Below are 110,846 nucleotides of genomic sequence, written 5' to 3'. Positions count from 1 at the left end.
CGACCACCGTCCAGTCGCGCTGGTCGAAGCCCTCGGCGCCGCCGTGCAGGGTGTTGCCGTTCTCGTTGGCGCTGAGCCGGTGCTGGACGCCGTCGAGGGTGAAGCGCGCCCCGGCAAGGCGGTTGCCGTAGCGACCGATCGTCGCGCCGAGGTAGTCGCGGCCGGTGCCGTAGAGCGCCACGTCGTCGAAGCCGAGCACCACGTCGGCCTCGTCCTGCCCGTCCAGCAGGACGAGGCGGCGGACGGCGGCGCCGGCCGTCATCACCTCGAGCCGCAGTCCGTCGGCGACGAGATCGATCGAGGTCGGGGTGGTGGGTGACATGACGCTCCTGCTCGGGTGGTCGACGACCAGGCGGCCCTGGTCGTGACGACGGTAGGACGCCGATGGGGTCACCGGGCGCAATGACACCTTCTCGCGCTGCGTGAGCCCGTGTCACCGCCGAGACGGGTGGGCGCGAGACGGAGAAGGCTGCGTCCGCGGGCAGACTGTGCGGATGGCGCAGACGAACTGGGCGGGCAGCCACACCTACCGGGCACGCATCGAGCGGGTCCGTTCGGTCGAGCACCTGCAGGAGGTCGTCGCCGCGGCGCCGCGCGTGCGCGCCCTCGGGTCGCGCCACAGCTTCACCGACCTGACCGACATCACCGACACCGATGACGGCGTCCTCGTCTCCCTCGTCGACCTGCCGACGACGGTCGAGGTCGACTCGAGCACCCGCACCGCCCGCGTGACGGGCCGGGCGGCATACGGCGACGTCGCGACCCGGCTCCAGGCGGCCGGCTGGGCGCTGGGCAACCTCGCCTCGCTCCCGCACATCTCGGTGGCCGGTGCCGTCGCCACCGGCACCCACGGCTCCGGAGTCGAGAACGGCTCTCTCGCAACGGCCGTCACCTCCCTCGACATCGTCGGGCCGGGCGGCGACGTGTGCACCGTCAGTCGCGGGGACGCCGACTTCGAGGGCAGCGTCGTGTCCCTCGGGGCCCTCGGTGTGGTCACCGCGGTGACGCTCGAGGTCGAGCCCACCTACGACCTGCGCCAGGACGTCTGGACCGGGCTGTCGTGGGAGGCCCTCGCGGCCGGCGTCGACACCGTCCTGGGCAGCGCCTACAGCGTCAGCCTCTTCACCCGCTGGGGCGACGCCGGCATCGACCAGGTCTGGCTCAAGAGCCGCACCGACGACGCAGCGGCCGAGCTCCGCGGCGCGCTGCGTGCGACGACGACGATGCACATGCTCGAGGGCGGCGCCACGGAGTCGGTGACGCAGCAGGGCGGCGTCCCCGGGCCCTGGCTCGACCGGCTGCCGCACTTCCGGATGGAGTTCACGCCGAGTCGCGGCGCGGAGCTGCAGAGCGAGTACCTCCTGCCGCGCGAGCACGCCCTCCTCGCGGTCGAGCGCCTGCGCGCGCTGGGTGGCCTGCTCGCGCCCGTGCTCCAGGTGGGCGAGCTGCGCACGGTCGCTGCCGACGGCCACTGGCTGAGCAGCTCCTACGGCCACGACGTCCTCGCCCTGCACTTCACCTGGCTGCGCGACCCCCAGCGGGTGTATGCCGTCCTGCCCGTCGTCGAGGCGGCCCTCCTGCCGCTCGGGGCGCGTCCGCACTGGGGCAAGTGCTTCACCGCCGGGGTGCGCGAGCTCGAGCCGCTCTACCCGCGCCTGCCCGACTTCCGGGAGCTGCGCGAGCGCGTCGACCCCGACCGCGTCTTCGGCAACGCCTTCCTCGACCGCGTGCTCGGCTGAGGGACGAGCACCGTGTAGGACCCTCGCCAGATGGGCGGTGCCGGTCAGTGGCGCCTGCGGTGGCCCGGGGTCGAGGGCTGGTTCGCCTCGATGTCGCTCGTCACGTCGCGCAGTGATCCCGCGATGGTGACGAGCAGCTCGGCCACGCGGGGGAGCTCGTCCGCGCCCAGGGCGTCGAAGGCGTGCGGCATCCAGTCCCACACCTCGCGCAGTCGCCCTACGCCCGACTCGGGGATCTCGACGGTGCTCCGGCGGCGGTCGTGCGGGTCGGGCACCCGGGCGACCAGGCCGCGCTGCTCGAGACGGTCGACGAGCGTCGTGGTCGAGCTCGTCGTCAGGCCCAGGGCGGTCGCGAGGTCGGTCTGCCCCATGGGGCCGCGGGCCATCAGGTGGCTGATGGCGCGACTCTCGTTGACCGTCAGGTCGAGGTGGGTGGCAACGGCGATGCGGTAGCGCTCGCCGGCGAGGATCAGCTCGCGCAGGGCAGCGGTCGCGGCATCACGAGAGGCAGCGGACGGGCTCATCCCACCAACCTAGTGACCCAGGTCGCTCGCTGGACTGATCGCTTGATTGTCAAATGAACTGCCCGTACCGTGAGAGACAGCGGCAACACGGACACGCTGCGAAGCCGGTCCGCAGATCCGTCGGACCCGGGGTTGAGCAGCCAGCCCCGGGTCCGAGAATCCCCTCCATCCGGCGCTGCGTTCGGCAAGGCGGCTCACATGGACACGGACAACGCAGTGGTCGAGAGACTCCTGACCCCGGCGGAGGTCGCGACGATCTTCCGCGTCGACCCCAAGACGGTCAGCCGCTGGGCCCGGTCCGGCAAGCTCAACGCCCGACGCACGCTCGGCGGGCACCGCCGCTACCCCGAGAACGAGATCTGGGCCCTGCTCGACCAGCACCAGGGCGAGTAGCCGGCGGAGCGGACCGTCGCTCGCGGCCTCGGGTCGCTCAGAAGTCGCCGGCGCTGCGCCGCAGGCGGGTCAGCACGTCGACGAGCGACTGCGCGTCCTCGGTGTCGAGGTCGGGCTGCTCGAACACCTCGGAATTGAGCGCCGTCGTGGCCCGCTCGGCGAGCGTACGTCCCGAGGGGGTCAGCGACACGAGCATGGCCCGCCGGTCCTCCGGATGGGCCTTGCGCGTCACGAGGCCGGCGTCCTCCAGCCGGTCGACGGCATTGGTGACGCTCGTCGGGTGCACCTGCAGGCGGCTGCCGATGACCTTCATCGGCAGCGACCCGCGCCGGCTGAACCACAGCAGCATGAGCACCTCGTAGCGCGCGAAGGTGACGCCGAGCGGCTTGAGGGTCGCCTCGACCCGAGCCAGGACGATCTGGTGCGCCCGCATGAGCGAGGTGATGGCAGCCATGCCGTCGGCGGCTGGCGCCCAGCCCTGCTCGACCCACTGCTCGCGAGCCCGGGCGATCGGGTCGAAGCCGAGACCCGACCCGACGCCGGACCCGACGCCGGACCCGGCACTCGCACCGGAAGCCGTTGGCGCCGTGGCGTCGCTGCCGCTCGGGCTGCCCGCGGGGGCGGTCGTGTCGGTCTGAGCGCTCATGGCGCCATCGTAGAGTCGCCGGTGCGTTGACGTCCATTAGTAGGAAGTCCTAGTATTTTCTCATGTCTGACGCACCGCAGCGCGACCTGCACCAGCCGACCCACCACGTCCGGCTCGTCACCGCGAGCAGCCTCTTCGACGGCCACGACGCCTCGATCAACATCATGCGGCGCATCATGCAGACGCAGGGCGCCGAGGTCATCCACCTCGGGCACAACCGCTCGGTCCAGGAGGTCGTCGACGCGGCGATCGAGGAGGACGTGCAGGGCGTCGCGGTCAGCTCCTACCAGGGCGGGCACGTCGAGTACTTCGAGTACCTCGTGCAGCTGCTCAAGGAGAACGGCGCCGGTCACATCCGTGTCGTCGGTGGTGGTGGCGGCGTCATCGTCCCCGAGGAGATCGCGCGCCTGCGCGAGTCCGGGGTCACGATCTTCAGCCCCGAGGACGGCCAGCGGCTCGGCCTCGCCGGCATGATCAACACCGTCGTCGCCGACTGCGACTTCGACCCGTGGGAGACCGCCGCCGCGTCGGTCGAGGCCGTCCTCGCGGGGGAGCGCGCTGCCGTCGCACGGGCCATCACCGGCGCCCAGGAGGGCGACCTCGACGAGCCGACGCTGACCCGCATCCGCGAGGCCGCCGGCCGCCGTCGCGTGCCCGTCCTCGGCATCACCGGCACCGGAGGCTCGGGCAAGTCGAGCCTCACCGACGAGCTGATCCGCCGTCTGCGCCTCGACCAGCAGGACAAGCTGCGCGTCGCCGTCCTCGCCATCGACCCGACCCGCAGCCGCGGTGGCGGCGCCCTGCTCGGCGACCGCATCCGGATGAGCTCGCTCGACGGCGACCGCGTCTTCTTCCGCAGCCTCGCGACGCGCGGCGGCTCCCAGGTCCCGACGCACCTCGACGACGTCCTCGACATCGTCCGCGCGGCCGGCTTCGACCTCGTCATCCTCGAGACGCCCGGCATCGGCCAGGGCGACGCGGCCATCGTCGACTACGCCGACGTCTCGCTCTACGTCATGACGCCGGAGTTCGGCGCCAGCAGCCAGCTCGAGAAGATCGACATGCTCGACCGGGCCGACGTCGTCGCCATCAACAAGTTCGAGCGCCGCGGCGCCGAGGACGCCCTGCGCGACGTCGGCCGGCAGATGGTGCGCAACCGCGAGGCCTTCGGCAAGGGCCCCGCCGACATGCCCGTCTACGGCACGTCCGCCGCCACCTTCAACGACGACGGCGTCACCGCGCTCTACCAGCAGCTGCGAGACCTCTTGTCCGACAAGGGGATGCCCGTCGAGGAGGGCGTCCTGCCGCACGTCGCCACCAAGCAGTCCACGCGCATCGCGACCATCGTGCCCGCGTCGCGCGTGCGCTACCTCGCCGAGATCAGCGACACCGTCCGCGGCTACCACGAGGCGACGGAGCGGTATGCCGCTGCGGCCAGTCGCGTGCAGCGTCTCGAGTCCGTGCGCGGCGAGCTCGCCTCGGCCGCAGCGGCCGACGAGGTCGGCAGCGCCGCGAGCGCGGTCGAGGCCGTCGAGGCACTCCTCGACGAGGCCCGCACCGACGTCCCGTCCGAGGTCGCCGGCGCGCTGTCCGCGTGGCCCTCGGTCGTCGCGTCCTACTCCGGCGACGAGCAGGTCGTGCGCATCCGCGACAAGGAGGTCCGCAACGTCCTGACACGAGAGTCGTTGTCGGGCAACAAGATCCCGCGCGTCTCGCTCCCGCGCTACCGCGACCACGGCGAGCTCGTCAGCTTCCTGCGCCGCGAGAACCTCCCCGGCTACTTCCCGTTCACGGCCGGCGTCTTCCCGTTCAAGCGCGAGGGTGAGGACCCCGCACGCATGTTCGCCGGCGAGGGCGACCCGTTCCGCACCAACCGCCGCTTCAAGCTCCTCTCCGAGGGTCAGCCGGCCACCCGCCTGTCCACGGCGTTCGACTCCGTGACCCTCTACGGCCGCGACCCCGACCCGCGCCCCGACGTCTACGGCAAGGTCGGCACCTCGGGCGTCTCGATCGCGACGCTCGACGACATGAAGGCGCTCTACGACGGCTTCGACCTCGTGTCGCCCACGACGTCGGTCTCGATGACGATCAACGGTCCCGCGCCGACGATCCTCGCATTCTTCCTCAACACCGCCATCGACCAGCAGGTCGACGCGTTCCGGGCACGGGAGGGCCGGGAGCCGGGCGAGGCCGAGCGCAAGGAGCTCGCGGCATACGCCCTCGCCAACGTGCGCGGCACGGTGCAGGCCGACATCCTCAAGGAGGACCAGGGCCAGAACACCTGCATCTTCAGCACCGAGTTCTCGCTCAAGATGATGGCCGACATCCAGGAGTGGTTCATCGAGCACCAGGTGCGCAACTTCTACTCCGTGTCGATCTCGGGCTACCACATCGCCGAGGCCGGGGCCAACCCCATCAGTCAGCTCGCCTTCACGCTCGCCAACGGCTTCACCTACGTCGAGAGCTACCTCGCGCGCGGCATGGCCGTCGACGACTTCGCGCCCAACCTGTCCTTCTTCTTCAGCAACGGCATGGACCCCGAGTACTCCGTGCTCGGCCGGGTCGCCCGCCGCATCTGGGCCGTCGCGATGAAGGAGCGCTACGGCGCGGGGGAGCGGTCGCAGAAGCTGAAGTACCACGTGCAGACGTCGGGGCGCAGCCTCCACGCGCAGGAGATGGACTTCAACGACATCCGCACGACGCTGCAGGCGCTCATCGCGATCTACGACAACGCGAACTCCTTGCACACCAATGCTTTTGACGAGGCCGTCACCACGCCGTCGGAGGAGTCGGTGCGCCGGGCCCTCGCCATCCAGCTCATCATCAACCGTGAGTGGGGTCTCGCGATGAACGAGAACCCGCTCCAGGGCTCGTTCGTCATCGACGAGCTGACCGACCTCGTCGAGGCTGCGGTGCTCAAGGAGTTCGACCGCATCACCGAGCGCGGCGGCGTGCTCGGCGCCATGGAGACCGGCTACCAGCGCGGTCGCATCCAGGACGAGTCGATGCTCTACGAGCACCGCAAGCACGACGGCAGCCTGCCCATCATCGGCGTCAACACCTTCCGCAACCCGCACGAGGGTGAGGTGCCGCGCAAGGTCGTGCTCGCCCGCGGCACCGAGGAGGAGAAGCAGGGCCAGCTGTCGCGAGTCCGCGCGTTCCGCAAGGAGCACGAGGTCGAGGCGACGGCGGCGCTCGAGGAGCTCAAGGCCGTCGCGATCGAGGGCGGCAACGTCTTCGACGTCCTCATGCGCGCGGCGCGGGTGTGCTCCCTCCAGCAGGTGACCGAGGCCTTCTTCGAGGTCGGCGGCCAGTACCGCCGCAACGTCTGACCCCACCCCGCTCCAACCGTCGAAAGGCCACAGACCGTGCCGCCGGTGACGCTCGTCGACGACCTGGCGTATGCCGTGTCGTTGCCGATGCCACCACGGCGGGTGGTGTCGCTGGTGCCGTCGATCACCGAGGCGCTGGCGACGACCTGCCCCGAGCGGCTCGTCGGCGCAACGGACTGGTGCACCCACCCGGGCGACCTTGCGGTGCAACGGGTCCGGGGCACGAAGAACCCCGACCTCAAAGTCATCGGCGCGCTCGCGCCCGACCTCGTCGTGGCCAACAAGGAGGAGAACCGCGAGCTCGACGTGCGTCGTCTCCGCGAGGCCGGTGTCCCCGTGTGGGTGACCGACATCGAGACGGTTCCCGCTGCGCTCGAGTCCCTGGGGCGGCTCTTCCGGGACGTGCTCGAGGTGGGAGTGCCCGACTGGCTGGCCGCGGCGGGCGAGGAGTGGGGCGGTCCGGTGCCAGAGCCGTCCCTCGAGGTCGCCGTGGCGATCTGGCGCGACCCGTGGATGGCCGTCGGTCGCGACACGTTCACCGGCGACCTCGTGGCGCGACTCGGTTGGCGCAACGTGCTTGCCGACTCGGCCGAGCGCTACCCGCACGTCGAGGTGTCCGACCTCGACCGGGACGGTGTCACGGTGCTGCTGCCCGACGAGCCCTACGTCTTCACGGCCGACGACGGTCCCGAGGCGTTCGCCCGCGCACGGACGGCCCTCGTCAGCGGCCGGCTGCTCACCTGGTACGGCCCCAGCCTCGTCGGCGCCCGAGCAGCCCTCACCGCCGCCGTCGCCCCCTGACCGACCACCACCAGGCAGCGGCCCTCAACCGTCGAGAGGCCACGTGTGGCCCCTCTTCAACCGTCGAGAGGCCACGTGTGGCCCCTCTTCAACCGTCGAGAGGCCATGTGTGGCCGCCTACGGTCAGTCCTCGGCGACGACGAGCAGCCCGGCGAGCATGAGCCGCCGGGCGAGGTCCAGACCCACCATGTCGGCGCGCAGCACGCCGTCAGCGATGAGGGCCACGAACGTGCCGACGTCGTGCCGCTCGACGGGGAAGTCGGCCAGCCGGCTGCGCAGGGTCGCCGAGCCGTCGCCGGCAGGCACCAGGCGGGCTGCGACGTGCGGTCGCAGCGTGAGCAGGGTGTCGGACGTCAGCGCCTCGGCCGCGGCCACCTGGGCCAGGGGTCCGATGGGCGACGGCCGCTGCGTGCCGCGGGCGCGAGCCTCGAGGGCGTCGACGACCTCGGTCGGCTCGATCTCGCCCAGTGCCCGCACGATTGCGGCTCGGACGAGCTCGACATCGGGAGTGATGGCCTCGTGGTCGAAGCCGCTCGGTGCCACGTCGAGCGAGGCCCGCACCCGCTCGTCGCGGCTCACCGACGCGAGGGCGATGGAGACGAGCTCGTCCGCGACGTGGCGGCGGGTCCAGACGTGGACCCCGAGGGTCAGGTGGGTGCTGACGCCGCCGAGGGCGGTCGCCGAGTGGATCCAGCCGCGGGGGAGGTAGAGCACGTCTCCGGGGCCGAGGGTGAACTCGCGCTGCGGGGCACGCTGCGCGGCCTCCTCGACCTCGGCGCGGTGGTCGGACCACGGCTCGTTGCGCAGAGGGGCGGGGCGCACGGGCGGCCTGATGCGCCAACGCTTCTCGCCGGCCATCTGCAGCACGAAGACGTCGTGGACGTCGTAGTGGTCGCTGAAGCCGGTGTTCTGGCTAGGAGTGACGTAGGCGTTGGCCTGAACGGGGTGCCCGAGCTCCGCCGCGAGCTGCTGGGTGAAGTCGACGAGCGGGCCCCACGTGCGGTGCAGACCTTGCAGGACGATGGTGGCGCCACCGGCGAAGAGGCGCAGCAACTTGTCGTCGCTGACCTGGTCGGCGACCGAGGCGCCGACGCCGCCGCCCTGGGTGAACTCGCGGTCGCCGAGCGTCCGACCGTCCTGCGCGACCCGGAGGAACGGTGCCCGGAGGCCGCGCCGCGAGACGAGCTCGTCCACGGAGTCCTCACCGAACAGCTCGAGCAGGTCGCCGGGCAGGTCGGCGGCCCGCGTGACCACGGGCGAGCGGGCCCAGTGCTCCTGCGCGAACTCGTCGGCGTCGAAGGGGACCAGACGCCGGAGCGCCGAGCGCCCACCGGTCGGGGTGGACGCTCGGCTCGTCGTGCCTGCGGACATCAGATCGAGCTGGTTGGGTCCGATCCGGCCCCACCGTCGGCACCGCCGTCGTGGCTGCTCGTGTCGGCTCCGCCGTCGGCGGGGCCCTCGGTGCCTTCGGTGCCAGAGCTGTCGGCGCCGCCGTCAGCGCCGCCGTCGTGGCTGCTCGTGTCGGCTCCGCCGTCGGCGGGGCCCTCGGTGGTCGGGTCGCTCACGGGGTCCAGCGGGTTGTCGCTCATCGCTTCTCCTCCACGGGGTGTGCAGCGGCGCCGGACGACGCCGTCCCCGTGGACCTACCCGCTGGCACCGCCTCTGGCACAGGTCGCCGTGTCGTGTTGTGATCGGTCCATGGCGATCAGCAAGGGCGACACCGTCCACTGGAACACCTCCCAGGGCCGCACCACGGGCAAGGCCGTCGAGAAGCGGGTCAAGGAGTTCACCTTCGACGGGCAGAAGTTCAAGGCGTCCGACGACGAGCCGTACTGGATCGTCGAGTCGAGCAAGACCGGTGCCCAGGCGGCCCACAAGGAGTCCTCGCTCGGCTCCGGCTGAGCGGTCTGCCAGCGGCGTCAGGTCAGGTGGTCGAAGTCCCCGCGCGTCCACGCCGCATGTCGATCCGCGGAGCGGCGCAGGACGGCCTTGGCGTCGGCCGGCACGACAGCGCCGAAGTTGTTGTAGAGACGGTCGAAGTGCAGTCCCTCGAGCTGCCCGGCGATGCGCTGGACCACGTTGCCCGACAAGGGGATCCGGTTCGGGTAGCTCCTCATGAAGCTGACCGAGCGACGGTCCGGGTTGGGGAAGACGGCGTCGCCGGCGAGCAGCACTCCTCGCCCCTGCGCCCCCGCGGTCCACTCGACCACGGCCTGGCCGCGGAAGTGCCCACCGACCCGGTGCAGGGTCAGGCCCGGCGCCACCTCGCGGCGGTCGTCGTAGAGCTCGACGAGCGGGTCGCGGCGGCGCACCCATTCACCGTCCGCGGCGGCCACGAGCACCGGCACGCCACCGAGCGCCCGGGCGCACTCGGTCTGCACGCCGTACATGTGCGGGTGGCTGGCGGCCACGGCCAGCGTCGGGCCGAGCGACCGCACGAGCTCGAGCGACTCGTCGTCGACGTAGCCGACGCAGTCGAAGAGCAGCACGCCCTCGGGCACCCGGACGACCATGGTCTGCTGACCGATGCCGACCTCCGGGTCGGCGCGCAGCCCCCAGAGGTCCGTCTCGACCGGCTCGACGGTGATCCGGGTCCCTGCCTCGCGCAGCTCCTCGAGCGTCGTCCAGCGCTGGCCGCCCGCAGGCACCCACTGTCGCTCGTCCTCGCAGACGGCGCAGGCCTCCGGGGGCGTGGGCAGGTCGTCGGTCTCCACGGCGCACGTGGCACAGATCCAGATCACCCGCCCAGCCTGCCGCTCCGCAGCGGGCCGCACCAGCGGGTTTGCGGGAGGATGCACGGGTGATCCTGCACCTGCGCGCCGCCGTCGAGCAGCTGTATGCCGTCCCGCCCGCCCGCTTCACGCCGTTGCGTGCCGAGCTGGTGGCCGAGGCGAGGGCCGCCGGCGAGAAGTCCCTGGCCACGTCGATCGGCGCGCTGCGCAAGCCGACGGTGGCAGCGTGGGCGGTCAACCACTTCGTCCGCGAGCACGGCGACGAGGTCGACGAGCTGCGCGCCTTCGCCGACCTGCTCCGCGAGGCGCAGCGCACCCTCGACGCCGACCAGCTCCGGGTGCTCGGCCGGGAGCGCGCCTGGCGCGTCGACGCCCTTGCCGACCGCATCGCGGAGGTCGCCGGCGAGCAGGGCCAGCGGCTCGGTGCGGGTGTGGCCCAGGAGGTGCGCGAGACCCTGACGGCGCTCATCGCGGACGAGGGTGCGGAGGCCTCCGTCCTCACGGGTGCGCTCGTCAAGGCGCTCAGCTACTCCGGGTTCGGCTCCGTCGACGTCGCGGACGTCGTCGCCCTGGGCGACGCCGGCGACGAGGGCGACGGGGGTGACGGCGACGGGCCCACGCGCCCGTCCCTGTCCGTGCTCCCCGGCGGGGGCGGTGACCCGGTCGACCTCGAGGAGCGGCGCCGCAGCAGGCGCACCGCCGAGCGGACCCGGCTGCAGTCGGCCGTCGAGACAGCCCGCACCGAGCTGCGGGCCGCCGACCGCCAGGTCGCGGTCCTGACCGCCCGTCAGGAGGAGGTCACCGAGGGCATCGCCGACCTCGAACGACGGCTGGCGACCGCGAGGGCACGCCTCGAGAAGGTGACGGGCGAGCTCGACGAGGCACACGGCATACGCGATCGACGCGAGGAGGAGGAGGCGGCGGCCCGGAAGGCGCTCGACGCCCACGACGCCGGCGACTGAGGCACGGGCGGGCGGGGCCGGATCGTCAGTCGCGGTGCAGCCGTCGACGCACCCGCTCGGCGAGCCTGCGGCCCGAGGCCACGGCGCCCTCCGACTCGTCCGTCTCGTCAGACGGGGGCCGCTCGCCGGGCTGGGTCGCCGCGAGCTCCGGCGTCAGCTCGTACGTGCGGGAGTAGATCTCGAAGAGCGCGAGCAGGAGGGCGGCGACGGGGACGGCGACGAAAGCGCCGCCGACCCCGAAGAGCGCGGCCCCGAAGAGCACTGCGGCGAAGGACACCGCGGGATGGACGTTGACCGCCTGGGCCGAGATGCGCGGCTCGAGGGTGAGGTTCTCGACCTGCTGGTAGACGAGCGCGAAGGCGAGCATGGCCACGCCCTGCCACGGCTGGGGGCCGACGAGCCCGACGAAGACGGGCAGGGCGATCGCGATGTAGGTCCCGACCGTCGGCACGAACTGCGCCACGACGCCGGTCCAGATGCCGAGGGCCAGCCAGTAGGGCATGCCGATGACGAGCATGAAGGCCGCCGAGAGCCCGCCGCAGATGGCCGCCAGCACGAGCCGGGCCGAGACGTAGCCCCCGGTCTTGATGATGGCCAGCTCCCACGCCGTCGAGAGCATCTCCTGCCGGCGGGGCGGCGCCAGGCGGGCGACCCAGCGACGCAGCCGCGGCTGGTCGGCCGAGAGGTAGAAGGTGAAGAAGGCGAACGTCAGGCTGCTGAACGCCGCGCCGAGCACCGTGGCCAGCGCACCGACGAGACCGCCGGCGATGCTCTGCGCGGCCGAGGTCAGCACCGACGTGCCGATGCCGAGCTGCCCCAGGATCGTCGCGTAGTCGAGCGACATCCCGAACGTCTCGGCGGCCCACGTCGTGACGTGTCGCAGCAGGTCGGGCACCGCGCGCACGAGCGTCCCGAGCTGCTCGGCGAGCAGCTGTCCGAAGGCGATGAGGAAGACGACGAAGAAGAGGATCACGCCGAACATGACGATGAACGTCGCGAGACCGCGCCGCATCCGCCGCGACAGCCGAGCGACCGCGGGCTCCATGGCGATCGCCGCGAGCATCGACATGACGAGGGTGAAGATGACGGTGCCGCCGTCGTCGAGCACCCACTTGCCGAGAGCCGCGAGGGCCACGACTCCGACGAGCGTCCAGCCGGCGCGCCACACGCTCCGCCGGTCGAAGCGAACCTGCACGTCGGCGACGGCAGCAGGCTCCCCGGACGGCGCGGGCGTCCGCGGCCCCGTGCGGGCGGGGCGAGGCCCGACGGGCTGTTGGCGCTCCTGCTCGTCCGGCGACGGCGACTCGCTCATGGGCCGATCCTCCCAGCCGCCGTGCCGCGACACCGGGACCTCGCGTGGATCGGGGGTCGATTTCGTATCCGCGCCGCGGAACGTGTAGTCTCGCCGTCGCACAACAGGTCGACCTGAAGGCGTTCTCAAGACGTTTTCACCGGGTCGGCCGTGCCCCAATAGCTCAGTCGGCAGAGCGTTTCCATGGTAAGGAAAAGGTCTAGGGTTCGATTCCCTATTGGGGCTCTGGTCGGTCGGTCTCCGGCCCGTGTCGCAGTTGCGGCAGGGCCGGAGGACGACAGCCCATGGCGGGGTAGCTCAGCTGGTTAGAGCGCACGACTCATAATCGTGAGGTCGCGGGATCGAGCCCCGCTCCCGCTACCACTTCCGCGCGCATCCGCTTCGATTTTTGGAATCATCGGGGTGTCGCGTAACCTTGGACGTCGCGCCTGCGTGTCACCCCGGGGATGCCGCCCGGAACGCGTGACGCGCCGCGCGACACCCGTCGCAAGACGACCGAACACCCAAGTACGTTCCCGAAAGAGCAGGTTGCCGTGGCCAGCAAGAGCAGCGACGTCCGTCCGAAGATCACGATGGCGTGTGTGGACTGCAAGGACCGCAACTACATCACCAAGAAGAACCGTCGGAACAACCCCGACCGTCTCGCGATGAACAAGTTCTGCCCGAAGTGCGGCAAGCACACGGAGCACCGCGAGACCCGCTGAACCCAGCTCCACCTCGACGCTCCCTCGGCCTGTGGCCGGGGGAGCGTCGTCGTTCCCGGCCCGCGACGGTCGTGTTCACCCGCGGTGGGCAGCGCGGGCCCGCGTCGGCGTCGGTCGATAGGGTGCCGGTATGCCGGTGAACGCAGACTTCCAGGGCCGGGTCTACCCGCCCACCGAGACCTATCGGGTCAGTGCCGCCAAGATCCGCGAGTTCGCCGAGGCGGTCGGCTCGTCCGACCCGGTGCACGTCGACGCCGAGGTGGCGCGCGCCCGCGGCTACGCCGACGTCATCGCGCCGCCGACGTTCGCGGTGCTCATCGCCCAGCAGTGCGACGCGCAGCTGATCAGCGACCCCGAGGCCGGCATCGACTTCTCGCGGGTCGTCCACGGCGAGCAGCGCTTCACCCACCATCGGCCGCTCACGGCCGGTGACGCCGTCGTCGGCACCCTGCACGTCGACACCGTCCGCGAGGCCGGCGGTCACGCCATGGTGACCACCCGCACCGAGCTCGCCACCGAGCAGGGCGAGGCCGTCTGCACGGCCACGTCGACCATCGTCATCCGAGGAGGCGAGTGATGTCCGCCCAGCCCAGTACCCCGGCAGCCACCGAGGTGCGCGCCTTCGACAGCGTCTCGGTCGGCGACGCCCTGCCCGCGCGCACCGTCCACGTCGACCGCGCCCGCCTGGTGCAGTACGCCGGGGCCTCGCTCGACCGCAACCGGATCCACTGGGACGAGCGGTTCGCCAAGGAGGTCGGGCTGCCCGACGTCATCGCCCACGGCATGTTCACGATGGGCTCGGCCGTCACCCTCGTCACCGACTGGGCCGGCGACGCCGGTCGCGTCGTCGAGTACGGCGTGCGCTTCACCAAGCCGGTCGTCGTGCCCTACGAGGCCGGAGCCGACATCGAGGTGTCCGGCGTCGTCAAGGCCGCCGACCCCGAGGCCAAGCGGGTCACCGTCGAGCTGACCGCGACCGCGGGTGGCGAGAAGGTCCTCGGCCGCGCCCTCGCCGTCGTCGTCCTGGACTGACCGGATCGGCCCACCCGTGCGCGAGCAACACGACGTCCCCCTCTCCACGCTGACGACGATGCGCGTCGGCGGTCCGGCCGCCCGTCTCGTCACCGTCTCGACCACCGACGAGCTCGTCGACGCGGTGCGGGAGGTCGACGACGCCGACGAGCCGCTGCTCGTCGTCTCCGGAGGCTCCAACCTCATCGTGTCCGACGACGGCTTCGAGGGCACGGTCGTGCACGTCGCGACGTCCGGCATCGAGCCGGAGTCCGCCGACTACTGCGGCGGAGCCGTGGTGCGGGTGGCAGCGGGCGAGGTGTGGGACGACGTCGTGGCCCGCGCGGTCGCGGAGGGCTGGGCCGGTGTCGAGGCGCTGAGCGGCATCCCCGGGCGCACCGGCGCCACCCCCATCCAGAACGTCGGCGCCTACGGCCAGGACGTCTCGCAGACCATCGCCCAGGTGCGCACGTGGGACCGGCAGGAGCAGGCCGTGCGCACGTTCATGAACGCCGACTGCGCCTTCACCTACCGCCACTCCCGCTTCAAGGGCCACTCGCGCTACGTGGTGCTCGACGTGCTCTTCCAGTTCGAGGTCGCCGACCTCAGCCGCCCGATCGCGTATGCCGCCCTGGCGAAGGGCCTGGACGTCGAGCTCGGCACGCGCGTCCCCCTCTCCGACGCCCGCGAGGCGGTCCTCGAGCAGCGCCGCTCCCGCGGCATGGTGCTCGACGACGCCGACCCCGACACCTGGTCGTGCGGCTCGTTCTTCACCAACCCGATCCTCAGCCGCCACGAGTTCGACACCCTCGTCGAGCGGGTGGGGGAGCGGCTCGGGTGGGAGGGGCCCACACCCCCTCGCTTCCCCGAGCCGGACGGCCGGGTCAAGACGAGCGCGGCGTGGCTCATCGACCACGCCGGCTTCAGCAAGGGCTTCGGGCTGCCCGCACCGGCCGCACTGTCGACGAAGCACACGCTGGCCGTCACCAACCGCGGCGGCGCCACGACGTCAGACGTGCTCGCCCTCGCCCGCCAGGTGCGTGACGGGGTCCGTGACACCTTCGGCGTCACCCTCGTCAACGAGCCGGTCATCGTCGGCGAGCAGCTCTGACTCGCGACCCAACGCCTCACCCCGCGCAGACGGAAGGCCCCGGTTCCGTTGGGAGCCGGGGCCTTCCGTCTGGGGTGACGCGCAGCCGCTACTTCGTCAGGACGACGGAGAAGGTCTTGGCGCCGATGTTCTTGTCGGTCGTGCTCACCTGGTAGGCCGGGCGGTTGAAGGCGAGGCGCAGTGCGCTCGTCGTGCCGCGGTTGACCTTGAAGAACACCCAGCCGCTCGTCGTCGTCGACCGCTTGGCGGACTTGAGCGGGATGGCGTTCCAGCGCTTGGTGAACTCGCTCGTCGGCGTGACCGTCTGCTTGGGGTCGGCGGCGATGAGCGAGAACATCGACGGGTCGATCGAGGCGGAGTAGCGCGACCCGGCCGAGGCGGTCAGGCGCACGCCGACGATCTCGAACTGCTCGGCACCGACCGGCTGCCCGCTCGGCCACTTGAGGTGCCGGGCGACCCGGACCGCGGTGATCGTGTGTCCGAGGTCGGGGTCCTTGATGACGGCCTTGACCGAGGTGTACGACACCTTGTCGGTCGGGGGAGCGTCGGTCGTGGCCGAGGTGGTCGGGGCCGTTGTCGACGGCTGGGCCGAGGTCGTGGCGGGTGAGCTCGGGCTGGCCGTGGTGGCGCCGGCCGGTGCGGTCGGGTCGGCGGTGACGGCAGCCTCGCCGCTGCACGCCGCGAGCGCGACGACTGGGGCGACGAGACCGACGACGGCGAGGCGCCGCAGACGGGCTCGAGGGGCGGTCGATGGGCGTGCGGTGATGGCGGCAGAAGTCTTCATGTCCCCACCAGCATGACCGGGCGCACCGAGGATCAGCAAACCCGGCGGACCGCCGCGACGCGGGCGCGGCCCCGTGGCACCCCGAGGACGGCGTCCGTTGTGTCCCGGTACGGCCCGGTCCGGCGTGTGCTCCGTCTCACGCCGAGGTCAGGCCGGGGTGTCGAGCCAGGCGTCCACGTCGGCCAGTGCCGCGCGGCGCAGGGCCGACGGCATACGACTGCCCTCGAGGGAGCCGCGGGCGAGCCGGGCCAGCTCCGCGTCGTCGAGGCCGAGGTCGCGGGCCGCGGCGTACTGGGCCACGAGGCGCGAGCCGAAGAGTAGCGGGTCGTCGGCCCCGAGGGCGACGGGGACGCCGGCCTCGATGATCCGGCGCAGCGGCACCTCGCCGGCCTCGGCGTAGACCCCGAGCGCGACGTTGCTGCCGGGACACACCTCGAGGGTCACGCCCGCCTCGGCGACGGCGTCGAGCACCTGCGGGTCCTCGACGCTGCGCACGCCGTGGCCGATGCGGTCGGGGTCGAGGTGCTCGAGCGTCTCCATGACCGACTGGGCGCCGAGCAGCTCACCGCCGTGCGGCACGAGGGCGAGGCCGGCCCGACGGGCGATAACGAAGGCCGGCGCGAAGTCGGCCACCGCCCCCCGTCGCTCGTCGTTGGACAGGCCGAAGCCGACGACGTCGCCGGCCTCGTCACCGGCGTGGTGGGCGGCGAGGCGCGCGAGCGTCCGGGCCTCGAGGGGGTGGCGCATCCGGCTCGCCGCGACGACGACGGCGACGCCGATCTCGCCCGATGCGGACACCTTGCGGGCCTCGTCGAGCACGATCTCGAGCGCCGGCGTGATGCCGCCGACGAACGGGGCGTACGACGTCGGGTCGACCTGCAGCTCGAGCCAGCGCGAGCCCTCGGCGACGTCGTCGGCGGCGGCCTCGCGCACGATCCGGCGCATGTCCTCCTCGCTGCGCACGCACGCCCGGGCGGCGTCGTAGAGCCGCTGGAAGCGGAACCAGCCGCGCTCGTCGGTGGCCTTGGCGAGCCGGGGCGGCCACTCCGAGACGAGGGCGTCCGGGAGGCGGATGCCGTGCGTGGCGGCGAGCTCGCGCACCGTCCCGACCCGCATCGACCCGGTGAAGTGGAGGTGCAGGTGGGCCTTGGGCAGGTCCTGCACCGAGCGCGTCATGCGGGTCAGTGTGTCACCCGGCCCCGGCACGCGCCGAGCGGCCACGGCGGGTGCGAAAGAGGCCACGACCGGCTGGTGCCGGCCGTGGCCTCTCGTCGTCTCGTCAGGGAGCCTGCGCCCCCAGGGCTCTCAGTCCTCGTCGGGCTCGGAGGCGATCTCGTCGACGACGTGCATGGCGGCCTCCTCGGCCGAGGCGCCGGCCCCGTCGACGCCCACGTCGCTGGCCCACACCTGCTTCTCGTCGTCCTCGTGGGCGCCCTCGTCGTCCGCGACGAGACGGCCCGCGCGGGCGTCGCCCACCTCGTTGTCGCCGAGCCAGTCGTCCTCGGCGTCGATGGAGTCGGGGTCGTCGCCGCCGACCCGGTCGTCGTCGAGGCCGCTCTCGTTGTCGGGCGCGCCGTAGGCCGAGTTGGGGTCGGGCACCTCCTGGCGGATGCGCTCGTCGATGGTCTCGTCGAGGGACTCCTCGTAGGCGGTCGTGCCGTGTGCCGTGACGCCCTGCGGGCGGTCGTTGGGGGAGTAGCCGCGGTCGAGCACGTCGTCGAGGTCGCCGTCGTCGAGGGTGTCCTCGGGCTGGAGCTGGTCCTCGTCGTCGACGCTGTAGGTGGTCAGGTCGTCGGAGATGTTCTCGTTGGGACCGGTGTCGCTCATCGCGAGGCTCCTTCGGTGGCGGTGTTCGTGGCGGTGTTCGTGGCGTGGTGCGCGGGCGGCGTGTCGCCGTCGCCTTCTGCCCCTACCCGGGCAGCGCGGTCCTGCGTCAGCCTCTCGGCCGCGGCGAGGGCGACGCACGTCGCGACGCCGGCCATGGCCGTGCGCACCTCCTCGAGCACCGGGAAGGTCGGGGCGAGGCGGATGTTGCGGTCACGGGGGTCCTGGCCGAGGGGGAAGGACGCGCCGGCGGGCGTCAGGGCGATGCCGGCCTCCTTGGCCAGGGCGACGACGCGCGAGGCGGTGCCGTCGAGCACGTCGAGGTTGACGAAGTAGCCACCGGTCGGGTGGCTCCACTCGGCGACCTCGAGGCCTTCCAGACCGCTGGTCAGCGCCTCGTTCACCGCCGCGAACTTCGGCGCGATGATCTCGCGGTGCTTGCGCATGTGCGCCCGCACGCCGTCGGCGTCGCGGAAGAACTCGACGTGGCGCAGGTGGTTGACCTTGTCGGGACCGATGGAGCCCATGGCCAGGTGCCCGAGGTACCACTTGACGTTGGCCTCGCTCGCGGCGAGCACGGCCACGCCGGCGCCGGCGAAGGTGATCTTCGAGGTCGAGGCGAACATGATCGGGCGGTTCGGGTGGCCGGAGGCCGCCGCCAGGCTGAGGATGTCCGCACTCTTGGCCTCGTCCTCGGTCAGGTGGTGGAAGGCGTACGCGTTGTCCCAGAAGATCGTGAAGTCGGGGGCCGCGGTCGGCATGGCCGCGAGCCGCGCCGCGATCTCCTGCGACACGACGGCGCCGGAGGGGTTGGCGTAGGTCGGCACGATCCAGATGCCCTTGACGCTCGGGTCGTCCTTGACGAGCGCCTCGACGGTGGCGATGTCCGGGCCGTCCTCGTGCATGTCGACGGTCACCATCTCGATGCCGAACGAGGCGAGCATCGAGAAGTGCCGGTCGTAGCCGGGCACGGGGCAGATGAAGCGGACCTTCTCCTCCTGGCTCCACGGGCGCGGGGACTCGACGCCGCCGAAGAGCAGGAAGTCGACGATGGTGCTGTACATCATCGTCAGGCTGGAGTTGCCGCCCGCCACGACCTGCGAGGGCTCGACCCAGAGCAGCTCGGCGAACATCTCGCGCAGCTCGGCGAGGCCCTCGAGACCGCCGTAGTTGCGCACGTCGACGCCAGCGCGGTCCTTCGTCGTCGTCGGCAGGTGGAGCAGGTCGTCGGACAGGTCCAGCTGCGCCGCCGACGGCTTGCCGCGCGTCAGGTCGAGCTTGAGCCCGCGGGCCTTGAGGGCCTCGTAGGCGGACCGCTGCTCGGCGAGGAAGCCGGCCAGGTCGTCGTCGGACAGGGACGCGAGGGGGGTGCGCGGGTTCGTCACGTCTCGATCCTGCCACTGCGTCAGCCCTCCCGGGCGGCCGAGTCCGTATGCCGGGTCGCCGGCTTCCACGAGGGCGCGCGCTCCCGTCGGGGTGGCAGCGGGGTGGCGGCGGCGAGCCTGCGGCGTAGGGTGGACCAGGCGGTCGGGCCGACCCCAGCAGTGCTGCTCGGGTGGGTCCACGTGGTCGGTTCGCGTTGCGGCGCATCCGTCCCGTATGATCGTCCCTCGGACGGCTTCGCTGGCCATGCTGACGCATGCCGTCCCGCCGTGGACACCCAACGTCCGCGGCGAAGGGCAATAGCTCAATTGGTAGAGCACTGGTCTCCAAAACCAGCGGTTGGGGGTTCGAGTCCCTCTTGCCCTGCGCATCCCAGTGATGTGGTCGTCGTGCAAGGCGGCACGCGACTATGGCCCAGCGTGGATGACACGCAGCGGGCTGCTGTCGCGGGCCGACACCCAGGCAGAAAGAAGGAATCGTGACCGAGACGAGCGCCAAGCGCGGGTCCGGCCGTGCCGACAAGGCTCGCGGCGGCAACCCGGTGTCGCGTCTCTTCGGCGCGATCAGCCTCTTCGTGCGCCAGATCCTCGACGAGCTGCGCAAGGTCGTGCGCCCGACGGGCCCCGAGCTCGTGCGCTACACGACCGTCGTGGTCGTGTTCGTCGTGATCATGATGGCCCTCGTGTCAGGGCTCGACTTCGGTCTGAGCCGGCTGATCTCCTGGGCCTTCACCGGCTCGGCCACCTGACGCACGAGTCGGCGCCCCGCACCACGGGATGTCACCGCCAGCCCCCACCGGCTGGTCCACGAGCAAGGAAGTAGGTCAGAGCGTGTCCGAGCAGTTCGCCCACGAGGGCGCCCCGAACGGCGAGAGCACCGAGAGCGACGTCGTCGACCCCGCGGTCGAGACCGACGAGCTCGCGGCGTCCGACGTCGAGTCGGGTGCTGAGGACACCGACTCCGACGCGACCGACGAGCTCGAGGCCGACGCGTCCGCCGACGACTCCGAGGCCACCGAGCACGAGACCTCCGAGGGCGACGACGCCGGCGAGACCGCCGAGCCGGTTGCCCAGGGCAGCGGTGACCCGGTCGCCGACTTCAAGGCCGACCTGCGCAGCCGCTTCGGCGACTGGTTCGTCATCCACTCCTACGCGGGCTACGAGAACCGCGTGAAGGCCAACCTCGAGACGCGCATCCAGACCCTCAACATGGAGGACTTCATCTTCGAGATCGAGGTCCCCATGGAGGAGGTCACCGAGATCAAGAACGGCCAGAAGAAGCAGGTCCGTCGCGTCCGGATGCCCGGCTACGTCCTCGTCCGCATGGACCTCACCGACGAGAGCTGGGGCGCCGTGCGCCACACGCCGGGCGTCACCGGCTTCGTCGGCAACGCCCACCAGCCCGTGCCGCTGTCGATCGACGAGGTCTTCACGATGCTCGCCCCGACCTTCGAGGCCGCTGCCGGTGCCGACGGCGCCGCTGCCGCCTCCGGCTCGGGCGCCCCGAAGGACGTCCGCGTCGTCGACTTCGAGGTCGGCGAGTCCGTCACCGTCATGGAGGGGCCCTTCGAGACCCTTCCCGCCACGATCTCCGAGATCAACACCGACACGCAGAAGCTCAAGGTGCTCGTCTCGATCTTCGGCCGGGAGACCCCGGTCGAGCTCTCCTTCGCCCAGGTCGCCAAGATCTGAGCAAGGTCCCACCACGTTCGGTGCGGCACCCCGCACCGGCATGCAACCGGGTCATCGCCCACGGCGTCGGTCCACAACGAAGAAGGTAGGCATCCATGCCCCCCAAGAAGAAGGTCTCCGGCTTCATCAAGCTGCAGATCCAGGCCGGTCAGGCCACCCCCGCCCCGCCCGTCGGCCCGGCCCTCGGTCAGCACGGCGTCAACATCATGGAGTTCGTCAAGGCGTACAACGCCGCGACGGAGTCCCAGCGGGGCAACGTCATCCCGGTCGAGATCACGGTCTACGAGGACCGCTCGTTCACCTTCGTGACGAAGACCCCGCCGGCCGCCGAGCTCATCAAAAAGGCCGCCGGCGTCGCCAAGGGTTCCGGTGAGCCGCACAAGACCAAGGTCGCCAAGCTCTCGCGCGACCAGGTCCTCGAGATCGCCCGTCAGAAGATGGAAGACCTCAACGCCAACGACGAGGAGATGGCGGCGCGCATCATCGCCGGCACCGCCCGCTCGATGGGCATCGACACCGAGCTCTGAGCCCAGCTCTGAGCAGCTCGGGTCACCGAAGCTTCGGGAGCCCGCCCTCCTCGTGAGGGCGGGCCACCCCGAACCGGGGCACACGGCATACGGCCGCGAAGCCCCCGTGGGAGACCAGCGCACGGTCGCACCACGACTCCACGAAAACGCAAGGAGCAGTTCCATGAAGCGCAGCAAGAACTACCGCGCCGCAGCCGAGCTCGTCACGCCGGGCAAGGTCTACGCCCCGCTCGAGGCCGTCCGCGTCGCCAAGCAGACCGCCAAGGCCAAGTACGACGAGACCGTCGAGGTCGCCATGCGCCTCGGCGTCGACCCCCGCAAGGCCGACCAGGCCGTCCGCGGCACGGTCAACCTGCCGCACGGCACGGGCAAGACCGCCCGCGTCCTCGTCTTCGCCAACGGCGACAAGGCCGAGGCCGCCCGCGAGGCCGGCGCCGACCACGTCGGCTCCGACGACCTGCTCGAGAAGGTCCAGGGCGGCTGGCTCGACTTCGACGCCGTCGTCGCCACCCCCGACCTCATGGGCAAGGTCGGCCGTCTCGGCAAGGTGCTCGGCCCGCGTGGCCTCATGCCCAACCCGAAGACCGGCACCGTGACGATGGACGTCGCCAAGGCCGTCGCCGACATCAAGGGCGGCAAGATCGAGTTCCGCGTCGACAAGCACGCGAACCTCCACTTCATCATCGGCAAGGCCTCCTTCGACGAGGCCAAGCTCGTCGAGAACTACGCCGCCGCGCTCGAGGAGATCCTGCGTCTGAAGCCGGCCAGCTCCAAGGGCCGCTACATCGAGAAGGCCACCGTCAGCACGACGATGGGCCCGGGCATCCCGCTCGACTTCTCCAAGACGCGCAACCTCCTCGCCGAGGAGGACCAGGCCTGATCGCCTGACCCACGCAGTCGAGAGCCCGTCACCCCCTGGGGGGGTGGCGGGCTCTCGCTTTCGTGTGGCTGGCGGGCTCTCGCCGTGTGGCTGGCTGCACCACGTCGCGTGTCACTGCTCGCGGCGTGGAGCGACGACGGGCGTATGCCGGGACGCTCGCTTCTCGGGACACGCTGCCCGTCGCCGATGCCGCTCCCAGCAACGCGCGCCGCGTCGCTCGTGGTCACCGCGCTCCCACTCGCTCCTGGTCTCGAATGAACGCTCCTCCCCAGTCGAGTGAGCGCTCCGTCCCATGCGTCGGGCGCCGGGAATTTCGTCGGGCGGGGTCCGTAACGCCCCAGTACGGTCGAAAGATGAGTCGTCACAGCGCACGCACCACGACACGTTCACGCTGGGTCCTCGGCGCTCTCGTCGTCGGACTCCCACTCTCCCTGCTCCCGGCCACGGCCGGTGCCCAACCCTCTGCTGCGCCCGCGGCCGCGCCGGCGCGGGACCACGGGTGGCACGGCAGGCCCACCCCGCTGCCCAAGGCGGCGGTCATGACCGGATCGGGAGGCGCGGTCAGCTCGGTCGACCGGGATGCCTCCCAGGTCGGCATCGACGTGCTGGCTCGCGGGGGCAACGCGGCCGACGCGGCCGTCGCGACCGCGGCGGCGCTCGGCGTCACGGAGCCCTACAGCGCCGGCATCGGCGGCGGCGGGTTCCTCGTCTACTACGACGCCCGCACCAGACATGTCACGACGATCGACGGTCGCGAGACGGCGCCGGCGACGTTCACGGAGAACACGTTCCGCAACCCTGACGGGTCGGCGATGAACTTCAACACCGTCGTCAACTCGGGGTTGTCGATCGGGGTGCCCGGCACGCCGGCGCTGTGGGCCAAGGCGCTGCGCGACCACGGCACGCTCTCGCTCAACGCGGCGCTGAAGCCTGCCGAGCGTCTCGCCGAGAAGGGCTTCGTCGTCGACCAGACCTTCGCCGACCAGACGACGGCCAACGCCGCGCGCTTCTCGGTCTTCCCCGCCACGGCCGAGGTCTTCCTGCGTGACGGCAAGGCGCCCGCGGTCGGCTCGGTCTTCACCAACCCCGACATGGCCAAGGCGTACCGCACGCTGCGCACGCAGGGCACCCAGGCGTTGTATGCCGGCCGGCTCGGTCAGGCGATCGTGGCCGAGTCGCGCGCCCCGCACACCACGTCGGGCGCCTCCGTCATGGGTGGGCAGATGACGATGTCCGACCTCAGGGCCTACCGCGCGCTGACCAAGGCCCCCATCCACTCGCAGTACAAGGGCTACGACGTCTACGGCATGCCGGTCCCGAGCTCCGGCGGCATCGCCGTGGCCGAGATCCTGGGCCTCGTCCAGGCCTACGAGGACCGCACCGGCGTCAAGACCTCGGCGCTGTCCGACGTCGACTACCTCCACCGGTTCTCCGAGGCGTCGGCCACGGCCTTCGCCGACCGCAACCGCTGGGTCGGTGACGTGCCCGGCGTGCCGGTCAAGGAGCTGACCGACCCGGCCTTCGCGGCTGAGCGGGCCTGCCTGTTCGACCCCATGAAGGCGCAGCCGCGACCGATCCCGTTCGGCTCGCCCGACGGCTCCTACACCTCGTGTGCTCCCGGCACGGTCGCTCAGAAGGAGCCCTACGAGGGTCAGTCGACCTCGCACCTGACGGTCACCGACCGCTGGGGCAACGTCGCGTCCTACACCCTGACGATCGAGCAGACGGGTGGCTCGGGCATCACGGTCCCGGGCTACGGCTTCCTGCTCAACAACGAGCTCACCGACTTCAATTTCACGCCGCTGACGGCGGGCGTGCCGGACCCGAACCTGCCCGGCCCCGGCAAGCGGCCCCGGTCCTCGATGAGCCCGACCATCCTGCTCGACGGCGGCAAGCCGTTCCTGGCCGTGGGCTCGCCCGGTGGCGCGACGATCATCACGTCGGTGTCGCAGACGATCCTCGGCTACCTCGATCGCAACCTGTCGCTCGTGGACGCCATCGCGGCCCCGCGCCTCAGCTCCCGGAACGGGGCGAGCGAGGGAGCCGAGCCGGCCATCCTCGGCGGCCCGACCGGAGCAGCCCTGACGGCCATGGGCCACAAGCTGGCCTCGGCCGGCACGCCCAACGAGATCGGCGCGGTGACGGCGATCCGCAGCCTCGGCCACGGCCTGTTCGAGGCGGCCGCCGAGCCGACCCGGCGCGGCGGTGGGTCGGCCATGGTCGTCCACCCCCGCTGAGGGCGGACGGCGGCGACGCCAGAGGACAGCACGAGAGGCCGGTCCCCGACGGGGGCCGGCCTCTCGCCGTGCGCGGCGTCGGACGGTCGTTGAAGGGGCAAATACCCGCACTACCACACAGGGTCGACGTTTCTCGCATTCGACGCGTAACACGCCGTAGACCTGCCTCGTTGTCCGTGGTACATCGGTCAGGGGATCGATGAGCAGGGCATCGATGACAGGAGCACCACCGACATGATCAGGAAGCTCACGGCAGTACTGTCCGCAGCGGCCGTCGCAGGACTGGCCGTCCCCATCAGCGCCGCACCGGCCACGGCAGCGACGGCCAGCACCGGCGTCTCCGCCTCGGCCTACGGCACCTACGTCGTCGTCGGCGGACTGGTGCGCTCCGGACCGACCGCCCTCGCCGCCATCGGGTGCACGACGGCGTTCGGCCGCACCGTCACCGGGTCGACCGCCGCGGTCAACGTCCCGGCCGCGGCCTCGGTCGGGGCCACCCGCACGAGCGCCTCGTCTGCCCAGTCGGCGAGCGGACACTCCAGCCGCGCCTCCTCGACCACGTCCGGCGTCAACCTGCTGGGCGGCCTCGTGCGGGCCGACGCCGTCACCTCGACGAGCTCCGCGGCCCGCAGCACCGCCGGCGCACTGACCGGCAGCAACCAGTCCCAGCTCGTCGGCCTCAAGGTCGGCGGCCGCGCGCTCAACGCCGTCCCGGCCCCGAACTCCGCCATCTCCCTGAAGACCTCCACCGGCGCCGCGCTCGCGACGGTCTACCTCAACCAGCAGACCAAGGCCGTGGTCGGCAACGACCTCCAGGTCAGCACCGTCGCCCTGCGCGTCGTGGTCACCGGCAAGAACTCGCTGGGGCTGCCGATCGGCTCGCGCATCGACGTCGGGGTCTCCCGCACGACGCTGTCGCGACCGATCCTCGGCCTCGTCAGCGGGTCCGGCTACGCCACGTCCGCGACCCTCGCCAACGGGGCCGTCGCGACGAGCCGCACCGCGCTGGCCTACCCGCCCTGCACCGGTGGCTCCGGCAAGGCCACCCTCGCCACGGCAGGTGTCCCCGGACTCGTGTCGACCGGTACGACGACGACCGAGGTGCTCTCGAAGGTCACGACGCTCACGCGCAGCTCGTCCGTGAAGAACACCATCGCCGGACCGCGGGTGCTCGGCGGACTCATCAGCGCCGACGCCGTCATCGCCGACACGTCCGTCTCCCAGGCCGCCCCGGGCGCAGTGCCCGTCGTCACCGACCGCTCGCGCTTCGTCGGCCTGCGCATCGTCGGCCTGCCGGCCATCTCGTCCTCGGTCAAGCCCAACACCGTCATCACGGTGCCCGGGCTGGGACGCGTCACGCTGCACAAGGTCGTGCGCACCTCGAAGTCCGTCGACGTGGTGATGGTCGAGATCGTCACGAACCGCGTCTTCGGCTCGCTCCCGACCGGCTCCGTCATCCGGGTCGGTGCCTCGGCGACGACCCTGCTCTGACCAGGGTCAGGAGGGCCGGGTTGAGCCGCCGATCGCGCCCGGCGGCCGGATGAGGTGAGAGCAGTGGCCGCGGACCGAGAGGTCCGCGGCCACTGCTGCGTGCGTGCGAGGGCGCGAGGGTGCGCTGACGGGGTGGTGCAGCCGGTCAGGCCGGCTTGGCGGTCGGCCACGGCCAGGCGGTGCAGCCCTTGAGGCCGTAGGTCTGCTGCATCATCACCGGAGCGACCTTGCCCTTGCCGCTGCAGTAGGCGTGGGCGTGACCGATCCCGTGGCCGACCTCGTGGTTGACGAGGTAGATCCGGTACTGCGCCACGTCGCTGCCGTAGGCCTCGGCCCCCAGTACCCACCGGCGCAGGTTGAGCACGACGCGGCCGGAGTTGTGGCAGCTGACCTGTCCCCGGGTCTCCAGCGGCGCGCAGAGCTTGTCGGTCGTGTCGGGGCTCGCGAGGGTGATGTGCAGGTCGACGGTCGCGCCCTTGGCCGCGTCGGCGGGGGAGACGTTGACGAAGCGGACGCCGTCCTTGGCCTGCCACCCGCGCGGGTCGGTGAGCACCGTCCCCACCGTCGTGGCGAAGTCCTCGGCGCGGATGTCGACGCCTCCCTCGAGCTCGACCGTGTAGCGGACGGTGCGTCCGTCGGCCGGGGCGGGGCGCAGGGCCTTGGCCGGCATGGCGACGACCGTGAACCGGCCCGAGCCGGACTCGATGACGGCTCCCTTGTCGTCCTTGCCGTCGCCGGTGCCTGCGGCCGGCGTGGCGGGAGGCGTTGCGCCTGAGCCGCCCGAGGTGGTGCGGCCGTCCTGCGGATTGGCCCAGGGGTCGGTCTGCGAGTCGGTCTGGGCGTCGGGCACCCGCTCGATCTGGTCGATCGAGACCGCCGGGGCGCGTCCGACAGCCTGGGCCACCCGGGACGCGCGCGACAGCACGCTCTCGGTCACCGGCTCACCGGCGCCGGCCCACGACACGGACCAGATGTCCGCGGCGATGCACACGATGACGGCCAGGGCCGCCCACGAGCGGCGGCGACGGATCGCCTGCCGCTGGGCAGGGGTCGCTCTCCGCCCTGCGCTGCCACTCGCCATGGGTGTCACGGTAGGACACGTACCCTGTGCGGTGGGGGATCAGGCGCCTGACCCGCCGCGGTGCAGGCCGTCGAGTGGCCGGCGAGCGGCCGTCGAGTGACCGGAGCCAAGGGGTGCCCACCTCGATTTGGCCGGCAGGGGACCTTGCCCGTACTCTGGTCCACGACCAATGACCGCCGGTTGGAGGGCGTGGGCAACCACGATCTCCCGAAGGTCCCGCACGTGTTGTGGGCAGCCAGCGCAGGACACTCAGCCTCACGGCATACCTCGTGTGTGTCGCTGCGAGCCCCGAGCGCCCTGCGCCGGGGCTCTTTCTCGTGCAGGCCCTTCGGATCCTCGCCCGGCGGCACCACGCAAGGGAAGGAGGCCCAGATGGCGAACACCGAGAAGGACGTTGCCATTGCCGAGATCACGGACAAGTTCCGTGAGTCCGGTGCGGCCGTTCTCACCGAGTACCGCGGTCTGACCGTGGCCCAGCTCTCGCAGTTGCGCAGCTCGATCCGGGAACACGCCACCTACGCCGTGGTCAAGAACACGCTCACGGAGCGCGCCGCCAAGGAGGCCGGTATCACGGCCTTCGACGGCCACCTCCAGGGCCCGTCGGCCATCGCCTTCATCACCGGTGACCCGGTCGAGGCGGCCAAGGGTCTGCGTGACTTCGCCAAGGCACACCCCCTCCTCGTGATCAAGGCCGGCGTCCTCGACGGCAAGGCCTTGTCCCCCGAGGAGATCACGAAGCTCGCGGACCTCGAGTCCCGCGAGGTTCTGCTGGCCAAGCTTGCGGGCGCCATGAAGGGCTCCCTCACCAAGGCCGCCTACCTCTTCGTCGCTCCTCTGTCGCAGACGGCCCGTGTGGTCGAGGCTCTGCGCCAGAAGCGCGAGGAGCAGGGCCCCGCCACGGAGGCTCCGGCCGCCGAGGCAACCACCGACGTCGCCGAGGGTGGCGACGAGAGCTGACGCCCACCGGCGCCCGCTCGATTCATCAAACAGCCACTCACGGCAAGTAACAGGAAGGAAGCCATCATGGCGAAGCTCAGCACCGACGAGCTCCTTGACGCCTTCAAGGAGATGACCCTCATCGAGCTCTCGGAGTTCGTGAAGCAGTTCGAGGAGACCTTCGAGGTCACCGCTGCTGCCCCCGTCGCCGCCGCTCCCGCGGCCGGTGCCGGTGGCGCTGCCGCCGTCGAGGAGGAGGAGAAGGACTCGTTCGACGTCGTTCTCACCGCCGCCGGCGACAAGAAGATCCAGGTCATCAAGGAGGTCCGCGCGCTCACGAGCCTCGGCCTCAAGGAGGCCAAGGACCTCGTCGACGGCGCCCCCAAGCCCGTTCTCGAGGGTGTCGACAAGGCTGCGGCCGAGAAGGCCAAGGAGCAGCTCGAGGGCGCTGGCGCGACCGTCGAGCTCAAGTGATCTGACCCGGCTCAGCCGGGATCACTGCTCTACCACGAAGGCGGGTCCGACCTCTGGTCGGGCCCGCCTTTCGCTTGCCCGTCCAGAGGGTCGATGTATCTGCGTGGCCCAGAGGCCGCGCTGATACATCGACTCGTTGGGGTGGTGCGACGATGGTCAGGCGGCGTGGGCCAGGGCGTCCTTGAGGGCGGCGAGGACGAGGGCGACGCGGTCGGGCCGCGCATTGTGGCCCATGAGCCCGATGCGCCAGACGGTCGAGGCGAACTCGCCCACGCCGGCCCCGATCTCCAGGTCGTGACGCTCGAGCAGGTAGGCGCGGACGGCAGCCGAGTCGACGCCGTCGGGGACGCGGACGGTCGTCAGCTCGGGCAGGCGCGAGCCCTCGGCGGCGAAGAGCTCGAGGCCCATCTCCTCGAGGCCGTCCTGCAGGAGACGTCCGGCCTCGGCGTGGCGGTCCCAGACCTTCTCGAGGCCCTCGTCGGCGATGCGCTGCAGGCCGGCGTGGAGGCTGACGACCATCGCGGTCGGGGCGGTGTGGTGGTAGGTCCGCTTGCCAGCCCCGGAAGCCTCGCCGACGTAGCCGCCGAGCAGGCCGAGGTCGAGGTACCACGACGACGGCTTCTCGACCCGGCGCTCGAAGGCCCGGTCGCTGATGGTGAAGGGCGCGAGGCCCGGGGCGACGCCGAGGCACTTCTGGGTGCCGGCGTAGCCGATGTCGATGCCCCAGTCGTCGGCGCGCAGCTCGATGCCGCCGATGCTCGTCACGGCGTCGACGAGCAGCAGCGCGTCGCCCTTGAGGGCTCCGAGCGCGGCGATGTCGGACCGGACGCCCGTCGAGGTCTCGGCGTGGACGGCGGCGATGATCTTCGGTGACGGGTGAGCGGCGGCCACGCGCTCGGCGTCGACCGGCGTGCCCCACTCGTGGTCGACCCGGACCACCTCGGCGCCGTGGCGACCCGCGACGTCGACCATGCGCTCGCCGAAGAGTCCGTTGACCGCGACGACGACGACGTCGCCGGGGGAGACGGTGTTGACGAAGGCCGCCTCCATGCCGGCCGAGCCCGTCGCGGACAGCGGCAGGGTGCGGCGGTTGTCGGTGCCCCAGACGTGGCGGAGCAGATCGCATGTCTCGTCCATGATGGCGAGGAAGTCCGGGTCGAGGTGCCCGAGGAGCGGCGCCGCGAGCGCGAGGGTCGCCTCGGGGTAGGGGTTGCACGGTCCGGGGCCGAAGAGGTGTCGCTCGGCGATGAGGCGGCGGGTGGTCGCGGGGGGAGTGGTCATCAGAATCCTGCTCCGGGGTTGAGGATGCCCTGCGGGTCGAGGGCCTGCTTGATGCGGTGGGTGAGGGCCATGACGTCGGGCCCGAGCTGCTCGGGGAGGGCGGCGCGCTTGAGGCGCCCGATGCCGTGCTCACCGGTGATGGTGCCGCCGAGCCCGATGGCGAGGCTCATGACCTCCGAGAACGCCTGTGTCGCACGGTCCTTCGCCGCGGCGTCGCCGGCGGGATAGACGATGACGGGGTGGGTGTTGCCGTCACCCGCGTGGGCGACGACCGGGATCTCGACGTCGTGTCGGCGCGAGATCTCGGCGATGCCGGTCAGCAGGTCGGGCAGGCGCGGCACGGGCACGCCGACGTCCTCGAGCATGATCGCGCCGCGCCGCTCGATGGCGACGATCGCGGCCCGGCGTGCGGCGACGAACAGCTCGCCCTCGGCGGCATCGGTCGTCGTGAAGCACTCGCGGGCGCCCCCGGCCTCGCACAGGCGCTCCATAGCGGCGATCTCCTCGCCGCGCGCGGCGCCCGGCGCGTCGGACTGGGCGAGCAGCATCGCCCCGGCCTCCCGGTCCAGGCCCATGCTGCGGTGGTCCTCGACGGCGTTGACCGAGGTCTGGTCCATCAGCTCCATCATCGAGGCGCGCAGCGTGTTGCCCACCGCGACGACGACCCGGGCGGCGTCCTCGACGGTGTCGAAGGTCGCGACCAGCGTGGCGGGCGGCGCCTGGGCCGGCACGAGGCGCAGCGTCGCCCGCGTCACGACGCCGAGCGTGCCCTCGCTGCCGACGAAGAGCTTGACGAGCGACAGGCCCGCGGTGTCCTTGACCCGCTGCCCACCGAGGTGCACGAGCGTGCCGTCGGCGAGGACGACGTCGAGCCCGAGCACGTAGTCGGTGGTCACGCCGTACTTGACGCAGCAGAGGCCGCCGGCGTTGGTCGCGACGTTGCCCCCGATCGAGCAGATCTCGAACGACGACGGGTCGGGCGGGTACCAGAGGCCGTGCTCGGCCGCGGCCTGCTTGACCTCGACGTTGAGCGCGCCCGCCTCGACGACGGCCGTGCGCGTGGCAGGGTCGATCTCCACGGCCCGCATCCGGTCGAGGCTGAGCACGATGCAGCCGTCGATCGCGTTCGAGCCGCCCGAGAGGCCGCTGCCCGCGCCGCGCGGCACGACGGGGACGCCGTGCTCGCCGGCCCAGCGCACGGTGGCCTGCACGTCGGCCGCGCTCGACGCGCGGATCACGGCGAGCGGCATACCGGCTCCGGCGTCAGCCGTGTAGTCGAAGCGGTAGGCGGCCACGCTGTCCGGCTCGGTCAGCAGGGCCCCGGGCGTCAGGGACCCGGCCAGCCCGTCGATGGCCCGCAGGTCGGGAGCGTCCTTGCTCACTGTCGTCACTGGACCACCGTAACCACGACCGGTCGCGCTGCGCGTCCCGGGCGAGACGACGGCGTATGCCGTGTCGCCCGGTCGGGCGCGCCCCCGCCCGTTTGCCCCGCACGAGGACGCCCTCGACACTCCCGAGGTGTTGCGGCGACGCCCCGCCGATTCTGCGAGGGGCTCCCGGTAGGTTTGCCGCATGGGATGGCTGTCGCGCACCTTCAAGCCGGATGCTGACCACGCGGGGACGGCCGGCCCGGACGCCGGTGGCGCTCCGCCGGTGCCGCCCGTGCCGGTGCCCGACCCCACGGCGACCGCTGCTCCTGCGCCTGCGACCTCGGGGCCCTCGGCTTCCACGGCGGCCGCGCCCGGCCCGATGGGCCGCTACGGCCCCCTCGTCTGCGTCACCCACTTCGACACGGCCGCTCCCGAGCTCGAGTGGCAGCTGCCCCTCAACGGCGAGCTCTACCGCCTCATCCCGGGCTCCGACCGTCCGGACTACTCCCTCCTCGTGCTCGACCGACCGCTGCACTTCTACCCGGGCGAGGGCTTCGACTTGGGCCGGGTCGAGGCGGACCAGCAGGTGCAGGACCGCAAGGGCCGCACCATGGTTCGCGTGCACGCCCTGCTCCTCTGCGCGCGCTTCGTCGGCCAGCAGCTGCACCCCGGCATGACCGACCTCGCCGTCAACCTCGCCTACGTCATCGACAACTCCCTCGCCCGCGACGCCGAGGTCGACTTCGGCAAGATCGAGTTCGCAGGCATCGGCTTCCTCAGCGAGGGGCACGCGCCGCGTGCTGACGCCGCGCCGGCGGCCCCGAGCGGGCAGCCCTCTGCCGCAACCGAACCCGAGCCCGCGCCGGAACCCCTGGCCGACTCGGTGCCGCAGCCGTCGTCCGAGGCTGCGCCTGAGCCCGTGCCGGTGATCGAGTCCGAGACCGAGTCCGCGCTCGAGACCGAGACCGAGCCCGCGCCAGCCGCCGCGGTCGGCGCCGAGGCCACCACCCGGCATACCTCCTCGGAGGTCCTCGACGACCTCGCCCGGACGTTGCGCCAGGGCATCGAGGAGCAGCGCGGCGCGCCCGTCCAGCGCCTGACGGCCGCGCTCACGATCGACCCGGACCTTCGACTGACGGGCCTGTCGGGCAACGCCGACGGGCAGGCGCCGGTCCCGACGCAGGAGACGTTCGGGCGCCTGGCGGAGGTGCTCGGGCGCCTCGACGAGGTCGAGGGAAGCGAGCGTGTCGCCGCCGTCACCCTCCGCGTCGATGGCGACGACGTGAGCCACGAGGTCACCGGCACCCACCGCTGACACTGCGTCAGGCCCTGCGTCAGGCGCTGGGTCAGGCGCTGGGTCAGGCGCTGGGTCAGGCGCTGGGTCAGACGCTGCGTCAGGTGCTCGGTCGGGCGCTGCTTCAGGCGCCGCCCCGGTAGCCGCGCACCGCCCCCGGGGCCAGGCGGCGGCCGATGCTGACCTCCCACACCCCGCCGTCGAAGCTCTCGAAGACGAGCAGCCGGCCGACCCGCACGGGCACGTCGGCTGCCCCGCTCCCGACCTCCTCGACGTCCTCGACGTACTCGACGAAGTCGCACGACCCGCTCGGGCCGGTGCCCGTGTCGCCCGTGGCGGTGTACGTGGCGTGCCCGGAGCTGTCGAGGGTCCACGAGCTCCCGTCCATCGTGACCCCCGCCGGGTCGGGCTCGCCGAAGAGGTCGTAGCGCGGCGTCCAGTGCACAACCGTCACCCCGCCCCGGGGGCGGATCGAGAGCCACTCCTTCGGGCCGGGCGAGGTCTGCACGCAGTGCTCGCGCCACTGCGTGCCGTCCATGACGAAGTGCAGGCTGCCGATGACGCGGCGCTGGCGGCCCTCGAGCTCGAGCACAGCCCCCGGTGCGACCTGTGACGGCCGCAGTTCTGCGCGCATGCACCCCTCCTCGTTCACATGGTTCTCACAGGGTAGTCAGGTGAGGGCGTCCGAGCCCGCCGAACCGAACCCGCGCGTAACTTCCGTGCCGCCCTGTCGTTTCCCCCGTAGCCGAGTCGAGACGGCCAGGAAGACAAAGGTGGATGCCACATGGGTGTGGAGATCGCGGTCACAGGTCTGACCAAGACCTTCGGTTCGCAGACGATCTGGCGGGACGTGACCCTCACGCTTCCCGCGGGGGAGATCTCCGTCATGCTCGGGCCCTCGGGCACGGGCAAGTCGGTGTTCCTCAAGACGCTCGTCGGACTGCTCAAGCCGGATGCCGGGTCGATCGTCATCAACGGTCGGGACCTGACGCGCCTGCGCGAGGCCGACCTCTACGAGGTGCGCAAGCTCTTCGGCGTCCTCTTCCAGGACGGCGCCCTCTTCGGCTCGATGACCCTCTACGACAACGTCGCCTTCCCGTTGCGCGAGCACACGAAGAAGACCGAGGCCGAGATCAGGCGGATCGTCACCGAGAAGATGGAGCTCGTCGGTCTCTCCGGCGCCGAGGGCAAGCTCCCCGGCGAGATCTCCGGCGGCATGCGCAAACGCGCGGGCCTCGCCCGCGCCCTCGTGCTCGACCCCGAGATCCTGCTCATCGACGAGCCCGACTCCGGCCTCGACCCGGTGCGCACCAGCTACATCAACCAGCTCTTCGTCGACCTCAACGCACAGATCGACGCGACGTTCCTCATCGTCACGCACGACATCAACACGGCCCGCACGGTGCCGGACAACATCGGCCTGCTCTACCACAAGCACCTCGCCATGTTCGGTCCGCGCGAGATGCTGCTCAGCTCCGAGGAGCCCGTCGTGCGCCAGTTCCTCAACGCGCAGACGATCGGCCCGATCGGCATGTCGGAGGAGAAGGACGCCGACGAGCTCGCCGCCGAGTCCGGTCAGGAGCTGCCGCCCCTGCCGCCGATCGCCCTCCAGCTCGCGACGAGCGACGGCCAGCCGCGCCGCGCCGAGCGCCCCGCCGGCGCGTGGTGCCGCGACAACGGCGTCACCCCGCCGCCCGGGTCGTTCGAGTCGCGCAACGCCGGCATCCCCGGTGTCCGGGTGGAGGTGGGCTGACGTGGCTGCACCCCTCACCGGCGTCCTGCGCCAGTCCGGCTCCCTCTTCGCGCTCGCGCTCGACGTCTTCCGGGCCCTGCCCAAGCGGCCGTTCCAGGTCAAGGAGTTCATCCAGCAGGCCTGGTTCATCGCGAGCGTCACGATCCTGCCGACCGCCCTCGTGTCGATCCCCTTCGGGGCCGTCATCGCCCTGCAGCTCGGCACGCTGACCCGGCAGCTCGGCGCGCAGTCCTACACCGGAGCCGCGAGCGTGCTCGCCGTGCTGCGTGAGGCGAGCCCGATCGTCACCGCCCTGCTCATCGCGGGGGCCGGCGGCTCCGCCATCTGCGCCGACCTCGGGTCCCGCAAGATCCGCGAGGAGATCGACGCCATGGAGGTGCTCGGCATCAGCCCGATCCAGCGCCTCGTCGTGCCGCGCGTCCTCGCCTCGATGCTCGTCGCGGTGCTGCTCAACGGACTCGTCTCGGTGGTCGGCGTCGTCGGCGGCTACGTCTTCAACGTCATCGTCCAGGGCGGCACGCCGGGTGCCTACATCGCGAGCTTCACCGCGCTCGCGCAGCTGCCGGACCTCTGGACCGCCGAGATCAAGGCCCTGATCTTCGGGGCGATCGCCGCCGTGGTGGCGGCCTACAAGGGGCTCAACGCAGGTGGCGGGCCGAAGGGCGTCGGTGACGCGGTCAATCAGAGCGTCGTCATCACCTTCATGCTGCTCTTCGTCGTCAACTTCGTCATCACGGCCGTGTACTTCCAAGTCGTCCCGCAGAAGATCTGAGGAGGCGACCATGGCGACCAAGACCGAGAAGGCGACCCGCAACGCGAGCGCCGAGAAGCTGCTCGACCTCGCCTCGGGCCCCTCCCGGGCGCTCGACTCGCTCGGCGAGCAGATGCGCTTCTACGTGCGCTCGCTCGCGTGGAGCGGCCGCACCCTGCGCCGCTACAAGAAGGAGGTCATCCGGCTGCTCGCCGAGGTCTCCCTCGGCACCGGCGCCCTGTCCGTCATCGGCGGCACGGTCGGCGTCATCGCCTTCCTCGCCTTCTTCACCGGCACCGAGGTCGGCCTGCAGGGCTACTCCTCGCTCGAGCAGCTGGGCACCGGAGCCTTCACCGGCTTCTTCTCCGCCTACCTCAACACCCGCGAGATCGCCCCGCTCGTCGCGGGGCTGGCGCTCGCCGCGACCGTCGGGTGCGGCTTCACCGCCCAGCTCGGGGCCATGCGCATCTCCGAGGAGGTCGACGCCCTCGAGGTCATGGGCATCCCGTCGCTGCCCTTCCTCGTGACGACCCGCATGATCGCCGGCTTCATCGCCGTCATCCCGCTGTACGTGCTCGGACTGCTCAGCTCGTATGCCGCGACGCGCTTCATCTCGACGGCGTACTTCGGCCAGTCCGAAGGCACGTACGACCACTACTTCCACCTGTTCCTGCCACCGGGTGACGTGTTCTGGTCGTTCGCGAAGGTCATGGTCTTCGCCGTCGTCATCATCCTCATCCACTGCTACTACGGGTACACCGCCTCGGGTGGCCCGGCCGGTGTCGGCGTCGCGGTCGGCACCGCCGTGCGCACCTCGATCGTCGCCATCAACATCGTCGACTTCTTCCTGTCCCTCGCCATCTGGGGCGCCACGACGAGCGTGAGGATCGCCGGATGACCGCCCCGCCCACCGACGCCGTCAAGGACGTCTCCACCCAGTCGACGCCCGGGCCGCTCACCCAGCACACGCGCAAGCGCCTGGGACAGAAGGCATACGGCCTCGTCTTCCTTCTCGTGCTCGCGCTGCTCGTGGGCCTCGCCATCGCGTCGTTCCAGAAGCGCTTCACGCCCGTCGTCCTGGTGACCCTCGAGACGGACCGCCTCGGCAGCCAGCTCCAGGAGAGCTCTGACGTCAAGCTGCGTGGCCTGCTCGTCGGCGAGGTGCGCCGCATCGACGCCACCCCCACGGGCGCCCGGCTCGAGCTGGCCCTGCAGCCCGACGAGGTCTCCCGGATCCCGTCCAACGTCAGCGCGCGGCTGCTGCCCAAGACCCTCTTCGGGGAGCGCTACGTCGACCTCGTGACGGCGGCCACCCCGGCCCGACCCATCCGGGCCGGCGACGTCATCCCGCAGGACCGCAGCAAGGTCTCGATCGAGCTCGAGACGGTCCTCGACAACCTCTACCCGCTGCTGCGCACCGTCCAGCCGGCCAAGCTGGCCACGACGCTCAACGCGCTGTCGACCACCCTCGACGGCCGCGGTGACCAGATCGGCCGCAACCTCGTGCTCGTCGACCGCTACCTCAAGGCCCTCAACCCGAGCATGCCGACGATCCGACAAGACATCTCGCTGCTCGCCGACACCGCCGACCTCTACGCCGGTGTCGCCCCCGACTTCTTCCGGCTCACCGAGTCCCTGCGTGTCACCAACAAGACCATCGCCCTGAAGGACCAGCAGCTCGCGGCCTTCCTCGTCGGCACGGCGGGCTTCGCCAACGAGGCCGCCGGCTTCCTGCGCGACAACGAGCAGCGCATCATCCAGGTCGGGCAGGTCAGCAAGCCCACCCTGCAGCTGCTCGCGGAGTACTCACCCATCTACCCGTGCGTCGCCTCGGGCCTCGTCAACTGGCTCCCGCGCGCCAACGCGGCCTTCTCCGGTGGCACCTTCCACATCACCCTCGAGGTCGTGCCTCCCCGGCAGCCCTACCGCCCCGGCGAGGAGCCGCGCTGGGACGACAAGCGCGGACCCCACTGCTACGGGCTGCCCACCCCGAACGGCTCGCAGTCGAACCCCTTCAAGGGCAACCACTTCGACGACGGCACCCAGCCGGCGAGCAACGCTCAGCCCTTTTCCGCCCTGCCCCAGGCGATGCTCGGCAACGCCTCCGCGGCGGACTCCGGCAGCGCCGGCACCGCCGAGGAGCAGCGCGTCGTCGGAGCGCTCCTCGCCCGCAACGGGCAGCCCGCGGACGACGGCTCCAGCGGCATCCAGACCCTGCTCGCAGGACCCATGATGCGCGGCACGGTGGTGAGCACCCGATGAAGGTCAAGGGCTCACTCATCAAGCTCATCGTCTTCGCGGCGGTCACGCTCTTCGCGACGAGCATCCTCGCGCTGACCATCGCCAACATCCAGCTCGGGTCCAAGGCGACCTACACGGCCGACGTCAGCGACGCGACGGGAGTCATCCCGGGCCAGGACGTCCGCATCGCCGGCGTCCGGGTCGGTGAGGTCACCGACGTGCGCGTCGCCCCCGGCTCGACGTCCGACGGCGCGACGGCCCAGATCGACTTCTCGGTGCTCAAGAGCTCGGTCCTCACCCAGGGCACCGAGGTGACGGTCAAGTACCGCAACCTCGTCGGCCAGCGCTACCTCGCGCTGACCCAGGGCGCCGGCGCCCCCGCGCCCCTCGCCGACGGCTCGACCATCCCGCTGTCGCGCACCCACCCGGCGCTCGACCTCACGGTGCTCTTCAACGGCTTCAAGCCGCTCTTCGCCGCGCTGTCGCCGAGCGACGTCAACGAGCTGTCGGGCCTGCTCATCCAGACCCTGCAGGGGGAGGGCGGCGACGTGAACACGCTCCTGGCCAAGACGGCCAGCCTGACTTCCGCGATCGCCGACCGCGACGCCGTCATCGGTCGCACGGTCGACAACCTCAACACCGTGCTCGGGACGGTCGACGCGCACGACCAGCAGCTGCTCTCGCTCATCGACCAGCTGCAGCGCTTCACGAGCGGCCTCGCGGCCGACCGCGAGACGATCGGCCGCTCACTGTCCGGCATCAACACGCTGTCCGCCGAGACGGCCGACCTGCTCGTCTCCACGCGCCCGCTCATCAAGGACGACGTCGCCCAGCTGCGCACCCTCGCGACGACCCTCAACAAGCCGGCCAACGTCAAGGAGTTCGAGGACTTCATCACGGGCGCCCCGGGCCGCATCATCACCTTGACCCGCACGGCGACCTACGGGTCGTGGTTCAACTTCTACCTCTGCAAGTTCGACACCAAGAGCCCGCTGCTGCCCGGTGTGACCCCCACCTACGACGTGTCGTCTGCGAGGTGCCAGTCGTGAGCATCCCCTTCCGAGAGCGCAACCCGGTCCCGATCGGTGCGATCGGCCTGATCGTCATCGCCGTGGTGCTCTACCTGGCGTTCAACGCCTCGAACCTGCCGGTCATCGGCGGGGGCACGGACTACAGCGCCGCCTTCTCCGAGGCCGGTGGCATCAAGCCCGACGACGACGTGCGCATCGCGGGCGTCAAGGTCGGCAAGGTGACCGGGGTGGACCTCGAGGACGGTCACGTCCGCGTCGACTTCACCATCACCGAGGACGCGAGCTTCGGGCCCCAGACCGGCGCGTCGGTCCGCATGAAGACGATCCTCGGCGAGAAGTACGTCGCCCTCGACCCCAAGGGCCAGGGCCAGCTCGACGCCGGCGCGCAGATCCCCGTCACGCGCACGGTCAGCTCCTACGACGTCATCAACGCCTTCCAGGACCTCACGACGACGACCGAGCGCATCGACACCGACCAGCTCGCCAAGTCCCTCAGCGTCATCGCGACCGAGTTCAAGGACAGCCCGCAGTACGTCAGGGCCACGCTCGACGGCCTCTCCCGCCTCTCGCGCACGGTCGCGAGCCGCGACGCCGAGCTGGGCTCGCTGCTCAAGCGGGCCAACAGCGTCAGCGGTCTCGTGCGCAGCCGCAACGAGCAGGTGAGCACCCTCATCAAGGACGCCGACCTGCTCATGGTCGAGCTCGTGAAGCGCCGCGACGACATCCGCACGCTGTTCCGCAACACCTCGGCGCTGTCCAAGCAGCTGACCGGCCTCGCCCGTGACAACCGGGCCCAGCTGAAGCCCGCGCTCGCCGAGCTCGACAAGACGCTGGCCATGCTGCAGAAGCACGACGCGGACCTCGAGAAGACGATCCAGGCCATGGGGCCGTTCACCCGCGTCTACGCCAACACCCTGGGCACCGGGCGCTGGTTCGACACGTGGGTCTCCAACCTCGTCGTCCCCGTGGGCACTCCCGGTCTCGCCCTCCCGGGCACGAAGCTGCCCGACCTGCTCCTTCCCGGCACCTCCGGAGGTGGTCGCTGATGCCCGCCCGCGAGAGCTCAGGTCGTATGCCGTTCGGCCGGCTGCACGCCCCCGTGACCGTCCTCGGCAAGCTCGTCACGGCCCTCGTCGTCGTCGGGCTCGTCGCCGCCGGCGTCGTGTTCTGGCCGCGCCAGGCCCAGACGTCGGTCAGCGCCGACTTCACGCGCGCGGTCGGGCTCTACCCCGGTTCCGACGTCCGCATCCTCGGCGTCAAGGTCGGTCAGGTCGACAGCGTGACCCCCGAGGGCGACCACGTGCACGTCACCTTCAGCTACGACGACAAGTACCGCGTGCCGGCCTCGGCGCAGGCCGCCATCGTCGCGCCGTCCCTCGTCTCGGACCGTTACGTCCAGCTGCTGCCGGTCTACAAGGCCGGCCCGGCACTCGCAGCCGGGACGCGGATCCCCATGTCGCGCACGGCGGTTCCCGTCGAGCTCGACCGCGTGTCGCAGAGCCTCGACGACCTCATGGTCGCCCTTGGGCCCGACGGCGCCAACAAGGACGGCGCCCTCAACGACCTGCTGCGCACCTCCGCGGCCAACCTCGACGGCAACGGCGACAAGATCAACGGCACGGTGCACGACCTGTCGACCGCCCTGTCGACCCTGTCGGGCAGCCGCGACGACCTCTTCGGCACGGTGAAGAACCTCCAGTCCTTCACCTCGATGCTCGCGACCAACAACGGCCAGGTGCGCCGGCTCAACTCCGACCTCGCGACCGTCGCCACGCAGCTGAGCGAGGAGCGCGAGAACCTCAAGGCGACGCTCGAGAGCCTCGGTGTCGCCGTCGACGAGGTGTCGGGCTTCGTGTCCGACAACCGCGCCCTGCTCAAGAGCGACCTCGACCGTGCGGTGGCCGTCACCGGGACGATCGCCAAGAACCGTCAGGCGCTCGCCCAGGTCCTCGAGAACGCGCCGGTGGCCCTGTCGAACCTCCAGAACGCCTACCACCCCCAGACCGGCACGCTGGACACGCGCAACAACGCCAAGGGCCTCGACGACCCGTTGCTGCTCATGTGCTCGATCCTCACCGGCCCCACCCGGACCGGGAACACCAAGCTGTGCGACGCCCTCAAGAAGGCGCTGCTGCTCAAGCTGCCCACCCTGCCGTCGCTGCCGAACGGCGCTGCGCTGCAAGGCACCCCGCAGCCGAGCGGTCTCGTCGACCTGCGCGGCGCCGACCCCACCCTCGGCGGACTGCTCGGAGGATCCCGATGACGTATGCCGTCCGCTCCCGTTCCACACGCCGGTGCGCCGTCGTCGTGCTGGCCTCCCTCGCCCTCGGTGGGTGCAGCGCGTACGACCTGCCCCTGCCCGGTGGCGCCGGCACCGGTGACGACTCGTACACCGTGACCGCCGAGTTCGCCGACGTGCTCGACCTCGTGCCCCAGTCGTCGGTGAAGCTCAACCAGGTCACCGTCGGCCAGGTCGAGGACATCCAGGTGACGGGCTGGACCGCGACCGTGCGGTTGCGCATCCCCGGCAACGTGGTCCTGCCCGACAACGCCACCGCCGAGCTCAAGCAGACCTCGCTGCTCGGCGAGAAGTACGTCTCCCTCGCACCACCGACCGACGCGCCTCCCCAGGGTCGGCTCGGGCAGGGCGACCGCATCCCGCTGTCGCGCACGAGCCGCAACCCGGAGGTCGAGGAGGTCCTCGGCGCGATGTCCCTGCTGCTCAACGGCGGCGGTGTCGCGCAGCTGAAGACGATCGAGGCGGAGCTCAACAACGCCCTGCGCGGGCGCACCGGCGACGTCAAGGACCTCGTCACGCAGCTCAACACCTTCGTCGGGGGACTGGACGCCCAGAAGGGCGATATCGTCCGGGCCATCGACAGCATCGACCGGCTCTCCTCGACCCTCGCGAGCAACCAGGCCAAGATCGCCGCCGCTCTCGACGAGCTGCCCAAGGGCCTGAAGATCCTCGCCGACCAGCGCCGACAGCTCACGGCGATGCTCACCGCCCTGCGCGACCTCGGCGAGGTCGGCACCCGCGTCATCCGCGGGTCGCGGGCCGACCTTGAGGCCAACCTCCGCGCGATCAGCCCGATCCTGCGCCAGCTCAACAAGGCCGGCGACGACCTGCCGAAGAGCTACCAGCTGCTCCTGACCTACCCCTTCCCGAACAACGCCCAGAGCACCATCAAGGGCGACTTCACCAACCTCTGGGCGACGCTCGACACCAACCTCGACACGATCGCCGGCAACCTCGGCGTCGCGAAGCTCCCGAAGCTTCCGGGCATCCCCGGCGTCCAGCTGCCCTCGGTCCCGCTGCCGTCGGTGCCCGTGCCGTCCGTCCCGCTGCCCAGCGTCAAGGTGCCCTCGGTGCCGGGCGTGCCGCTGCCCACGACCCTGCCCGGCGGGCTGCTCGGCTCGAGCCCCTCCGGTGCGTCGGGCGCCGGGGGTGCCGACGCGGCGTCCTGGTCCACGCTCTTCCCGACGGGAGGCTCGCGATGATCACCCGCACCGTCCGGCTCCAGCTCGCTGCCTTCGCCCTGCTGTCCGTCACCCTCGTGGCGATCCTGTCGGCCAACTACGTCGGCCTCACCGACAAGATCGCCGGAGGCAGCTACGTCGTGTCCGCGGACCTCGCGCAGTCCGGCGGCATCTTCGTGGGCGCCGAGGTGACCTACCGCGGGGTGACGGTCGGCAAGGTCGAGGCGCTGCGCCTGTCCGGCAACGGCGTCGCCGTCGACGCGAGGCTCGACCGCGGCACCGAGATCCCCAAGGACACCTCGGCCGTCGTCGAGAACCGCTCCGCGGTGGGGGAGCAGTACCTCGACCTCCAGCCGCGCACCTCACGCGCCCCGTTCCTCGCAGCCGGTGACGTCATCCCGCGAGCCCGCACAGCCTTCCCGCTCCGCATCGACCAGCTGCTGCAGCACGTCGACGACACCGTGTCGTCCGTGCCTCGCGACGCGCTCGTGACCTCCGTGGACGAGCTCGCCGAGGCCTTCAAGGGTGGTGGTTCCGACCTGCAGCGGCTCATCGACTCGGGCGACTCCCTGACCGCCGCCGCCTCCGAGGCGCTGCCGGAGACCACCCGTCTCATCGACGACGGGCGGATCGTGCTCGACACCCAGGTCAGGAGCGGGGACGACATCCGCACCAGCGTGTCCGGCTTCGCGAACGTCGCCGGCGCGCTGCGCGAGGCCGACCCCGACCTGCGCGTCGTCCTCGACCGGGGCTCGGTCGCTGTCGAGCAGCTCGACGCCCTCATCTCCGAGAACAAGCAGAGCCTGGCAGCGCTCCTCGCCAACTTCATCACCATCGGCAACGTGACGACGGCCCGCCTCGACGGCATCGAGCAGCTGCTCGTCACCTACCCCGACGTCGTCACGGGTGGCTTCTCGGTCGTTCCGGGAGACGGCACCGCCCACTTCGGTCTGGTCCTCAACGTCGATGACCCCAAGGCCTGCGAGGCCGGCTACGAGGGCACCACGAAGATCGACCCGCACCGCACCACCGGCCTGCCCCCGGTCAACCTCGACGCCCACTGCGCCGCCTCGCGCGGCTCGGGGGTCAACGTGCGCGGCGCGCAGAACGCCCCGAAGCCGACCCGCGGGGGCCAGAGCGGCCAAAGCTACCCGATGGCCTTCGGGGCGACGCCCGTGGCTCTCGGCAACCGGGCCGTGACCTCGGGCAGCCCTTCGTCGTTGTCCGTACAGTCGCCGGTCGCTCCGACCGGTGACGCACGGACCGACAACGGCACGAGCTGGCTCTGGATGATGCAGGAGGCGCTCCGCTAGCCGGTGACGGAAGGAAACCCCTCGATGACGATGGTCACCACCCGCTCGGAGGCAGAGCGGCCCCCGCGGTCGCCCGAGCCCTCGGCACACCCGGACCCCGACGCCGACCCCCAGGGCGCAGACGCCGCCGACGCCGCTGACACCGTGCAGGGGGCCGGTCCCCATGACGCGCCACGTGCGGGCCTCAGGGGTGTCCGCACGTGGCGGCCCACACCCCGCCTGCTGTGGGCCGTCACCGCAGTGCTCCTGCTTGCGGCGGTCGCCGTCGCGGCCACCCTCGGCCGGACGGCGTGGCAGCAGCAGCGCGAGGCCGACAACGGCGCGGCTGCCCTGGCTGCCGGCAGGCAGATCGCCGTGAACTTCGTGACGATGAACGCCGCAACGTTCGACGCCGACACCAAGCGCGTGCTCGCCGAGTCCACCGGCGCGTTCCAGAAGGAGTACGCCTCGACGCTGGCGCAGCTGAAGCCCGTCGTCACGGCCAACAAGACCGTCTCGACGGTCGAGCGCGCCGAGGCCTCGCTCGTCTCGAGCGACGACGACTCCGCCAAGGTCATCGTCGGGGTCGTGGCCCCGACCTCCAACGCCTCCACCCCCACGGCGGAGAAGAAGACGTACCGGCTCCGGCTCGACCTCGTTAAGGTCGGCGACGCCTGGAAGGTGAGCACTCTTGACTTCGTCAGCTGATCCCCGCCGCCCCGCCGCCCCGGCCGGCGCCCGCAAGCGCGTGGCAGGCGCCCGTCGCCGCACCCCCGCCACGGGCGGGCCCTCCTCGACGCTGGTCCTCGACCGCCCGACCACGTCGAGCGAGGCCGCCGACGAGCCCGTCGTGGACGCGCCCGCCGTCGACCGCGACCTCGACGACAGCGCCCGCACGTCAGCCCCGTCAGCCCCGTCAGCCCCGTCGGAGGAGAAGGCGCCACGCACGTCGGCGGGCCTGTGGGTCTCCGCCATCGCGGCCACCCTGGCGCTCGCGGCCCTCGTCGGCTCCCTCGTCTACGCCCTGCGCCCGAACTTGGGCGACGGGGACCGCAGCGCGGCCGTCGGCTCGGCGCGGACGACGCTCGAGAGCCTCCTCAGCTACAGCGGTGCCTCCTTCGACAAGCACGTCGACGAGGTCACCCCGCAGCTGACCTCCCCCTTCAAGGACCAGTTCACCAAGGTCGCGGCCACCGACATCAAGCCCATGGCCGTCAAGAACGACGCCACCGTCCAGGCGAAGGTCTACGACGCCGGCGTCATGGACGCCACCGGCGACGGCGGCGAGGGGACCACGGTGCGGGTCATGGCGTTCGTCAACCAGGCCACGACGACCAAGGCCCAGCAGGCCCCGGCCATCGACCAGAACCGGGTGATCGCGACGATGCGCAAGGTCGGCGACCGCTGGCTCGTCAGCGAGCTCTCCGCCTACTGACCCCACACCCCGCGGTGGTCCCGCGGTGTCCCGCGGTGGTCCCGAGGCCACCTCAGGAACACCGCGGGGCAGGGTGTCCTGGACCTCGGACGCCCTGCCGGCCCTGCGGCATACTGCACGCTGTGAAGCTCATCCAGGCCAATGGCGTCCCAGAGTCCCTCGCACGCGTCGACCAGCCGCAGGCGCCACCCGTGCGCGTCGCGCTCGTCCAGCACGAATGGGTCGACGACCCCGCTGCGCTCGTCGATACGCTCCGGCACGGCATCCGCACCGCGGCCGAGGCGGGGGCCGCGATCGTGTTCCTGCCCGAGCTGACGCTCTCGCGCTACCCGGCCGACACCCTCCCCGAGGGCACCCCGTCGGCGACCGCTGAGGACCTCGAGTCCGGCCCGACGGTCACCTTCGCGCGCGCCGCCGCCCGCGACTTCGGGGTGCACGTGCACGCCTCGCTCTACGAGCGCGCCGAGCAGGGCGACGGCCTCGGCTTCAACACCGCCGTCGTCGTGGCGCCGTCCGGCGAGGTCGTGGCCCGCACCCGCAAGACCCACATCCCGGTCACGGCCGGCTACTACGAGGACAAGTACTTCCGGCCCGGCCCGGCCGACGACGCGTACCCCGTGGTGGCCCTCGAGGACCCGTCGCTCCGGCTCGGTCTGCCGACCTGCTGGGACGAGTGGTTCCCCGAGGTCGCGCGGCTCTACTCCCTCGGCGGCGCCGAGGTGCTGTGCTACCCCACGGCCATCGGCTCCGAGCCGGACCACCCCGACTTCGACACCCAGCCGCTGTGGCAGCAGGTGATCGTCGGCAACGGCATCGCCAACGGGCTCTTCATGGTCGTGCCCAACCGCTTCGGCACCGAGGGCCTCATCACCTTCTACGGCAGCTCCTTCATCTCCGACCCCTACGGTCGGGTCCTCGTCCAGGCCCCACGCGACGAGGCCGCCGTCCTCGTCGCCGACCTCGACCTCGCGCAGCGCCGCGACTGGCTCGAGCTCTTCCCCTTCCTCGAGACCCGCCGTCCCGACTCGTATGCCGCCCTGACCGCTCCCGTGCGCGACGAGCACCGTCGCGAGGGGGAGCAGTGACCGACGCCCCCGCCTGGGTCATGCCGTCCGAGACGGCGCGGCACGACTGCACGTGGATGGCCTGGCCGAGCCAGGGCTACACGCTGGGCGACAGCCTGGACGAGGTCGAGACGGCACGTCGCACCTGGGCTGCCGTCGCCAACGCCGTCGCCGAGTTCGAGCCGGTGCGCATGGTCGTCGTGCCGGACGACCTCGCGGTCGCCGAGGCGCTGCTGCACCCGGACGTCGAGCTCGTCCCGGCGGCCCTCGACGACGCCTGGATGCGCGACATCGGCCCGACGTTCGTGCGCTCCGTCGACGGTGCGCGGCTGGGTGCGGTCGACTGGGTCTTCAACGGCTGGGGCGCCCAGGCCTGGGCCAGCTGGGAGCACGACGCTCGCATCGGCGCCTTCGTCGGCGGCCTGAGCGGCGCCGAGGTCGTCGGCTCGACCCTCGTCAACGAGGGGGGCGGCATCCACGTCGACGGGCTCGGCACCGTGCTGCTCACCGAGACGGTGCAGCTCGACCCGGGACGCAACCCTGGCCTGACCAGGGCCGACGTCGAGGCCGAGCTGGCCCGCACCATCGGCGCGACGACGTGCATCTGGCTGCCGCGCGGCCTCACCCGTGACTACGACGAGTTCGGCACCCGGGGCCACGTCGACATCGTCGCCACGATCCCGAGCCCCGGAGTCGTGCTGCTCCACGAGCAGCAGGACCCCTCGCACCCCGACCACGCTGTCTCGAAGGCGCTGCGCGAGGTGCTCGAGGACGCCCGGGACGCGCGCGGCGAGCGGTTCGAGGTCGTCGGAGTGCCGGCGCCGCGGACCCTGGTCGACGACGAGGGACCGGTCGACTGGTCCTACATCAACCACCTCGTCGTCAACGACGGCGTCATCGCGTGCACGTTCGGGGACGAGCAGGACGAGGCCTCCCTCGCCGTCCTGGCCGAGGCCTACCCCGGACGCCGGGTCGTCGGGGTCGACGCGCGTCCGCTCTTCGACCGCGGAGGCGGCATCCACTGCATCACCCAGCAGCAGCCGTCCCTCTGAGGTCGAGTGCTCACTTCCGGACGTTCCGCGGCGAAGACCGTCTTGGCCGTGACTGTCCGGAAGTGAGCACTCGACCAGGTTGAGGGTCAGGCCTGCGGGAGCCGCTTGTGGATGTCCTCGCTCATGCGCACGACCGAGAGGTAGAACTCGAGGGTCATGCGGATGACCGCGAGGTAGATGACGACGAAGATCGGCCCGAGGATCAGCGCCCCGAGCCCGGCGCCGGCGCTGTTGGCGAAGCCGGCGAAGACGAAGATCAGCCAGGTCGCCACGAGCGCCACCGTCGCCAGCAGGTAGACGAACCGCACGAGGATCGGCGTCACGAAGTTGGTGAAGCTGAAGTCGAACAAGGCGGTGAAGAATCCCGCGCCCTCCTTGGCGGGGTCGGGGATGCTCGACATCCCGCTCGGGCCGCCCGACGGTGCGCCGACGGGCGACACCGGCGGCGGGGGAGGGGGCGGCGTGCTGCCGGCGCCCGGCGCCGGGGAGGGCGGGACGCTGCTGGGGGGCGGGCTGCCCTGGGGGGCGCCCTGCGGGACGCCAGGGCTGCTCGGGATCGGCGTGGTGGGGTCCCCACCGGCCGGCCGGTTGAAGGACGGTTGCTCGGGCGGGTTCTGGTCGGACATGGCTTCCCTCTCGGCAGGAGACGTCGACAGATCTCTCGTGTGTGCCCATGCTAGGGCGCGGCCCTTCCCACGGCCCCGGGTCCGCGCGCGCCGCGAGGGCATCGGCGCAGGTCAGCGAGGTTGCGGGCGGGTCCGGGCGGCGTGTCGCGACGCGCCTGGAGTGGCCCGGGTCTTGACGTGCGCCCCGCGGGGGGCCATATTCGTCGCGTTCGCACCGCGAGCTCCCGGTCCAGGGGGCGTGGCAGGTCAGTCGAGGGCGTCCGTCTCGTTTCGAGACCGGACGGGCTCTCGGACGGGGACCTCCGCTCCTTGACCCGGCTGGACACTCCTGCCCTTTGTGGGTAGGCTAGGCCTTTGCGCTGCCCATGCCCACCTCTCGCGACCTCGGTCAGGCCACTCACCATGCCACGCGGCATCCGGTCTGACCTCGGGACCCGCGAGCGGAGCCATGCGGCAACGCGGATCTGAAGATTCGAAAAAGGCCCGTGGAAGGACCCTCCTTGGCTGCCTCGCGTACTGCGACGAACATGTCCACCGCACAGACCCCTTCGGGGCGTCTGTCCTTCGCGAAGATTCGCGAACCACTCGAGGTCCCCGACCTCCTGGCGCTTCAGACGGAGAGCTTCGACTGGCTGCTCGGCAACGAGCGCTGGCAGGCTCGCGTCGCCGCGGCCAAGGCCGAGGGACGCACCGACGTCCCCGACCGGTCCGGGCTCGAGGAGATCTTCGAGGAGATCTCCCCGATCGAGGACTTCAGCGGCTCGATGTCGCTGTCGTTCCGCGACCACCGCTTCGAGGAGACCCGCAAGACGATCGAGTCGTGCAAGGAGCGCGACCAGACGTACGACGCACCCCTCTTCGTCACCGCCGAGTTCATGAACGCCCAGACGGGTGAGATCAAGAGCCAGACGGTCTTCATGGGTGACTTCCCGCTCATGACCGAGCGCGGCACCTTCATCATCAACGGCACCGAGCGTGTCGTCGTCAGCCAGCTCGTCCGCAGCCCGGGCGTCTACTTCGAGCGCACGCCCGACAAGACGTCCGACAAGGACATCTACACGGCCAAGATCATCCCGAGCCGCGGTGCCTGGCTCGAGTTCGAGATCGACAAGCGCGACATGGTCGGCGTCCGCGTCGACCGCAAGCGCAAGCAGTCGGTCACGGTGCTCCTCAAGGCCCTCGGCTGGACCGAGGCCCAGATCCTCGAGGAGTTCGGCGAGTTCGAGTCGATGCGCCTCACCCTGGAGAAGGACCACACCCAGGGCCAGGACGACGCGCTGCTCGACATCTACCGCAAGCTGCGCCCGGGCGAGCCGCCGACCAAGGAGGCCGCGCAGACCCTGCTCGACAACCTCTACTTCAACGGCAAGCGCTACGACCTCGCCAAGGTCGGCCGCTACAAGGTGAACAAGAAGCTCGGTCTCGACGCCTCGATCAACGACTCGACCCTGTCGATCGACGACATCGTCAAGACGATCAAGTTCATCGTCACGCTGCACGACGGCCAGGACTCGATGAAGGGCACGAAGAACGGCGAGGAGATCGACGTCCGCGTCGAGGTCGACGACATCGACCACTTCGGCAACCGTCGCCTCCGCTCCGTCGGCGAGCTCATCCAGAACCAGGTCCGCACCGGCCTGTCCCGCATGGAGCGCGTCGTCCGCGAGCGCATGACCACGCAGGACGTCGAGGCGATCACCCCGCAGACCCTGATCAACATCCGCCCCGTGGTGGCCTCGATCAAGGAGTTCTTCGGCACGTCGCAGCTCTCGCAGTTCATGGACCAGAACAACCCGCTCGCGGGTCTGACGCACAAGCGTCGCCTGTCCGCGCTCGGCCCGGGTGGTATCTCCCGTGACCGTGCCCAGATGGAGGTCCGTGACGTCCACCCGTCGCACTACGGCCGCATGTGCCCGATCGAGACCCCGGAAGGCCCGAACATCGGCCTCATCGGCTCGCTCGCGTCCTACGGTCGCATCAACGCGTTCGGCTTCATCGAGACGCCGTACCGCAAGGTGCGTGACGGTCACGTCACCGACGAGATCGACTACCTGTCCGCCGACGAGGAGGACCGCTACGTCGTCGCCCAGGCCAACGCGCCGCTCGACAAGCAGAACAACTTCACCGAGGACCGCGTGCTCGTGCGCACCAAGGGTGGAGAGGTCGAGCTCGTCCCCGGCGACGAGGTCGACTACATGGACGTCTCGCCGCGCCAGATGGTCTCGGCCGCGACCGCGATGATCCCGTTCCTCGAGCACGACGACGCCAACCGTGCCCTCATGGGCGCCAACATGCAGCGTCAGGCCGTCCCGCTCGTCAAGAGCGAGGCGCCGATCGTCGGCACCGGCATGGAGTTCCGCGCCGCCCTCGACTCGGGCGACGTCGTCCGCGCCGAGAAGGCCGGCGTCGTGCAGGAGGTGTCGGCCGACCTCGTCACCGTCGCCAACGACGACGGCACCTACCAGACGTACCGCATCGCCAAGTTCGCGCGCTCCAACCAAGGCACGAGCTACAACCAGGTGGTCGTCGTCAACGAGGGTGACCGTCTCGAGGCCGGCGGCGTCATCGCCGACGGTCCCGCCACCGAGGGTGGCGAGATGGCGCTCGGGCGCAACCTGCTCGTCGCGTTCATGTCGTGGGAGGGCCACAACTACGAGGACGCGATCATCCTCAGCCAGCGCCTGGTCCAGGACGACGTCCTCTCCTCGATCCACATCGAGGAGCACGAGGTCGACGCCCGTGACACCAAGCTCGGCCCCGAGGAGATCACCCGGGACATCCCGAACGTCTCCGAGGAGGTCCTGGCCGACCTCGACGAGCGCGGCATCATCCGCGTCGGCGCCGAGGTCCGCGACGGCGACCTGCTCGTCGGCAAGGTCACGCCCAAGGGTGAGACCGAGCTGACGCCGGAGGAGCGCCTGCTGCGCGCCATCTTCGGTGAGAAGGCCCGCGAGGTCCGCGACACGAGCCTCAAGGTGCCCCACGGCGAGACCGGCACGGTCATCGGCGTCAAGGAGTTCCGCGCCGACCTGGGCGACGACCTGCCGCCCGGCGTCAACCAGCTCGTCCGCGTCTACGTGGCCAACAAGCGCAAGATCACCGACGGTGACAAGCTCGCCGGCCGCCACGGCAACAAGGGTGTCATCTCCAAGATCCTCCCGGTCGAGGACATGCCCTTCCTCGAGGACGGCACGCCGGTCGACGTCGTGCTCAACCCGCACGGTGTGCCGCGACGGATGAACCTCGGCCAGATCCTCGAGCTGCACCTCGGCTGGGCCGCCTCGCGCGGCTGGAAGATCGAGGGCAACCCGGAGTGGGCCAAGGAGATCGCGCCCGACGCGCACGAGGCCCCCGCGGGCTCGCGCGTGGCGACGCCGGTCTTCGACGGTGCCTCCGAGGACGTGGTCACGGGTCTGCTCGACTCGACGCTCAAGACGCGCGACGGGGTCCGCCTCATCGACGCCTCGGGCAAGACGCGCCTGTTCGACGGCCGCTCCGGCGAGCCGTTCCCCGAGCCGGTGGCCGTCGGCTACATGTACATCCTCAAGCTCCACCACCTCGTCGACGACAAGATCCACGCTCGCTCCACGGGTCCCTACTCGATGATCACCCAGCAGCCGCTCGGCGGTAAGGCCCAGTTCGGTGGCCAGCGCTTCGGTGAGATGGAGGTCTGGGCCCTCGAGGCGTACGGCGCCGCCTACACGCTCCAGGAGCTGCTGACGATCAAGTCGGACGACGTTCCCGGTCGCGTGAAGGTCTACGAGGCCATCGTCAAGGGCGAGAACATCCCCGACTCGGGCATCCCGGAGTCGTTCAAGGTCCTCCTCAAGGAGATGCAGTCGCTGTGTCTCAACGTCGAGGTCCTGAGCTCCGACGGCACGACGATCGAGATGAAGGAGTCCGACGAGGAGGTCTTCCGCGCGGCGGAGGAGCTCGGCATCGACCTGAGCCGGCGTGAGCCGTCCAGCGTCGAAGAGGTCTGAGAAGGCCCCCTAACGACAAGCGGTGCGTATGCCGCTCGGCCCGCTGAGCGGCATACGCACCCTCGTCAACGAACACCACTCAGACCAAAGACTTAACGAGAGTTACGAGAGAAGGAACCACGTGCTCGACGTCAACTTCTTCGACGAGCTGCGCATCGGCCTTGCCACTGCGGAGTCCATCCGCCAGTGGAGCCACGGCGAGGTCAAGAAGCCCGAGACCATCAACTACCGCACGCTCAAGCCCGAGAAGGAGGGCCTGTTCTGCGAGCGCATCTTCGGCCCCACCCGGGACTGGGAGTGCAACTGCGGCAAGTACAAGCGCGTCCGCTTCAAGGGCATCATCTGTGAGCGCTGTGGCGTCGAGGTCACGCGCGCCAAGGTGCGTCGTGAGCGGATGGGCCACATCGAGCTCGCCGCCCCCGTCACCCACATCTGGTACTTCAAGGGTGTCCCGAGCCGCCTCGGCTACCTGCTCGACCTCGCCCCGAAGGACCTCGAGAAGGTCATCTACTTCGCGGCCTACATGATCACGTCCGTCGACGAGGACCAGCGTCACGCTGACCTGCCGTCGCTCGAGGCGCAGATCCAGGTCGAGAAGAAGGAGATCGAGAACCGCCGCGACGCCGACGTCGAGTCCCGTGCGCAGCTGCTCGAGCGCAACGTGGCCGAGCTCGAGGCCGAGGGTGCCAAGGCCGACGCGAAGCGCAAGGTCCGCGACCAGGCCGAGCGCGAGATGAACAACATCCGCAAGCGTGCCGACCAGCAGGTCGAGCGCCTCGAGCAGGTCTGGGACCGCTTCAAGAACCTCAAGGTCCAGGACCTCGAGGGCGACGAGATCCTCTACCGCGAGATGCGTGACCGCTTCGGTCTGTACTTCGAGGGCGGGATGGGCGCCGCGGCGATCCAGAAGCGCCTCGAGTCCTTCGACCTCGACGCCGAGGCTGACCTCCTCCAGGAGATCATCGCCACCGGCAAGGGCCAGAAGAAGACCCGTGCGATCAAGCGCCTCAAGGTCGTCAACGCCTTCCAGATGACGACGAACCACCCGTCGGGCATGGTCCTCGACGCGATCCCGGTCATCCCGCCGGACCTGCGCCCGATGGTGCAGCTCGACGGTGGCCGCTTCGCGACCTCGGACCTCAACGACCTCTACCGTCGCGTCATCAACCGCAACAACCGCCTGAAGCGCCTCCTCGACCTCGGTGCGCCCGAGATCATCGTCAACAACGAGAAGCGCATGCTCCAGGAGGCCGTCGACAGCCTCTTCGACAACGGCCGTCGTGGTCGCCCGGTCACGGGTCCCGGCAACCGTCCGCTCAAGTCGCTGTCCGACATGCTCAAGGGCAAGCAGGGTCGTTTCCGCCAGAACCTGCTCGGCAAGCGCGTCGACTACTCCGGCCGTTCGGTCATCGTCGTCGGCCCGCAGCTGAAGCTGCACCAGTGCGGTCTGCCCAAGCAGATGGCGCTCGAGCTGTTCAAGCCGTTCGTGATGAAGCGCCTGGTCGACCTCGACCACGCGCAGAACATCAAGTCGGCCAAGCGCATGGTCGAGCGTGCCCGTCCGGTCGTGTGGGACGTCCTCGAAGAGGTCATCACCGAGCACCCCGTGCTGCTCAACCGTGCGCCCACGCTGCACCGTCTCGGCATCCAGGCGTTCGAGCCGCAGCTCGTCGAGGGCAAGGCCATCCAGATCCACCCGCTCGTCTGCTCGGCCTTCAACGCCGACTTCGACGGTGACCAGATGGCCGTCCACGTGCCGCTGTCGGCAGAGGCGCAGGCCGAGGCCCGCATCCTCATGCTGTCGAGCAACAACATCCTCAAGCCGGCTGACGGTCGCCCCGTGACCATGCCGACCCAGGACATGATCACCGGCATCTATCACCTGACCGACGCGGTCGACGGTGGTGGCCCCGGCGCGGGTCGCGCGTTCTCGTCCCCCTCGGAGGCCCGCATGGCCTTCGACCGTGGCGAGATCCTGCTCGGCTCGGCGATCAAGCTGCGCCTGACGGACGCGGTGCCCCCGGCCGGCTTCGAGCTGCCCGAGGGTGTCGAGGCCGGCGAGGACGGCATCGTCAAGAGCATCACGCTCGAGACGACGCTCGGCCGCGCCATCTTCAACGACACGCTGCCGCTCGACTACCCGTTCGAGAACCGCCCGGTCGACCGCAAGCGGCTCTCGGCGATCGTCAACGACCTCGCGGAGCGCTACTCCAAGGTCCAGGTCGCCGCGTCCCTCGACGCCCTGAAGGAGGCCGGTTTCCACTGGTCGACCCGCTCGGGCTGCACCGTCGCGATCTCCGACGTCACCACGCCGGACAACAAGACGAACATCCTCGAGGGCTACGAGACCAAGGCCGCCAAGGTCCAGACGCAGTACGAGCGCGGTCTGATCACCGACGACGAGCGTCGCCAGGAGCTCGTCGAGATCTGGACCCAGGCGTCCAACCAGGTCGCCAAGGAGATGGAGACCAACTTCCCGCGCACGAACCCCATCTACCGGATGGTGTCCTCGGGTGCTGGTGGTAACTGGTTCCAGATCCGTCAGATCGCCGGCATGCGAGGCCTGATGGCCAACCCGAAGGGCGAGATCATCCCGCGCCCGATCAAGGCGAACTTCCGTGAGGGCCTCACGGTGCTCGAGTTCTTCATCTCGACGCACGGTGCCCGTAAGGGTCTGGCCGACACGGCGCTTCGTACCGCCGACTCGGGCTACCTCACGCGTCGTCTCGTCGACGTGTCGCAGGACGTCATCATCCGTGAGGACGACTGTGGCACCGAGCGTGGCCTCAAGCTGCCGATCGCCCAGGTCAACGAGACCACGGGCACGCGTGCGCCGAGCGAGGTCGTCGAGGCCTCGGTCTACGCCCGCACGCTGGCCGAGGACGTCGTCGTCGACGGCGAGACCCTCGCCGTGGCCGGCATCGACCTCGGTGACGTCGTCATCGACGCGCTCTACGCGGCCGGTGTCGACGAGGTGCGGATCCGTTCGGTCCTCACCTGCGACAGCAAGGTCGGCACCTGTGCCGCCTGCTACGGCCGTTCGCTCGCGACGGGCAAGCTCGTCGACATCGGCGAGGCCGTCGGCATCATCGCGGCCCAGTCGATCGGTGAGCCCGGCACGCAGCTGACGATGCGTACCTTCCACACCGGTGGTGCGGCCGCGGCCGACGACATCACCCAGGGTCTGCCGCGTGTCGTCGAGCTGTTCGAGGCCCGCACGCCCAAGGGTGTCGCTCCCATCGCCGAGGCCACCGGCCGCGTCGAGATCGAGGACACCGACAAGGCGCGCCGGATCCTGCTCACGCCGGACGACGGCTCCGAGCAGCACGCCTACCCGGTGAGCAAGCGCTCGCGCCTCGTCGTCGCCGACGGCGACCACGTCGAGGTCGGCACCAAGCTGGTCCAGGGCGCGATCGACCCCAAGCAGGTCCTTCGCATCCTCGGCCCGCGCGCTGCGCAGAAGCACCTGGTGGACGAGGTCCAGCGCGTGTACCGCCAGCAGGGTGTGTCGATCCACGACAAGCACATCGAGGTCATCGTGCGCCAGATGCTGCGTCGCGTGACGATCATCGAGGCCGGCGACGCCGACCTGCTGCCCGGCGAGCTCGCCGAGCGTGGTCGCTTCGAGGACGAGAACCGTCGCGTCATGGCCGAGGGTGGCCGTCCGGCCGCCGGACGTCCCGAGCTCATGGGCATCACCAAGGCCTCGCTCGCGACCGAGTCGTGGCTGTCGGCCGCGTCCTTCCAGGAGACGACCCGCGTGCTCACGCAGGCCGCCATGGAGGCCAAGTCCGACCCGCTGCTCGGCCTCAAGGAGAACGTCATCCTCGGAAAGCTCATCCCTGCCGGCACGGGCCTGCCCCGCTACCGGAACGTCAAGGTGGAGCCGACCGAGGAGGCCAAGGCCGCGATGTACTCGCTGCCGAGCTACGACGCCTACGACTACGCAGGCTTCGGTTCGGGCACGGGCGAGGCCATCCGCCTCGACGACGAGGCTCTCGGTCTCGACCAGTTCTGAGCGGGCCATCGGCCGCCGCGTGAGCGGCGGCCGGTGACCACCTCTCGTGCACCACGTATGCCGCTGGGCCGGCTTCCCGACAGGGGAGCCGGCCCAGCGGCGTTCCGGCACGTCCCCCGCCGCCTCGGGTCGCTCGAGGGCGTGCGAGGACCTCTGTGCGCCTCGGTAGGGTGGTCGCATGACCGAGCCCACGGCCGCCGTGCCGAACGCGCCAGAGCCCGACGAGCTCGCCGCCACCGCCCCCACCACTGCTGACGAGTCCGCCGCGTCGGTGGCGCCTACTGCAGCCGACGGGGGAGAGCCGGCCGACAGCGGCCCCACGCCCGCGATCATCGTGCTCACGGAGGAGGCGCTCAAGCCGGTCGACGTCGACAAGATCATCGCGCTGCACGAGGAGGAGTCGCCCACCTACCGCGTGCTCGTGCCGGCCGACACCGACCGCAACCTGCTCAGCTCCTTCCTCAACCACCTGAGCCTCTTCGAGATGCGCGAGGCCCTCGAGTCCCTGCGCCCCGTCGATCGGGTCGAGGCGCACGCCGACGCCGACACGGCCCTGTCCCGGACCCTCGCCGAGTTCGAGAGCCACTCCGTCGTGGCCACGGGCGAGATCACGGCCGACGACCCCATGCCGACGCTCGTCGAGGAGGTCGCCCGGCTCGGGGCCCAGGAGGTCGTCGTCGTGACCGAGCCGCACGCCGTCGAGGACACCTTCCACACCGACTGGGCCTCGCGCGCCCGTGAGGCCCTCGGCGTGCCCGTGCTGCACATGTACGCCGGCGACTGGCGTCTGGGCTGACACGAGCCCGTCACCGAGGTGGTGGGCCGCGCGAGTCGCCCGGGGGAGCCGGCTCCGCGAGCTCGCCACACTGCATACCGCATCGGAGCCGTCAGGGCCGGTCACACCGATTTGGTCGGCGTGCCGCGCCCCGGTACGCTTGAACACTGTGTCTGAGGCACGCACTCAGGCATGCGCGATGACGGCCTCGGTGCCCTGTCCGCCCGCTCCTCGCGGACGTGACATCACTGCGGTCCAGAGCACACCTTCCGCCGGGCAATCCTTCCTTCCGACCGCCTTCCGGCAGCCGGGACGGAGGGGGAGTGCAGGGGGAAGAACCGGTTCCGACACGCCCGACCTCGGGGGTCGAGGAGCCGAACAGCCAAGGAGGCGTCCTCCCGGACGCCTGACAACGAGCAACGTTATGGAGTAACCAGGTTGCCTACCATCAACCAGCTGGTCCGCAAGGGCCGCCAGGACAAGGCCAGCAAGGCCAAGACCCCGGCGCTCAAGGGCTCGCCCCAGCGCCGCGGTGTGTGCACCCGCGTGTACACCACCACCCCCAAGAAGCCGAACTCTGCCCTGCGCAAGGTCGCCCGTGTGCGCCTCAGCTCCGGCATCGAGGTCACGGCCTACATCCCCGGCGTCGGCCACAACCTGCAGGAGCACTCGATCGTGCTCGTCCGCGGTGGTCGTGTGAAGGACCTCCCGGGTGTGCGTTACAAGATCGTCCGCGGCACGCTCGACACCCAGGGTGTCAAGAACCGCAAGCAGGCTCGTAGCCGTTACGGCGCGAAGAAGGAGAAGAGCTGATGCCTCGTAAGGGACCCGCTCCGAAGCGCCCACTCGTCGTCGACCCGGTCTACTCCAGCCCGCTCGTCACGCAGCTCGTCAACAAGATCCTCCTGGACGGCAAGAAGTCGATCGCCGAGACGATCGTCTACGGCGCCCTCGAGGGCTGCCGCCAGAAGACCGGCACCGACCCCGTCGCCACGCTCAAGCGTGCGCTCGACAACGTCAAGCCGGCCATGGAGGTCAAGAGCCGTCGCGTCGGTGGCGCGACCTACCAGGTGCCGATCGAGGTCAAGCCGAACCGCTCGACCACGCTCGCCCTGCGCTGGCTCGTCGGCTACTCGCGGCAGCGTCGCGAGAAGACGATGACCGAGCGCCTCATGAACGAGATCCTCGACGCGAGCAACGGCCTCGGTGCCGCTGTCAAGCGCCGCGAGGACACGCACAAGATGGCCGAGTCCAACAAGGCCTTCGCGCACTACCGCTGGTGACCCAGCGGTCCGGTCGGTATGCCGGGGAGCTCGCTCCACGGCATACCGCCGGGCACGCGCCCGCCCGTCACGAGACGTGGCCCCCGGCGCCCCTAGATTTCACCCCACGACGAATGAGACGAGAAACCTGACGTGGCACTCGACGTCCTGACGGACCTCAAGAAGGTCCGCAACATCGGCATCATGGCGCACATCGACGCTGGCAAGACCACGGTGACGGAGCGCATCCTCTTCTACACCGGTGTCAACCACAAGATCGGTGAGACCCACGACGGTGCGTCGACGACCGACTGGATGGAGCAGGAGAAGGAGCGCGGCATCACGATCACGTCTGCCGCCGTGACCTCCTTCTGGGAAGGCACCCAGGTCAACATCATCGACACCCCCGGGCACGTCGACTTCACGGTCGAGGTGGAGCGCTCGCTGCGCGTCCTCGACGGTGCCGTCGCGGTGTTCGACGGCAAGGAGGGTGTCGAGCCCCAGTCCGAGACGGTGTGGCGCCAGGCCGACAAGTACGACGTGCCCCGCATCTGCTTCGTCAACAAGATGGACAAGCTCGGCGCGGACTTCTACTTCACCGTGCAGACGATCAAGGACCGCCTCGGTGCGGAGCCCCTCGTCATGCAGCTCCCGATCGGTGCCGAGAACGACTTCCTCGGTGTCATCGACCTCGTCTACATGCGTGCCCTCGTGTGGCCCGGCGACGCCAAGGGCGACGTGACCATGGGTGCCAAGTACGAGATCGCCGAGATCCCGGCGGACCTGCAGGCCAAGGCCGAGGAGTACCGCATGGCACTCGTCGAGCGCGTCGCCGAGTCCGACGACGAGCTCATGGAGAAGTACCTCGGTGGCGAGGAGCTGACCCCGGAGGAGATCAAGGGCGGCATCCGCAAGCTCACGGTCAACTCCGAGCTCTACCCGGTCTTCTGTGGCTCCGCGTTCAAGAACCGCGGCGTGCAGCCGATGCTCGACGCCGTCGTGGACTACCTCCCGTCGCCGCTCGACGTGCCCCCGATGATCGGCCACAAGCCCGGCGACGAGACCGTCGAGCTGACGCGTGCGCCCAGCAAGGACGAGCCGTTCTCGGCGCTCGCCTTCAAGGTCGCCACGCACCCGTTCTTCGGCACGCTGACCTTCATCCGCGTCTACTCGGGCCACATCAGCTCGGGCACGAGCGTCATCAACTCGACCAAGGGCCGCAAGGAGCGCATCGGGAAGCTCTTCCAGATGCACGCCAACAAGGAGAACCCCGTCGAGGAGGCCATGGCCGGCCACATCTACGCGGCCATCGGCCTTAAGGACACGACGACCGGTGACACCCTGTCGGACATCGACGAGCAGATCGTGCTCGAGTCGATGACCTTCCCGGACCCCGTCATCCAGGTCGCCATCGAGCCCAAGACCAAGGGTGACCAGGAGAAGCTCGGCACGGCCATCCAGAAGCTCTCGGCCGAGGACCCGACCTTCCAGGTCCACCACGACGAGGACACCGGCCAGACGATCATCGCCGGCATGGGTGAGCTGCACCTCGACATCCTGGTCGACCGCATGAAGCGCGAGTTCAAGGTCGAGGCCAACGTCGGCAAGCCGCAGGTGGCCTACCGCGAGACGATCCGTCGTCCCGTCCTCAAGTACGACTACACGCACAAGAAGCAGACCGGTGGCTCTGGCCAGTTCGCCAAGGTCCAGGTCAGCTTCGAGCCGCTGGGTGAGACCGAGGACGGCTCGATGTACGAGTTCGTCAACGCCGTCACCGGTGGTCGCGTGCCGCGTGAGTACATCCCGTCGGTCGACGCCGGTATCCAGGACGCGATGCAGTACGGCGTGCTCGCCGGCTACCCGCTCGTGGGCATCAAGGCGACGCTCAACGACGGTGCGTACCACGACGTCGACTCCTCGGAGATGGCGTTCAAGATCGCCGGCTCGATGGTCCTCAAGGAGGCCATCAAGAAGGCGGACCCGGTCCTGCTCGAGCCGATGATGGCCGTCGAGGTGCGTACGCCCGAGGACTACATGGGCGACGTCATCGGTGACATCAACTCTCGCCGTGGCCAGATCCAGGGCATGGAGGACATCAGCGGCGCCAAGGTCGTCAAGGGCCTCGTCCCGCTGTCCGAGATGTTCGGCTACGTCGGCGACCTGCGCTCCAAGACGCAGGGTCGCGCGAGCTTCTCCATGGAGTTCGACTCCTACGCAGAGGTCCCCAAGGCCGTTGCCGAGGAGATCATCAAGAAGACCCGCGGGGAGTGACTGCGGGACATCCCGTAGTCTCTTCCATCGGAAACCACCCCATCGCGCCACGTCCTGCCCTGGTCGTACGGCGTAACACAAGAAAGTCCTGAGGAGGACCACAGTGGCGAAGGCAAAGTTCGAGCGGACCAAGCCGCACGTCAACATCGGCACCATCGGTCACATCGACCACGGCAAGACGACGCTGACGGCTGCGATTTCCAAGGTTCTGCACGACAAGTACCCCGACCTGAACCCCCAGTTCGCGTTCGAGGACATCGACAAGGCTCCCGAGGAGCGCCAGCGCGGTATCACGATCTCGATCGCGCACATCGAGTACCAGACGGAGGGTCGTCACTACGCCCACGTCGACTGCCCGGGCCACGCTGACTACGTGAAGAACATGATCACGGGTGCGGCTCAGATGGACGGCGCGATCCTCGTGGTCGCCGCCACCGACGGCCCCATGCCGCAGACGAAGGAGCACGTCCTCCTGGCCCGCCAGGTCGGCGTCCCCTACATCGTCGTGGCGCTCAACAAGGCCGACATGGTCGACGACGAGGAGATCCTCGAGCTCGTCGAGATGGAGGTCCGTGAGCTCCTGTCGCAGTACGAGTTCCCGGGCGACGACCTTCCCGTCGTGCAGGTCTCGGCGCTCAAGGCGCTCGAGGGCGACGAGAAGTGGGGCCAGTCGGTCCTCGACCTCATGGACGCCGTCGACAACTCCATCCCGGAGCCCGAGCGCGACGTCGACAAGCCGTTCCTCATGCCCGTCGAGGACGTCTTCACGATCACCGGTCGTGGCACCGTCGTCACCGGTCGTATCGAGCGCGGCATCCTCAAGGTCAACGAGGAGATCGAGATCGTCGGCATCCACACCGGTCCGCCGGCCAAGACGACCGTCACGGGCGTCGAGATGTTCCGCAAGCTGCTCGACGAGGGTCGCGCCGGTGAGAACGTCGGTCTGCTCCTTCGTGGCACCAAGCGCGAGGACGTCGAGCGCGGGCAGGTCATCTGCAAGCCGGGCTCGATCACCCCGCACACGGACTTCGAGGCTCAGGTCTACATCCTCTCGAAGGACGAGGGCGGCCGTCACACGCCGTTCTACGACAACTACCGTCCGCAGTTCTACTTCCGTACGACGGACGTGACGGGTGTCGTGCACCTGCCCGAGGGCACCGAGATGGTCATGCCCGGTGACAACACCGACATGACGGTCGAGCTCATCCAGCCGATCGCCATGGAGGACGGCCTCAAGTTCGCCATCCGTGAGGGTGGCCGCACGGTCGGCGCCGGTCGCGTCACGAAGATCATCAAGTGATCTGACGCTGCACCTGCAGCACTGCTTCATCGGTAGGGCCCGTTCCGCTTCGGCGGGGCGGGCCCTTCCGCATACCTCCACCACGACGCCCGCTGTCATCCGAGGTCGTCACGGGACGTGCGACGCGGGTCGCGGCGAGAGCGTCGGCGGCCGGTCCCAGCCGCACGAGTCCTTTCGTATGCCGGGTGGCCGCCTCCGATGCCGCTCCCCACGTCACCCGCCCCGCTCCTCGGGCTCGTATGCCGGTGGCGTCGTCGGCGAAGCACGGCTCCTTCGATCCGAGGTCGGGCATGCCCTGGTGAAGGAGGCCAAGGGGGACATCGAGATCCGGCGGTGGTCGTCACGGTTCGGGCCGGCGAAGGTCATCGGCTTCGAGGACGCGGACGGCGGGTTCGTCGCGGTCGAGGCGCGGGTGCAACGGAGTGGGCGGGTCGTGCTGCTGTTCGTGGCAGGTCCGCGCCAGGGGGAGGCCGAGCGCGTGCTGCGCGGCGTGCTGGGGAGCCTAGCCACCGCCTGAGGTGGCCCGTGGTGCCTGGAGCGGCTACTGGCCGAGGGCGACGAGCACGACGGTATCGGAGTCGGCGGCGAGGTAGGCCTTGGCACGGAAGGAGCCCTGCGCGAAGAGCGCGTCGAGCGCCGTCGAGCGGAGCAGCTGCCCGGTGGGCAGGGCCGAGCGCACGCCGTCCTCGACGGCCGGGGTCTCGGTGGTGGGCTCGGGGGAGGTGGCGCGCAGGGTGGCGGCCGTCTCGGGGGTCACCTTCACGACGGCGTCGATCCAGTACGTCGACGGTCCCGGGGCGTCGCCGCCGAGGGTGCCCGACATCCACGTGGCCGAGACGGGCCGGCCCAGGGCGTCGAACCGCTTGGTCAGGGGGTCGAGGTCGGTGCGCACGTCGCCGGTGCCGGTCTTGGTCGCGCTGCTCACGGTGCTCCTCGTGCGGTCGGTGGGGGGCGTCGGGTCGGTGCTGCACGCGGCAGTGGCGGCGAGGGTCAGCAGGGCTGCGCTGGCGGCCATGGCGGCTCGGGTCCTCATCGGCTGCTTCCTCGTTCGTCGGCTCGGTCCTCACGACCCGGACCGGGGCTGCGCTCGACATCGCCCGGACCCACGTCGATGCTCGGCGGCGGTGAGCCGACCGGCCACGTGATCGTACGCGTCACGTCGCCGCTCGACGGGAAGGGCTTGGCCCAGCCGATCTCGGTGAAGCGGCCGTTCTCGTTGTCGCCGGCGCCGCTCGCGATGTCGGCCTGGCCGGGGTTGAAGTTGTAGTAGTCCTCGGCGTGCACGGTGACCTGCATGGAGACCTGGCCGTTCTCCACGGTGACGTCGGCGCTGCTCCACTGCTGGTAGCCCCCGATCGTCTTCTGCCAGTTCTCGGTCTCGGGGTAGGCCGTCGCCGCGTGCGCGTCGCCGGTCATGCTGAAGTGCGAGTTGCCGTTGCGCACCATCTCGTCGACAGCGGCGGCGGTGCGGGCGACCTCGGAGTTGACGTTGGCCGCGATCGACGGGTCCTCCTTGTAGCCCTCCTCGTAGTCGAAGCGGATCGGCTCGCCATTGTTGTCCCAGTAGTGGGCGTACATCGCCGTGGCGTCGTCGAGGTCGGACTTGACGATGCGGCCGCCCTCGAGCTTGGCCATCCACTCGAGCTTGGCGATGTGGTCCTGCCAGTTCGAGTCCTTGGAGTCGTACTCGAAGCCCTCGTCCCACTCGATGTCCGGCTTCTTCGGCTCGCCGAAGTCGTAGCCGTCGACGGGACCACCGGTGCCCGTCGTCGCCGGCGGCGGGGGAGTCGTCGGGGTCGGCGCCGGACCCGGGGACGGAGAAGGGGTGGGACCGAAGGACATCGGCACCCCTGCGCCGAACGGGCCTGCACCACCGGACCCGCCGGATCCCCCTGTGCCGCCGCCGTTCCCGCTGGTGCCGCGCTGCTTCGCGGCGTTGTCACGCAGCTTTGCGCCGAGACCGTGCAGGGCACGTTCGAGGGCGTCGATGCTGGGGGCCGAAGAGCGCCAGTCCCCACGGAAGGAGTCGAAGTCGCTTCCGCCCCAAGCAGTTCCGAGCGCACCGACGGCGTGGTCGACGGCGCTGCGCGCGGCCCGGCACTCGCCGGCGAAGCGGTCGAGCTGACCCGCACTGCGCTCCAGGGCGTCCGGATCGGCGCCCTTCCTGTACACGACCACGGCTGGCCCTCCCCGAGCTGTCGACGTCCGTGGCGGCCGAGGGTGGCCGCGCCCCGACCCTAGGCAGACTCGGGCGGTCCGGCCAATGGGGAGCACTCCCCGCGGCTCAGCCGGAGCGGGGCCGCCAGAACCACGGCGTCACCTCGGCGAGGAGGCGGGCGAGCTCTCGACGGACGAGCCCTGCGTGCGGCACCACGACCGGCTCGTCTCCACGCAGCACGTCCTCACCCAGGGCGACGTGCAGCGAGCGCAGCGTCCGCATCGTGTTGCTGGCCTCGGCCGGCACCGCACCGGGCGCACCCGAGGCGAACATCGTGCGCACGTGCTCGAGCCATCCGACGGCCACCGACCCGTCGACGTCGTCGCGCGACAGCACGAGCGCGACGGCGCAGGCGAGGCGGTCCTCCTCCTGGTCTCTCCACACGAACGTGGTCGGTGCGACGAGCCGCCGGGCGAGGGCGTCGAGCAGCACGGCCGGGTCCCCGACGCCGGCAGCCCCGCACTCGCCGAAGAAGTCGGCCCCGTGAGCGACGGCGTGAACCCAACCCAGCTCGGGGTCATGGCCGCGCAGGTCCTGCTCGCCGACGTACCACCGTGACACCGCGGGCAGCCAAGCGTCGTCGAAGTCCCCGGCGGCGACGAGGGAGGCGAGGACGAGCGGTGCGAAGGCGCGGGCCTCCACGCGCTCGTGACCGAGCCGCTCGAGCATCGCCCCGGCCAGCCACGACCGGTCGTCCGCGGAGACGGCACCCTCACGCACCCGTCGCGCCAGGGCGGCATACGCCCCCTCGTCGCGGACGGCGGGGTCCGGGGAGGCGAGGTCGTCGACGAGGGAGCGGAGCGTGGCGTCGGACATGCGGGCGATCCTGCCATCCGCCCGTTCGGGCCTCCCGGCGGGCGGATAGGGTCGGTCGCCATGGCGCACTCGTTCGACACCGACACCGAAGCCGAGGGCCTCATCGACTACGTCGACGCGAGCCCCACCCCGTTCCACGCGTGCGAGCAGGCCGCGCTGCGGCTCACCGCCGAGGGCTTCACCGAGGTCGACGAGCGCGCACCGTGGCCGACCGCCCCCGGCCGCCACTACCTCGTGCGCGGCGGCTCCCTCATCGCCTGGGACACGACGGGCGCGCACGGCTCGGGCGCCGGCCCCGCCGCGGGCTTCCGCGTCGTCGGTGCCCACACCGACAGCCCCAACCTGCGCGTCAAGCCCAACCCCGACCACAGCCGCGCCGGCTGGCAGCTGCTCGGCATTGAGCCCTACGGCGGCCTCATCCTCAGCTCGTGGCTCGACCGCGACCTCGGCCTCGCCGGCAGGGTGGCCGTGCGGGGACGCGAGGGAGTCGAGTCGCGCACCTTCCACGGACGTGACGCCCTGCTGAGGGTCGCGCAGCTGGCCATCCACCTCGACCGCACGCAGAACGAGGCCCTCAGCCTCAACAAGCAGGCGCACATGGAGCCGCTGTGGGGCGTGGGGGACGAGCCGGGCGACTTCGTCGGCTACCTCGCCGAGCAGGTCGGCGTCGACCGCGAGGACGTCCTCTCGTGGGACGTCATGACCCACCCGATCCAGCCCTCGACCCGACTCGGGCGCGCCCGCGAGCTCATCGCGGCTCCTCGCCTCGACAACCTCGCGACCTCGTATGCCGGTGTGCGGGCCCTGCTCGACGCCGTGGCCACCGAGCCCGCGCACGTCCCGGTTCTCGTGCTGTTCGACCACGAGGAGATCGGCAGCACCTCCGAGCGGGGCGCGACCTCGACGCTGCTGCCCTCGGTCCTGGAGCGCATCGTCATCGCCGGTGGGGGCACCCGCGACGACTACTGGCGCGCCCTCGCCGCGACCGTCATCGCCTCGGGCGACATGGGGCATGCCACCCACCCGAACTACGCCGAACGGCACGAGCCGATGCACCAGATCCGCGTCAACGGCGGCCCGGTCCTCAAGGTCAACACCAACCTGCGCTACGCGACCGACTCGATCGGCGCAGCGGCGTTCCGGATGGCCTGCGAGCAGGCCGGGGTGCCGATGCAGACGTTCGTCACCCGCAGCGACCTGCCGTGCGGCTCCACGGTCGGACCCGTGACGTCGTCGCTGACCGGTGCGACCACGGTCGACTTCGGGGCGGCGGCACTCTCCATGCACAGCACGCGCGAGCTGATGGGCGCCGAGGACCCCGCCATGTACGCCGGCGCCCTCAGTGCCTTCCTCGCGCCGGCCTGACGACCCCGCCGCCCGGCGACCGAGGTCGACCGCGACGGGGGAGTGACGGCATACGCCAGGGGTGACCCGGCCTGCGCGCCGCTCGGGTGCGAGGATGGAGACGTGGAGACCACGCTCTTCGTGCCCCAGCGGCCGACCCTCGTCTACGACGCCGACTGCGCCTTCTGCACGCGCAGCGTCGAGCTCGTCAAGCGGTGGGTCGACCGGCGCGGCCGCTACGACGTGCGGGCCTGGCAGGAGATCGACCTCGCGGCCGTGGGCCTGACGGAGCAGCAGTGCGACGAGGCGGCCCAGTTCATCACGGCGGACGGCTCGATCCGGTCGGGTCACCGGGCCATCGCCACGGCCGCGACGCACGGCGCCCCGGCATGGCGTCCGTTCGGGCACCTGCTCATGGCGCCCGGCGTCTCCTGGGTGGCGGCGCACGCCTACCGTTGGGTCGCCGCCCACCGTCACCAGCTCCCCGGCGGCACCGCGGCCTGCGCCCGACCCGCGGCCTGAGACCCGGCCCGGCCGACCGGAACCGGTCCGGCGGGACGCGACGCGCCACCGGCGCGGACCTGCGGCAGGCCATCGGCCCGATTTGATAGTGCGGTGCGCGCTCTGGCACACTGTTCAGGTTGCTTGACGCGCGTCGCTGACCCATGTCGGTGGCGCCGCCCCTTGAGAGCCTCCTGACGGGGACTCGCCCGGACTCCTCTCGGAGGCCCGAGGGAAGCGCAAGTTACCCGGTTCGGCCGGGCAATCCACACGAAAGTGGCACTCAGGTGCGCACCTTTCACCGCGAAGCGGGCGCGACACGCCCGACCTCGGGGGTCGGATGCCAAGGGAACCGGTAGTCAGAAGCGAGAGAGAGACGTTCATCAGATGGCGGGACAGAAGATCCGCATCCGGCTGAAGTCGTACGACCACGAGGTCATCGACAACTCGGCCCGGAAGATCGTTGACACAGTGACGCGCGCCGGCGCGACCGTGGTGGGCCCCGTCCCGCTGCCGACGGAGAAGAACGTCTTCGTCGTCATCCGGTCGCCGCACAAGTACAAGGACAGCCGCGAGCACTTCGAGATGCGCACGCACAAGCGCCTCATCGACATCATCGACCCGACGCCCAAGGCCGTCGACTCGCTGATGCGTCTCGACCTGCCGGCGGACGTCAACATCGAGATCAAGCTCTGAGGCGGCCCCAGATGACTGTTGCTCAGAAGAACGTCAAGGGCGTGCTCGGCGAGAAGCTCGGCATGACCCAGGTGTGGGACGCAGACAACAAGCTCGTCCCCGTGACCGTGGTCAAGGCCGGCCCCTGCGTCGTGACGCAGGTGCGTGCCGACGAGACCGACGGCTACTCCGCGGTCCAGATCGCCTTCGGTGCGATCGACCCGCGCAAGGTGAACAAGCCCATGAGCGGCCACTTCGAGAAGGCCGGCGTCACGCCGCGCCGTCACCTCGTCGAGCTGCGCACGGCCGACGCCGCCGCCTACGAGCTCGGCCAGGAGATCACGGCCGAGTCCTTCGAGGCCGGCCAGCGCGTCGACGCCACGGGCACGACCAAGGGCAAGGGCTTCGCCGGTGTCATGAAGCGTCACGGCTTCCACGGTGTCAGCTCCTCGCACGGTGCCCACCGCAACCACCGCAAGCCGGGCTCCATCGGCGGCTGCTCGACCCCGGGCCGTGTCTTCAAGGGCATGCGCATGGCTGGTCGCATGGGTGGCGTTCGCCAGACGACCCAGAACCTCCAGATCCACGCCGTTGACGCCGAGAAGGGCCTGCTGCTCATCAAGGGTGCCGTTCCCGGCCCCCGCGGTGGCATCGTCCTGATCCGCACGGCTGCGAAGGGTGCATGAACGACATGGCAACCAAGACGCAGAACCTCCCCGCCGAGATCTTCGACGTCCAGACCAACGTCCCGCTGATCCACCAGGTCGTGGTGGCCCAGCTCGCGGCTGCTCGTCAGGGCACGCACTCGACGAAGACCCGCGGCGAGGTCCGCGGCGGTGGGCGCAAGCCGTACCGCCAGAAGGGCACCGGCCGCGCCCGTCAGGGCTCGACCCGCGCGCCGCAGTTCGCCGGCGGTGGCGTCGTCCACGGCCCGCAGCCGCGTGACTACTCGCAGCGCACCCCCAAGAAGATGAAGGCCGCCGCCCTGCGCGGTGCCCTCTCCGACCGGGCCCGCTTCGACCGCATCCACGTCGTCGACTCCATCGTCTCGGGCGAGCTGCCCTCGGCGAAGGACGCCGCCGCCCTGCTGGCCGGCCTGACCGAGCGCCCCAACCTGCTCGTCGTGCTCGAGCGTGGCGACGACATCGCGATGAAGTCGGTCCGCAACCTGCAGAACGTCCACGTGCTGGTCGCCGACCAGCTCAACACCTACGACGTCCTGTGCGCCGATGACATCGTCTTCACCCAGGCCGCCCTCGACGCGTTCGTCGCCGGTCCCGTGAAGGCCGACAAGGCCGACAAGGAGGCCACCAAGTGAGCATCCACACCAAGGACCCCCGCGACATCCTGATCGCGCCGGTCGTCTCCGAGAAGTCCTACGGGCTGCTCGACGAGGGCAAGTACACCTTCATCGTCGATCCCCGTGCGAACAAGACGGAGATCAAGATCGCCATCGAGGCGATCTTCGACGTCAAGGTCGACAAGGTCCACACCCTGAACCGCCAGGGCAAGACCCGTCGCACCCGATTCGGCCTCGGCAAGCGCAAGGACACCAAGCGTGCGATCGTCTCCCTCCGCGAGGGCACGATCGACATCTTCGGTGCGGGCGCCTGAGATAGACGAAGAGAGACTTAACGAACATGGGTATCCGCAAGTACAAGCCGACCACACCGGGCCGTCGTGGCTCGTCGGTCGCCGACTTCGTCGAGATCACGCGAACCACTCCTGAGAAGTCGCTGGTTCGCCCGCTGACGAAGACCGGTGGCCGCAACAACGCCGGCCGCATCACGACGCGTCACATCGGTGGCGGTCACAAGCGCGCCTACCGCGTCATCGACTTCCGTCGCCATGACAAGGACGGCGTGCCGGCCAAGGTCGCTCACATCGAGTACGACCCCAACCGCACCGCGCGCATCGCGCTCGTGCAGTACTCCGACGGCGAGAAGCGCTACATCCTCGCGCCGAACAAGCTCAAGCAGGGCGACCCGATCGAGAACGGCCCCGCGGCCGACATCAAGCCGGGCAACAGCCTCCCGCTGCGCAACATCCCCGTGGGTACGGTCGTCCACGCGATCGAGCTCAAGCCCGGTGGCGGCGCCAAGATCGCCCGCTCCGCGGGTGCTCGCGTGCAGCTCGTCGCCAAGGACGGCCCCTACGCCCAGCTGCGTATGCCGTCCGGCGAGATCCGCAACGTCGACGCGCGCTGCCGCGCGACCGTCGGCGAGGTGGGCAACGCCGAGCAGAGCAACATCAACTGGGGCAAGGCCGGCCGCATGCGCTGGAAGGGCAAGCGCCCGACCGTCCGTGGTGTCGCCATGAACCCGGTCGACCACCCGCACGGTGGTGGAGAGGGCAAGACGTCCGGTGGACGTCACCCCGTCAGCCCCTGGGGTCAGGCCGAGGGCCGCACCCGCAAGGGACACAAGGAAAGCGACAAGCTCATCGTTCGTCGCCGCCGTACTGGCAAGAAGCGCTGATAAGGAGCCTTTGGAATGCCTCGTAGCCTGAAGAAGGGCCCCTTCATCGACGACCACCTTCAGAAGAAGGTGGACGCCCAGAACGAAGCGGGCACGAAGAACGTCATCAAGACCTGGTCGCGCCGTTCGGTCATCAGCCCGGCCATGCTGAGCCACACCTTCGCCGTCCACGACGGCCGCAAGCACGTCCCGGTGTTCGTCACCGAGTCGATGGTCGGCCACAAGCTCGGCGAGTTCGCACCGACCCGCACGTTCAAGGGTCACGTGAAGGACGACAAGAAGGGTCGTCGTCGCTGATGGCCACCGAATCCAAGGAAGAAGTCATGGAAGCCAAGGCTTCGGCGCGGCACGTCCGTGTCAGCCCGCAGAAGGCTCGCCGTGTCGTGGACCTGATCCGCGGCAAGGCCGCCACCGACGCCGTCACGGTGCTCACCTTCGCTCCGCAGTCGGCCTCCGACCCGGTCAAGAAGGTCCTCGAGAGCGCCATCGCCAACGCCCGCGTCAAGGCCGACCGCGAGTCGGTCGCCTTCGACGAGCGCAACCTCGTCATCACGGCCGCGTTCGTGGACGAGGGCCCGACGATGAAGCGTTTCCGCCCGCGTGCCCAGGGCCGCGCCGGACGCATCAACAAGCGCACGAGCCACATCACCGTGGTCGTCGCGCAGCCGGAGAACACGAAGGGAGCCCGCTGATGGGTCAGAAGGTCAACCCCCATGGCTTCCGTCTCGGCATCACGACGGACCACAAGAGCCGCTGGTTCGCCGACTCGACGAAGTCGGGTCAGCGCTACCGCGACTACGTCAAGGAAGATGTCGCCATCCGTCGCCTGATGGAGAAGGGCATGGAGCGCGCGGGCATCGCCTCGGTCGAGATCGAGCGCACCCGTGACCGCGTCCGCGTCGACATCCACACCGCCCGCCCGGGCATCGTCATCGGTCGCCGTGGCGCCGAGGCCGACCGCATCCGCGGCGAGCTCGAGAAGCTCACGGGCAAGCAGGTCCAGCTCAACATCCTCGAGGTCAAGAACCCCGAGATCGTGTCGCAGCTGGTCGCCCAGGGCATCGCCGAGCAGCTCTCGGCCCGTGTGGCGTTCCGCCGCGCCATGCGCAAGGGCATGCAGTCCGCCCAGCGCGCCGGCGCCAAGGGCATCCGCGTGCAGGTCTCCGGCCGTCTCAACGGCGCCGAGATGAGCCGCACCGAGTTCTACCGCGAGGGTCGCGTCCCGCTGCACACGCTGCGTGCGCAGATCGACTACGGCTTCTACGAGGCCCGCACCACGTTCGGCCGCATCGGCGTCAAGGTGTGGATCTACAAGGGCGACATGACGGCCAAGGAGCTCGCTGCCCAGCAGGCCGCCGCTCCGCGCCCGTCGCGTGGTCCGCGTCGTGACGGCGGTGACCGTCCGAACCGCGCCCGTCGTGGTGACCGCAACGAGACCGCCGCTGCTCCGGCAGTGAACGAGACCGCTGCTGCCGAGGCCCCCGCCGCGGCCAGCACCGAGAATGAGCAGGCCTGACCATGTTGATTCCCCGTCGAGTCAAGCACCGCAAGCAGCACCACCCGAACCGCCACGGCGCGGCCAAGGGTGGCACCACGATCGCCTTCGGTGACTTCGGCATCCAGGCTCTCGAGCCGGCCTACGTGACCAACCGTCAGATCGAGTCCGCTCGTATCGCGATGACCCGCTACATGAAGCGTGGCGGCAAGGTGTGGATCAACATCTACCCCGACCGTCCGCTCACCAAGAAGCCCGCCGAGACCCGCATGGGTTCCGGTAAGGGTTCGCCGGAGTGGTGGATCGCCAACGTCAAGCCGGGCCGCGTCATGTTCGAGATCTCGGGCGTGGCAGAGCCGGTGGCGCGTGAGGCCATGCGTCTCGCGATGCACAAGCTCCCCATGAAGTGCCGCTTCGTTCAGCGTGAGGGTGGTGACATCTGATGGCAGTCGGAACCAAGGACCTGGCTCCCGAGCAGCTGCGTGGTCTGGACGACACCAAGCTGGCGGACGAGCTGAAGAAGGCCAAGGAAGAGCTGTTCAACCTGCGTTTCCAGTCGGCCACCGGCCAGCTGGACAACCACGGCCGTCTGCGCGCCGTCAAGAAGGACATCGCGCGGATCTACACCGAGATGCGTGAGCGCGAGCTCGGCATCGGCTCGGCCCCCGCCGCCCCCAAGGCGGAGGAGAAGGCCGAGAAGGCCGAGAAGAAGTCGGCCAAGGCCGACAAGAAGGCTGACAAGCCCGAGAAGGCTGACAAGGCCGAGAAGAAGGCCAAGAAGGCTGACAAGGCGCAGGAGGCTGACGCATGAGCGAGCAGGAGAAGGTCGTGAGCGACCAGGCCGGTGACCGCAACTACCGCAAGACCCGCCAGGGTTACGTGGTGAGCGACAAGATGGACAAGACCGTCGTCGTCGAGGTCGAGGACCGCGTCAAGCACGCGCTCTACAGCAAGGTCATCCGCCGCACCAGCAAGGTCAAGGCGCACGACGAGCAGAACGCCGCGAACGTCGGCGACCGCGTCCTCATCATGGAGACGCGTCCGCTGTCGGCGACGAAGCGCTGGCGCATCGTCGAGATCCTCGAGAAGGCCAAGTAAGCAACCCTCTGGGGGCCCTGCCCCCGAGTGCCCCCGAAACGCCCGCGTGGCTGGGGGAGTGGGCTGGCGGCATACGTGCTCGTATGCCGTCCGGCCCGCACCAAGACCACAGTTCCATTCAGTTCGGCAAGGCTCACGAGGAAGGCGCGCTGCGCGCGGCTTCCTCGTGAGAACCAGCACGACGACAGGAGTTAGACAGTGATTCAGCAGGAGTCGCGGCTTCGCGTCGCCGACAACACCGGTGCCAAGGAAATCCTGTGCATCCGTGTTCTCGGTGGCTCGGGCCGTCGGTACGCCGGCATCGGCGACACCATCGTCGCCACCGTCAAGGACGCGATCCCGGGCGGCAACGTGAAGAAGGGTGACGTCGTCAAGGCCGTCATCGTCCGCACCGTCAAGGAGCGTCGCCGCGCCGACGGCTCGTACATCAAGTTCGACGAGAACGCGGCCGTGATCCTCAAGGCCGACGGTGACCCCCGTGGTACCCGTATCTTCGGCCCGGTGGGCCGTGAGCTTCGCGAGAAGAAGTTCATGAAGATCATCTCGCTCGCGCCGGAGGTGCTGTGAACATGGCGAAGACCACCAGCAAGATGAAGATCAAGAAGGGTGACCTCGTCCAGGTCATCTCCGGCCGCAGCCAGAAGAACGGCGGCGACCGGGGCAAGCAGGGCAAGGTCATCGCGGTCTACCCGGAGACCCAGCGTGTGCTGGTCGAGGGCATCAACCGCGTCACCAAGCACGTCAAGGCCGGCGCGACCGCCCGTGGCACGCGCACCGGTGGCCTGACGCACACCGAGGCTGCGATCCACGTGAGCAACGTCGCGATCGTCGACCCCGAGTCGAAGAAGCCGACCCGTGTGAAGACGCGTGTCGAGACCGTCGAGCGGAACGGCCGCCAGAAGGCATCGCGCGTCCGTGTCGCGGTCAAGTCGGACAAGGACCTCTGAGATGACTGAGACCAGCACCAAGCCGCGCCTCCAGCAGCGCTACCAGGACGAGATCAAGGGCTCGATGCTCGAGCAGTTCGGCTACGCGAACGTCATGCAGGTTCCCGGCGTCGTCAAGGTCGTCGTCAACATGGGTGTCGGCGACGCGGCCAAGGACAGCAAGCTCATCGAGGGTGCCGTCCGCGACCTCACCGCCATCACGGGCCAGAAGCCGGTCGTGACCAAGGCGCGCAAGTCCATCGCCCAGTTCAAGCTGCGTGAGGGCATGCCAATCGGCGCCCACACGACGCTTCGTGGCGACCGCATGTGGGAGTTCCTCGACCGTCTCGTGACGATCGCCCTCCCGCGTATCCGCGACTTCCGTGGCCTGTCGCCGAAGCAGTTCGACGGCAACGGCAACTACACGTTCGGCCTGACCGAGCAGTCGATGTTCCACGAGATCGACCAGGACCGGATCGACCGCGTGCGGGGCATGGACATCACCGTGGTCACCACGGCGACCAACGATGACGAGGGTCGCGCGCTGCTCAAGCAGCTCGGCTTCCCCTTCAAGGAGAACTGACATGGCCAAGACCGCGCTCGTTAACAAGGCGAACCGGAAGCCGAAGTTCAAGGTCCGCGCGTACACCCGTTGCCAGAAGTGCGGCCGTCCGCACTCGGTGTACCGCAAGTTCGGCCTCTGCCGCATCTGCCTTCGCGAGATGGCGCACGCGGGCGAGCTGCCGGGCGTGACCAAGAGCTCCTGGTAATTCGGCTCCCGAGCCCAGAGCACATCCCAGACCAACACACCTCTGACACCGTAGGTCGGCCACACGACGGCCCAGCCGTCGCCGGGCAGATAGCCCCGGTCGAAACCCCGGTGAGGAAGGGCGGAGAGCCCACATGACCATGACTGACCCGATTGCGGACATGCTGACCCGCGTCCGGAACGCCAACTCGGCGCACCACGACGTCGTCTCCATGCCGTACTCGAAGCTGAAGAAGAACATCGCCGAGATCCTCCAGTCCGAGGGCTACATCGCCTCGTGGAAGATCGAGGAGGCGGAGGTCGGCCAGACGCTGACCATCGACCTCAAGTACGGCCCGAACCGCGAGCGCTCCATCGCCGGTGTGCGTCGCGTGAGCAAGCCCGGTCTGCGCGTCTACGCCAAGTCGACGAACCTGCCCAAGGTTCTCGGTGGCCTCGGCGTCGCGATCCTGTCGACGTCGAACGGTCTGCTGACCGACCGCCAGGCACACGAGAAGGGCGTGGGTGGGGAAGTCCTCGCCTACGTCTGGTAAGGAGACACTGACATGTCGCGAATCGGACGACTCCCGGTCTCCATCCCCTCGGGTGTGGACGTCAAGGTCGAGGGCCAGGACGTCTTCGTCAAGGGCCCCAAGGGTGAGCTCTCCCTGACCGTCGTTCAGCCGATCACGGTCGAGCTGGGCGAGGGCAACCTCGAGGTCAAGCGCCCCGACGACGAGCGCGACTCGCGCTCGCGCCACGGCCTGACCCGCTCGCTCATCAACAACATGGTCCTCGGTGTCACCGAGGGCTACGAGAAGAAGATGGAGATCCACGGCACGGGTTACCGTGTCGCGGCGAAGGGCTCGGACCTCGAGTTCTCGCTCGGATACTCGCACCCGATCCTCATCCAGGCTCCCGCCGGCATCAGCTTCGCCGTCGAGAACCCGACCCGCTTCTCGGTGCAGGGCATCGACAAGCAGCTCGTCGGCGAGGTCGCGGCGAACATCCGCAAGCTGCGCAAGCCCGACCCGTACAAGGGCAAGGGCGTTCGCTACGCGGGCGAGCAGATCCGTCGCAAGGTTGGAAAGGCCGGTAAGTAAGCCATGGCAATGATCATCAAGCGCGGCAAGTCCAAGGCTGCCGCCCGCATCCGTCGCCAGGTGCGCGGTCGCAAGAAGATCGCCGGCACCGCGGTCCGTCCCCGCCTCGTCGTGTCGCGCTCCACCCGTCACCTGTTCGTCCAGGTCGTCGACGACACCGTCGGCAAGACCGTGGCCTCTGCCTCGACGATGGAGGCCGACCTGCGTGCCTTCGACGGCGACAAGACGGCCAAGGCCAAGAAGGTCGGCGAGCTCGTGGCCGCCCGTGCCAAGGACGCCGGTATCGAGGCCGTCGTGTTCGACCGTGGTGGCAACAAGTACCACGGCCGTGTCGCGGCGATCGCCGAGGGCGCCCGCGAAGGCGGTCTGTCCCTGTGAGCAACTTCGTGAACGCAATTGTTGAGATGAGGAACATCTGATGCCCGGACAGCAGCGTCGAGGCACCGGCCCCGCCGGTGGCGGCGAGCGCACCGAGCGCGGAGACCGCCGTGACAACCGCGGCGGCCGCGACAACCGCGACAGCCGTGACGACAAGAACCAGTACGTCGAGCGCGTCGTGACCATCAACCGTGTCGCCAAGGTCGTCAAGGGTGGTCGTCGCTTCAGCTTCACCGCCCTCGTCGTCGTCGGTGACGGTGACGGCACGGTGGGTGTCGGCTACGGCAAGGCCAAGGAAGTTCCCGCGGCCATCGCCAAGGGTGTCGAGGAGGCCAAGAAGAACTTCTTCAAGGTCCCGCGCATCCAGGGCACCATCCCGCACCCCGTCCAGGGTGAGGCGGCCGCTGGTGTCGTCATGCTCCGCCCCGCCGCCCCCGGTACCGGTGTCATCGCCGGTGGCCCGGTGCGTGCGGTGCTCGAGTGCGCCGGCATCCACGACGTCCTCAGCAAGTCGCTGGGCTCCGACAACGCCATCAACATCGTGCACGCCACGGCCCAGGCCCTGCGCGAGCTCGAGCGCCCCGAGTCGGTCGCTGCCCGTCGTGGCAAGACCCTCGAGGAGGTCGCTCCGGCGGCCATGCTCAAGGCCCGTGCCGCCGGCCTCGCCGAGGCCCAGGCCGCGAAGGCTGGTGCGTGATGGCTCGTCTCAAGGTGACCCAGACCCGTTCCGAGATCGGTGGCAAGCAGAACCAGCGTGACACGCTGCGCAGCCTCGGTCTGAAGCGCATTGGCGACGTCGTCGTCAAGGAGGACCGTCCCGAGATCCGCGGGATGGTCAAGACGGTCACGCACCTCGTGTCCGTCGAGGAGGTTGACTGACCATGGCTGACAACGCCAAGAAGTCGGGCGAGTCCGCCCTCAAGGTCCACCACCTGCGTCCGGCCCCCGGAGCCAAGACCGCCAAGACCCGTGTCGGTCGTGGTGAGGGCTCCAAGGGCAAGACCGCCGGTCGTGGTACCAAGGGCACGAAGGCCCGTTACCAGGTCCCGGAGCGTTTCGAGGGCGGCTCGATGCCGATGCACATGCGCCTCCCGAAGCTCCGCGGATTCAAGAACCCGTTCCGCACGGAGTACCAGGTCGTGAACCTGGACCGCCTGCAGCTGCTCTTCCCGGAGGGTGGTCAGGTGTCCGTCGCCGACCTCGTCGCCAAGGGTGCCGTCCGTGACGGCTTCCCGGTGAAGGTGCTCGGCACGGGTGAGATCTCCGTCAAGGTCGAGGTCGAGGCGCACAAATTCTCGGCCTCCGCCAAGGAGAAGATCGAGGCCGCCGGCGGCACGGTCACGGCCCTCGCAGGCTGATCGATCTTCGTCGAACAGACCTCGAGTGACCACCACACACCTCGTGTGAGCAGCGCCCCGGGCGCCCGACCCGCGAGCCGACGTGACGTCGGCCACCGCGGTGGGGGCCCGGGGCGCTGCGCCTTTGCGTTAACCTTCCACGGATTGCATGACTTATGCCGCGCCACCGTGCGGCCCCCCAGGAGGACCCAGTGCTCGCCGCTTTCGCACGCGCGTTCCGTACCCCGGACCTGCGCAAGAAGCTGCTCTTCACGCTCGGCATCATCGTGCTGTTCCGTCTCGGTTCGCACGTCCCGACGCCCGGCATCAGCTACAGCCTCGTGCAGAACTGTCTGCAGGCCAGCAAGGGCCAGTCCGGCGACCAGAGCGGGTTCCTCAACCTGGCCAACCTCTTCAGCGGCGGCGCGCTGCTGCAGCTGTCGGTCTTCGCGCTCGGGATCATGCCGTACATCACGGCGAGCATCATCATCCAGCTGCTGACCGTCGTCATCCCGCGCTTCGAGGCGCTCAAGGAGGAGGGCCAGTCGGGTCAGAGCAAGCTGACGCAGTACACCCGCTACCTGACGATCGGTCTCGCGATCCTCCAGTCGGCGACGCTCGTCACCTTCGCTCGCAACCCCTCCAGCCTCTTCGGCGGCCAGTGCGACACGATCATGACCGACCAGTCGATGGTCACGATCCTCATCATGGTCCTGACCATGACGGCCGGCACCGGCCTGATCATGTGGTTCGGTGAGCTCATCACCGACAAGGGCGTCGGCAACGGCATGTCCCTGATGATCTTCACCTCCATCGCCGCCGGCTTCCCGGCCTCGCTCTGGGGCATCAAGGAGAACAAGGGCTGGGGCACCTTCCTCGGCATCCTGCTCCTCGGCATCTTCGTCATCGCCGCGGTCGTCTTCGTCGAGCAGTCCCAGCGCCGCATCCCGGTGCAGTACGCCAAGCGCATGGTCGGCCGCCGCATGTACGGCGGCACGTCGACCTACATCCCGCTCAAGGTCAACATGGCCGGCGTCATCCCCGTCATCTTCGCCAGCTCCCTGCTCGCCCTGCCGGGCCTCGTCGCGCAGTTCAACACGCGCGCCGACGGCAACAACCCCGGCTGGGTGCAGTGGGTGCAGGACAACCTCGTCAAGGGTGACCACCCGATCTACATGGCCACCTACGTCGCCCTCATCCTCTTCTTCACGTTCTTCTACGTGTCCATCACGTTCAACCCGACCGAGGTCGCGGAGAACATGAAGAAGTACGGCGGCTTCATCCCGGGTATCCGGGCCGGGCGACCCACGGCCGAGTACCTCAACTACGTCCTGACCCGAATCACCGTGCCGGGTGCCATCTACCTCGCCATCGTCTCGCTCATCCCGCTCGTGGCCCTCGTCCTCGTCGGTGCCAACCAGAACTTCCCGTTCGGTGGCACCTCGATCCTCATCGTCGTCGGTGTGGGCCTCGAGACCGTGAAGCAGATCGAGGCGCAGCTGCAGCAGCGTCACTACGAAGGGTTCCTCCGTTAATGCGACTGATCATCCTCGGCCCGCCCGGCGCCGGTAAGGGCACGCAGGCGGCTCAGATCGCCGAGCGCCTCGGCATCCCGGCCATCTCGACCGGCGACATCTTCCGCGCCAACATCAAGGACCAGACCCCGCTGGGCGTCAAGGTCGACGAGATCATCAAGTCGGGCGGCTACGTCTCCGACGACATCACCAACGAGATCGTCGAGGACCGTCTGTCCTGGGACGACGCGACCGATGGCTTCCTGCTCGACGGCTACCCGCGCACCGCGGGCCAGGTCGACGCCCTCGACGCGATGCTCCAGCGCCACGGACACGCGCTCGACGCCGTGCTGGAGCTCGAGGTCGACGAGGACGCCATCGTCCAGCGCCTCCTCAAGCGCGCCGAGACCGAGGGCCGCGCCGACGACACCGAGGACGTCATCCGCGAGCGCCAGGCGATCTACCGCAAGGAGACCGCGCCGCTCGCGCAGCACTACGAGCACGTCGGGCTCCTCGTCAAGGTCGACGGCATGGGCGCCGTCGACGAGGTCACCGACCGTGTCATCGCGGCCCTGCCGCAGCACGGCTGAGCCCCGACTGCGCCACACCGCAGCCACCCAGAAGGACCATTCATGTTCGGACGCCGGAACCGGCTCCAGGGCCGCACCGACGAGCAGCTCCTCCTCATGCGTGAGGCGGGGCTGCTCGTCGGGCGCACCCTCGAGCTGCTGGCCGCGGAGCTGCGACCGGGCATGACCACGCTCGAGCTCGACCGCCTCGCCGAGGAGCACATCCGCAGCAACGGCGGCATCCCGAACTTCCAGCTCGTCCCGGGCTACAGCCACACGCTCTGCACGAGCGTCAACGACGAGGTCGTCCACGGCATCCCGGGCCCGCGCGTGCTGGAGGCCGGCGACATCGTCTCCGTCGACTGCGGCGCCGAGGTCGAGGGCTGGAACGGCGACGCGGCCTTCACTGCCGTCGTCGGCGGCCGCGAGGCCGGCCGGCCCGAGGACCTCGCCCTCATCGACGCGACCGAGGCGAGCCTCTACGCCGGCATCGCCGCCATGCAGGTCGGCGGCCGCCTCTACGCCGTCGGCGACGCGGTCGAGGCCAGCATCCACGAGGCCGCCGAGCGCGACGGCCGCGTCTACGGCGTCATCGACGAGTACGTCGGTCACGGCATCGGCACCGAGATGCACATGGACCCGCAGATCCCGAACTACGCCGTGCGCGAGACGGGCCCCAAGCTCGTCGACGGCTTCACCGGCGCCATCGAGCCGATGATCACGCTCGGTGGGATCGACACCAAGGTGCTCGCCGACGACTGGACCGTCGTGACTCTCGACGGCACGCGCGCTGCGCACTGGGAGCACTCGGTCGCCGTGCGCCAGGACGGCCTGTGGATCCTCACGGCCGTCGACGGGGGCAAGGCTGCCCTCGAGGCCGTCGGGGCGGCCTACGCCCCCCTCGATGCGACCGCCTGACGAAGCCTCCTGACGCAACCTCCTGACGCGACGCCCCACCCGCGGGCCCATCGCGGGGCCGCGGCAGCGTAGCCTCGCGCTCGTGAGCCTTCCCCGCAGCACCCCGTCGGCGCAGGGCGTCGACGCCACCGGCCTCCTCGCCCTCGTCGACGCCGCCGAACGCGACCACCTCGGCCTGCACAGCCTCATGGTCGTGCGCCACGGCCACGTCGTGGCGGAGGGCTGGTGGAGGCCGTATGCCGCGAGCCGCGTCCACCTCGCGTACTCCCTCTCCAAGACGGTGACGGCCACGGCCGTCGGCTTCCTCGTGCAGGAGGGGCGCCTGTCGCTCGACGACCGCGTGCTCGATCACTTCCCGGAGCTCGACCGGAGCGCCGTCTCGCCCGGCTGGGAGGACGTGCGGGTGCGGCACTGCCTCTCGATGACGGTCGGTCACGAGCAGGACGCGTGGTCGCAGGTCTTCGACCGGATGAGCGGCAGCGACTTCGGCGACACCGGCGACTGGGTGCCGCGGGTCTTCGCGACGACTCCCACCCGGACCCCCGGCACGGTCTTCGCCTACAACCAGGTCGCGACCTACCTGCTCTCCGTCATCGTGGGCCGGGTCGCCGGCGTCGGCGTCGCCGAGGTGCTGCGCCCGCGGCTGCTCGCGCCCCTGGGGCTTCCCGACATCCCCTGGCACCGCGACCCCGCGGGCCGCGAGCTCGGCTTCACCGGCTCGCACCTGACGACGGAGGCCATCGCGTCCATCGCCCAGCTCTACCTCGACCGCGGGCGGTGGCAGGGGCGCCAGCTGCTCTCCGAGGCCTGGGTCGACGAGGCCACGCGCGCCTTCGGCCCGCTCAACGAGGACCCGGGCGCCGACGACGACTGGCGCCGCGGCTACGGCTACTCGTTCTGGATGCAGCGCGTGGGCTACCGCGGTGACGGTGCCTACGGCCAGTTCCTCGTCGTGCTGCCGGAGCACGACACGGTCGTCGCCATCACGGCCGAGCAGTCCTGCATGCAGGCGACCCTCGACCTGCTGTGGGAGCACCTCGTGCCGGCCATCGGCCGGGGTGGCCCGGCGGGGTCGGGGGAGTCGGAGGCCGCCGACCGTGCGCTGGCCGAGCGGCTCGCCGGCCTCGAGATCCCCGCGATGTCGGGCGACGCGCTGGGACCGGACCACGCCGAGTTCTCCCGTGCGAGCGCCTCCGACCTGGCCGCCGACTACACGGCGGTCTCCGTGACGCGGGACGGAGCCGACTTCGTGCTGGGGCTGAACCGCCGCGGAGAGTGGCTGCGGGTGCCGGTCGGGCGGGGCCTGTGGCGCGAGGGCGAGATCGTCGCCGGGGGAGCCACGCTACCGGTCGTCGCGAGCGGAGGCTGGGTCGACGAGGACACGTTCCGGGCCGAGGTCATCGCCATCGAGTCGCCGCACCGCTTCCGCATCGAGGCCCGGCTGCGCAGCTCGGACGCCGACCTGACGTGGCGGATGGTGCCGCTCACCGGCTACGACCCGCTGTGGCTCGCGACGCGCTGGTCGTACGCCTGACGCCCGCGCCGTGCGGCGCTGACCTCGCTGTCCCTCCGGACGGGCGCGGGCTGCCGACGAGCCGTGCGGGCGGCTCCTGACGGCTGTCGGTGCCCGGGTGGACAATCGAGGGTGCTGCACGACGCGGCGGAAGGGGGCCACCATGGCCGGCGAGAAGAGCACCACCCCGGTGACCGGTCCCGGCGAGGCGGCCGCCCCGGCGCGCGTCCCGGGCGGCGTGCCGGACGGGCACAACCCGTGGCCGGCCCTGTGGGCCATGGTCATCGGCTTCTTCATGATCCTCGTCGACTCGACCATCGTGTCGGTCGCGACGCCCGCGATCCTTCGGGGACTGCGCACCGACGTCAACAGCGTCATCTGGGTCACGAGCGCCTACCTGCTCGCCTACGCCACCCCGCTGCTCATCACCGGACGGCTCGGTGACCGCTACGGCCCGAAGAACCTCTACCTCGTCGGGCTGACCGTCTTCACCGCCGCCTCGCTCTGGTGCGGACTGACCGGCACGATCACCGGGCTCATCGTCGCCCGTGTCGTGCAGGGGCTCGGCGCGTCGCTGCTGACGCCGCAGACGATGGCTGTCATCACGCGCACGTTCCCGGCGGCCTCGCGCGGCCAGGCGATGGCGCTCTGGGGCGCGACCGCGGGGGTCGCGATCCTCGTGGGCCCTGTCGTCGGTGGCCTGCTCGTCGACGGTCCCGGCTGGGAGTGGATCTTCTTCATCAACGTTCCCGTGGGCGTCGTCGCCTTCGTGCTCGCGGCCCGCCTCGTGCCGCGGCTCGAGACGCACAGCCACCGTTTCGACTGGCTGGGCGTCGCCCTCTCGGCGGTCGGCATGTTCCTGCTCGTCTTCGGCGTCCAGGAGGGCGAGACCTACGACTGGGGCACCATCACCGGGATCATCTCGGTGCCGCTGCTCATCGCCGCAGGCCTGCTCGTGCTCGGCGCCTTCGTCTGGTGGCAGGCCCGCAACACCCGGGAGCCGCTGCTGCCGCTGGGGCTCTTCGGCGACCGCAACTTCTCACTGGCCAACATCGCGATCACGACGATCGGCTTCTCCATCACCGCGATGGCCTTCCCCTTCATGCTCTACGCCCAGGCCGTCCGCGGGCTCTCGCCGACGTCGGCGGCGCTGCTGCTCGCCCCGATGGCGGTCATCTCCGGCGGCCTGGCGCCCGTGGCGGGTCGCATGTCCGACCGCGTGCACCCGCGCGGCATCACCGCGGTGGGCATCGGCCTCACGGCGGCGTCGCTGCTGTGGCTCGCCCTCGTCATGCACCCCGAGACGCAGACGTGGGTGCTCCTGCTGCCGATGGCGCTCATGGGCGTCGGCAACGCCTTCATGTGGGGGCCGCTCGGGGCGACGGCCACCCGCAACCTGCCGCTGTCGTCGGCCGGGGCCGGCTCGGGCGTCTACAACACGACCCGCCAGGTCGGTGCGGTCCTCGGCAGCGCGGCCATCGCCGCGGTCATCCAGGCCCGCTTGACCGCCGACCTGCCCGGCATCCCGCGGGACCTCGGCGGCCTGCAGTCCTCGGGTGCCGCCATGCCGGCCCGGGTGGCCGACGGCTTCGCCTCGGCGATGTCCGAGTCGATGATGCTGCCGGCCGCGGTGCTCGTCGTCGGCGTCGTCGCGGTCCTCTTCTTCGAGCGGCCCGGCCACCAGCCCGCCCGCCCCGCTCGGTCGGGCTGAGCTCCGGCCTATCGGCCGAGGGTGCCTGGCGTCCCGCCGACGTGGACGACCATGCGCTCGGCCACCACCCGGGCGTTCGCCTGCAGCACGTCCAGGGGCACGCGGGGGAGGTTCTCCTCCCAGTCGATGAGCGGCGACCCGCGGAACTGGAGCAGGCGCGCGGGCCGGCCGAGGAAGAAGAGGTGCAGGTGCGCCCCGCCGTCGCCGTACTTCGCGAGCTGGACCCGACCGACGCTCGGCACGTGCTCGACGGCGTCGGACACCGCGACGACGAGCTGGCCCATCTCGGCGGCGAGGTCTCCCGGCAGGGAGGGCAGGTCGTGGTGCGCCAGGGGCGTGAGCACGAGCATCACGGGCAGGCCGGTGTCGACGGTGAGCGTCAGCCGCCAGCGGGCGTTGGACCAGACGAGCCGGTCGTCGGCATCGGGGACGCCGCCGGCGCACCAGCAGTCGGCAGCCTGCTCACCGCGCCGAGCCGGCTCCTCGTCGACCGGGGGCTGCACGGGCTTGAGGCGCAGGCCCTCGATCTCGTACGGGTAGATGTCCCAGCCCGGCATCTCCTCGACGGCCACGGGCAGCCGGCCGTCCTCGCCCGCCGCCGCCTCGATCCGCGCGTAGTACGCCTCGACGCTCTCGGCCTCGGCCGGGGGCGCGGTGACGACGTCGGTGTGGTCGTCGGGGGCCGTGGCCGCAGGCTCCCGCGGCGTCGCGGACGGGGTCGAAGCAGGGGCGTCGGTGCCGGGCTCGGTCATCCGGCCAGTATGCCGCGGTGCGAGGCCGCTCACCCGGGCACACGGCATACGCCCCGAACCGGCTCGGGGGCGCGGTGGTCGTGGGACCGTGGGTGGGTGGGGACGATCAGTGACTACCTCGACGGCCTCCTGCCCGACCAGCGCGAGGCGCTGCAACGCGTCGTCGACGTCGCGCGGCGGGTCGCACCCGAGGCGGAGGAGGGCACGAGCTACGGCATGCCTGCGCTGCGCCTGGACGGTCGGCCGCTCGTCGGGATCACCGCGTCGGCGCGGCACCTCTCGCTCTTCCCGTTCAGCCCGGCCGTCGTCGAGGCCGTCGCGCCCGACCTCGGTGGCTTCTCGCTGAGCAAGGGCACCATCCGCTTCACCGTCGACCAGCCGCTCCCCGAGCCGGTCGTCGAGCAGGTCGTCCGGCTGCGCCGCGCCGAGCTCGAGGCCTGAGCGGAAGGCGGGCGGCCCGGCCCCCGTCGATTTCAGGAACGGTGCCATCTGGCGTACTCTTGTGCGTTGGGTGTCGTGTGTCTCGACGCCTGCATCGCGCCTGTGCCCCGAGAACGACCTGGAGCACGGCACCAAGGCACGCCCCAAGGCCGGCTCAGTCCGAGTCGGCCAGCTACAGATAGACGGAGGATATGGCCAAGAAGGACGGTGTCATCGAGATCGAGGGCACGATCGTCGAGGCTCTCCCGAACGCGATGTTCCGGGTGGAGCTCTCCAACGGTCACAAGGTGCTCGCACACATCTCGGGAAAGATGCGACAGCACTACATCAGGATCCTCCCTGAGGACCGTGTGGTGGTGGAGCTCTCTCCCTATGACCTGACCCGCGGTCGGATCGTCTTCCGCTACCGCTGAGCACCAGGCTCGGCCGCGACCAGCCCGCGCGAGTGGGAGGTCCGGCCGGGACGAGTGCGAGGCACCAACTCCCGATTACACAACCAAGCACCTGGTCCTCACGTGCCCTCCGGGGCCCGCGGTGGCAGGTGCGCGATCTGAAGACAGCAGGCAGATGAAGGTTCAGCCGAGCGTCAAGAAGATCTGCGACAAGTGCAAGGTGATCCGCCGCAACGGTCGGGTCATGGTGATCTGCGAGAACCTGCGCCACAAGCAGCGCCAGGGCTGAGCAGAGCCACCACCCTCGCCGTCGACAGACTTTCGACAGCACGCAAGACAAGTGAATGAAAGCAGCACCCGGCCCCTGATGCCCGACCGTCGTGTCGGCGCAGGACGTCACCCCCGGCACGGAGGCCGGGGACCGGTGGCCCGTCCTTCTGAGTGGCGGGCCTTGACCCCGGATCGGTGACCTGCTCCAGACCTCCGCGTAACAGAAATCAGGAGACACCCAACATGGCTCGTCTTGTTGGAGTCGACCTTCCGCGCGAGAAGCGCGTCGAGGTCGCACTGACCTACATCTTCGGTGTCGGTCGCACCCGTTCCAAGCAGGCGCTGGTTGCCACCGGCGTCGACCCCAACACCCGCGTCAAGGACCTCGGTGAGACCGAGCTCGTTGCGCTTCGTGACTTCCTCGAGGGCAACTACCGCCTCGAGGGTGACCTTCGCCGTGAGGTGCAGGCCGACATCCGCCGCAAGGTCGAGATCGGTTCCTACGAAGGTCTGCGTCACCGTCGTGGTCTGCCCGTGCGCGGTCAGCGCACCAAGACCAACGCGCGCACCCGCAAGGGTCCGAAGCGCACCGTGGCCGGCAAGAAGAAGGCCCGCTGACGCTGATCGCTTCCGCGATCGCGTCTCACCGACATTCAGTTCTGACGTAGGAGAAAAATGCCTCCCAAGGCTCGCGTGACGAAGGTTCGTCGCAAGGAGAAGAAGAACGTCGCCCACGGGCACGCTCACATCAAGAGCACGTTCAACAACACGATCATCTCGATCACGGACCCCACCGGCGCCGTGATCGCCTGGGCCTCCGCCGGCCAGGTCGGCTTCAAGGGCTCGCGCAAGTCCACGCCGTTCGCCGCCCAGATGGCTGCCGAGGCTGCTGCCCGCCGCGCCATGGAGCACGGCATGCGCAAGGTCGACGTCTTCGTCAAGGGCCCGGGCTCGGGTCGCGAGACGGCGATCCGTTCGCTCACCGCCACCGGCCTGGAGGTCGGCGCGATCAGCGACGTCACGCCCACGCCGCACAACGGTGTCCGCCCGCCCAAGCGCCGTCGCGTCTGATCCGGCACTGAGCGAGAGAGAGAACTAGAGACATGGCTCGTTACACCGGCCCGATCACCAAGAAGTCCCGCCGCCTGAAGATGGACCTCGTCGGCGGCGACAAGAACTTCGAGCTCCGCCCGTTCCCGCCCGGCCAGCACGGCCGTCGCCGGATCCAGGAGAAGGAGTACCTGACCCAGCTCCAGGAGAAGCAGCGTGCCCGCTTCACCTACGGCGTCATGGAGAAGCAGTTCGTCCGCTACTACAAGGAAGCGGCGAAGCGCCCCGGCAAGACCGGCGAGAACCTCCTCCAGATCCTCGAGACGCGTCTCGACAACGTGGTCTACCGCGCGGGCCTGGCCCGCACGCGCCGCCACGCCCGTCAGCTCGTGACGCACGGCCACTTCGAGGTCAACGGCGTGCGCGTCGACGTCCCGAGCTACCGCGTCGAGCAGTACGACATCATCACGGTCCGCAAGCAGTCCGCCGAGAGCTTCCCGATCGAGCTGGCCCGCCAGACGTTCGGCGAGCGTCCCGTGCCGGCCTGGATGCAGGTCGTCGAGGGCTCGCTGCAGATCCTCATCCACCAGCTCCCGGTGCGCGCGCAGATCGACTCGCAGCTCACCGAGCAGCTGATCGTCGAGCTCTACTCGAAGAACTGACTCAAGGCCCCGTATGCCGTGAAGCCCGCTTCACGGCATACGGGATCCCTTGCCCTTGGGGTCGGCTCGCAGACAGAGCCGAGCCGGCCCGCCCGGATCACGACCGGGCAGTTTCACGAGGCGTCATATGGCGGTCGCCCGTGGGAAGGAACTGAACAGTGCTCATCGCACAGCGTCCCGTGCTCTCCGAAGAGGTCGTGGTCGAGAACCGCAGCCGCTTCACCATCGAGCCGCTCGAGCCCGGCTTCGGCTACACGCTCGGCAACTCCCTCCGTCGCACCCTGCTCTCGAGCATCCCGGGCGCGGCGGTCACCTCCATCCGCATCGACGGCGTGCTCCACGAGTTCACGACCGTGCCGGGCGTGAAGGAGGACGTCACCGAGATGATCCTCAACATCAAGGGCCTCGTCGTCTCCTCGGAGCACGACGAGCCGGTCGTCATGTACCTGCGCAAGCAGGGCCCGGGTGCGGTCACCGCCGCCGACATCACGCCTCCGGCTGGTGTCGAGGTGCACAACCCCGACCTGCACATCGCGACGCTGAACGACAAGGGCAAGCTCGAGATGGAGCTGACCGTGGAGCGTGGCCGTGGCTACGTCTCGGCGCAGCAGAACAAGTCCGGTGACCAGGAGATCGGCCGCATCCCGGTCGACTCGATCTACAGCCCGGTGCTCACCGTGACCTACAAGGTCGAGGCGACCCGTGTCGAGCAGCGCACCGACTTCGACAAGCTCATCGTCGACGTCGAGACGAAGAACTCGATGACCCCGCGCGACGCCATGGCCTCGGCCGGCAAGACGCTGGTCGAGCTCTTCGGCCTGGCCCGTGAGCTCAACGTCGAGGCCGAGGGCATCGACATGGGCCCGTCGCCGACGGACGCCGCGCTCGCCGCGGACCTCGCGCTGCCGATCGAGGACCTCGACCTGACGGTTCGTTCCTACAACTGCCTCAAGCGCGAGGGCATCCACACCGTGGGTGAGCTCGTGGGCCGCAGCGAGGCCGACCTGCTCGACATCCGCAACTTCGGTGCGAAGTCGATCGACGAGGTCAAGGCCAAGCTCGTCGGCATGGGTCTGGCCCTCAAGGACAGCCCGCCCGGGTTCGACCCGTCGGCCCTGGTCGACGGCTACGGCGACGATGACTACAGCGACGACGACGACCAGTCGTTCGTCGAGGACGAGCGTCTCTGACCAACCGCTTCTTGACCGAGCCCTCGGCGTCTTGCTCGAGAACGGCCTGGTCGGACTTCTAGGAGAAACGAAATGCCCACCCCCACCAAGGGTCCCCGCGTCGGTGGCGGCCCCGCCCACGAGCGGCTGATCCTGGCCAACCTCGCGACGTCGCTCTTCGAGCACGACAAGATCACGACGACCGAGGCCAAGGCCAAGCGCCTGCGCCCGCTCGCCGAGCGTCTCATCACGTTCGCCAAGCGCGGCGACCTGCACGCCCGCCGCCGCGTCCTCACGGTCGTGCGTGACAAGGGTGTCGTCCACCGCCTCTTCGCCGAGATCGCCCCCGACATGGCGGCTCGCGAGGGTGGCTACACCCGCATCACGAAGATCGGCGCCCGCAAGGGTGACAACGCCCCCATGGTCGTCATCGAGCTCGTCCGCGAGCCGCTGTCGGCCAAGAAGGCGACGGTCAAGGAGGCCGAGGGCGCGACGCGTCGTGCCGCCAAGCAGGAGGAGGCCAAGGCCGCCGCTGCCGAGACCAAGGCTGCCGAGGACGCTGACGCGACCGAGGCCACCGAGGCCACCGAGGCCACCGAGGTGCCCGAGGGCGCTGTCGCCGCGAACGAGGACGGCTCGTCGCCCGAGGACGGCTACACCGTCAAGGGCAACGCCGACTCGGGCAAGTACCACGAGCCCGACGGCCAGTGGTACGACCAGACGGTCGCCGAGTTCTGGTTCAAGTCGGCCGAGGACGCCGAGGCCGCCGGCTTCACGAAGGCCGGCTCCGGTTCCTGAGCCACACCGCACCATCGAAAGAGCAGTCCGTCCCTCGCGGGGCGGGCTGCTCTCTCGTTCTCCCGGCTGACGGAGTGTTCTCTCGATCGGTGCCCTCTCGGTCACCAGGCGTGGGCGACGTCGACGACGAGACGTCGGCCGCCGCCTGCGTCGGCCAGGACGAAGGCCCGCATCGGCAGCCGGGCCCGCACTCCCAGGCCGTAGTCGGTGTAGCCCTCGAAGCTGCCGGTGTTCGTCAGCTGCCGGAAGGTCCGCCAGCCCGGGAAGCTCGTGCTGCTGCGGCGGAGCGTGGACGGCGCGTCGACGGTGATCTGGATCCTCGCGCCGCCGGTTACGGGGATCGGCAGCCCGCTGCCGGGTCCGGTCACGGCGCTCACGTAGCGCACGCGGTAGCCGAGCGTGCCCCGTCCGGGGTCGAGGTCGAAGACGACGCGGTCGAAGCACGTGTGCTGCCCGGTTCTGGCCGCCGTGACCCGGCCCGACCACAGCAGCGCGGGGCTCGTGGCCCTGGCGCCGGAGCCCCAGGTGAGGCCGCAGAACGGTGCGGCGGAGGCTGACGGGGTCGCGGCGAGCGCGGCCGGAACGGCGAGAGCGGCTGCGAGGGCGGCGCCCGCGGCCCGACGAGAGATGGTGTTCATGGAGTTCCCCTTCCGAGAGCGCGGGCCCTGTTGCCGACGCTCCACCCACAAGACGTCTGACGGTCAGAGGCGGTTGACGGCCGCGTGGTACGCCGCGGCACCCACCCCCGGTTAGGCTCGGTCGCGATGAGTGAGGCGACCGGTGCGACCGAGGCGGGCGGGGTCCTGATGAGGGTGCGACTCGACCTCGCGTACGACGGGACGGCGTTCTCGGGATGGGCTGCCCAGCCATCCCTGCGCACCGTCCAGGGGGAGCTCTCGGCGGCCCTGACCACGGTGCTGCGCAGCGCCGCACCCGTGCGGGTGACGGTGGCAGGACGCACGGACGCAGGCGTCCATGCGCGCGGCCAGGTCGCGCACGTGGACCTCGACCCCGAGGCGTGGGCCGCCCTGCCCGGTCGGTCGGACCGCGACCCGGGCGTCGCGCTCGTCAGTCGTCTCGGGGGCGTGCTGGCCCACGACGTCGTCGTGCGCCGGGCAGAGCCGGCGCCGCCGGGCTTCGACGCGCGCTTCTCCGCCACGGAGCGGCGCTACCTCTACCGGATCGCCGACGCCGATGCCGTCCACGACCCGCTGCGGCGGCACGACACCGTGTGGTGGCGCCGCCCTCTCGACGTCGAGGCGATGGACGAGGCAGCCGGCTCGCTCGTCGGCCTGCGGGACTTCGCCGCCTTCTGCCGCCAGCGCGAGGGCGCGACGACCGTGCGGACCCTGCTCGACTTCTCGTGGGTCCGGCTGCCGGACGGCGTGCTGGCCGCCACGGTGCGGGCCGACGCGTTCTGCCACTCCATGGTGCGCTCGCTCGTCGGTGCGGTCGTCCCCGTCGGGGAGGGGCGCCGGGCGGCCGACTGGCCGCGGGCGCTGCAGGACCGGGCCGAGCGCGGGGCCGGGATCCACGTCATGCCGCCGCACGGCCTCAGCCTCGAGGAGGTCGTCTACCCGGCCGACGCGGACCTCGCCGCACGCGCCGTCGTCACGAGGGCCCGGCGCCCTCCGGTCTGACCCTCGATGTCCGGGGATACCCCGGAGATGGCTGGGGGATGTCTCGGGCCCGAGACCCGACCGGCGTGGCTGCACCCGCTGTGGTTGGATCGTCCGCATGAAGGCCTGCCCGACCCGCGTCCTCTCGGTCGGTCTCCTGACGTGCGCGCTCGTGCTGACGGGCTGCTCCAAGGACACCACCGCCTCGGCGCCGCCGGCGTCGGCCGCCTCGTCGAGCGCCTCGACCACCCCGTCCGGTTCGTCCGGGTCGGCCGGGTCGTCCGCGACCCCGACCACCCCGACGGCCGAGGGTGACGAGGTCCGGAGCCGCTCCGGTGCCTTCACCGTCGTGCCCCCGGAGGGGTGGACCGAGGCGACCGACAAGGCCAAGGGCGTCGCTGACATCGACCTCGTGCTGCTGTCGTCGAAGAAGGTGGGCGACTTCGCCAACAACCTCGTCGTCACGGCCGCGGACGGCGACCAGTCGGTGCTCGACGACGAGCTGGCCAAGGGCAGGAAGCAGCTCGCTGCCGCGGGTCGCACCGTCTCCGCAGCCCCGGACAAGACCGTCGCCGGCGTCACCGCCGTCGGCTTCACCACGGCCTTCGAGCAGCAGGGCATCAAGGTCCTCGCCCGCTCCTACGGCGTCCAGCGCGGGGGCCGCATCTACCTGCTCACCCTGAGCTCCTCGCAGGCCGACGCGACGCACGCCATGGCCGAGTTCGACGAGCTCCTCTCGACATGGGCGTGGACGTAGTCGCATGATCGGGCGTCCGAGGACGCCGGCGGCGCTGCTGCCGGCGCTCGCCCTGGTGGTGGCCGCGGGTCTGGCCGGCTGCTCGGACGACCCCGCCCCGACGCCGGCCGCCCCGAGCGACACCGGCGTCGTGCACCTGCCGACGTCAGCGGCGCCGACGACCGACAGCGCCGGCCACCGCATCGCCCAGCTGCCCTCGCAGACCGCCCCGGTGGCCATGAGCGAGGACCGCGTCCGGGGCGTCGACTACAGCTACCTCGAGCCGGTCGGCTGGAGCCGGGCCGAACGTGACCTCCAGCCCCGCCCCGACACCCTGCTGCAGCCCGACGACGACGGGGTCCGGGCCTTCATCGCGGTGGAGCGGCCGATCAAGGTCGGCTCGCACTCGCTGGCCGAGGTGGTGGACGGCCTGCGGGCCGGGTTCGCGGGCAAGGGCCAGACGCCGCTGGCCGCACCGGAGCGCGACATCGCCGGCTACCACGCCATGGGCATCGTCGTCGACCAGTCCGAGCAGGTGCGCGACGTCTACTACGTCGTCGCCTACACCGAGAAGGTCTATGCCATCCGCCTGACCTACGACCCGACGCACCCCGAGGCGCTCGGCGTCTACCGCGCCGTCCTCGACTCGTGGTCGTGGGGGTGAGCCGCGGACGGCCCCTTAACCGCGTGACGCGGCCACCCGGCATACGACAGGCTTGACCCTCGTGGGACACGTCGACGTCAACTCCATCTCCTTCAGCCTGCCGGACGGCAGGCCGCTGCTCAACGACGTCTCGGTGCGGGTGGGGGAGGGCGCCAAGGTCGCCCTCATCGGGCCCAACGGCACCGGCAAGACGACGCTGACGCGCATCATCGCCGGCGACATCGCGGCGCACGAGGGCGCGGTGACCCGTTCCGGCGGCCTCGGCGTCATGCGCCAGTTCATCGGGAAGGTGCGCGACGACACGACGGTGCGCGACCTGCTCGTCTCGGTGGCTCCCGACCGCATCCGCACGGCCGCCGAGGAGGTCGACCGCACCGAGCTGCTCATGATGGAGCGCGACTCCGAGGACGACCAGATGGCCTACGCCCACGCCCTCGTCGAGTGGGGCGAGGCCGGGGGCTACGAGCAGGAGACGCTCTGGGACCAGTGCACGGTCGCCGCGCTCGGCATCCCCTACGACCAGGCGCAGTGGCGCACGGTCTCGACGCTCTCCGGCGGTGAGCAGAAGCGGCTCGTGCTCGAGGCGCTGCTCCGCGGCCCGGAGGAGGTGCTCCTGCTCGACGAGCCGGACAACTACCTCGACGTGCCGACCAAGCGCTGGCTCGAGGAGGCGCTCGTCGCCTCGCCCAAGACGGTGCTGTTCATCAGCCACGACCGCGAGCTGCTCGACCGCGTCGCCACCCGCGTCGCGACCCTCGAGCCGGGTGCCGCCGGCGCGACGCTCTGGGTGCACCCGGGGCGCTTCGCGACCTACGCGCAGGCCCGCTCGGACCGCAACGACCGCCTCGAGGAGCTGCGCCGCCGCTGGGACGAGGAGCACGTCAAGCTCAAGACCCTCGTCCAGACGCTCAAGGTCAAGGCCAAGTACAACGACGGCATGGCCTCGCGCTACCAGGCCGCTCAGACGCGCCTCGCGAAGTTCGAGCAGGCCGGCCCGCCCGAGGAGACGCCGATGACGCAGTCGGTCAAGATGCGCCTCACCGGTGGCCGCACGGCCAAGCGCGCCATCGTGGCGACCGGCCTCGAGCTGACGGGTCTGATGAAGCCCTTCGACCTCGAGGTCTGGTACGGCGAGCGGGTCGCGATCCTCGGCAGCAACGGCTCGGGCAAGTCGCACTTCCTGCGGCTGCTCGCGTGCGGCGGCACCGACCCCGAGCGCGAGCACCAGCCGGTCGGTGACGTGCGCCCGGTCCCCGTCGAGCACTCGGGCGTCGTGCGCCTCGGCTCGCGCGTGCGCCCGGGGTGGTTCGCCCAGACCCACGAGCACCCGTCGCTCATGGGGCGCACGCTGCTCGAGATCCTGCACCGCGGCGACGAGCACCGGGAGGGCCGTCCGCGCGAGCAGGCCGCCCGGGCGCTCGACCGCTACGAGCTGGCGCGGTCGGGGGAGCAGACGTTCGAGTCGCTCTCAGGCGGGCAGCAGGCGCGCTTCCAGATCCTGCTCCTCGAGCTGTCGGGGGCCACGATGCTGCTGCTCGACGAGCCGACCGACAACCTCGACCTGCAGTCGGCCGAGGCGCTCGAGGAGGGGCTGGACGCCTTCGACGGGACCGTCGTCGCCGTGACGCACGACCGGTGGTTCGCGCGGGGCTTCGACCGCTTCCTCGTCTTCGGCGCCGACGGCCGGGTCTACGAGTCGACCGAGCCGGTGTGGGACGAGGGGCGGGTCGTCCGGCCGCGGTGACCTTCCCCACCCGTCGCCCGGCACCTGTGCCGGGGAGGGGGGAGCGGAGTAGCGTCTCGGACATGCTGCTGCGATCGCTCGAGACCGGCGTCGTGGGCGCCCCGATGGCCGGGGGGCCCACGACGCCCGAGCTCGTCGCCGCGGTCGGTGAGGCCGGTGGCCTCGGCCTGCTGGCCGGTGGCTACCTCACCGCGCCGCAGCTCGCGGCGGCGATCGCCGAGGTGTGGGACGCGTCGTCCCGCCCGTTCGGGGTCAACCTCTTCGTGCCCGCGCAGGCGAACGCGTATGCCGTGGGGCCGGGGGAGCTGACCGGCGCGGCCCGCGCGGACGCCGTCGCGACCTACCGGGCGTCACTGCTGGGGGACGCGCAGGAGCTGGGCGTCGAGCCGGGGGAGGCGCGCCCGGGGGACGATGACGACTGGGAGCGCAAGCTCGAGCTCGTCGTCCGGGAGCGGATCCCGTTGGTGTCCTTCACGTTCGGGCTCCCGAGCCAGGCCGTGCTCGGCGAGCTGCGGCGAGCCGGGATCGAGACGGTCGCCACGGTCACCGACGTGGACGAGGCGGCTGCCGCGCTCGCTGCCGGCGTCGACGGGCTCTGCCTCCAGGGTCCCGACGGCGGCGGGCACCGCGGCACGCTCGACCCGGTCAAGCAGCCCTCGGGTGGTGACCTCATCGACCTCGTCGTGGCCGTCCGGTCGCAGACGGACGTGCCGCTCGTGGCCGCAGGCGGCATCTCGACGGCTGAGCGGGCCGCGCAGGTCAGGGCCGTCGGCGCCGACGCCGTGCAGGTCGGGACCGCCCTGCTGCTGACACCGGAGGCGGGGACCGGCCTGGCCTATCGGAGGGCGCTCGCCGACCCCGCCTACGAGCGCACCGCCGTGACCCGGGCCTACTCGGGCCGGCTCGCACGCGGCCTCGAGACCGAGTTCCTGCGCCGCCACGACGGGCACGCCCCCGCTGCCTACCCCGAGGTGCACCACCTGACGGTGCCACTGCGCCGGGCGTCGGCCCGGGCCGAGCGGCCCGACCTGCTCGCGCTCTGGGCCGGCACCGGGTGGCAGTCGGCGCGGGCGGTGCCGGCGGCGACGGTCGTCGCCGAGCTCTCCCACTGAGCGGGCGCGGTTTCAGGTTGCGGGGTGTGCCGGGCGGCGGTTGACTGCCGCAAGTTCTTGCAGTCGATCGCAGGAACTTCCATGAGGTGACGGCCATGCCGTCGCGCCCTTCCGCACCGTCTCAACGAGGAGATGCCGCATGCGCCTGCCCAGATCGTCCGTCCCACCGGCTTCGGCGGTCCCGCCCGCCCCCACTGTCCCGACCGCCCCGCCTGTCGCGCTCGTCGAGGCGCCGCCCCGGAGGCAGACACGGCACCGAGCCCGTCTCGTCGCAGGGGCCATGGCCGCCGTCGCCGCTGTCGGGTGGTCCGTCGCTGGCCCCACGAGCGGTCCCGGCGCCGTCGTCCAGCAGGCCGCCGCGACCCCGCCCGGTAGCAAGGACGTCACGGCGACGCTCTTCGAGTGGCGCTACGACGCCGTCGCCCGCGAGTGCACCAACGTCCTCGGCCCCAAGGGCTACGGCTTCGTCGAGGTCTCGCCCGCGGCCGAGCACATCCAGGGCCCGCAGTGGTGGACGTCGTACCAGCCCGTCAGCTACAAGATCGGTGGCCGGCTCGGCGACCAGACGGCCTTCAAGAACATGGTGACGGCGTGCCACACCGCCGGGGTCAAGGTCGTCTCAGACGTCGTCGTCAACCACATGAGCGCCGGCTCCGGCACGGGCACCGCCGGCAGCAGCTACACGAAGTACGCCTATCCCAGCGTCTACTCCGACCGCGACTTCCACACCTGCCGGCAGAACATCAGCAACTACGCCGACCGCACCAACGTCCAGACGTGCGAGCTCGTCGGGCTCGCCGACCTCGACACCGGCAGCGACTACGTGCGCGGCGCGATCGCCGGCTACCTCAACACCCTGATCGGTCTCGGGGTCGACGGCTTCCGCATCGACGCGGCCAAGCACGTCGCCGCCACCGACCTCGCGGCGATCAAGGCCAAGCTCACCAACCCGAACGTCTTCTGGGTCCACGAGGTGATCTACGGCGCCGGCGAGGCCGTACAGCCCACCGAGTACACGGGGTCGGGCGACGTCGACGAGTTCCGCGCGGCATACGACCTCAAGCGCGTCTTCACGAGCGAGAAGCTCAGCTACCTCAGCAACTGGGGCGCCTCGTGGGGCTACCTGCCGAGCGGCAACGCACGCACGTTCGTCGACAACTGGGACACCGAGCGCAACGGCTCGACCCTGAGCTACAAGGCCGGCGCGACCTACACGCTCGCCAACGTCTTCATGCTCGCCTGGCCCTACGGCGCCCCCAACGTCTTCTCCGGCTACGAGTGGACCGACGCCGACGCCGGGCCGCCCCTGGGCGGTGCGGTGAACGCCTGCTACTCCGACGGCTGGAAGTGCCAGCACGCGTGGAGCCAGATCGCCGGCATGGTGGGCTTCCGCAACACCGTCGCCGGCACGGCCGTGACGAACTGGTGGAGCAACGGCAACAACGCCATCGCCTTCGGTCGCGGGGCCAAGGGCTACGTCGTCGTCAACCACGAGTCGGGCCCGGTCACCTCGACCTTCCAGACCTCGCTGCCCGCCGGCACCTACTGCGACGTCACCCACGGCACCGTCAGCTCGGGCACCTGCTCGGCCGCGACGTACACCGTCGGCTCGTCGGGGACGTTCACCGCGACGGTCGGTGCCAACGAGACGATCGCGCTGCACGTCGGCGCCGTCACCTCGGCCGTCCCGGCAACAGCCGCGGTGAGCTTCGGCGTCAACGCCACGACGTCCGTGGGTCAGGACATCTACGTCACCGGCGACAACGCGGCCCTCGGCGCGTGGGCGCCGGCGTCCGCCCTCAAGCTCGACCCGGCGACCTACCCGGTCTGGCGCCGCACTGTCGCACTCACGCCCGGGACCGTCGTGCAGTACAAGTACCTCCGCAAGGACTCGGCCGGCACGGTCACGTGGGAGTCGGGGGCCAACCGCACGGTCACGGTGCCGGCGTCGGGGACGCTGACGCTCAGCGACACCTGGCGGCCCTGAGCGGCGTCCACGGCCGCCGAGCCCGTATGCCGTGAGGCGGGCCCGGCGGCCACGGACCCGTGGGCGCGGGGCGGGGCGGGCGGCATACGCTCGGGCCATGCCCAGTGCCGAAGGAAACCTGACGTGGGTGGCCGCCACCGACCGACCCGACCTGCTCGCGCCACCCGTGGCGGCGGCCCTCGAGCACGTGCCGGGCGTGCGGGTGGCGGCCATCGACGCGTCGCTCGCCGACACGGCGGCGTTCTGCGAGGCCTACGACGTGGCGCCCGAGGCGTCGGCCAACTGCGTCGTGGTGGAGGCCCGTCGCGGCGAGGAGACGACGCTTGCTGCCGTGATGGTGCTGGCGACCGACCGCGCGGACATCAACCGCGTCGTGCGCAAGCACCTCGGTGCCCGCAAGATCTCGTTCGCCGACCAGGTGAAGGCGCAGGAGCTGACCGGGATGCAGCAGGGTGGCATCACGCCGGTGGGGCTGCCGGGGGAGTGGCCGGTGCTCGTCGACGAGGCCGTGGCGCAGGCCGGGCCCGTCGTGGTCGGGGCCGGTGTGCGTGGGGCCAAGCTGCTGCTCGACGGCGCGGCGCTCGCCGCGCTCCCGACGGCGCAGGTCATCGCACTCGCGGTGCGCTGAACCGACGCGCTGACCTGACGCGCTGACGTCACGCAAGACGGACGCGCTGGCCCGGGTCAGCCGGCGACGTCCCAGAGCATCTGGGCGCGCTCGGTGGGGGTGGTACCGCCCCAGATGCCGAAGGTCTCGGGGACCCGGAGGGCGTGGTCGAGACACTGCTGGCGCACGGGACAGCCGCCACAGACCATGCGGGCCGCCTCGGTCTGCTCGCGGCGCTCGCGCTGGTCGAGCTCCTGGTCGTCGGCGAAGAACTGCTCGACGGCCTTGGTGCGGCAGCGGCCGAGCTCCTGCCACTCGTACGAGGAGTAGGTCGGGCGCGGGAGGCGGGTGATCGTCATGGCTTCCTCCAGGGATGGGGTCGAGCGATCTGATGCAGAACCTATGCAGAACTTATGCGGAAGTTACGCATTGCACAAGAGCCCTGCATAAGTTTATGATCGGCACGTCCGATCGGTGCTGGAGCGGTCCATGACGGGAATCTCGGACCGCTCCGCCCGACCCGGACGACCGACCCGAACGGTGATGATCTCCATGAACCCGCAACCGGCAGCCCCGCGAAGGGCCGACCCGCCGGAGCCCGGCGACCCCGAGTTGGGGGAGCGGGTGCCCGAGCTGGGCTGGCCCGTCGGCGTCGTCTCCGAGCGTCTCGGCATCGCCGCCCCCACCCTCCGGTCTTGGGACCGGAGGCACGGGGTGGGTCCGAGCCTGCGCACGAGCGGCAACCACCGCCGCTACACCGAGCTCGACATCCGCAGGGTCCAGCTGATGTCCCGGCTCACGGCCCAGGGAGTCCCCGCCCAGAGCGCCGCCGACTCGGTCCTGGCCATGGATGCGGCCTCGATCGCGGCGCGTCTGGACGGCGCGGTCGCGACCGCACCGGGGATGGTGGCCGCGCCCGGGGGCGGGCGCCCCGACGCCACTGGCGCCTCTCCCGGCACCGCGCTCGACGCCGCGGCCGAGGCTGCTGATGCTGCCGATCTCGTCGAGTCCATCGTCGGCGCTGCCCGGGCCCTCGACGCGCGCACCATGGCGCTGCTCTACCGCCAGGTGATGCGTCGCCGCGACGTCGGTCGCGCCTGGGTTGAGGTCTTCGCCCCCGCGCTGCGCCGTGTCGGGGAGCTCTGGCGCGAGGGTCTTCTCGGCGTGCAGGCGGAGCACCTGACGAGCGAGCTCCTCCAGTCCGAGCTGCGAGCGGTGGTGCGCGCCAACCGGCTCCGCGTCGCGGGTCAGCCGGTCGTGCTCGCGAGCGCCGACGACGAGCAGCACCACCTGCCCCTGCTCGCCCTCGAGGCCGAGCTGGCCCGCAACGGCGTGGCCAGCCTCTTCCTCGGTCCGCGGGTGCCGGCCGAGGCGCTCGTCTCGACGTTGCGCGAGACGCGACCGCGCGCCGTCTTCCTCTGGGCCTCGCTGGCGCGGCCGCAGGCCGAGGCGCTCTGGAGCGACCTCGACGTCGTCGACTGGCCGCTCGAGGTCGTCATCGGCGGCCCCGGGTGGGCCGACGGCATCGTCGTCCCCGAGGGGCCGGTGGTGCTGACGCGGGTGCAGGACTTCGACAGCGCGGTGCGCGCGCTGGTCTCGAGCCCCGGTGCCTTGACGCGCTGAGCAAGAACCGCGCAACTTCCTGATCACGAATGCAAGATTTTGCAGTTCAGGTCTGGCGTGGTGTCCGAGATTGGCGCTAGGTTCTCCCCCGGTGGTCGAGCGTCCAGACGCGGGCGTGAGCGACCGAGCCCACAAAGGAGTGCGCAATGCGCCGTCGCCCGGCCCTGTCCGTCGCCAGCATCTCGGCCCTCGTCATCGCCGGACTCGCCGTCCCGCTCGCGGGGGCGCCGACCGCCCGGGCCGATGCCCCTCGGACCGCGACGCTCGTCGGGTCCCTGCAGGACGAGCTCGGCTGCAGCGGCGACTGGCAGCCCGACTGCACCAAGACCGACCTGACGCTCGTGCCAGGGACGACGACGTATGCCGCCACCTTCCGGGTGCCCAAGGGCAGCTACGAGCTCAAGGTCGCGATCAACCACTCGTGGGACGAGAGCTACGGCCAGGGGAGCGGCAACGTGCCGCTCGTGCTCGCCGGGCCCGCCGACCTGCGGTTCACCTACGACGACACCACCCACGCTGTGGGCGTCGCGCCGACCGACCTGCCCGGCGCCGCCACCAAAGCCGACGCGAAGCTCGCCGGCTCCTCCCTGCGCAACCTCGCCACGAAGGAGCGCTTCTACTTCGTCATGGCCGACCGCTTCGCCAACGGCGACACGGCCAACGACAAGGGTGGCCTCACGGGCGGCCCGCTCTCGACCGGCTTCGACCCCACGAACGAGGGCTTCTACCACGGCGGCGACCTCAAGGGCCTGACCGGCAAGCTCGACTACATCAAGGGCCTCGGCACGACCGCCATCTGGCTGACCCCGTCCTTCAAGAACCGCGCCGTCCAGGGCAGCGGCTCCGACGCGAGCGCCGGCTACCACGGCTACTGGATCACCGACTTCACCCAGATCGACCCGCACCTCGGCACGAACGGCGACATGAAGGCGCTCATCGCCGCTGCGCACGCCAAGGGGATGAAGGTCTACTTCGACATCATCACCAACCACACGGCTGACGTCATCTCCTACGAGGGCGGCAAGTACACCTACGTCAACAAGGCGACGAGCCCCTACAAGGACGCCCAGGGCAACGTCTTCGACGACGCCGCCGTCGCCGGCAAGCCGGCGTGCACGGGCACCGCCACGGCGCCCGACTGCTTCCCGGCGATGTCGCCGACCACGTCCTTCCCCTACGTGCCGAAGGTCGCCGACGCCAACAAGGACGTCAAGGTCCCGGCGTGGCTCAACGACACGACGCTCTACCACAACCGCGGTGACTCGACGTATGCCGGCGAGTCCTCCACGTACGGCGACTTCTCCGGGCTCGACGACCTCTTCACCGAGAACCCCAAGGTGGTCTCGGGCATGGAGGACATCTACAGCTCCTGGGTCGACTTCGGGGTCGACGGCTTCCGCATCGACACCGTCAAGCACGTCGACATGCCGTTCTGGCAGTCCTTCTCGCCGGCGATCCTCGACCACGCCAAGGCGACGGGCAAGAAGGACTTCTTCATGTTCGGCGAGGTCTACGACGGCAACCCCGCCTACACGAGCCAGTTCACGACCACGGGCGCGCTGCCCGCGACGCTCGACTTCGGCTTCCAGGGCGCGGCGCTCGGCTTCGCGCAGGGCAAGGCGACGACCGGCATCCGCGACCTCTTCGCCGGCGACGACTACTACACCGACACCGACTCCAACGCCTACGAGCTGCCGACCTTCCTCGGCAACCACGACATGGGCCGCGTCGGCGCGATGCTCCTGGCCGGCGGCGCCACGGGCGACGACCTGCTCGCGCGTGACCGGCTGGCGACGTCGCTGATGTTCCTGACCCGCGGCAACCCGGTCGTCTACTACGGCGACGAGCAGGGCTTCACCGGCCCGAAGAACGACTTCGGCGACAAGCGCGCCCGTCAGGACATGTTCGGCACGCAGACGCCGATCTACCAGGACGACGTCATCGTCGGCAGCAAGGAGGTCGCGGGCACCGCTGCCCGTTACGACACCTCGGCCCCGCTCTACCGTGAGATCAAGAAGCTGTCGGCGCTCCGCGCGGCCAACCCCGCCCTCGCCGACGGCGCGCAGGTGCATCGCTACGCCTCGGACGCCGCGGGCATCTACGCGATCAGCCGCATCGACAAGGCGGCCAAGCGCGAGTACGTCGTCGTCGCCAACAACGCGACCACGGCCAAGACCGCGACCTTCTCCACCTACTCGGCCGGCTCCAAGCTCGTGCCGCTGCTCGGTGCGACCTCCGACCTCCGGGCCGCGGCCGACGGCCGCGTGACCGTCACCGTCCCGCCCCTGTCCGTCGCGGTCTACCGCGCCAACTCCACGATGGCACAGCCGAAGTCGGCTCCGGTCGTCATCCCGACCTCGCCCAGCGCGGGCGGCGTCGTGGGCGGTCGCGCGGAGATCGGCGCGGCACTCCCCGGCAACAGCTTCGCCGAGGTGAGCTTCCTCCAGCGTCCGGTCGGCACCTCCGCCTGGACGCCGATCGGCACCGACGACAACGCGCCGTACCGCGTCTTCCACGACGTGTCCGGTCTCGCCAAGGGCACGCTCGTCGAGTACCGCATGGTGGCCAAGGACATCGCCGGCCACGTGTCCGCCACGTCCACCTACGGCATCGTCGGCGAGCCGACGACCGCCGGCGGTGGCAGCTCCGGCGGTGGGGTCGGCCCCGTCACCCAGCCCGACAACGTCAGCGTCCCCGGCAGCCACAACTCCGAGATGGGCTGCCCCGGCGACTGGCAGCCGGACTGCACCCAGGCGCAGCTCGCCCTCGACCCCAAGGACGAGATCTGGAAGGGGACCTACTCCTCGATCCCGGCGGGTGACTACGAGTACAAGGCCGCGATCAACAAGTCGTGGGACGAGAACTACGGCGTCGGCGGCGGCAAGGGGGCAGGCAACATCGCCTACACCGCCCCCGCCGGCAAGCCCGTCACCTTCTACTACGACCACCGCACCCACTGGGTGACGAGCGACGCCCAGGGGCCGATCATCACGGCGCCCGGCAGCTTCCAGAGCAAGCTCGGCTGCCCGGGTGACTGGGCTCCGGACTGCATGCGCTCCTGGCTGCAGGACCCGGACGGTGACGGCACCTACACCTTCACGACCGACCAGATCCCTGCCGGCAGCTACGAGTTCAAGGTCGCGGTCGGGCTGAGCTGGAACGAGTCCTACCCCGGCAGCAACGTCGCGTTCTCGGTCCCGTCCGACGGCGTGCTGACGACCATCTCCTACACGGCGTCGACCCACGAGGTCTCCGTCAAGACGTCCAAGGCCGGCGCCGCTCCCGACCTGACGAAGTCCAAGGCCTTCGTCGTCGGTCCCGACCTCGTCGCCTGGCCCGCTTCCGCCCTGCCGGCCGGCACCGACCCTGCGACGCTGGGCTGGCGCCTGCACTGGTCCGCCGACGGTGGTCTTGCCGTCGACGCCGAGGCCGTCACCGGTGGCTCCGTGGCCACCCTGACCCGCGACCCGGCCGGGCTGCCCGCCTCGCTGGTCGCTGCCCACCCCGAGCTGAAGGGCGCCGTGGCGCTCCGGCTCGACAAGAGGACGGCGCGTCAGCTGCCCGAGATCCTCAAGGGCCAGGTCGCCGTCGCGATGTACGACTCCACCGGGTCGCTCCTCGACGCCACGGGCGCCCAGACGGCCATCGCGCTCGACGCGCTGTATGCCGCGCAGGCTCGCACGCGCTCCTACGGCGTCGCCTTCTCCGGCTCCGGCCGGGTGGGCTTCTCGCTGTGGGCGCCGACGGCCCAGCAGGTGACCCTGCTGACCTGGCCCGCCGGCAGCGCCGACCAGCCCGCGTCCACCGCCCGCCGCACGCCCATGACGCGGGACGGCTCCGGGTCGTGGACCGCGGCCCTGGGGTCCTCGGCCCGCAACGCGCGCTACCTCTACGAGGTCAAGGTGTGGGCGCCGACCACGGGCAAGGTCGAGACCAACGTCGTCACCGACCCGAGCTCGGTGGCGCTGACGCTCAACTCGACCCGTTCGGTGGCCGTCGACCTGCGCGACCCGGCCTTCATGCCCTCGAGCTGGCGCACCACGCCGTCGCCGAAGCTGGCCCAGGACGTCGACTCGACGATCTACGAGCTGCACATCCGTGACTACTCGATGTCCGACGCCAAGGTCCCGGCGGCGCAGCGGGGGAGCTACCTCGCCTTCGCCGCCGACGGTGACGGTCGCGCGCACCTCAAGGCGCTGGCCAAGGCCGGGCTCAACACGGTGCACCTGCTGCCGAGCTTCGACATCGCCTCGATCGAGGAGGACCCGGCCAAGCAGGAGACGCCGAAGTGCGACCTCGCCTCGTACGCTCCCGACAGCGAGGAGCAGCAGAAGTGCGTGGGCGCCGTGGCCTCCAAGGACGCCTTCAACTGGGGCTACGACCCGTACCACTTCAGCGTCCCGGACGGCTCCTACGCCTCGTCCGCCAAGGCTGCTGACGGTGGCACGCGCGTGGCCGAGTTCCGGACCATGGTCGGGGCCCTGCACCAGGACGGCCTCCGGGTCGTGCTCGACCAGGTCTTCAACCACACGGCCCAGTCGGGGCAGGGTGAGAAGTCGGTGCTCGACAAGGTCGTGCCCGGCTACTACCAGCGTCTCAACGCCACCGGAGCGGTCGAGACCTCGACGTGCTGCCAGAACGTCGCCACCGAGCACGCGATGGGCGAGAAGCTCATGGTCGACTCCGTGGTGTCGTGGGCCCGCAACTACCACGTCGACGGCTTCCGCTTCGACCTCATGGGCCACCACAGCCGGGCCAACATGCTCGCCGTGCGCTCGGCGCTCGACGCCCTGACCCTCCAGAAGGACGGCGTGGACGGCAGGTCCGTCTACCTCTACGGCGAGGGCTGGAACTTCGGTGAGGTCGCCGACAACAAGCTCTTCGTCCAGGCGACCCAGGGCCAGCTCGGCGGCACCGGCATCGGCACCTTCTCCGACCGTCTGCGTGACGGTGTGCGCGGCGGTGGGCCCTTCGACGAGGACCCGCGTCGCCAGGGCTTCGGCTCCGGTGAGGCCACCGACCCCAACGGGGCGGCCGTCAACGCCGACGCGGCGACCCGCCTCGGCAGCGACACCGACCTCGTCCAGCTCGGGCTGGCCGGCAACCTCAAGACGTTCACCTTCCGCAGCCAGAAGTCCGGGACGGTCGTCAACGGCACGCAGGTCGACTACAACGGCTCGCCCGCCGGCTACGCCGACCAGCCCGACGAGGTCGTCAGCTACGTCGACGCGCACGACAACGAGACGCTCTTCGACTCGCTGACGTACAAGCTGCCCGTGGCGACGTCGATGCAGGACCGGGTGCGGATGAACACCCTGTCGCTCGCGACGACCGCGCTGGCGCAGACGCCGTCGTTCTGGCACGCCGGCGCCGACCTGCTCCGCAGCAAGTCGCTCAACCGCGACTCCTACGACAGCGGCGACTGGTTCAACCGGCTCGACTGGACCGGTGCCGACAACGGCTTCGGCCACGGCCTGCCGCCGCAGGAGCAGAACTCCGCCAAGTGGCCGTTCATGAAGCCGTTGCTCGCCAACCCGGCCCTCAAGCCGACTACTGCCGACGTGCGCAGCGCCGACGCGATGGCGCAGGACCTGCTGCGACTTCGCTTCAGCACCAAGCTGTTCCGTCTCGGCAACGCCGCTGCCATCAACGCCAAGGTGACCTTCCCGGTCTCCGGCACGGCCGACGCCAAGCAGGGTGTCATCGTCATGCGGATCGACGACACGAAGGGGGCCGACGTCGACCCGGCTCTGCGCGGCGCCGTCGTGGTCTTCAACGCGACGCCCGACGCCGTGACGCAGAAGGTGCCCGGTCTGACCGGTTCGGTCGCGCTCAGCCCGGTGCAGGCCAAGGGCGCCGACAGCGTCGTCAAGCAGGCGGCATGGGATGCGGGCAGCAGCTCGTTCTCGGTGCCGGCCCGCACCGTCGCGGTCTTCGTGCAGCCGAACTGAGGACCGGCAGCTCCACAGACAGAAGCCCTCGGCGCCCGGACTCCGGGCGCCGAGGGCATCTGTTATACCCTTAGGGGTATGGCGACAGGCATGGCGGGACCCGCACCGACGACCACGGGGGAGCGCTGGCCCGCGCGCCGTCGGGTGGCCTTCGTCGTCCTGCTCGCTGCGCTCGTGCTGCTGGCCACCGTGACGCAGGGTTGGGCCTTCACGACGGCGCCGCTGTGGTTCGTCCTCGTGCTCGCAGCCCTCGTCGCCGCTGCTGCCGCCGGGTCGACCTTCGTCCCGTCGCCCGGAGAGGCCCGGCTCGGGCGGTTCCGGGGGTCGTGCGCGGTGGTCGACGTGGCGGCGACCGTCGCAGGCGCGGGCATCGCGCTGACGTCGGCCCGAGACGGTGGCACGGCCTCGTTGGCCCTCGTGCTCGCAGGCTTCGCCCTGGTCCGCCGGCTCACCACGCCGCAGGGCTGCGGCCCCGCCTGCTGACTTTCCCGAGGCGAACCGGTCCCGGCCGGCACGCACCGGGTCGACCTGTCGCGAGCCCGCCACGCGGCATACGTTGGTCGGGTGACCACACGTGCGACGAACGACATGACCTACCGACAGCTCGGCGACAGCGGTCTGACCGTCTCGACGGTCGGCCTCGGCTGCAACAACTTCGGGCGACGCCTGGACCAGGAGGGCACGACCGCGGTCGTGAACGCCGCCATCGACGCGGGCGTGACGCTCTTCGACACGGCCGACATCTACGGCCTCGGTGCGAGCGAGGAGCTGCTCGGCGCAGCTCTCGGCAATAGGCGCGAGCAGGTCGTGGTGGCAACGAAGTTCGGCATGGACATGCAGGGGGCCAACGGGCCCGACTGGGGCGTGCGGGGCTCGCGGCGCTACGTGCGGACCGCGGTCGAGGCGAGCCTGCGTCGCCTCGGCACCGACTGGATCGACCTCTACCAGCTGCACCGTCCCGACCCGCACACGCCGATCGGCGAGACCCTCGCTGCGCTCGACGAGCTCGTCCGCGAGGGCAAGGTGCGCTACATCGGCAGCAGCAACCTCACCGGCTGGCAGGTCGTCGACGCCGACTGGACCGCTCGCGCCGCCGGCACCGAGCGCTTCGTCTCGGCGCAGAACGAGTACTCCCTCCTCGAGCGCGACGTCGAGGACGAGCTCGTTCCCGCCTGTGAGCATGTCGGCGTCGGCCTGCTGCCGTTCTTCCCCCTCGCCTCGGGCCTGCTGACGGGCAAGTACCGCCGGGGCGAGGAGGCGCCCCAGGGCACCCGCCTCGCCTCGATGGCCGACCGCCTCGACACGGCGGACTGGGACACGATCGAACGACTCGAGGGGTATGCCGCGGAGCGGGGTCTGCGTCTCATCGACGTCGCCATCGGCGGGCTCGCGGCGCAGCCTGCCGTGGCCTCGGTCATCGCCGGCGCCACCAAGCCCGAGCAGGTGCTCGACAACGTGCAGGCGGGCCTGTGGCAGCCCAGCATCTCCGACCTCGCCGCCCTCGACGAGATCACCAGTCCCGAGGGCTGACCACCCGCTCGAGCGAGCGCTGCGCACCACGAGCGTGGGGCGGATGGGGTCATGCGGCCACTCGAGTGAGCGCCCCGCACCACGAACCGCGGGACGGAGCGCTCACTCGACGGGGACGGGGCGCTCACTCGACGGGGACGGGGCGCTCACTCGACGGGGACGGGGCGCTCACTCGACGGGGACGGGGCGCTCACTCGACGGGGACGGGGCCGGGGCGTCGCGCTGCACCTCGGCGCGCCGGGCGGCCCGGTAGAACCACGCACCGACGATGCTGAAGGCGCCGGCCGCCACCATCGCCAGCTGGGTCGAGGTGTGCTCGGCGAGCAGTCCCAGCAGGGGAGCGGCGACCCCGAACGCGACGGACGCCACCATCGAGTTCATCGACAGCACGGTGGCGCGGTTGCGGGCCTGCGCCTCGCGGTGCAGCAGGGCCGAGTGCATGGGGCCGGCCGAGCCGTGCAGCAGGTAGGTCACGCCGTAGGCGGCGATGAGGGCGGCCGGCCCGGCCACGAGGCCCATGACGACGGCGCCGAGGCCGTTGAGGATGCGCGCGAGGATCGCGGTCCGGGCCACGCCGATGAAGCGGCTCGCCCAGCCGCCGAGGGCGGCGCCGACGGCGAAGACCGCCCAGCCGGCCGCCGCGACCGGGCCCATGATGGCGCCGGCGCGCTCCTCGCCGCCGACGAGCTCGGCGAGGCGGATCGGCTGGAACGTCTCGAAGACGATCATCGCGACCGACCAGAAGAGCTCGACGGTGACGATGCCGCGCAGCACGGGGTTCGCCCGCAGCATGCCGAGGCCCTCTCGGACGACGGCGGGGGACTCCTTGGCAGAGGCCAGCGCCCGCCGGGCGCCGGAGGTGTCCAGGTGCTCGGCGGAGCGCGGCTCGCGCAGCAGCACGAGGACGGCGACGAGGTGCACGACGTTGAGGGCCACGAAGACGGCGACCGGCAGCACGAGGGCGGAGGCGCCGGTGAAGGGGTGCCACCAGACGAGACCACCGGAGACGAGGGCGCCGGCGGCGATGCCGACGCCGAGCACGGTCCCCTGGGCGGCGAGGGCGCCGTCCACGTCGTTGCCCGGTGCGCTCGTGTGGACGGTGTCGACGAACCACGCCTCGAGCGGGCCGGAGTCGAGCGCGCGGAAGATCCCCATGAGCACGGCCGAGGCGAGGAAGGCCCAGAACGAGTGCGCCAGCAACAGCACGGCGCTGCCCAGCACGTTGACGACGGCCGAGACGACGAAGACGGGCCGGCGGCCGAACGCGTCGGCGAAACCGCTCGTCGGCAGCTCGAGGACGAAGATCGTCAGCCCGGCGGCCGACGAGATCGTCATCGCCTGGGCGACGGACAGGCCGCGCTCGAGCTGCCACAGGGTGAGCAGCCCGACGACGAGCCCGACCGGGAACCACCGGGTGAAGGTGAGCGCCAGGAACACGCGCCGAGCCGCCACGGGCGACAGCACGGCCGACGACGTCGGCGCGCTCATCGCGACGAGTCCCTCGAGGCGTCGGCCGGCGGGCGGTCGAGGTCGAGCGGGTAGGCGAAGGCGTAGACCGCGATGCGTCGGGCCTGCGGGTTGCCCTGCCCGACCCGGCGGTAGCGCTCGATGAGGTCCCACATCTCCTCGCGCATCGCCTCGAGCGACTCGGCGGTGACGAGGACCGAGGCGTCGCTCGAGCCACACGCGTCCTGCCAGGCGGTCGGCCACGTCGTCGACACGTCGAGCCACCGGTCGTACTGCTCGCTGAAGTGCCGGGCGTAGTCGCGGGTCAGCCAGTTCAGGGCCGTCTCGGAGTCCTCGTCGCCCTCGAAGTCGCTGGGGTGCCACGAGTGGTACTCCGAGCTCGCGCTCCAGAGGCGGCGCTTGCCCTCGCCCTCCTCGGTGTCGTGGACGAGCCCCACCGACTCGAGCTTGCGCAGGTGGTAGCTCGTGGCCCCGGAGTTGGTGCCGAGGAGGGTGGCCAGGTCGGTCGCCGTCGAGGGCCCGTGCCGGCGCAGGGCCCCGAGCAGCCGGGAGCGCAGCGGGTGGGCCAGCACGCGCAGGCTCTGGGGGGTGAGCCAGACGTTCTCGGCGTCGGAGAGGGCGCTCGCCGGGTCCGGAGAGGTGGGGTTCTGGGCGTCCTGTGCAGCCATAGTGTGCACAATACCTATGCATAGTTCGTTTGCACAAGAACTTTGCATGGCAGGATGGGGAGTGCATCACCGCAGGTCAGGACCGCTTTTCTGGTCCGGGTGACCTGATTTGGGTGCAGCGGCCCGAGCCCGTAACATTGATGAAGTTGTGCACCGGGCCGTCAGGCGAACCCATCGAGCCCCTCACGGGGGCCCCTCCTCACGGAGGCGGGCGACGCGGACCGAGCCCAGCGGCATTCACTGCTCCACCATTTTTCATTGAGCGAAGGCAGACTCCATTGCGTACGTACACCCCGAAGCCCGGCGAGGTCACTCGCACGTGGCACGTCATCGACGCGACCGACGTCGTGCTCGGCCGTCTCGCGAGCCAGGCCGCTGTCCTGCTCCGGGGCAAGCACAAGCCGCAGTTCGCGCCGCACGTCGACACCGGTGACTTCGTCATCATCATCAACGCCGAGAAGGTCGCCCTCACCGGTGCCAAGCTCGAGCAGAAGAAGGCCTACCGCCACTCGGGCTTCCCGGGCGGTCTGCGCTCGACCTCCTACACCGAGCTGCTCGCCAAGAGCCCCGAGAAGGCCGTCGAGAAGGCCATCCGCGGCATGCTGCCGAAGAACTCGCTGGCCCGCCAGCAGCTCTCCAAGCTCAAGGTCTACCGCGGTGCCGAGCACCCGCACTCGGCCCAGCAGCCCGTCCCCTTCGAGATCACCCAGGTTGCGCAGTAAGCCCCCGGCTGCTGCGTAGAAAGCGACAAGACACGTGACTGACATCGTGAACGAGGAAGTCCTCGACACCGACGAGCCCGAGCTGACCGAGTACACCAGCGAGTCCTCGTCCGACTCCGCCCTCGGCGAGCCGAAGCGTGCGCGCCAGGTCTCGACCCCCGGCGCTGCGACCGGTCGTCGCAAGCAGGCCATCGCCCGCGTGCGCATCGTCCCCGGCACCGGCGAGTGGAAGATCAACGGCCGCACGCTCGACGCCTACTTCCCCAACAAGGTCCACCAGCAGATCGTCAAGGAGCCGCTGACGCTGCTCGAGCTCGACGGCTCCTACGACGTGCTCGTCCGCGTGCACGGCGGTGGCCCCTCCGGCCAGGCCGGCGCGGTGCGCCTCGGCGTCGCCCGCTCGCTCAACGGTGTGGACGAGGAGCTGAACCGTCCCGCCCTCAAGAAGGCCGGCTTCCTCACGCGTGACCCGCGCGTCCCGGAGCGCAAGAAGGCCGGTCTCAAGAAGGCCCGCAAGGCTCCCCAGTACAGCAAGCGCTGACCTGGCTGCCCCAGCTGGTGTGCACGAAGGCCCCCGAGCACTGCTCGGGGGCCTTCGTCGTTCCGGGAGGGCGTATGCCGTGTGCCCGGGTCAGGTGGGTCAGCTCACCGTGGCGTGGCTGAGGTCGCAGCGGTTGGTGTCGTTGGACCACGTGGCCTGCATCGCGAAGCTGCCGGCGCCGGTCGAGACGTTGCCCGCGCCGCCCGCGCTGCCGGGGGAGATCCAGGCGCACTCGTCGGCGTTCTCCTGGCCCGAGTAGGTGCGCGAGGTCGTGTTGGTCCAGCCGCCGGCCGGGTTCTGGTCGGTGATCGTCTCGGCGTACTCGTGGCCCTCGACCATCGAGTAGCCGTCGTCGGTGCCCGCGGTCCCGGCGTTGACGAAGTTCTGCCCACAGCTCGTGCCCATGTCCATGACGTAGGGCATGTTGGTGAAGGCGATGTCACCGTAGGCGCTCGTGGAGCCGACGTAGGGGTCGCCGTTGTAGTCGTGCCACGCGCAGAAGTTGCCGCTCGCGGTGTTGAAGCCGTCGGGGTGCGTGCCGGTGGGCGACAGGACCACGTACTGCGCGTCGCGGTTGCTCGCGGCGGTCGTGTTGCCGAAGTGCGCTGCCGCGCGGACGGCCTCGTCGCCGAGCTGCTTGGCCGTCGCGTTGGTCGGCGAGGCGACGGACGGGTCGTACCAGACGCCGGCGAGCGCGCCGTTGGTCGGGTACTGCACGTGCGCGGCGCCGGCCGGGCACGAGGTTGCGCCCTTGGGCACGAGGGAGCCGTCGCAGTACTGCGTCATGACGCCGGACCAGGACTCGCCGCCGGTGCCGAGGCCCTTGAAGAGCTTCTGCACGACGGGTGCGCCGGTCTTGGGGTCGCCGCTGAAGGTGAGGTTGCCCCCGGAGTCGGTGCCCTGCGTGCCCCACTGGCTGCCGTAGAAGACGAGGTAGACCTTCTCGGCGCCGCCGCTCGTCACGCCGATGCCGTCGACGCCGCCACCGTAGGAGAGCGTCTTGGACGCCGTGGGCTTCGCGCCCTTGGTCTGGGCCTCCCACCGGTGCATCTGGGTGTTGAGCTCCCGCGTCGGCACGGCGCCGTGGCGGTAGGGGTGGCCGTAGGCCGGGGAGTACGGGTTCGTGACGCCACCGCCGCTCGCGGAGGAGGGGGAGGGGGCGGACGCAGCCGGGGCGGCAGCCGAGGCGGCGAACGCCGTGGCCACGGTCAGGAGCGTGGCGGCCGTGGCGGTGGCGGTGGCCAACCGCCGTGAACGTCGGGTGCTCATGGGGTTCCTCTCGGGGAAGGGGTCCGGCGACCGGGGGACCGGGCGCCGGGAATGGGCACATCGTGGTGGCGCGCGTCTGGGAAGTGGATGTGTGCCGGCTGCCAGTTGCCTGCCACTTTCGAGTTGCGGATCCGTCCCTTCTGCGGTCTGTGTCCGTTTCGGGTGCGCCGGATGGCCGTTCGGCGCGGGGGCGGTATCGTCGTCCGAGCAGATCAATCGGCCCCGGGGCCGGACCCACCGGGAAGGCACTTGAAGCGTGGCTCGACTCTTCGGCACGGACGGCGTCCGTGGTGTGGCGAACAAGGACATCACCGCCGAGCTCGCGCTCGACCTCTCCGTGGCTGCGGCCCACGTCCTCGCGGAGGTGGGCGCCTTCAACGGCCACCGCCCCGTGGCGGTCGTCGGTCGTGACCCACGGGCCTCGGGGGAGTTCCTCTCCGCGGCGACCGTGGCCGGCCTCGCGTCGGCGGGTATCGACGTGCGCGACGCAGGGGTGCTGCCCACCCCTGCCATCGCCTACCTCGTGGCCGAGCAGGACGCCGATCTCGGTGCCATGCTCTCGGCGTCGCACAACCCCATGCCCGACAACGGCATCAAGTTCTTCGCCCGCGGCGGCCACAAGCTGGCCGACGAGCTCGAGGACCGCATCGAGGCGCGCCTGCGTGACGACTGGCAGCGACCCACCGGGGGAGACGTCGGCCGCATCACGCAGCTCGCCGACGGCGCCGACCGCTACGTCGCCCACCTGCTGGCCACGCTCCCGCACCGTCTCGAGGGCCTGCACGTCGTCATCGACGCAGCCCACGGGGCGGCCTCCGAGGTCGCGCCGCGCGCCTTCCGCGAGGCCGGCGCCCAGGTCACCCTCATCGGGGGCGAG

115 protein-coding genes and 3 tRNA genes (2 of these 118 cut by a window edge) are annotated in these 110,846 nt (G+C 70.5%); 93 read left to right on the top strand and 25 right to left on the bottom strand.

The window, feature by feature from the left end; translation table 11 throughout:
- Positions 1 to 322: the 5' end (the start) of an aldose epimerase family protein gene (locus U5C87_RS21690; RefSeq protein ID WP_330474457.1), read on the bottom strand. 677 nt of this gene lie to the left of the window's left edge; the window shows 322 of its 999 coding nt (coding positions 1-322); its start codon is at positions 320 to 322; its stop codon lies beyond the left edge, outside the window.
- Positions 323 to 494: 172 nt separating this feature from the next.
- On the opposite strand from U5C87_RS21690, the gene U5C87_RS21685 reads away from it, so the two are divergent.
- A complete protein-coding gene (locus U5C87_RS21685) occupies positions 495 to 1,739 on the top strand; it encodes a D-arabinono-1,4-lactone oxidase (protein ID WP_330474456.1) in 1,245 nt (414 codons plus the stop codon).
- 44 nt (positions 1,740 to 1,783) lie between these two features.
- Here U5C87_RS21685 and U5C87_RS21680 read toward each other — a convergent pair whose 3' ends face one another.
- Positions 1,784 to 2,263: a MarR family winged helix-turn-helix transcriptional regulator gene (locus U5C87_RS21680; protein ID WP_330474455.1), complete on the bottom strand. Its 480-nt coding sequence runs from the start codon at positions 2,261 to 2,263 to the stop codon at positions 1,784 to 1,786.
- 198 nt (positions 2,264 to 2,461) lie between these two features.
- On the opposite strand from U5C87_RS21680, the gene U5C87_RS21675 reads away from it, so the two are divergent.
- Positions 2,462 to 2,656 (top strand): BldC family transcriptional regulator, encoded by a 195-nt coding sequence (locus U5C87_RS21675; RefSeq protein ID WP_030194047.1) that lies wholly within the window; start codon positions 2,462 to 2,464, stop codon positions 2,654 to 2,656.
- Between the two features lie 37 nt (positions 2,657 to 2,693).
- On the opposite strand, the gene U5C87_RS21670 is transcribed toward U5C87_RS21675, so the two are convergent.
- Positions 2,694 to 3,302: a MarR family winged helix-turn-helix transcriptional regulator gene (locus U5C87_RS21670; protein WP_330474454.1), complete on the bottom strand. Its 609-nt coding sequence runs from the start codon at positions 3,300 to 3,302 to the stop codon at positions 2,694 to 2,696.
- 62 nt (positions 3,303 to 3,364) lie between these two features.
- Between U5C87_RS21670 and icmF the strand changes: the two genes are divergently transcribed.
- Both icmF and U5C87_RS21660 read left to right on the top strand, forming a co-directional pair.
- Complete coding sequence (gene icmF / locus U5C87_RS21665) at positions 3,365 to 6,634, top strand: fused isobutyryl-CoA mutase/GTPase IcmF (protein WP_330474453.1); 3,270 nt, start codon at positions 3,365 to 3,367, stop codon at positions 6,632 to 6,634.
- Between the two features lie 87 nt (positions 6,635 to 6,721).
- Positions 6,722 to 7,435: a helical backbone metal receptor gene (locus U5C87_RS21660; protein ID WP_330476734.1), complete on the top strand. Its 714-nt coding sequence runs from the start codon at positions 6,722 to 6,724 to the stop codon at positions 7,433 to 7,435.
- A gap of 123 nt (positions 7,436 to 7,558) precedes the next feature.
- On the opposite strand, the gene U5C87_RS21655 is transcribed toward U5C87_RS21660, so the two are convergent.
- The gene (locus U5C87_RS21655; protein WP_330474452.1) at positions 7,559 to 8,806 is read right to left on the bottom strand and encodes a cupin domain-containing protein; all 1,248 of its coding nucleotides are present in this window, start codon (positions 8,804 to 8,806) and stop codon (positions 7,559 to 7,561) included.
- Positions 8,806 to 9,024, bottom strand: a complete 219-nt coding sequence (locus U5C87_RS21650) for a BatC protein (protein WP_330474451.1) — start codon at positions 9,022 to 9,024, stop codon at positions 8,806 to 8,808. Before U5C87_RS21650 ends, U5C87_RS21655 begins: the two co-directional genes overlap by 1 nt.
- Positions 9,025 to 9,133: 109 nt before the next feature.
- On the opposite strand from U5C87_RS21650, the gene U5C87_RS21645 reads away from it, so the two are divergent.
- Positions 9,134 to 9,337: a DUF2945 domain-containing protein gene (locus U5C87_RS21645; RefSeq protein WP_330474450.1), complete on the top strand. Its 204-nt coding sequence runs from the start codon at positions 9,134 to 9,136 to the stop codon at positions 9,335 to 9,337.
- Between the two features lie 17 nt (positions 9,338 to 9,354).
- On the opposite strand, the gene U5C87_RS21640 is transcribed toward U5C87_RS21645, so the two are convergent.
- Positions 9,355 to 10,176 carry a hydrolase gene (locus U5C87_RS21640; RefSeq protein ID WP_330474449.1) on the bottom strand — a complete coding sequence of 274 codons (822 nt, stop codon included), beginning with the start codon at positions 10,174 to 10,176 and terminating at the stop codon, positions 9,355 to 9,357.
- 59 nt (positions 10,177 to 10,235) lie between these two features.
- On the opposite strand from U5C87_RS21640, the gene U5C87_RS21635 reads away from it, so the two are divergent.
- Positions 10,236 to 11,129 (top strand): hypothetical protein, encoded by an 894-nt coding sequence (locus U5C87_RS21635; RefSeq protein WP_330474448.1) that lies wholly within the window; start codon positions 10,236 to 10,238, stop codon positions 11,127 to 11,129.
- A 25-nt stretch (positions 11,130 to 11,154) separates the two neighbouring features.
- Here the strand turns inward: U5C87_RS21635 and U5C87_RS21630 are convergent, their stop codons facing one another.
- Positions 11,155 to 12,441, bottom strand: a complete 1,287-nt coding sequence (locus U5C87_RS21630; protein ID WP_330474447.1) for an AI-2E family transporter — start codon at positions 12,439 to 12,441, stop codon at positions 11,155 to 11,157.
- A 152-nt stretch (positions 12,442 to 12,593) separates the two neighbouring features.
- Here U5C87_RS21630 and U5C87_RS21625 point away from each other — a divergent pair.
- From U5C87_RS21625 to U5C87_RS21600, 6 genes are all read left to right on the top strand, one after another.
- A tRNA-Thr gene (locus U5C87_RS21625) sits at positions 12,594 to 12,666 on the top strand.
- A gap of 61 nt (positions 12,667 to 12,727) precedes the next feature.
- Positions 12,728 to 12,804 (top strand) — tRNA-Met (locus U5C87_RS21620).
- A gap of 209 nt (positions 12,805 to 13,013) precedes the next feature.
- Positions 13,014 to 13,145, top strand: coding sequence for a 50S ribosomal protein L33 (gene rpmG, locus U5C87_RS21615; protein WP_223129069.1), 132 nt, complete (start codon positions 13,014 to 13,016; stop codon positions 13,143 to 13,145).
- A gap of 130 nt (positions 13,146 to 13,275) precedes the next feature.
- On the top strand, positions 13,276 to 13,722 hold the full coding sequence (locus U5C87_RS21610; RefSeq protein WP_330474446.1) for an FAS1-like dehydratase domain-containing protein: 447 nt from the start codon (positions 13,276 to 13,278) through the stop codon (positions 13,720 to 13,722).
- Complete coding sequence (locus U5C87_RS21605) at positions 13,722 to 14,177, top strand: MaoC family dehydratase (RefSeq protein WP_330474445.1); 456 nt, start codon at positions 13,722 to 13,724, stop codon at positions 14,175 to 14,177. Before U5C87_RS21610 ends, U5C87_RS21605 begins: the two co-directional genes overlap by 1 nt.
- Positions 14,178 to 14,193: 16 nt before the next feature.
- Entirely contained in the window at positions 14,194 to 15,267 is a 1,074-nt protein-coding gene (locus U5C87_RS21600; RefSeq protein ID WP_330474444.1) for a UDP-N-acetylmuramate dehydrogenase, read from the top strand.
- Positions 15,268 to 15,355: 88 nt separating this feature from the next.
- Here U5C87_RS21600 and U5C87_RS21595 read toward each other — a convergent pair whose 3' ends face one another.
- The 4 genes from U5C87_RS21595 to U5C87_RS21580 form a co-directional block, all read right to left on the bottom strand.
- Positions 15,356 to 16,051: a hypothetical protein gene (locus U5C87_RS21595; protein WP_330474443.1), complete on the bottom strand. Its 696-nt coding sequence runs from the start codon at positions 16,049 to 16,051 to the stop codon at positions 15,356 to 15,358.
- A 147-nt stretch (positions 16,052 to 16,198) separates the two neighbouring features.
- Positions 16,199 to 17,227, bottom strand: coding sequence for an adenosine deaminase (locus U5C87_RS21590; RefSeq protein ID WP_330474442.1), 1,029 nt, complete (start codon positions 17,225 to 17,227; stop codon positions 16,199 to 16,201).
- A 129-nt stretch (positions 17,228 to 17,356) separates the two neighbouring features.
- Complete coding sequence (locus U5C87_RS21585) at positions 17,357 to 17,878, bottom strand: DUF5709 domain-containing protein (protein WP_330474441.1); 522 nt, start codon at positions 17,876 to 17,878, stop codon at positions 17,357 to 17,359.
- The gene (locus tag U5C87_RS21580) at positions 17,875 to 19,260 is read right to left on the bottom strand and encodes an aminotransferase class I/II-fold pyridoxal phosphate-dependent enzyme (protein ID WP_330474440.1); all 1,386 of its coding nucleotides are present in this window, start codon (positions 19,258 to 19,260) and stop codon (positions 17,875 to 17,877) included. The genes U5C87_RS21585 and U5C87_RS21580 overlap by 4 nt, the downstream gene beginning before the upstream one ends.
- A gap of 291 nt (positions 19,261 to 19,551) precedes the next feature.
- Here U5C87_RS21580 and U5C87_RS21575 point away from each other — a divergent pair.
- From U5C87_RS21575 to U5C87_RS21545, 7 genes are all read left to right on the top strand, one after another.
- Positions 19,552 to 19,624 (top strand) — tRNA-Trp (locus tag U5C87_RS21575).
- A gap of 112 nt (positions 19,625 to 19,736) precedes the next feature.
- Complete coding sequence (gene secE / locus U5C87_RS21570) at positions 19,737 to 20,006, top strand: preprotein translocase subunit SecE (RefSeq protein WP_030194094.1); 270 nt, start codon at positions 19,737 to 19,739, stop codon at positions 20,004 to 20,006.
- A gap of 82 nt (positions 20,007 to 20,088) precedes the next feature.
- Positions 20,089 to 20,949, top strand: coding sequence for a transcription termination/antitermination protein NusG (nusG, locus tag U5C87_RS21565; protein WP_330474439.1), 861 nt, complete (start codon positions 20,089 to 20,091; stop codon positions 20,947 to 20,949).
- Between the two features lie 95 nt (positions 20,950 to 21,044).
- Positions 21,045 to 21,476 carry a 50S ribosomal protein L11 gene (gene rplK, locus U5C87_RS21560; protein WP_030194100.1) on the top strand — a complete coding sequence of 144 codons (432 nt, stop codon included), beginning with the start codon at positions 21,045 to 21,047 and terminating at the stop codon, positions 21,474 to 21,476.
- A 163-nt stretch (positions 21,477 to 21,639) separates the two neighbouring features.
- A complete protein-coding gene (gene rplA, locus U5C87_RS21555) occupies positions 21,640 to 22,356 on the top strand; it encodes a 50S ribosomal protein L1 (RefSeq protein ID WP_030194106.1) in 717 nt (238 codons plus the stop codon).
- 353 nt (positions 22,357 to 22,709) lie between these two features.
- Positions 22,710 to 24,593, top strand: coding sequence for a gamma-glutamyltransferase (gene ggt, locus U5C87_RS21550; RefSeq protein WP_330474438.1), 1,884 nt, complete (start codon positions 22,710 to 22,712; stop codon positions 24,591 to 24,593).
- Positions 24,594 to 24,827: 234 nt separating this feature from the next.
- Complete coding sequence (locus U5C87_RS21545) at positions 24,828 to 26,084, top strand: choice-of-anchor P family protein (protein ID WP_330474437.1); 1,257 nt, start codon at positions 24,828 to 24,830, stop codon at positions 26,082 to 26,084.
- A gap of 145 nt (positions 26,085 to 26,229) precedes the next feature.
- On the opposite strand, the gene U5C87_RS21540 is transcribed toward U5C87_RS21545, so the two are convergent.
- Complete coding sequence (locus tag U5C87_RS21540) at positions 26,230 to 27,165, bottom strand: DUF3152 domain-containing protein (protein ID WP_330474436.1); 936 nt, start codon at positions 27,163 to 27,165, stop codon at positions 26,230 to 26,232.
- A gap of 372 nt (positions 27,166 to 27,537) precedes the next feature.
- Here U5C87_RS21540 and rplJ point away from each other — a divergent pair, with 372 nt between their 5' ends.
- On the top strand, positions 27,538 to 28,122 hold the full coding sequence (gene rplJ / locus U5C87_RS21535; protein WP_330474435.1) for a 50S ribosomal protein L10: 585 nt from the start codon (positions 27,538 to 27,540) through the stop codon (positions 28,120 to 28,122).
- A 66-nt stretch (positions 28,123 to 28,188) separates the two neighbouring features.
- Positions 28,189 to 28,575 carry a 50S ribosomal protein L7/L12 gene (gene rplL / locus U5C87_RS21530; RefSeq protein WP_030194119.1) on the top strand — a complete coding sequence of 129 codons (387 nt, stop codon included), beginning with the start codon at positions 28,189 to 28,191 and terminating at the stop codon, positions 28,573 to 28,575.
- A gap of 156 nt (positions 28,576 to 28,731) precedes the next feature.
- On the opposite strand, the gene U5C87_RS21525 is transcribed toward rplL, so the two are convergent.
- Complete coding sequence (locus tag U5C87_RS21525) at positions 28,732 to 29,856, bottom strand: pyridoxal-phosphate-dependent aminotransferase family protein (protein WP_330474434.1); 1,125 nt, start codon at positions 29,854 to 29,856, stop codon at positions 28,732 to 28,734.
- Entirely contained in the window at positions 29,856 to 31,247 is a 1,392-nt protein-coding gene (locus U5C87_RS21520; protein ID WP_330474433.1) for an FAD-binding oxidoreductase, read from the bottom strand. Before U5C87_RS21520 ends, U5C87_RS21525 begins: the two co-directional genes overlap by 1 nt.
- Before the next feature lie 181 nt (positions 31,248 to 31,428).
- Here U5C87_RS21520 and U5C87_RS21515 point away from each other — a divergent pair, with 181 nt between their 5' ends.
- Positions 31,429 to 32,541: a hypothetical protein gene (locus U5C87_RS21515; protein WP_330474432.1), complete on the top strand. Its 1,113-nt coding sequence runs from the start codon at positions 31,429 to 31,431 to the stop codon at positions 32,539 to 32,541.
- Positions 32,542 to 32,644: 103 nt separating this feature from the next.
- Here the strand turns inward: U5C87_RS21515 and U5C87_RS21510 are convergent, their stop codons facing one another.
- Positions 32,645 to 33,154: a DUF4178 domain-containing protein gene (locus tag U5C87_RS21510; protein ID WP_330474431.1), complete on the bottom strand. Its 510-nt coding sequence runs from the start codon at positions 33,152 to 33,154 to the stop codon at positions 32,645 to 32,647.
- Positions 33,155 to 33,304: 150 nt separating this feature from the next.
- Here U5C87_RS21510 and U5C87_RS21505 point away from each other — a divergent pair, with 150 nt between their 5' ends.
- From U5C87_RS21505 to U5C87_RS21445, 13 genes are all read left to right on the top strand, one after another.
- Positions 33,305 to 34,273 carry an ABC transporter ATP-binding protein gene (locus U5C87_RS21505; protein ID WP_030194132.1) on the top strand — a complete coding sequence of 323 codons (969 nt, stop codon included), beginning with the start codon at positions 33,305 to 33,307 and terminating at the stop codon, positions 34,271 to 34,273.
- Position 34,274: 1 nt separating this feature from the next.
- The gene (locus tag U5C87_RS21500) at positions 34,275 to 35,045 is read left to right on the top strand and encodes an MlaE family ABC transporter permease (protein ID WP_142176951.1); all 771 of its coding nucleotides are present in this window, start codon (positions 34,275 to 34,277) and stop codon (positions 35,043 to 35,045) included.
- Between the two features lie 10 nt (positions 35,046 to 35,055).
- A complete protein-coding gene (locus U5C87_RS21495) occupies positions 35,056 to 35,922 on the top strand; it encodes an MlaE family ABC transporter permease (RefSeq protein ID WP_443082085.1) in 867 nt (288 codons plus the stop codon).
- Positions 35,919 to 37,286 carry an MCE family protein gene (locus U5C87_RS21490; protein ID WP_330474430.1) on the top strand — a complete coding sequence of 456 codons (1,368 nt, stop codon included), beginning with the start codon at positions 35,919 to 35,921 and terminating at the stop codon, positions 37,284 to 37,286. The genes U5C87_RS21495 and U5C87_RS21490 overlap by 4 nt, the downstream gene beginning before the upstream one ends.
- Positions 37,283 to 38,314, top strand: a complete 1,032-nt coding sequence (locus U5C87_RS21485; RefSeq protein ID WP_330474429.1) for an MCE family protein — start codon at positions 37,283 to 37,285, stop codon at positions 38,312 to 38,314. The genes U5C87_RS21490 and U5C87_RS21485 overlap by 4 nt, the downstream gene beginning before the upstream one ends.
- Positions 38,311 to 39,342, top strand: coding sequence for an MlaD family protein (locus tag U5C87_RS21480; RefSeq protein WP_330474428.1), 1,032 nt, complete (start codon positions 38,311 to 38,313; stop codon positions 39,340 to 39,342). Before U5C87_RS21485 ends, U5C87_RS21480 begins: the two co-directional genes overlap by 4 nt.
- Positions 39,342 to 40,559 (top strand): MCE family protein, encoded by a 1,218-nt coding sequence (locus U5C87_RS21475; RefSeq protein ID WP_330474427.1) that lies wholly within the window; start codon positions 39,342 to 39,344, stop codon positions 40,557 to 40,559. Before U5C87_RS21480 ends, U5C87_RS21475 begins: the two co-directional genes overlap by 1 nt.
- The gene (locus U5C87_RS21470; protein WP_330474426.1) at positions 40,556 to 41,797 is read left to right on the top strand and encodes an MCE family protein; all 1,242 of its coding nucleotides are present in this window, start codon (positions 40,556 to 40,558) and stop codon (positions 41,795 to 41,797) included. The genes U5C87_RS21475 and U5C87_RS21470 overlap by 4 nt, the downstream gene beginning before the upstream one ends.
- Positions 41,794 to 43,089, top strand: coding sequence for an MCE family protein (locus tag U5C87_RS21465; protein WP_330474425.1), 1,296 nt, complete (start codon positions 41,794 to 41,796; stop codon positions 43,087 to 43,089). The genes U5C87_RS21470 and U5C87_RS21465 overlap by 4 nt, the downstream gene beginning before the upstream one ends.
- 24 nt (positions 43,090 to 43,113) lie before the next feature.
- A complete protein-coding gene (locus U5C87_RS21460) occupies positions 43,114 to 43,776 on the top strand; it encodes a hypothetical protein (protein WP_330474424.1) in 663 nt (220 codons plus the stop codon).
- Entirely contained in the window at positions 43,760 to 44,503 is a 744-nt protein-coding gene (locus U5C87_RS21455) for a hypothetical protein (protein WP_330474423.1), read from the top strand. Before U5C87_RS21460 ends, U5C87_RS21455 begins: the two co-directional genes overlap by 17 nt.
- Before the next feature lie 122 nt (positions 44,504 to 44,625).
- Positions 44,626 to 45,588 (top strand): nitrilase-related carbon-nitrogen hydrolase, encoded by a 963-nt coding sequence (locus U5C87_RS21450; RefSeq protein WP_330474422.1) that lies wholly within the window; start codon positions 44,626 to 44,628, stop codon positions 45,586 to 45,588.
- Positions 45,589 to 45,608: 20 nt separating this feature from the next.
- Positions 45,609 to 46,619, top strand: a complete 1,011-nt coding sequence (locus U5C87_RS21445) for an agmatine deiminase family protein (protein ID WP_330476733.1) — start codon at positions 45,609 to 45,611, stop codon at positions 46,617 to 46,619.
- A gap of 86 nt (positions 46,620 to 46,705) precedes the next feature.
- Here the strand turns inward: U5C87_RS21445 and U5C87_RS21440 are convergent, their stop codons facing one another.
- Entirely contained in the window at positions 46,706 to 47,245 is a 540-nt protein-coding gene (locus U5C87_RS21440; protein WP_330474421.1) for a DUF4282 domain-containing protein, read from the bottom strand.
- A 500-nt stretch (positions 47,246 to 47,745) separates the two neighbouring features.
- Between U5C87_RS21440 and rpoB the strand changes: the two genes are divergently transcribed.
- From rpoB to U5C87_RS21400, 8 genes are all read left to right on the top strand, one after another.
- Entirely contained in the window at positions 47,746 to 51,228 is a 3,483-nt protein-coding gene (gene rpoB / locus U5C87_RS21435) for a DNA-directed RNA polymerase subunit beta (protein WP_443082084.1), read from the top strand.
- 121 nt (positions 51,229 to 51,349) lie between these two features.
- Entirely contained in the window at positions 51,350 to 55,246 is a 3,897-nt protein-coding gene (locus U5C87_RS21430; RefSeq protein WP_147066091.1) for a DNA-directed RNA polymerase subunit beta', read from the top strand.
- A gap of 178 nt (positions 55,247 to 55,424) precedes the next feature.
- Positions 55,425 to 56,042 (top strand): hypothetical protein, encoded by a 618-nt coding sequence (locus tag U5C87_RS21425; RefSeq protein ID WP_330474419.1) that lies wholly within the window; start codon positions 55,425 to 55,427, stop codon positions 56,040 to 56,042.
- A gap of 417 nt (positions 56,043 to 56,459) precedes the next feature.
- Positions 56,460 to 56,834: a 30S ribosomal protein S12 gene (rpsL, locus tag U5C87_RS21420; RefSeq protein ID WP_020143255.1), complete on the top strand. Its 375-nt coding sequence runs from the start codon at positions 56,460 to 56,462 to the stop codon at positions 56,832 to 56,834.
- Positions 56,834 to 57,304, top strand: coding sequence for a 30S ribosomal protein S7 (gene rpsG, locus U5C87_RS21415; RefSeq protein ID WP_030194180.1), 471 nt, complete (start codon positions 56,834 to 56,836; stop codon positions 57,302 to 57,304). Before rpsL ends, rpsG begins: the two co-directional genes overlap by 1 nt.
- 132 nt (positions 57,305 to 57,436) lie before the next feature.
- On the top strand, positions 57,437 to 59,554 hold the full coding sequence (fusA, locus tag U5C87_RS21410) for an elongation factor G (protein WP_330474418.1): 2,118 nt from the start codon (positions 57,437 to 57,439) through the stop codon (positions 59,552 to 59,554).
- 103 nt (positions 59,555 to 59,657) lie between these two features.
- Positions 59,658 to 60,854: an elongation factor Tu gene (gene tuf, locus U5C87_RS21405; RefSeq protein WP_020143252.1), complete on the top strand. Its 1,197-nt coding sequence runs from the start codon at positions 59,658 to 59,660 to the stop codon at positions 60,852 to 60,854.
- A 298-nt stretch (positions 60,855 to 61,152) separates the two neighbouring features.
- Complete coding sequence (locus U5C87_RS21400) at positions 61,153 to 61,371, top strand: hypothetical protein (RefSeq protein WP_330474417.1); 219 nt, start codon at positions 61,153 to 61,155, stop codon at positions 61,369 to 61,371.
- Positions 61,372 to 61,395: 24 nt separating this feature from the next.
- On the opposite strand, the gene U5C87_RS21395 is transcribed toward U5C87_RS21400, so the two are convergent.
- The 3 genes from U5C87_RS21395 to U5C87_RS21385 form a co-directional block, all read right to left on the bottom strand.
- Positions 61,396 to 61,887, bottom strand: a complete 492-nt coding sequence (locus U5C87_RS21395) for a hypothetical protein (RefSeq protein ID WP_330474416.1) — start codon at positions 61,885 to 61,887, stop codon at positions 61,396 to 61,398.
- Positions 61,884 to 63,032, bottom strand: a complete 1,149-nt coding sequence (locus U5C87_RS21390) for a WXG100 family type VII secretion target (protein ID WP_330474415.1) — start codon at positions 63,030 to 63,032, stop codon at positions 61,884 to 61,886. Before U5C87_RS21390 ends, U5C87_RS21395 begins: the two co-directional genes overlap by 4 nt.
- A 106-nt stretch (positions 63,033 to 63,138) precedes the next feature.
- Entirely contained in the window at positions 63,139 to 63,888 is a 750-nt protein-coding gene (locus tag U5C87_RS21385; protein WP_330474414.1) for a DUF2785 domain-containing protein, read from the bottom strand.
- Positions 63,889 to 63,948: 60 nt separating this feature from the next.
- Here U5C87_RS21385 and U5C87_RS21380 point away from each other — a divergent pair, with 60 nt between their 5' ends.
- From U5C87_RS21380 to U5C87_RS21245, 28 genes are all read left to right on the top strand, one after another.
- Positions 63,949 to 65,253, top strand: coding sequence for a M18 family aminopeptidase (locus tag U5C87_RS21380; RefSeq protein WP_330474413.1), 1,305 nt, complete (start codon positions 63,949 to 63,951; stop codon positions 65,251 to 65,253).
- 102 nt (positions 65,254 to 65,355) lie between these two features.
- Positions 65,356 to 65,754: a thiol-disulfide oxidoreductase DCC family protein gene (locus U5C87_RS21375; RefSeq protein WP_330474412.1), complete on the top strand. Its 399-nt coding sequence runs from the start codon at positions 65,356 to 65,358 to the stop codon at positions 65,752 to 65,754.
- Between the two features lie 366 nt (positions 65,755 to 66,120).
- Entirely contained in the window at positions 66,121 to 66,429 is a 309-nt protein-coding gene (gene rpsJ, locus U5C87_RS21370) for a 30S ribosomal protein S10 (RefSeq protein ID WP_009775966.1), read from the top strand.
- An 11-nt stretch (positions 66,430 to 66,440) separates the two neighbouring features.
- Positions 66,441 to 67,094 (top strand): 50S ribosomal protein L3, encoded by a 654-nt coding sequence (gene rplC, locus U5C87_RS21365; RefSeq protein ID WP_030194212.1) that lies wholly within the window; start codon positions 66,441 to 66,443, stop codon positions 67,092 to 67,094.
- Positions 67,091 to 67,726 (top strand): 50S ribosomal protein L4, encoded by a 636-nt coding sequence (gene rplD / locus U5C87_RS21360; RefSeq protein ID WP_030194217.1) that lies wholly within the window; start codon positions 67,091 to 67,093, stop codon positions 67,724 to 67,726. Before rplC ends, rplD begins: the two co-directional genes overlap by 4 nt.
- A complete protein-coding gene (gene rplW, locus U5C87_RS21355) occupies positions 67,723 to 68,022 on the top strand; it encodes a 50S ribosomal protein L23 (protein ID WP_330474411.1) in 300 nt (99 codons plus the stop codon). The genes rplD and rplW overlap by 4 nt, the downstream gene beginning before the upstream one ends.
- Before the next feature lie 26 nt (positions 68,023 to 68,048).
- Entirely contained in the window at positions 68,049 to 68,885 is an 837-nt protein-coding gene (gene rplB / locus U5C87_RS21350; RefSeq protein WP_030194221.1) for a 50S ribosomal protein L2, read from the top strand.
- A 15-nt stretch (positions 68,886 to 68,900) separates the two neighbouring features.
- Positions 68,901 to 69,182: a 30S ribosomal protein S19 gene (gene rpsS, locus U5C87_RS21345; RefSeq protein WP_330474410.1), complete on the top strand. Its 282-nt coding sequence runs from the start codon at positions 68,901 to 68,903 to the stop codon at positions 69,180 to 69,182.
- 26 nt (positions 69,183 to 69,208) lie between these two features.
- On the top strand, positions 69,209 to 69,577 hold the full coding sequence (gene rplV / locus U5C87_RS21340; RefSeq protein WP_030194225.1) for a 50S ribosomal protein L22: 369 nt from the start codon (positions 69,209 to 69,211) through the stop codon (positions 69,575 to 69,577).
- Positions 69,577 to 70,401, top strand: coding sequence for a 30S ribosomal protein S3 (rpsC, locus tag U5C87_RS21335; RefSeq protein ID WP_030194229.1), 825 nt, complete (start codon positions 69,577 to 69,579; stop codon positions 70,399 to 70,401). The genes rplV and rpsC overlap by 1 nt, the downstream gene beginning before the upstream one ends.
- Positions 70,402 to 70,403: 2 nt before the next feature.
- A complete protein-coding gene (gene rplP, locus U5C87_RS21330; RefSeq protein ID WP_030194232.1) occupies positions 70,404 to 70,823 on the top strand; it encodes a 50S ribosomal protein L16 in 420 nt (139 codons plus the stop codon).
- Positions 70,823 to 71,191 (top strand): 50S ribosomal protein L29, encoded by a 369-nt coding sequence (gene rpmC / locus U5C87_RS21325; RefSeq protein WP_330474409.1) that lies wholly within the window; start codon positions 70,823 to 70,825, stop codon positions 71,189 to 71,191. The genes rplP and rpmC overlap by 1 nt, the downstream gene beginning before the upstream one ends.
- Positions 71,188 to 71,478: a 30S ribosomal protein S17 gene (gene rpsQ, locus U5C87_RS21320; RefSeq protein WP_030194236.1), complete on the top strand. Its 291-nt coding sequence runs from the start codon at positions 71,188 to 71,190 to the stop codon at positions 71,476 to 71,478. The genes rpmC and rpsQ overlap by 4 nt, the downstream gene beginning before the upstream one ends.
- 198 nt (positions 71,479 to 71,676) lie before the next feature.
- Positions 71,677 to 72,045, top strand: a complete 369-nt coding sequence (gene rplN / locus U5C87_RS21315) for a 50S ribosomal protein L14 (RefSeq protein WP_020143234.1) — start codon at positions 71,677 to 71,679, stop codon at positions 72,043 to 72,045.
- 2 nt (positions 72,046 to 72,047) lie between these two features.
- Positions 72,048 to 72,425 carry a 50S ribosomal protein L24 gene (gene rplX / locus U5C87_RS21310; protein WP_030194238.1) on the top strand — a complete coding sequence of 126 codons (378 nt, stop codon included), beginning with the start codon at positions 72,048 to 72,050 and terminating at the stop codon, positions 72,423 to 72,425.
- 1 nt (position 72,426) lies between these two features.
- The gene (gene rplE / locus U5C87_RS21305; RefSeq protein WP_330474408.1) at positions 72,427 to 72,987 is read left to right on the top strand and encodes a 50S ribosomal protein L5; all 561 of its coding nucleotides are present in this window, start codon (positions 72,427 to 72,429) and stop codon (positions 72,985 to 72,987) included.
- 1 nt (position 72,988) lies between these two features.
- Positions 72,989 to 73,174, top strand: coding sequence for a type Z 30S ribosomal protein S14 (locus tag U5C87_RS21300; RefSeq protein WP_020143231.1), 186 nt, complete (start codon positions 72,989 to 72,991; stop codon positions 73,172 to 73,174).
- Between the two features lie 133 nt (positions 73,175 to 73,307).
- Complete coding sequence (gene rpsH, locus U5C87_RS21295) at positions 73,308 to 73,706, top strand: 30S ribosomal protein S8 (protein WP_020143230.1); 399 nt, start codon at positions 73,308 to 73,310, stop codon at positions 73,704 to 73,706.
- 12 nt (positions 73,707 to 73,718) lie between these two features.
- Positions 73,719 to 74,255: a 50S ribosomal protein L6 gene (gene rplF / locus U5C87_RS21290; protein ID WP_030194242.1), complete on the top strand. Its 537-nt coding sequence runs from the start codon at positions 73,719 to 73,721 to the stop codon at positions 74,253 to 74,255.
- Between the two features lie 3 nt (positions 74,256 to 74,258).
- Entirely contained in the window at positions 74,259 to 74,633 is a 375-nt protein-coding gene (gene rplR / locus U5C87_RS21285) for a 50S ribosomal protein L18 (RefSeq protein WP_030194244.1), read from the top strand.
- 40 nt (positions 74,634 to 74,673) lie between these two features.
- Complete coding sequence (gene rpsE / locus U5C87_RS21280; RefSeq protein ID WP_030194245.1) at positions 74,674 to 75,330, top strand: 30S ribosomal protein S5; 657 nt, start codon at positions 74,674 to 74,676, stop codon at positions 75,328 to 75,330.
- Entirely contained in the window at positions 75,330 to 75,512 is a 183-nt protein-coding gene (gene rpmD / locus U5C87_RS21275) for a 50S ribosomal protein L30 (protein WP_020143226.1), read from the top strand. Before rpsE ends, rpmD begins: the two co-directional genes overlap by 1 nt.
- 2 nt (positions 75,513 to 75,514) lie before the next feature.
- Positions 75,515 to 75,991 carry a 50S ribosomal protein L15 gene (gene rplO, locus U5C87_RS21270; protein WP_020143225.1) on the top strand — a complete coding sequence of 159 codons (477 nt, stop codon included), beginning with the start codon at positions 75,515 to 75,517 and terminating at the stop codon, positions 75,989 to 75,991.
- A 191-nt stretch (positions 75,992 to 76,182) separates the two neighbouring features.
- The gene (gene secY, locus U5C87_RS21265; protein WP_030194249.1) at positions 76,183 to 77,505 is read left to right on the top strand and encodes a preprotein translocase subunit SecY; all 1,323 of its coding nucleotides are present in this window, start codon (positions 76,183 to 76,185) and stop codon (positions 77,503 to 77,505) included.
- Positions 77,505 to 78,074, top strand: a complete 570-nt coding sequence (locus U5C87_RS21260; protein ID WP_330474407.1) for an adenylate kinase — start codon at positions 77,505 to 77,507, stop codon at positions 78,072 to 78,074. The genes secY and U5C87_RS21260 overlap by 1 nt, the downstream gene beginning before the upstream one ends.
- 42 nt (positions 78,075 to 78,116) lie before the next feature.
- Positions 78,117 to 78,971 carry a type I methionyl aminopeptidase gene (map, locus tag U5C87_RS21255; protein WP_030194255.1) on the top strand — a complete coding sequence of 285 codons (855 nt, stop codon included), beginning with the start codon at positions 78,117 to 78,119 and terminating at the stop codon, positions 78,969 to 78,971.
- 82 nt (positions 78,972 to 79,053) lie between these two features.
- Entirely contained in the window at positions 79,054 to 80,505 is a 1,452-nt protein-coding gene (locus tag U5C87_RS21250) for a serine hydrolase domain-containing protein (protein ID WP_330474406.1), read from the top strand.
- A gap of 142 nt (positions 80,506 to 80,647) precedes the next feature.
- Positions 80,648 to 82,195: a DHA2 family efflux MFS transporter permease subunit gene (locus U5C87_RS21245; RefSeq protein WP_443082083.1), complete on the top strand. Its 1,548-nt coding sequence runs from the start codon at positions 80,648 to 80,650 to the stop codon at positions 82,193 to 82,195.
- A gap of 8 nt (positions 82,196 to 82,203) precedes the next feature.
- Here the strand turns inward: U5C87_RS21245 and U5C87_RS21240 are convergent, their stop codons facing one another.
- Positions 82,204 to 82,947 (bottom strand): hypothetical protein, encoded by a 744-nt coding sequence (locus U5C87_RS21240; protein ID WP_330474405.1) that lies wholly within the window; start codon positions 82,945 to 82,947, stop codon positions 82,204 to 82,206.
- Positions 82,948 to 83,043: 96 nt separating this feature from the next.
- Here U5C87_RS21240 and U5C87_RS21235 point away from each other — a divergent pair, with 96 nt between their 5' ends.
- The 8 genes from U5C87_RS21235 to rplQ all read left to right on the top strand — a co-directional run bounded on the left by U5C87_RS21235 (position 83,044) and on the right by rplQ (position 87,729).
- Complete coding sequence (locus tag U5C87_RS21235; protein WP_330474404.1) at positions 83,044 to 83,388, top strand: iron chaperone; 345 nt, start codon at positions 83,044 to 83,046, stop codon at positions 83,386 to 83,388.
- A 191-nt stretch (positions 83,389 to 83,579) separates the two neighbouring features.
- Complete coding sequence (gene infA / locus U5C87_RS21230; protein WP_013493543.1) at positions 83,580 to 83,801, top strand: translation initiation factor IF-1; 222 nt, start codon at positions 83,580 to 83,582, stop codon at positions 83,799 to 83,801.
- Between the two features lie 154 nt (positions 83,802 to 83,955).
- Positions 83,956 to 84,069, top strand: coding sequence for a 50S ribosomal protein L36 (rpmJ, locus tag U5C87_RS21225; protein WP_006592630.1), 114 nt, complete (start codon positions 83,956 to 83,958; stop codon positions 84,067 to 84,069).
- Positions 84,070 to 84,293: 224 nt separating this feature from the next.
- On the top strand, positions 84,294 to 84,668 hold the full coding sequence (gene rpsM / locus U5C87_RS21220) for a 30S ribosomal protein S13 (RefSeq protein ID WP_030194267.1): 375 nt from the start codon (positions 84,294 to 84,296) through the stop codon (positions 84,666 to 84,668).
- 57 nt (positions 84,669 to 84,725) lie between these two features.
- Positions 84,726 to 85,121, top strand: coding sequence for a 30S ribosomal protein S11 (rpsK, locus tag U5C87_RS21215; protein WP_020143208.1), 396 nt, complete (start codon positions 84,726 to 84,728; stop codon positions 85,119 to 85,121).
- A 32-nt stretch (positions 85,122 to 85,153) separates the two neighbouring features.
- Entirely contained in the window at positions 85,154 to 85,762 is a 609-nt protein-coding gene (rpsD, locus tag U5C87_RS21210; RefSeq protein ID WP_030194270.1) for a 30S ribosomal protein S4, read from the top strand.
- A gap of 158 nt (positions 85,763 to 85,920) precedes the next feature.
- Complete coding sequence (locus U5C87_RS21205) at positions 85,921 to 86,952, top strand: DNA-directed RNA polymerase subunit alpha (protein ID WP_030194272.1); 1,032 nt, start codon at positions 85,921 to 85,923, stop codon at positions 86,950 to 86,952.
- Positions 86,953 to 87,024: 72 nt separating this feature from the next.
- Positions 87,025 to 87,729 (top strand): 50S ribosomal protein L17, sunset domain variant, encoded by a 705-nt coding sequence (gene rplQ, locus U5C87_RS21200; RefSeq protein WP_330474403.1) that lies wholly within the window; start codon positions 87,025 to 87,027, stop codon positions 87,727 to 87,729.
- 101 nt (positions 87,730 to 87,830) lie between these two features.
- Here the strand turns inward: rplQ and U5C87_RS21195 are convergent, their stop codons facing one another.
- Positions 87,831 to 88,367: an AMIN-like domain-containing (lipo)protein gene (locus tag U5C87_RS21195; RefSeq protein ID WP_330474402.1), complete on the bottom strand. Its 537-nt coding sequence runs from the start codon at positions 88,365 to 88,367 to the stop codon at positions 87,831 to 87,833.
- Between the two features lie 126 nt (positions 88,368 to 88,493).
- Between U5C87_RS21195 and truA the strand changes: the two genes are divergently transcribed.
- The 7 genes from truA to U5C87_RS21160 all read left to right on the top strand — a co-directional run bounded on the left by truA (position 88,494) and on the right by U5C87_RS21160 (position 96,219).
- Positions 88,494 to 89,369, top strand: a complete 876-nt coding sequence (truA, locus tag U5C87_RS21190) for a tRNA pseudouridine(38-40) synthase TruA (protein ID WP_330474401.1) — start codon at positions 88,494 to 88,496, stop codon at positions 89,367 to 89,369.
- A 97-nt stretch (positions 89,370 to 89,466) separates the two neighbouring features.
- Entirely contained in the window at positions 89,467 to 90,105 is a 639-nt protein-coding gene (locus U5C87_RS21185) for a hypothetical protein (protein WP_330474400.1), read from the top strand.
- Positions 90,106 to 90,109: 4 nt separating this feature from the next.
- Positions 90,110 to 90,748, top strand: a complete 639-nt coding sequence (locus U5C87_RS21180) for a hypothetical protein (RefSeq protein WP_330474399.1) — start codon at positions 90,110 to 90,112, stop codon at positions 90,746 to 90,748.
- A 61-nt stretch (positions 90,749 to 90,809) separates the two neighbouring features.
- Positions 90,810 to 92,492, top strand: a complete 1,683-nt coding sequence (locus tag U5C87_RS21175; RefSeq protein WP_330476731.1) for an ABC-F family ATP-binding cassette domain-containing protein — start codon at positions 90,810 to 90,812, stop codon at positions 92,490 to 92,492.
- Between the two features lie 62 nt (positions 92,493 to 92,554).
- Positions 92,555 to 93,604 (top strand): nitronate monooxygenase, encoded by a 1,050-nt coding sequence (locus U5C87_RS21170; protein WP_330474398.1) that lies wholly within the window; start codon positions 92,555 to 92,557, stop codon positions 93,602 to 93,604.
- 280 nt (positions 93,605 to 93,884) lie between these two features.
- The gene (locus tag U5C87_RS21165; protein ID WP_330474397.1) at positions 93,885 to 95,591 is read left to right on the top strand and encodes a carbohydrate-binding module family 20 domain-containing protein; all 1,707 of its coding nucleotides are present in this window, start codon (positions 93,885 to 93,887) and stop codon (positions 95,589 to 95,591) included.
- Positions 95,592 to 95,688: 97 nt separating this feature from the next.
- Positions 95,689 to 96,219 (top strand): YbaK/EbsC family protein, encoded by a 531-nt coding sequence (locus tag U5C87_RS21160; RefSeq protein ID WP_330474396.1) that lies wholly within the window; start codon positions 95,689 to 95,691, stop codon positions 96,217 to 96,219.
- 56 nt (positions 96,220 to 96,275) lie between these two features.
- Here U5C87_RS21160 and U5C87_RS21155 read toward each other — a convergent pair whose 3' ends face one another.
- Entirely contained in the window at positions 96,276 to 96,557 is a 282-nt protein-coding gene (locus U5C87_RS21155; RefSeq protein ID WP_330474395.1) for a WhiB family transcriptional regulator, read from the bottom strand.
- A gap of 193 nt (positions 96,558 to 96,750) precedes the next feature.
- Here U5C87_RS21155 and U5C87_RS21150 point away from each other — a divergent pair, with 193 nt between their 5' ends.
- The 4 genes from U5C87_RS21150 (at position 96,751) to U5C87_RS21135 (ending at position 105,302) form a co-directional block, all read left to right on the top strand.
- Positions 96,751 to 97,821 (top strand): MerR family transcriptional regulator, encoded by a 1,071-nt coding sequence (locus tag U5C87_RS21150; protein ID WP_330474394.1) that lies wholly within the window; start codon positions 96,751 to 96,753, stop codon positions 97,819 to 97,821.
- 146 nt (positions 97,822 to 97,967) lie between these two features.
- Positions 97,968 to 103,772: a pullulanase-type alpha-1,6-glucosidase gene (gene pulA, locus U5C87_RS21145; protein WP_330474393.1), complete on the top strand. Its 5,805-nt coding sequence runs from the start codon at positions 97,968 to 97,970 to the stop codon at positions 103,770 to 103,772.
- A 78-nt stretch (positions 103,773 to 103,850) separates the two neighbouring features.
- Complete coding sequence (locus U5C87_RS21140; RefSeq protein WP_330474392.1) at positions 103,851 to 104,255, top strand: hypothetical protein; 405 nt, start codon at positions 103,851 to 103,853, stop codon at positions 104,253 to 104,255.
- A 105-nt stretch (positions 104,256 to 104,360) separates the two neighbouring features.
- On the top strand, positions 104,361 to 105,302 hold the full coding sequence (locus tag U5C87_RS21135; RefSeq protein WP_330476730.1) for an aldo/keto reductase: 942 nt from the start codon (positions 104,361 to 104,363) through the stop codon (positions 105,300 to 105,302).
- A gap of 168 nt (positions 105,303 to 105,470) precedes the next feature.
- Here the strand turns inward: U5C87_RS21135 and U5C87_RS21130 are convergent, their stop codons facing one another.
- The gene (locus tag U5C87_RS21130) at positions 105,471 to 106,790 is read right to left on the bottom strand and encodes an MFS transporter (protein WP_330474391.1); all 1,320 of its coding nucleotides are present in this window, start codon (positions 106,788 to 106,790) and stop codon (positions 105,471 to 105,473) included.
- Complete coding sequence (locus U5C87_RS21125; RefSeq protein ID WP_330474390.1) at positions 106,787 to 107,437, bottom strand: winged helix-turn-helix domain-containing protein; 651 nt, start codon at positions 107,435 to 107,437, stop codon at positions 106,787 to 106,789. Before U5C87_RS21125 ends, U5C87_RS21130 begins: the two co-directional genes overlap by 4 nt.
- 278 nt (positions 107,438 to 107,715) lie before the next feature.
- On the opposite strand from U5C87_RS21125, the gene rplM reads away from it, so the two are divergent.
- The gene (gene rplM / locus U5C87_RS21120; protein ID WP_030194306.1) at positions 107,716 to 108,159 is read left to right on the top strand and encodes a 50S ribosomal protein L13; all 444 of its coding nucleotides are present in this window, start codon (positions 107,716 to 107,718) and stop codon (positions 108,157 to 108,159) included.
- A 34-nt stretch (positions 108,160 to 108,193) separates the two neighbouring features.
- Positions 108,194 to 108,700, top strand: a complete 507-nt coding sequence (rpsI, locus tag U5C87_RS21115) for a 30S ribosomal protein S9 (protein ID WP_030194309.1) — start codon at positions 108,194 to 108,196, stop codon at positions 108,698 to 108,700.
- 99 nt (positions 108,701 to 108,799) lie between these two features.
- On the opposite strand, the gene U5C87_RS21110 is transcribed toward rpsI, so the two are convergent.
- Entirely contained in the window at positions 108,800 to 109,969 is a 1,170-nt protein-coding gene (locus U5C87_RS21110) for a hypothetical protein (protein ID WP_330474389.1), read from the bottom strand.
- Between the two features lie 256 nt (positions 109,970 to 110,225).
- Between U5C87_RS21110 and glmM the strand changes: the two genes are divergently transcribed.
- Positions 110,226 to 110,846, top strand: partial view of a phosphoglucosamine mutase gene (gene glmM / locus U5C87_RS21105; RefSeq protein WP_330474388.1) — the 5' portion only. Its footprint extends 726 nt past the window's final position; the window shows 621 of its 1,347 coding nt (coding positions 1-621); the start codon lies at positions 110,226 to 110,228; its stop codon lies beyond the right edge, outside the window.

This window comes from Terrabacter sp. C0L_2 (assembly GCF_036352015.1).
In the GTDB taxonomy this organism is placed as follows: Bacteria; Actinomycetota; Actinomycetes; order Actinomycetales; family Dermatophilaceae; genus Terrabacter; species Terrabacter tumescens.
This window is presented reverse-complemented; position numbering and strand designations above follow the sequence as displayed.

What these genes read in the sequence shown, in the direction of transcription:
- U5C87_RS21685 (WP_330474456.1), top strand. Translation starts at nt 495, where the DNA reads ATGGCGCAGACGAACTGGGCGGGCAGCCACACCTACCGGGCACGCATC.
- U5C87_RS21680 (WP_330474455.1), bottom strand. Translation starts at nt 2,263, where the DNA reads ATGAGCCCGTCCGCTGCCTCTCGTGATGCCGCGACCGCTGCCCTGCGC.
- U5C87_RS21675 (WP_030194047.1), top strand. Translation starts at nt 2,462, where the DNA reads ATGGACACGGACAACGCAGTGGTCGAGAGACTCCTGACCCCGGCGGAG.
- U5C87_RS21670 (WP_330474454.1), bottom strand. Translation starts at nt 3,302, where the DNA reads ATGAGCGCTCAGACCGACACGACCGCCCCCGCGGGCAGCCCGAGCGGC.
- icmF (WP_330474453.1), top strand. Translation starts at nt 3,365, where the DNA reads ATGTCTGACGCACCGCAGCGCGACCTGCACCAGCCGACCCACCACGTC.
- U5C87_RS21660 (WP_330476734.1), top strand. Translation starts at nt 6,722, where the DNA reads ATGCCACCACGGCGGGTGGTGTCGCTGGTGCCGTCGATCACCGAGGCG.
- U5C87_RS21655 (WP_330474452.1), bottom strand. Translation starts at nt 8,806, where the DNA reads ATGTCCGCAGGCACGACGAGCCGAGCGTCCACCCCGACCGGTGGGCGC.
- U5C87_RS21650 (WP_330474451.1), bottom strand. Translation starts at nt 9,024, where the DNA reads ATGAGCGACAACCCGCTGGACCCCGTGAGCGACCCGACCACCGAGGGC.
- U5C87_RS21645 (WP_330474450.1), top strand. Translation starts at nt 9,134, where the DNA reads ATGGCGATCAGCAAGGGCGACACCGTCCACTGGAACACCTCCCAGGGC.
- U5C87_RS21630 (WP_330474447.1), bottom strand. Translation starts at nt 12,441, where the DNA reads ATGAGCGAGTCGCCGTCGCCGGACGAGCAGGAGCGCCAACAGCCCGTC.
- rpmG (WP_223129069.1), top strand. Translation starts at nt 13,014, where the DNA reads ATGGCGTGTGTGGACTGCAAGGACCGCAACTACATCACCAAGAAGAAC.
- U5C87_RS21610 (WP_330474446.1), top strand. Translation starts at nt 13,276, where the DNA reads ATGCCGGTGAACGCAGACTTCCAGGGCCGGGTCTACCCGCCCACCGAG.
- U5C87_RS21605 (WP_330474445.1), top strand. Translation starts at nt 13,722, where the DNA reads ATGTCCGCCCAGCCCAGTACCCCGGCAGCCACCGAGGTGCGCGCCTTC.
- U5C87_RS21595 (WP_330474443.1), bottom strand. Translation starts at nt 16,051, where the DNA reads ATGAAGACTTCTGCCGCCATCACCGCACGCCCATCGACCGCCCCTCGA.
- U5C87_RS21590 (WP_330474442.1), bottom strand. Translation starts at nt 17,227, where the DNA reads ATGACGCGCTCGGTGCAGGACCTGCCCAAGGCCCACCTGCACCTCCAC.
- U5C87_RS21585 (WP_330474441.1), bottom strand. Translation starts at nt 17,878, where the DNA reads ATGAGCGACACCGGTCCCAACGAGAACATCTCCGACGACCTGACCACC.
- rplK (WP_030194100.1), top strand. Translation starts at nt 21,045, where the DNA reads ATGCCCCCCAAGAAGAAGGTCTCCGGCTTCATCAAGCTGCAGATCCAG.
- rplA (WP_030194106.1), top strand. Translation starts at nt 21,640, where the DNA reads ATGAAGCGCAGCAAGAACTACCGCGCCGCAGCCGAGCTCGTCACGCCG.
- ggt (WP_330474438.1), top strand. Translation starts at nt 22,710, where the DNA reads ATGAGTCGTCACAGCGCACGCACCACGACACGTTCACGCTGGGTCCTC.
- U5C87_RS21545 (WP_330474437.1), top strand. Translation starts at nt 24,828, where the DNA reads ATGATCAGGAAGCTCACGGCAGTACTGTCCGCAGCGGCCGTCGCAGGA.
- U5C87_RS21540 (WP_330474436.1), bottom strand. Translation starts at nt 27,165, where the DNA reads ATGGCGAGTGGCAGCGCAGGGCGGAGAGCGACCCCTGCCCAGCGGCAG.
- rplJ (WP_330474435.1), top strand. Translation starts at nt 27,538, where the DNA reads ATGGCGAACACCGAGAAGGACGTTGCCATTGCCGAGATCACGGACAAG.
- rplL (WP_030194119.1), top strand. Translation starts at nt 28,189, where the DNA reads ATGGCGAAGCTCAGCACCGACGAGCTCCTTGACGCCTTCAAGGAGATG.
- U5C87_RS21525 (WP_330474434.1), bottom strand. Translation starts at nt 29,856, where the DNA reads ATGACCACTCCCCCCGCGACCACCCGCCGCCTCATCGCCGAGCGACAC.
- U5C87_RS21515 (WP_330474432.1), top strand. Translation starts at nt 31,429, where the DNA reads ATGGGATGGCTGTCGCGCACCTTCAAGCCGGATGCTGACCACGCGGGG.
- U5C87_RS21510 (WP_330474431.1), bottom strand. Translation starts at nt 33,154, where the DNA reads ATGCGCGCAGAACTGCGGCCGTCACAGGTCGCACCGGGGGCTGTGCTC.
- U5C87_RS21505 (WP_030194132.1), top strand. Translation starts at nt 33,305, where the DNA reads ATGGGTGTGGAGATCGCGGTCACAGGTCTGACCAAGACCTTCGGTTCG.
- U5C87_RS21495 (WP_443082085.1), top strand. Translation starts at nt 35,056, where the DNA reads ATGGCGACCAAGACCGAGAAGGCGACCCGCAACGCGAGCGCCGAGAAG.
- U5C87_RS21490 (WP_330474430.1), top strand. Translation starts at nt 35,919, where the DNA reads ATGACCGCCCCGCCCACCGACGCCGTCAAGGACGTCTCCACCCAGTCG.
- U5C87_RS21485 (WP_330474429.1), top strand. Translation starts at nt 37,283, where the DNA reads ATGAAGGTCAAGGGCTCACTCATCAAGCTCATCGTCTTCGCGGCGGTC.
- U5C87_RS21475 (WP_330474427.1), top strand. Translation starts at nt 39,342, where the DNA reads ATGCCCGCCCGCGAGAGCTCAGGTCGTATGCCGTTCGGCCGGCTGCAC.
- U5C87_RS21470 (WP_330474426.1), top strand. Translation starts at nt 40,556, where the DNA reads ATGACGTATGCCGTCCGCTCCCGTTCCACACGCCGGTGCGCCGTCGTC.
- U5C87_RS21465 (WP_330474425.1), top strand. Translation starts at nt 41,794, where the DNA reads ATGATCACCCGCACCGTCCGGCTCCAGCTCGCTGCCTTCGCCCTGCTG.
- U5C87_RS21460 (WP_330474424.1), top strand. Translation starts at nt 43,114, where the DNA reads ATGACGATGGTCACCACCCGCTCGGAGGCAGAGCGGCCCCCGCGGTCG.
- U5C87_RS21445 (WP_330476733.1), top strand. Translation starts at nt 45,609, where the DNA reads ATGCCGTCCGAGACGGCGCGGCACGACTGCACGTGGATGGCCTGGCCG.
- U5C87_RS21440 (WP_330474421.1), bottom strand. Translation starts at nt 47,245, where the DNA reads ATGTCCGACCAGAACCCGCCCGAGCAACCGTCCTTCAACCGGCCGGCC.
- U5C87_RS21425 (WP_330474419.1), top strand. Translation starts at nt 55,425, where the DNA reads ATGACCGAGCCCACGGCCGCCGTGCCGAACGCGCCAGAGCCCGACGAG.
- rpsG (WP_030194180.1), top strand. Translation starts at nt 56,834, where the DNA reads ATGCCTCGTAAGGGACCCGCTCCGAAGCGCCCACTCGTCGTCGACCCG.
- U5C87_RS21395 (WP_330474416.1), bottom strand. Translation starts at nt 61,887, where the DNA reads ATGAGGACCCGAGCCGCCATGGCCGCCAGCGCAGCCCTGCTGACCCTC.
- U5C87_RS21385 (WP_330474414.1), bottom strand. Translation starts at nt 63,888, where the DNA reads ATGTCCGACGCCACGCTCCGCTCCCTCGTCGACGACCTCGCCTCCCCG.
- U5C87_RS21380 (WP_330474413.1), top strand. Translation starts at nt 63,949, where the DNA reads ATGGCGCACTCGTTCGACACCGACACCGAAGCCGAGGGCCTCATCGAC.
- rpsJ (WP_009775966.1), top strand. Translation starts at nt 66,121, where the DNA reads ATGGCGGGACAGAAGATCCGCATCCGGCTGAAGTCGTACGACCACGAG.
- rplC (WP_030194212.1), top strand. Translation starts at nt 66,441, where the DNA reads ATGACTGTTGCTCAGAAGAACGTCAAGGGCGTGCTCGGCGAGAAGCTC.
- rplD (WP_030194217.1), top strand. Translation starts at nt 67,091, where the DNA reads ATGAACGACATGGCAACCAAGACGCAGAACCTCCCCGCCGAGATCTTC.
- rplB (WP_030194221.1), top strand. Translation starts at nt 68,049, where the DNA reads ATGGGTATCCGCAAGTACAAGCCGACCACACCGGGCCGTCGTGGCTCG.
- rpsS (WP_330474410.1), top strand. Translation starts at nt 68,901, where the DNA reads ATGCCTCGTAGCCTGAAGAAGGGCCCCTTCATCGACGACCACCTTCAG.
- rplV (WP_030194225.1), top strand. Translation starts at nt 69,209, where the DNA reads ATGGAAGCCAAGGCTTCGGCGCGGCACGTCCGTGTCAGCCCGCAGAAG.
- rpsC (WP_030194229.1), top strand. Translation starts at nt 69,577, where the DNA reads ATGGGTCAGAAGGTCAACCCCCATGGCTTCCGTCTCGGCATCACGACG.
- rplP (WP_030194232.1), top strand. Translation starts at nt 70,404, where the DNA reads ATGTTGATTCCCCGTCGAGTCAAGCACCGCAAGCAGCACCACCCGAAC.
- rpmC (WP_330474409.1), top strand. Translation starts at nt 70,823, where the DNA reads ATGGCAGTCGGAACCAAGGACCTGGCTCCCGAGCAGCTGCGTGGTCTG.
- rpsQ (WP_030194236.1), top strand. Translation starts at nt 71,188, where the DNA reads ATGAGCGAGCAGGAGAAGGTCGTGAGCGACCAGGCCGGTGACCGCAAC.
- rplX (WP_030194238.1), top strand. Translation starts at nt 72,048, where the DNA reads ATGGCGAAGACCACCAGCAAGATGAAGATCAAGAAGGGTGACCTCGTC.
- rplE (WP_330474408.1), top strand. Translation starts at nt 72,427, where the DNA reads ATGACTGAGACCAGCACCAAGCCGCGCCTCCAGCAGCGCTACCAGGAC.
- U5C87_RS21300 (WP_020143231.1), top strand. Translation starts at nt 72,989, where the DNA reads ATGGCCAAGACCGCGCTCGTTAACAAGGCGAACCGGAAGCCGAAGTTC.
- rpsH (WP_020143230.1), top strand. Translation starts at nt 73,308, where the DNA reads ATGACCATGACTGACCCGATTGCGGACATGCTGACCCGCGTCCGGAAC.
- rplF (WP_030194242.1), top strand. Translation starts at nt 73,719, where the DNA reads ATGTCGCGAATCGGACGACTCCCGGTCTCCATCCCCTCGGGTGTGGAC.
- rplR (WP_030194244.1), top strand. Translation starts at nt 74,259, where the DNA reads ATGGCAATGATCATCAAGCGCGGCAAGTCCAAGGCTGCCGCCCGCATC.
- rpsE (WP_030194245.1), top strand. Translation starts at nt 74,674, where the DNA reads ATGCCCGGACAGCAGCGTCGAGGCACCGGCCCCGCCGGTGGCGGCGAG.
- rpmD (WP_020143226.1), top strand. Translation starts at nt 75,330, where the DNA reads ATGGCTCGTCTCAAGGTGACCCAGACCCGTTCCGAGATCGGTGGCAAG.
- rplO (WP_020143225.1), top strand. Translation starts at nt 75,515, where the DNA reads ATGGCTGACAACGCCAAGAAGTCGGGCGAGTCCGCCCTCAAGGTCCAC.
- U5C87_RS21260 (WP_330474407.1), top strand. Translation starts at nt 77,505, where the DNA reads ATGCGACTGATCATCCTCGGCCCGCCCGGCGCCGGTAAGGGCACGCAG.
- map (WP_030194255.1), top strand. Translation starts at nt 78,117, where the DNA reads ATGTTCGGACGCCGGAACCGGCTCCAGGGCCGCACCGACGAGCAGCTC.
- U5C87_RS21245 (WP_443082083.1), top strand. Translation starts at nt 80,648, where the DNA reads ATGGCCGGCGAGAAGAGCACCACCCCGGTGACCGGTCCCGGCGAGGCG.
- U5C87_RS21240 (WP_330474405.1), bottom strand. Translation starts at nt 82,947, where the DNA reads ATGACCGAGCCCGGCACCGACGCCCCTGCTTCGACCCCGTCCGCGACG.
- infA (WP_013493543.1), top strand. Translation starts at nt 83,580, where the DNA reads ATGGCCAAGAAGGACGGTGTCATCGAGATCGAGGGCACGATCGTCGAG.
- rpmJ (WP_006592630.1), top strand. Translation starts at nt 83,956, where the DNA reads ATGAAGGTTCAGCCGAGCGTCAAGAAGATCTGCGACAAGTGCAAGGTG.
- rpsM (WP_030194267.1), top strand. Translation starts at nt 84,294, where the DNA reads ATGGCTCGTCTTGTTGGAGTCGACCTTCCGCGCGAGAAGCGCGTCGAG.
- rpsK (WP_020143208.1), top strand. Translation starts at nt 84,726, where the DNA reads ATGCCTCCCAAGGCTCGCGTGACGAAGGTTCGTCGCAAGGAGAAGAAG.
- rpsD (WP_030194270.1), top strand. Translation starts at nt 85,154, where the DNA reads ATGGCTCGTTACACCGGCCCGATCACCAAGAAGTCCCGCCGCCTGAAG.
- rplQ (WP_330474403.1), top strand. Translation starts at nt 87,025, where the DNA reads ATGCCCACCCCCACCAAGGGTCCCCGCGTCGGTGGCGGCCCCGCCCAC.
- U5C87_RS21195 (WP_330474402.1), bottom strand. Translation starts at nt 88,367, where the DNA reads ATGAACACCATCTCTCGTCGGGCCGCGGGCGCCGCCCTCGCAGCCGCT.
- truA (WP_330474401.1), top strand. Translation starts at nt 88,494, where the DNA reads ATGAGTGAGGCGACCGGTGCGACCGAGGCGGGCGGGGTCCTGATGAGG.
- U5C87_RS21185 (WP_330474400.1), top strand. Translation starts at nt 89,467, where the DNA reads ATGAAGGCCTGCCCGACCCGCGTCCTCTCGGTCGGTCTCCTGACGTGC.
- U5C87_RS21180 (WP_330474399.1), top strand. Translation starts at nt 90,110, where the DNA reads ATGATCGGGCGTCCGAGGACGCCGGCGGCGCTGCTGCCGGCGCTCGCC.
- U5C87_RS21170 (WP_330474398.1), top strand. Translation starts at nt 92,555, where the DNA reads ATGCTGCTGCGATCGCTCGAGACCGGCGTCGTGGGCGCCCCGATGGCC.
- U5C87_RS21165 (WP_330474397.1), top strand. Translation starts at nt 93,885, where the DNA reads ATGGCCGCCGTCGCCGCTGTCGGGTGGTCCGTCGCTGGCCCCACGAGC.
- U5C87_RS21160 (WP_330474396.1), top strand. Translation starts at nt 95,689, where the DNA reads ATGCCCAGTGCCGAAGGAAACCTGACGTGGGTGGCCGCCACCGACCGA.
- U5C87_RS21155 (WP_330474395.1), bottom strand. Translation starts at nt 96,557, where the DNA reads ATGACGATCACCCGCCTCCCGCGCCCGACCTACTCCTCGTACGAGTGG.
- U5C87_RS21150 (WP_330474394.1), top strand. Translation starts at nt 96,751, where the DNA reads ATGAACCCGCAACCGGCAGCCCCGCGAAGGGCCGACCCGCCGGAGCCC.
- pulA (WP_330474393.1), top strand. Translation starts at nt 97,968, where the DNA reads ATGCGCCGTCGCCCGGCCCTGTCCGTCGCCAGCATCTCGGCCCTCGTC.
- U5C87_RS21140 (WP_330474392.1), top strand. Translation starts at nt 103,851, where the DNA reads ATGGCGACAGGCATGGCGGGACCCGCACCGACGACCACGGGGGAGCGC.
- U5C87_RS21135 (WP_330476730.1), top strand. Translation starts at nt 104,361, where the DNA reads ATGACCTACCGACAGCTCGGCGACAGCGGTCTGACCGTCTCGACGGTC.
- U5C87_RS21130 (WP_330474391.1), bottom strand. Translation starts at nt 106,790, where the DNA reads ATGAGCGCGCCGACGTCGTCGGCCGTGCTGTCGCCCGTGGCGGCTCGG.
- U5C87_RS21125 (WP_330474390.1), bottom strand. Translation starts at nt 107,437, where the DNA reads ATGGCTGCACAGGACGCCCAGAACCCCACCTCTCCGGACCCGGCGAGC.
- U5C87_RS21110 (WP_330474389.1), bottom strand. Translation starts at nt 109,969, where the DNA reads ATGAGCACCCGACGTTCACGGCGGTTGGCCACCGCCACCGCCACGGCC.